We start from the raw sequence: 113,410 nt of genomic DNA on the forward strand, positions 1-113,410 counted from the left end.
CCGCCATGCGCGGACCGGCGGTGAGGGCGGTGTCCTCGAAGATCGACTCGGTCGTCCCGCGCATCCGCGACGTGCTGCGGTACTGGCGCACCATCCTGCGCTCCGGCGCGCTCGGCACCTTCGTCGGCGCGATGCCGGGCCTCGGCGAGGACATCGCCGCCTGGACCAGCTACGCCGCCGCCAGGCGCGCGAGCAGGGAGGCGGAGCAGTTCGGCAAGGGCAGCGTCGAGGGCCTGATGGCCGCCGAGACCGGCGAGAGCGCCTGCGTCCCCGGCGCGATCATCCCCGTCCTCACCCTCGCCGTGCCGGGCAGCGCGCCGGCGGCGGTGCTGATGGCGGCGATGATGATCCACGGGCTCAACCCGGGGCCGATGCTCGCGATCACCACGCCGGAGTTCATCTACCAGATCGTCGCGATGCTGATCCTCGCCGACATGGTGAAGCTGGTCTACGGCCTCGTGCTGGTGCGCCCGCTGCTCTGGGTGCTGCTGATCCCGCGCGAGCGGCTGATGCCGGTGGTGTTCGTGCTGTGCTGCGTCGGGGCCTTCGCCATCACCTCACGGCTGTTCGACGTCTGGGTGATGCTCGGCGCCGGCCTGGTCGGGTTCGTGCTGCGCGAGCTGCGCTTCCCGATGGCGCCGCTGGTGCTCGGCATCGTGCTCGGCGACCTGCTGGACAAGAACCTGCTGCGTGGCCTGGTGCTCTCGGGCGGCGACGTCACGCCGTTCTTCACGCGGCCGATCAGCGCGGCGCTGGCGGCGCTGGTCGCCCTGATGTTCCTGATGAGCGTCCCGCCCGTGAACGCCTGGGTGACGCGGCGGATGCGGGAGGCGCTCGGCGCGCTGCGGCGCCGTCCGGTCTGAACGCGGCGGCGCTCCGCCCGCCGCCTGCGCGCCCACCGTGCCGGCGGCGGGACGCGGGGCGAGGCCCCGCGCCGCGCGGTCGGGCGTGGCGATCCTGGCCTGACGAAGCCTTGGGCAGGAGGGGGCGACCCAGACCGCCGCACCCGGCGCGGAAGAGGCGGTCTCGGGGAAAGGGTCCGCCTCCCGCACGGCGGGGATTTGCGTCGCCACGGCCGGACGGGGAATCTGTCCCCCGGCAGGCGCCCGGCGCGGATGGGCGGACGGGGGTGCCCGGGAAGGAAGGAAGGTTGGTGCGGTCGAGAAGAGTCGAACTTCCACGGGGTTTCCCCCACCAGCACCTCAAGCTGGCGCGTCTACCATTCCGCCACGACCGCTCGCGACAGGCCGGGGCATATAGCGGATGACGCCGCGGGCATCAACGCGTCCGGTGCGGCCGGCTCCGCCGGGCCCGGAATGGGTCGTCGCCGCCGCCCCCGTGCCCTATCCGGAGGCCCTGGCGGCGATGGAGGCGCGGGTGGCCGCCATCCGCGCCGGAGAGGCGGGCGAGCGGATCTGGCTGCTCGAGCACCCGCCCACCTACACCGCCGGCACCTCCGCGCGGGCGGAGGACCTGCGGGACGCGACCCGGTTCCCGGTGTTCCGCGCCGGCCGCGGAGGCCAGTGGACCTACCACGGACCCGGGCAGCGCACCGCCTACGTCATGCTCGATCTCGCACGGCCGCATGGCGGCGTGCCGGCGCGCGACCTGCGGGCCTACGTCCACGCGCTGGAGGAATGGCTGATCCGTGCGCTCGACCGCTTCAACATCCGGGGCGAGCGGCGCGCGGGCCGGGTCGGCATCTGGGTTGCCGACCGCGCCTCCGCCGGCGGCGAGGCGAAGATCGCCGCGATCGGCGTGCGTATCACCCGCTGGGTCTCCTGGCACGGGGTGGCGTTGAACGTGGACCCGGACCTCTCCCATTTCGCCGGCATCGTGCCCTGCGGCATCGTCGGGCACGGCGTGACCAGCCTGTGGAAGCTGGGAGTCACGGCGACCATGGAGGAGGCCGACGCCGCGCTGATGGCGGCGTGGGGCGAGGTGTTCGGATAGCGCGCTGCGGCCCGGAGTGCCGGCCCCCTCGTGGCAAGGGCGACCCGAACCGCGCCGGGCTTGCCGGCGGCCGTTCGGGGTGGATTGCACCGCCAGGGCGGCGCCTCCCGGTCGTCAGGTCGCGCCTCGACAGCGGGCGGCATGCTGCGGATCGGCTCGGGCGGCGGCTGTTGCGCCGCTCCGCCCATTCCAGGGGTGACGCGCCCGGCCGGTGCGTCGCCGGCCCTGCCGACCGCTGGCCCGATCCCGGTCTTGGCCAGGCGCTGGTGCGGCGGATCGAGGCGTCCCGGACGCCGCAGCCGGCTGCGGTCCCTGGCGGCCTGCGCCGGCCGTGGCCGGAGGCAAGCGCGCTAGCTCGCCTCGAGGAGCCGGACGACGCGCACCTTCTGGGGCTCGATGCCGATCCGCTCGCAGTCGCGGGCCATGTCGGTGTTGCCGGTGAAGGTGATGGTGTGGGCCACCAGGATCGTGCACATCAGGGCGTTGTTGCTGTTGCCGCTCATGGTGATCTGGCCGGTCGGCGCGTAGATGTTGCCGATCAGGTTGGTGCTGTTGCTGCCGTTGATCAGTGTGCGCGGCGGGCAGTTCGCGTTGCTGCCGCTGCACGGATTCACGTCGGGACCCCGGTAGATGAGGAGGTCCTCGTAGGCGCCGCTGCCGGGGGCGTTCAGCTGCATGGTCCCGCCATTCAGGGTGAGAACGCCGGGATTCCTGTTCCCGTCGCTGGTGAAGACGAGCGTCACGCCGGCGCCGCCGGGCACGCACTGCGAGCAGATGAGCGCCGCGTTGGACGAATTGATCGTCAGGTCGGTGCCGACGAAGTAGTAGGTTCCGGGCCTCAGGTCCACCACCTGCGACGCGGTGAGCTGGAGCGTGCTGTTCGGTCCCCCGCCGCTTCCGCAGATGTAGGTCTGGCCGGTGGTGCTGCCGAACCGGAACGGTTGGGTCGAGTTCTTGAAGTGGTTCTGGATCGCGTCGTTGATGGATTTCGCCGACTGGCCGGTCGAGCCGCCGGGGCACGAGGTGGGATAGGGGGCGCCCTGCACGCTTCTGCTGAGGGGGTCGGGCAGAGGCGGCTGGCCGCTCCCGACATAGCTGGCGGTGACGTTGGACTGGGTGCAGCCGTCGCAGGTGCCATGCGCGTAGAGCCCCGCCGTGTTGACGGTCGTGCCCATGCCCTGCACGCGGATGTTCGCGTTCGAGCCCATGACGCATCCCGGCGTCGCCGCGGTCGAACTGCCGGTGAAGGTCAGCGTGCCATGCAGGGAGAGGACGCAGGCCGGGCCGATGATCATGCTCGCCGCGACCGCGCGCGACCGCACGAGCACCTCGGAGTGCCCCGTGAACAGCCCGGCGATGAAGGTCGGCAGGCGTTGCCGCACGATCGCCTCGACGGCGTAGCTGTTGCCCGCGTTGGGACCGGACTTGGGCGGGATGTTGATCTCGACCTCGGTCGCCCCGCCGTAGGACGTGGCGCCGTGGACGAAGCCGTTGGCCTCCACGGTCTGTCGCGCCACCGTCCGCCCCTCGTTCTCGGCGGTGGCGCTGGGGTTGCTCAGGCCGCTCCAGTAGCGCGCGTTCGCGCCGGCGAGTGCCCCCATGTCCACGGCGCTGGTCTGGTTCCGCTTCGCGAAATACCAGTGTCCGCCCTCGACGCTGAGGGCCACCAGCCCGAACACGGTGACGGCGCTGGCGGCGAACACTGCCGCCGTCGCGCCCTTGCGGTCCCGCAGGGTGCTGCGCAGGCGCCTCAGCCTCATGCCGGCCTCCGTACGTTTCGGGAGACAATGGGAGCGAAGTGAGAACGACGACGAATCAAAAAGGGGCGATTGACGCAAAGGTCCCGGCCCGCTGTTCAACGCATGCGCGGCGGCGCCGCGGCACTCTCGCCGCTGCGGCATTCGATCTCACGTTTTGAGACGATATCGCGGCTGCCGCGCGCGATGGCCCGGGCGCCGCCCGACGCGGGATTTCGGCCGGATCTCATCCGGGCCCGTGGTGGCCGCTCCACCCTCGCGGCCCGGCGCGGTGGCGACGGCGCGCGACCGGAGCATGGCGCCGCATCGGGCGATCGCCGCCAGGGCCTGTGCGCGAGCGGGCCGCCGCCGCACGGGCCATGCCGCGTGCCGCGGCGTGTGGCGCGGCGCGGGGACCGCCGCGCCAGGCCGGGTCCCGCGTCCCGCGACGAGCGCGCCCGGTGCCCCATCCACCACACGCTGCCCGGCGCGACGGCGATCCCGCACCGCCAGGAGGTCAGCCGCGCCGCAGCGATGCATCCGCGCGCCGAGCGCAGGCGCCGCGGGACCGCGCGGGCGGCGCATCCTCCTCGCCTCGGCGCCAAGTCCGCGCCCGGAGCGCCGCCGGCGCGCACGGCGCTGCGGCCTGCGGCACGCGGTGCCGCGGCCCCGTGCCCTCGCCGTCCGTCCGACGACGTGCCGGCACCGATGTGCCGCGGGGCCCGACCCGATTGACGGCCTCGCGCCGGTGCGCATAGCCAGTCCGCGCTTCCCCAGGCTCCGCCCCGGAGGACCGCGCCCCGATGTTCACCACCCGTCCCGAGATCGCCGGCACCTTCGGCGCCGTCGCCTCCACGCACTGGATCGCGAGCCAGGTCGGCATGGCCGTGCTCGAGCGTGGCGGCAACGCCTTCGACGCCGCCGCCGCCGCGGGCTTCACCCTGCAGATCGTCGAGCCGCACCTGAACGGCCCCGGCGGCGACTGCCCGATCCTCCTGCACAGCGCGCGGCTCGGCGCGCAGCAGGTGATCTGCGGCCAGGGGCCGGCGCCGCGCGCGATGACGGTGGCGAAGCTCAAGGGCGAGCTCGGCCTCGACCTCGTCCCCGGCACCGGGTTCCTCTGCGCGCCCGTCCCCGGCGCCTTCGACGCCTGGATGCTGATGCTGCGCGAGCACGGCACCTGGCGCGTGCGCGACGTGCTGGAATACGCGATCGGCTACGCGCGGAACGGCGCCCACATGGTGCCGCGCGTGCGCGCCACGATCGAGACGGTGCGCCCGCTGTTCGAGAGCGCCTGGCCGACCTCCGCGGCGCTGTGGCTGCGGAACGGCGGGCCCGAGCCGGGCGGCCTCTACGCCAACCCCGTCCTCGCCGACACCTATGAGCGCATCGTGCGCGAGGCCGAGGCTGCCGGCGCCGACCGCGAGCGCCAGATCGAGGCGGCGCGCGACGCCTTCTACCGCGGCTTCGTCGCCGAAGCCATTGACCGCTTCGCCCGCGGCTTCGAGGCGCTCGACACCTCCGGCCGCCGCCACCGCGGCCTGATCACCGCCGACGACCTCGCCGGCTGGCGGGCCACGATCGAGCCGCCGCTCGCCTTCGACTACCGCGGCCACACCGTCCTCAAGTGCGGCCCCTGGAGCCAGGGGCCGGCGCTGCTGCAGACGCTGGCGCTGCTCGACGGCTTCGACCTCGGCGCCATGGACCCGCTCGGCGCCGAGTTCATCCACACCGTGGTCGAGGCGCAGAAGCTCGCCTTCGCCGACCGCGAGGCCTGGTACGGCGACCCGGCCTTCACCGACGTGCCGATGGCGACGCTGCTCTCCCCCGCCTACAACGCCGAGCGGCGCACGCTGATCGGCGAGCGCGCGAGCCTCGAATTCCGCCCCGGCAGCCCGGACGGCCGCGCCCCGCGCGCCCCCGACTACGCCGCCGCGGTGCGCCGCGCCGAGGAGATGGCCGCCGCCGCCGGCAGCGGGGAGCCGACCGTCGCCCGCCTCGGCGCCTCGGGCGGCGACACCTGCCACGTGGACGTGATCGACCGCTGGGGGAACATGGTCAGCGCCACGCCCTCGGCGGGCTGGCTGCAGTCCTCGCCGGCGATCCCGGAGCTCGGCTTCTGCCTCGGCACGCGCTGCCAGATGTTCTGGCTCGACGAGTCGCTCCCCAACGGCCTGCAGCCGGGCAAGCGCCCGCGCACCACCCTCTCGCCCTCGCTGGTGCTGCGCGACGGCAGGCCGTGGATGAGCTACGGCACGCCGGGCGGCGAGCAGCAGGACCAGTGGCAGGCCACGATGCTGCTGCGGATGCTGCACCACGGCCTCGGCATCCAGCAGGCGATCGACATGCCGAGCTTCCACTGCGAGCACTGGATCAGCAGCTTCTGGCCGCGCGGCGCCAGGCCCGGCAAGGTCGTGATCGAGGGCCGCTACGCGCCGGAGGTGCTGGCCGAGCTCCAGGCGCGCGGCCACCGCGCCGAGATGGGCGGGGAGTGGTCCGAGGGCCGCCTCACCGGCGCGCGGCGCGAGCCGGACGGGCAGATCCTCGCCGGGGCCAATCCGCGCGGCATGCAGGGCTACGCGGTGGGGCGCTGAGGCGGACGATGCCGCGCGGCCGCCGCGCGGCGCTCCGCGCCCTCGCGCTGCTCGCCGCCGTGCCGCTCGCCGCCTGCGCGCGCCACGCGCCGCCGCCGACCGCGGAGGTGGTGCGCCGCAACCCCTGGCTGGCGCGCCATTTCGACGAGCTGACGCCGCCGCAGCAGGCGCGCGTGGCGCAGCGGATGCGGCGCGCCCGCCCCCCGCTCGCGACGACGCGCGAGGACGCGCGGTTGCGCTGGGACGCGATGGGCCTCGAGGAGCGGCGCGCGCTCCTCGTCCCCGCGGGGGCGGGCCGTTCGTCCCGCACCGCGGCCGCGCCGCGTCGTCCCGCCGAGGTCGCGGGCGGCGAAGGGCGCTGACCCGCGCGGCACGCGGTCCGTCCCTTGCGAGATCCGCGCGGCTGCGGCGCGACCTGGCGCCACCCCTCGGGCGGGCGGCTGGCCGAGGCGGCGGGCGACCGCGCCTCCCGACGCGGATCCGCCGCTTCGCCGCGCCGGAGCCCGTCCCGCACCGCGCCGCCTCCGCCGTCTCCGCTGCCGCATCGCGCAGGTTTCGGCCCCAGGAGGCGCGGCTCCGGCCTGCGCGGAGGCGGACTGTCGGGGACGCGGCCGTCCGGACCGCGGCGATCGGGCCGCCGGGAGCGCGGCGAAGCCCCGTTGCCGCATGCGGCGCGTCAGCACGCCGCGACGCCGGAAGACGCGGCCCGGCGGACGCATCCGCGCATCGGCCTGACGCGCCGCACGCCGTTCCCCCCGCCCGATGGACCACTTCCGGGACGCGGACGCGGCCCGCGACCGTGGCGCCGGGATCGCCGGCTCGCCAGGCCGGGCGACGGCATGCGCGATGCGCGCGCGACGGCGCCGGCCCGGTCCTTGAACGGTGCCGCGCCGGAGCGTAGCGTCCCCGACCGCCGCTCGTCCGGCGCGCCCGGGCACCGGGCGGGAGGTCCTCGTCCCGAAGGGCATCGGATGGCGGGCGGGAAGGGGAACGTCATGCCGACGATCGATGCCCAGGTGCATGCCTACGAGCGCGACCATCCGGGGCGCCCCTGGGCGGCCGTGCTGCACGGCCCGCCGGAGGTCACGGGCGACGACATGGTGGCCGCGATGGATGCGGTCGGCGTGGATGGCGCGATCCTCGTCTCGCCCTTCACCATGTACCGCTACGACGCGAGCTACGCGATCGAGGTGCGCGCGAAGCATCCTGGCCGCTTCGCGCTGGTCAAGCCGGTGGACCCGAGCGACCCCGCGGTGGGCGACACCATCGCCGACTGGGCGTCCACGCCTGGGGCGGTCGGCATCCGGATCATGATGCGCGGCGACGTCCCGGCCGACCCGGCCGACCCGGGCATCAACCGCGTGCTGGCCGCCGCTGCGCGGCATTCCCTGCCGGTGAACCTGCTCGCCTATGGGCGGCTGGCGCAGGTCGCGGCGCTCGCGACGCGGAACCCCGACACGCGGCTGGTGATCGACCACCTCGGCCTGCCGCAGCCCTTTGAGCCGCCGCCGCCGGCGCAGCCATGGGCCGACCTGCCGAAGCTGCTCGCCCTCGCGAGGCACGACAACGTCGTGGTGAAGGTCACCGGGGCCTGCACGCTGTCGCACGAGCCCTTCCCCTACCGGGACATCTGGGACCCGCTCGGCCGTATCTTCGACGCCTTCGGCCTCGACCGCTGCATGTGGGGAACCGACTGGACCCGCGCGGTCGCCCTGCTGTCGTACAGGGAGGGGGTGGAGGCCTTCCGCGTCAGCGATCGGCTGTCGGACGGCGACCGCGCGACGCTGATGGGCGGCACCGCGCAGCGGGTCTACGGCTGGGCGCCGTCGAGGGGATGATCGTCTTGCGCCGCGGCGGGGCAGCCGCCGCCCGCGTCGCCTGGCGCGAGCGGCGTCTCCGCCTCGATCCCGAACGCCCGGTCTTCGACAACGGTTGAGCGCCGAGGGCGATCAGCGGGCGAACATGGCCCGCCGCACGGGGCGCGGGCCGCGCGGCGAGCGCGCCGCCGCCGTGCCGCACGGGCACCGGGAGACCTCGGCCCCGCCGGCAGGCCCCAGGGCCGATGGCATCGTCGCCCCCGTCGTGCGTGCGCGACGGCGCGATCAGCGGCCTGGGCTGCCGCGTCCATGCCGGGCAGTTCCTGGCGCCCCGCCCGCGCCCCGGCGACACCGTGGTGCCCGACGACCCCGGCAACCGGGAGATCGGGGGCGTGCGCGCGGCCGTCGGGGCGCGCCTGCTCTTGCTGCCGCCCGACCGCCCGGACCCGAACCCGATCGGGCCGGTCTTCGCCGAGCTGGCGGCCCTGCTCGGCACCCCCACCCGCCGCACCGGGCCTCGCGCGTCGCTCGTCGGGCAGGGGCGCGCTTCCGGCCGTTTCCGGCCGCCTGCGATCTGCCCTGAAGCCGTTTTCGCTCGGCTGTGCTCGCGGCAACGGCTCCCGCGCGTCGTTGGCCGAGCCGATCCACGCTCCCGGCCGTTTCCAGCCGTCCGCGATCGGCTCTAACGCCCGAGGCCCTGCGACACGCCGACCGCCGGCGCCGCCGTCCGCCCCCCGTCCACGACGTACTGCGCCCCGGTGATGTCGCTCGCGAGATCGGAGCACAGGAACAGCACGACGTTCGCCACCTCCTCCGGCGTTCCGTAGCGGCGCAGCGGGATCGAGGCCGTGTAGCGCTCCTCCACGCTCTCCGGGTTGTTCGGCGAGACCTGCCGAGCGATGTCCTGCACCATGCGCGTTGCGATCGGTCCCGGGCAGACCGCGTTCACGCGGATGCCGAGGGGTCCGACCTCGCCCGCCGCCACCTTCGTCAGCCCGATCACGGCGTGCTTGGACGCGACGTAGGCCGGCATCCCCGCCGTCCCGACCAGCCCGGCGATCGAGGCCGTGTTCACCACCGCGCCCCGCCCCTGGCGGATCATCGCCGGCAGCACGTGGCGCAGGCCGAGGAACACGCCCTTGACGTTGACGCCCATCACCGCGTCGAAGGTGGCCTCGTCGTACTCCGCCGTCGGCGCCACGCGCCCCTCGATGCCGGCGTTGTTGTGGAAGCAGTCGATCGCGCCGAAGGCGTCGAGCGCCGCCTGCACATAGGCCTGCACGTCGGCCGAGCGGGTCACGTCCGCGGCGCGGAAGATCGCCGACCCTTTGCCGATCTCGGCCGCGACCGCGGCGCCGGCCTCGGCGTCGCGGTCCACGACGACGACCTTCGCCCCGCGCCGGGCGAAGCCGAGCGCGACGGCGCGCCCGATCCCGTTGGCGCCGCCCGTCACCACCGCCACCTTGCCGCTGAAGTCCATGTCGCGTCCCTCCCGCCTTTCCGAAAGCGATTCCCGCACGGCCCAGGTTGCGCCATCGCCGGTTCCTCGTCCAATCGGTCACGTCGCCCGGTGCGCGGTCGCGAGCTGCGGCCGCGGGGTCGCGCCGCGCCGGGATGGCGGCCCGTCGAGCGGACGCCCCGCCGTCCGTCGGCGCGCACCAGTTCCGCCGCGCCGAGGCGCCGGTCGCGCGGGATCAGCGTCGGGACGGGATCGGGTGCGAGCCCGTGGCTGTCGCGGCGGACGTGGCGGTTGATCTCCGGCACCTCCTTGAAGCCCGCCGTGTCCAGCAGCACGTCGCGGGCGAGCCGGTGCTCCCGCACGACGTTGGTGGCGATGGCGGCGCCGTGCGGCAGCAGGCCGCCCTCCGCGCGCGCGAAGCCAAAGCGCTCCGCCGCCTCGCGCAGGCCGGACATGAGACCGGCCGAGGGATCGTCGGGCGTCGTCGGGGGCCTCCATGCGCGCACGACGCCGGAGCGTGCACCGAGGATCTGGAGGTCGGTGGAGGTGCCGCCGACATCGGCGGCGATCCGCCAGGTCACGTCCGCATCCCTCGCTCCGCGGTCTCGGCCGCGCCCGGGGCGGCGGGCCGGGCCGCCGTGCCGGGCGCCTCCCTCGGCGCCTGCGTGGCGTCGCGGGCGTCGGTCGTGGGCGAGCCGTGCCCCATGGCGCGGCTGCGGCATGTCCCTGCGCCGTGGCGGACGCGCGGACAGCCTCATGCGGCGGGGTCGGTTCCGCAAGCGCATCGGATCTCGGGATCGCGCCGCGCGCATGGTCGCGGTGCCGGACGATGCCGCGCGGAGCGGTCGAGGCGCGCGGTCTCGCCCGCTCGCGGCCTTCCTGGCGGGGCACGGGGTTCGCCTGCCGCGCTCTCGTTTTGGTGAACGCGGCGGTCGTCCACCATGGACGGTGCATGGCGTTGCTCGGCATATTGACCGTAAGTAGGCGGGAACTATTGCAGCGTGCGACGATCGAATGCGGCGGGCGCGGCCGACACGGCATCGGGGACGGCGACGGCGAGGGCGAGAGCGCCCGGCGATGCACCATTCCGCCTCTATGCGCTGCATCCGCTGCTGGTGGGTCCGCTGCCGGCCTGGGATGCGGCGCTGGAGCGCGTAGCCGCGCTCGGCTTCTCCGCCGTTCTCGTGGCGCCGCCCTTCGCTCCGGGGCGAAGCGGCAACCTGTTCCACGCTGCGGACCACGATCGCCCCCATCCGGTGCTCGTGTCCGGCGATGCCGGCGCGGGGGACGCGGACGCGCTGCTCGCGTCGCTCGCCTCCGCGGCGCGTGCGCGCGGCCTCGACCTGTTCCTCGATCTGGTGCTCGACCGCGTGGCGGCCGACGGACGCCTCGCGGCGGAGCGCCCCGGCTGGTTCGACTCGCCGGCCGGCGGGGGGCTGCCCGATCCGCGCCGCGTCTCGCTCGAGCAGGGCGTGCTGCGTCCGCGCCTCGAGGATCCGGCGGTCGAGGCGGCCTACGGCGCGTGGTGGGAGGACCGCCTGCGCCGCTGGGCCGCGGCGGGCGTGGCCGGCTTCCGCTGCGACGCGCCGCACCGCGTGCCGGCCGCGCTCTGGCGCAGGCTGACCGCCGCGCTGCCCGGCGCGCGCTTCATCGCCTGGACGCCGAGCGTCCCGGCGCCCGAGGCCGCCGCGCTCGCGGATGCGGGCTTCGCGGCGACCTGCGATTCGCTCGCCTGGTGGGACTTCCGCGCCGCCTGGCTGGCCGAGGAGGCGGCGCGGCTGGCGATGGTGGCGCCCGCGCTGTCGGTGCCGGAGGCGCCCTTCGGCCCCCGCGTCGCCGCCTGCCACGAGGAGGCCGGCGCGGCGGAGCGCGCGGCGCGTCGGCAACTTCGCGCGGCGGCGGCGCTGGGGTCCGGCGCCGGCTGGATCGTGCCGATGGGCATGGAGTACGGCGCGCGGCGCCCGCTCGATCCCGCGCGCGACCGTCCCGGCGACTGGGACTGGCTGCGCCGGAACGCCGCCTTCGACCTCGGCGAGGAACTACGCGCCTGCAATGCCCGGCTCGCGGCCGCGCCCGCGCTGGCGGGACGGTCCGGCGAGCTGCGGATGCTGAGCGGGGCGGAGGCGCCGGTCGTGGCGCTGCTGCGCGCCGCCGGGCCGGATGCGAGGCTGGCCGGGGCCGCCACGCTGCTGCTCGCGAACCCGGACCTGCACGCCGGCGCGACCGCGGTCCTCGCCACCCTGCTGCCCGGCGCGGGCGGCGCCTTCGGCCCGTTCCGCGCCGACTGGCCGCGCGGGGAGGCGGCGCTCGGCCCCGACGCCGAGATCGTGCTTGCGCCCGGCGAGGCGAAGATCCTCCTCGCCCCGCGGAGCGCGCCGATCCGGCCCGCGGCGGCCGTCCCGGCGGCTGCCGCCGCGGCGCGCGCCCTGCCGCGCCTCGCGATCGAGGCGGTGAGCCCGGCCGTGGACGACGGCCGCTTCGCGGTGAAGCGCACGGTGGGCGAGGTGGTCGAGGTCGAGGCCGACCTGGTCTGCGACGGCCACGACAGGCTTGCCGCCGCGCTGCTCTGGCGCCCCGGCGACGAGGCGGAGTGGCGCGAGGTGCGGATGCGCCCGCTCGGCAACGACCGCTGGGGCGCGCGCTTCCCGCTGGAGCGGGTGGGCCGCCACCTGTTCTGCGTCGAGGCGTGGCGCGACGTCTTCGCCTCCTTCCGCGACGAGCTGGAGAAGAAGCACGCCGCCGGCCTGAACATCGCGCTGGAGCTGGAGGAGGGCCGCCTCCTCATCGCGCGCGCCGCCGAGCGGGCGGGCGGCGAGCTGGCGCAGCTCGCCGCCCGCCTGCGGGCGGCACCGGAGCCGGAGCGCCTGACGCTGCTGCTCTCCGAGGACACCGCCGCGCTGATGCGCGCGGCCGACGAGCGCCCCTTCCGCAGCCGCAGCGCCGAGTATCCGGTCGAGGCCGACCGCACCCAGGCGCGCTTCGCCTCCTGGTACGAGCTGTTCCCGCGCAGCCAGTCCGGCGACCCGAAGCGCCACGGCACCTTCGACGACGTGATCCGCCAGCTGCCGCGGATCCGGGCGATGGGCTTCGACGTGCTCTACTTCCCGCCCATCCACCCGATCGGCCGCGTGAACCGCAAGGGCCGCAACAACAGCCTCGTCGCCGAGCCGGGCGATCCGGGCAGCCCCTACGCCATCGGCTCCGAGGAGGGCGGGCACGACGCGATCCACCCCGAGCTCGGCACGCTGCAGGACTTCCGCCGCCTGCGCGACGCCGCGCACGCGCACGGGATGGAGCTCGCGCTCGACTTCGCGATCCAGGCCGCCCCCGACCATCCCTGGCTGCGCCGGCACAGGGAGTGGTTCGCGTGGCGCCCGGACGGCAGCCTGCGCTACGCCGAGAACCCGCCCAAGAAGTACGAGGACATCGTCAATGTCGAGTTCTACGGGGACGGCGCCGTCCCCTCGCTGTGGGTGGCGCTGCGCGATGTGGTGCGCTTCTGGGTGGAGCAGGGCGTGAGGACGTTCCGGGTGGACAACCCGCACACCAAGCCGCTGCCCTTCTGGGAGTGGCTGATCGCCGACATCCGCGCCGAGCACCCGGACTGCATCTTCCTCTCGGAGGCCTTCACCCGGCCGAAGATGATGTACCGCCTGGCCAAGATCGGCTTCTCGCAGTCCTACACCTACTTCACCTGGCGCAACCACAAGCGGGAGATCGAGGACTATCTGACGGAGCTGACGGAGACGGCGCCGAAGGACTTCTTCCGCCCGAACTTCTTCGTCAACACGCCCGACATCAATCCCTACTTCCTGCAGACCTCGGGCCGGCCGGGCTTCCTGATCCGCGCCGCGCTCGCGACCACACTGTCGGGGCTCTGGGGCATGTACAACGGGTTCGAGCTGTGCGAGGGGCGCGCGATCCCCGGCAAGGAGGAGTACCTCGACAGCGAGAAGTACGAGATCCGCGCCTGGGATTGGGACCGCCCCGGCAACATCGCGACCGAGATCGCGCGGCTGAACGCGATCCGCAGGGCGAACCCGGCGCTGCAGACGCATCTCGGCCTCGCCTTCCACAACGCCTTCAACGACAGCGTGCTGTGGTACCGCAAGGCGACGCCGGACCGCTCGAACGTCGTGCTCGTCGCGGTCAGCCTCGACCCGCATGCCGTGCAGGAGGCGGCGGTCGAGTTGCCGCTGTGGGAATGGGGCCTGCCGGACCACGCCGCGCTGGCGGCCGAGGACCTGATGCGGGGCCATCGCTTCACCTGGCGCGGCAAGGTGCAGCGCCTGCGGCTCGACCCGCACGAGCTGCCCTTCGGGATCTGGCGGGTGCGCCCCGCGGAGGGGGGCTGATGGCGCGGCAGGGCGGCGGACGGCGCCGGGAGCTCGACCCGCAATGGTACCGCGACGCGGTGATCTACCAGCTCCACGTCAAGAGCTTCTTCGATTCGAACGGCGACGGCGTCGGCGACTTCGCGGGCCTGATCCAGAAGCTCGACTACATCGCCGACCTCGGCGCGGACACGGTCTGGCTGCTGCCCTTCTACCCGAGCCCGCGCCGCGACGACGGCTACGACATCTCGGACTACCGCGGCGTGCATCCCGACTACGGCACCCTCGCCGACGCGCGCCGCTTCGTGCGCGAGGCGCACGCGCGGGGCCTCAAGGTGGTCACCGAGCTGGTGATCAACCACACCTCGGACCAGCATCCCTGGTTCCAGCGGGCGCGGGCGGCGCCGCCGGATTCGCCGGCGCGCAGCTACTACGTCTGGTCCGACGACGACCACAAGTATCCCGAGACGCGCATCATCTTCCTGGACACCGAGAAGTCGAACTGGACCTGGGACCCGGTGGCCGGGGCCTACTACTGGCACCGCTTCTACAGCCACCAGCCGGACCTCAACTACGACAACCCGCGCGTGCTGCGGGAGGTGCTGGCGGTCATGCGCTTCTGGCTCGACATGGGCATCGACGGGCTGCGGCTGGACGCGGTGCCCTACCTGGTGGAGCGCGAGGGCACGAGCAACGAGAACCTCCCCGAGACGCACGCGGTCCTGAAGCGCATCCGCGCCGAGGTCGACACCCGCTACCGCGACCGCATGCTGCTCGCCGAGGCCAACCAGTGGCCGGAGGACACGCAGCAGTACTTCGGCAACGGCGACGAATGCCACATGGCGTTCCACTTCCCGCTGATGCCGCGGATGTACATGGCGATCGCCCAGGAGGACCGGTTCCCGATCACCGACATCCTGCGCCAGACGCCGGAGATCCCCGCGGGCTGCCAGTGGGCGATCTTCCTGCGCAACCACGACGAGCTGACGCTCGAGATGGTCACCGACCGCGAGCGCGACTACCTGTGGGCGACCTACGCCGCCGACAGGCGCGCCCGCCTCAACCTCGGCATCCGGCGCCGCCTCGCGCCGCTGCTCGAGCGCGACCGGCGGCGGATCGAGCTGATGAACGGGCTGCTGCTGTCGCTGCCGGGGACGCCGGTGATCTACTACGGCGACGAGATCGGCATGGGCGACAACATCTTCCTCGGCGACCGCGACGGGGTGCGCACGCCGATGCAGTGGTCGCCGGACCGCAACGGCGGCTTCTCGCGCGCCGACCCGGCGCAGCTCGTGCTGCCGGCGATCCAGGACCCGCTGTACGGCTACCAGGCGGTGAACGTCGAGGCGCAGGCGCGCGACCCGCACAGCCTGCTCAACTGGATGCGGCGCATGCTGGCGCTGCGCAAGCGCAGCCGCGCCTTCGGCCGCGGCGCGATGCGACTGCTCTACCCCGGCAACCGCAAGGTGCTGGCCTATGTGCGCGAGTGCGCGAAGGGGGACTGCGAGGACGAGGATACGGTCCTCTGCGTCTTCAACCTCTCCCGCGCGGTGCAGGCGGTCGAGCTCGACCTCGCCGGATTCGCCGGGCGGGTGCCGGTGGAGATGCTCGGCGGCACCGCCCTCCCGCCGATCGGCCAGCTCCCCTACGTGCTGACGCTGCCGCCCTACAGCTTCTACTGGTTCCTGCTGGCCACCGAGCAGGCGTTGCCCCCCTGGCACACGCGGCAGCCGGAGCCGCTGCCGGAACTGCGCACGCTGGTCCTGCCCGCCGGGACGAAAGAGCTGCTGCCGGAGGGCGTGCGCCGCGAACTGGAGCGCGAGGTGCTGCCCGCCTACCTCCCCAAGCGGCGCTGGTTCGCCGCGAAGGACGAGAAGCTGCGCGTCGTGCGGCTGGCGGCGACCGCGACGCTGCCCGGCACCGGCAGGCGCCTGGCGCTGGCCGAGGCGGAAGCCACGCTCCCCGACCGGGTCGAGCGCTACTGCCTGCCGCTCGCCGATGTCGAGGAGGACACGTCGAGCCTGCTCGTGACGCAGCTCGCCCTCTCGCGCCTGCGCCAGGGGCGGCGCGTCGCCTACCTGACCGACGCCTTCGCCTCCGACCTGCTGCCGACCGCCGTGGTGGCGCTGCTCCGCGCACGCGCGCGGGTGCCGACGGACGAGGGCGAGGTGCATTTCCGCGCCACCTCGCGCCTGGCCGAGCTGGCGGTGCCGGAGGGCGCAGAGATCCGCCGCCTCTCGGCCGAGCAGTCCAACTCCTCCGTCATCCTCGGCGACGTCGCGGTGCTCAAGGTGTTGCGCCGCATCGTCGCCGGCATCCACCCGGAGGCGGAGATGACGCGGCACCTGACCGAGGCCGGCTTCGCCAACATCGCGTCGCAGCTCGGCGAGGTGGTGCGCGTCGCGCCGGACGGCACCCCGCACACGCTGATGCTGCTGCAGGGCTTCGTGCGCAACCAGGGCGACGGCTGGGGCTGGACGCTCGACTGGCTGGCGCGGTCGGTGGACGAGGCGGCGCTGACCGACACGCTGCCCGAGGACTCCTTCGCCGGCTACCTCACCTTCGCCGCCTCGCTCGGCCGCCGGCTCGGCGAGCTCCACGCCACCCTCGCCATGCCGAGCCCGGACCCGGCCTTCGCGCCCGAGACGGCGGGGGAGGGAGACGGCGAGCGGTGGGCGGCGGGCGTGATCGCCCAGCTCGGCCCGGCGCTCGAGCTGCTGGCGCAGCCGCGCGACTGGCCCGATCCGCAGACCGCGGAACTCGTCGGCGCGCTGGTGCGGCGCCGCGGCGCGCTGGAGCGGGCGGTGCGCAGGCTCGCGCAGGCGGCGCCGGGCGCGCTGAAGACGCGCGTTCACGGCGACTTCCACCTTGGCCAGGTCCTCGTCGCCCAGGGCGACGCCGTGATCGTGGACTTCGAGGGCGAGCCCGCGCGTCGGCTGGAGGAGCGCCGCGCCAAGACCAGCCCGCTGCGCGACCTCGCCGGCCTGCTCCGCAGCCTCGACTACGCGGCCGCGGTCGCGACCGCGACCGAGGCGAGCGGGACCGCCACCGCCGCGCCGACCGAGCGCCGCGCCGCCCTGCTCGAGCGCTGGCGCGCCGAGGCGTCCGACGCCTTCCTCTCCGCCTACCGGGCCGTCGCGCAGGAGGCGCCGCACCCCTGGGTGCCGGCGGAAGGGGCGGACCGGCTGCTCGACCTGTTCCTGGTCGAGAAGGCGGCGTACGAGGTCCGCTACGAGGCGGCGAACCGTCCGTCCTGGCTCCCCGTCCCTGCGCGCGGCCTGGCCGCGCTCGCCTACCGGATCCTGGGGTGACGATGGACCCGGACGCGATCGAGGCGATCGTCGCCGGCCGGCACGGCGACCCCTTCGCGGTCCTCGGCCCGCACGGGGGCGAGGTGCGCAGCTTCCAGCCAGGCGCTCTCGGGGTGGAGGTCGTGCGCGGCGGACACGCCGCGCCGGTGCCGCTGCCGCGGGTGCATCCGGCCGGCCTCTTCGCCGGGCCGGCCGGCGCAGGTCCCTACCGCCTGCGCATCCGCTGGCCGGGCGGCGTGCAGGAGACGGAAGACCCCTATGCCTTCGGCCTGCTGCTCGGCGCGCTCGACATGCATCTCTTCGCGGAGGGCCGGCATCGCGAGCTCGGCCGCGTGTTCGGCGCGCGGGCGATGCGCGTGGACGGCGTGCCCGGCGTGCGCTTCGCGGTCTGGGCGCCGAACGCGCTGCGCGTCTCCGTCGTCGGCCCGTTCAACGCCTGGGACGGGCGGCGCCACCCGATGCGCCGGCGCCAGGAAGCCGGCGTGTGGGAGCTGTTCATCCCGCGCCTCGCGCCGGGAGCGCTCTACCAGTACGAGCTGCTGGACGCGCAGGGGCGCCTGCTGCCGCTGAAGACCGATCCCGTCGCGCGCGCCACCGAGGCGCCGCCCGGCACCGCGAGCCGCGTCGCCGACCCGGCGCCCTTCGCCTGGACCGACGCGGAGTGGATGGCCGGGCGCGGCGCGCGCAACGCCGCGGACGCGCCGATCAGCATCTACGAGGTGCACAGCGCCTCCTGGTGGCGGCAGGAGGACGGCGCGGCGCCGGACTGGGACAGGCTCGCGGACCGGCTGATCCCCTACGTCGCCGGAATGGGCTTCACGCATGTCGAGCTGCTCCCCGTGACCGAGCACCCGTTCGGCGGCTCCTGGGGCTACCAGCCGCTCGGCCTGTTCGCGCCGACCGCGCGCCACGGCCCGCCGGAGGGCTTCGCCCGCTTCGTGGACCGCTGCCACGCGGCGGGCATCGGCGTGATCCTCGACTGGGTGCCGGCGCACTTCCCGACCGACCCGCACGGCCTCGGCCGCTTCGACGGCACGCCGCTCTACGAGCACGCCGACCCGCGCGAGGGCTTCCACCGCGACTGGAATACGCTGATCTACAATTTCGGCCGGCACGAGGTGCGCGGCTTCCTGATCGCGAGCGCGCTGCACTGGCTCGAGGACTACCATGCCGACGGGCTGCGCGTGGACGCGGTGGCCTCGATGCTCTACCGCGACTACTCGCGGGCGCCGGGCGAATGGGTGCCGAACCGCTACGGCGGGCGCGAGAACCTCGAGGCCGTAGACTTCCTGCGCGAGCTGAACGGCGTCGTCGCCGAGCGCTGCCCGGGCGCCATCATGGTCGCCGAGGAATCCACCGCCTGGCCCGGCGTGAGCCGCCCCGCCGCCGGGGGCGGGCTCGGCTTCCACTACAAATGGAACATGGGCTGGATGCACGACACGCTCCGCTACATGTCCTTCGACCCCGTGCACCGCCCCTGGCACCACGACCACGTCACCTTCGGCCTGGTCTACGCCTGGTCGGAGCGTTTCGTCCTGCCCCTCAGCCACGACGAGGTCGTGCACGGCAAGGGCAGCCTGCTCGGCAAGATGCCGGGCGACCCGTGGCGCCGGTTCGCCAACCTGCGCGCCTACCTCGCCTTCATGTGGACCCACCCGGGCAAGAAGCTGCTGTTCATGGGCGGCGAGATCGCCCAGCCCACGGAGTGGAACCACGACGCCCAGCTCCCCTGGAACCTGCTGGACGACCCGCGCCACCGCGGCGTGCAGACGCTGGTGCGCGACCTGAACGCGCTGCTGCGCGCCGAACCGGCGCTGCACCGCCGCGACGACTCGCCCGAGGGCTTCCGCTGGGTGATCGGCGACGATCGCGCGCAGAGCGTTTTCGCCTGGCTGCGCCTCGGCGCGGAGGGGGACCGGCCCGCGCTCGTCGTGTGCAACTTCACGCCGGTGCCGCGCCACGGCTACCGCGTCGGCGTCCCGCGCGGCGGAGGCTGGAGGGAGGCGCTGAACACCGACGCCGCGGCCTACGGCGGCACGAACGTGGGCAACGCCGGGCACGTGGGTGCCGAGGCGGTCCCCATGCACGGCTTCGCGCACTCGCTGCCGCTGACCCTGCCGCCGCTCGCGGCCGTGGTCCTCCTGCCGGAGGGCTAGCCGGGATGCCGCCCCTGCCCGACCGCCTGGCGCCGGGACGGCCGGACCCGATGGGCGCCACCTGGGACGGTCTCGGCGTCAACTTCGCCGTCTTCTCCGCCAATGCCGAGCGGATCGAGCTCTGCCTGTTCGATCCCGCCGGCCGGCGCGAGGTGGCGCGCCTGCCGCTGCCCGAATGCACCGACGAGGTCTGGCACGGCTACCTGCCCGAGGCGCGCCCGGGCCTGATCTACGGATATCGCGCCTACGGCCCCTACGAGCCGCGGCGCGGGCACCGGTTCAACCCGCACAAGCTCCTGCTCGATCCCTACGCGCGCCAGCTCCATGGCGAGCTGCGCTGGTCGGATGCCCTGTTCGGCTATCGCGTCGGCGCGCACCGCGCCGACCTCTCCTTCGACCGGCGGGACAGCGCACCGGCTATGCCGAAGTCGGTGGTCGCCGACGACAGCTTCAACTGGGGCGACGACCGCCCGCCCGCCGTGCCCTGGGAGCGCACGGTGATCTACGAGGCGCATGTGCGCGGCCTGACGATCCGGCGCGAGGACCTCGGCCCGCGGGAGCGGGGCACCTTCGCCGCGCTGGCCGATCCGCGCATCATCGAGCACCTGCAGCGCGTCGGCGCCACCGCGATCGAGCTGTTGCCGATCCACGCCTTCCTGCAGGACCGCTTCCTCGTGGAGAAGGGCCTGCGGAACTACTGGGGGTACTCGACCTTGGCGTTCTTCGCGCCGGAGCCCCGCTACCTCATCGAGCCCTGGATGCGCAACGAGCTGAAGGTCGCGGTCCGCAGGCTGCACGCCGCCGGCATCGAGGTGATCCTCGACGTCGTCTACAACCACACCTGCGAAGGCAGCGAGATGGGCCCGACGCTCTGCTGGCGCGGCCTCGACAACGCCTCCTACTACCGCCTCGTGCCGGGCGACGAGCGCCGCTACATCAACGACACGGGCACCGGCAACACCGTCAACGTCCCGCACCCCCGGGTGCTGCAGATGATCATGGACAGCCTGCGCTACTGGGTCGAGGCCTACCACGTGGACGGCTTCCGCTTCGACCTCGGGACCATCCTCGGGCGCGAGGGGACGGGCTTCGACCCCGGATCGGGCTTCTTCGACGCGGTGCGCCAGGATCCGGTGCTGTCGCGCGTGAAGCTCATCAGCGAGCCCTGGGACCTCGGCCCGGGCGGCTACCAGGTCGGCAACCACCCGCCCGGCTTCGCCGAATGGAACGACCGCTTCCGCGACGGCGTGCGCCGCTTCTGGCGCGGCGATCCCGGCATGCGCGCCGACCTCGCCGCGCGGCTGACCGGCTCCGCCGAGCTGTTCGACCGCCGCCGCCGCCGCCCCTGGGCGAGCGTCAACTTCGTCGCCGCGCACGACGGCTTCACGCTGCACGACCTGGTCACCTACGCCGAGCGGCACAACGAGGCCAACGGCGAGGGGAACCGCGACGGCCACGCCGAGAACTTCAGCGCCAACTGGGGCGTCGAGGGCGAGACCGACGACCCCGCGGTGCGGGCGACGCGCGGCCGCGTCAAGCGCGCGATGCTCGCCACCCTCTTCGCCTCGGCGGGCACGCCGATGCTGCTCGGCGGCGACGAGATGGACCGCACCCAGGGCGGCAACAACAACGCCTACTGCCAGGACAACGAGACCAGCTGGGTGGACTGGGGGCGCGCGGCGACGGAGGAGGCGCGGGAGCTGACCGCCTTCGTCGCCCGCCTCGCGGCGCTGCGCGCCCGGCTGCGCACGCTGCGCCCGCCCGTCTTCCAGCACGGCGTGACCGAGCTGCGCCCGGGGCTGCCCGACATCGCCTGGTACGACCAGCACGGCAGGCCCATGACCCCCGAGGCCTGGAACCTGCCCGCGGTGAACACCCTGGCGCTGCGCCGCGCCGTGGCGGAGGCGGACGGGACGGTCGAGGTGACGCTGCTGCTGCTGAACGCGGACCGCACCGGCCACGCCTTCGCGCTGCCGCCGCCGGCGCTGAGCTGGCGCCTGGTCCTCGACAGCGCGAGGCCGCTGGCGGAGGAGCGGCCCGTGCACGGCGCCGCGGTGCCGGTCGCGCCGCATTCCGTCGTGCTGCTCGCCGTCAGGCTGCCCCTGCCGTGAGCGCGAGCGGCTTCGTCCAGCCCACCACCTGGGGCGCCACGCTCCTCGCCCCGGACCGCACGCGCTTCCGCCTGTGGGCGCCCGACGCGCGGGCCGGCGCGGTGGCGCTCGAGGTCGAGGGGCGCGCGCCGCGGCCCATGCGGCCGCTTCCCGGCGGCTGGTTCGAGGCCGAGGCGCCGGTCGGGGCCGGGGCGCGCTACAGGTACCGCGTCGCGCCGGAGCTCGCCGTGCCCGATCCGGCGTCGCGTCTGCAGGCGGGCGACGTGCACGACGCCTCGGTGGTGGTGGACCCGCGCGCCTATGCCTGGCGCCACGCCGACTGGCGCGGGCGGCCCTGGCACGAGACGGTGCTGTACGAGCTGCACGCCGGCGTCTTCGGCGGCTTCCGCGGCGTCGCGGCGCAGCTCCCGCGGCTGCGCGACCTCGGCGTCACGGCCGTCGAGCTGATGCCGGTCGGCGACTTCCCGGGACGCCGGAACTGGGGCTACGACGGCGTGCTGCCCTATGCGCCGGACACGGCCTACGGCTCGCCCGAGGACCTGAAGGCGCTGGTGGACGCGGCGCACGGCCTCGGCCTGATGGCGTTCCTCGACGTGGTGTACAACCACTTCGGGCCGGACGGGGCCTACCTGCACGCCTACGCCCGGGCCTTCTTCGACGGGCGCGCGCGCACGCCGTGGGGCGCCGCGATCGACTTCCGGCGGCCCGAGGTGCGCGCCTTCTTCGAGGAGAACGCGCTCTACTGGCTGAACGAGTACCGCTTCGACGGCCTGCGCCTCGACGCGGTGCACGCGATCGCCGAGGAGGCGTGGCTCGACGCGCTCGGCGCCCGCATCCGGCGCGAGATCACCGACCGCCACGTCCACCTGGTGCTGGAGAACGAGCGCAACGGCGCGCGCCACCTGCGGCCGGTCGGCCACTTCGACGCGCAGTGGAACGACGACGGCCACAACACCCTGCACCCGCTGCTGACCGGCGAGAGCGAGGGCTACTATGCCGACTTCGCCGGGGACGGCGCGGCCAAGCTCGCCCGCGTGCTGGAGCAGGGCTTCCTGTTCCAGGGCCAGGTCGCTCCGCGCCGCGGGGCGCCGCGGGGCGAGCCCTCCGCCCACCTGCCGCCGACCGCCTTCGTGCTGTTCCTGCAGAACCACGACCAGGTCGGCAACCGCGCCTGCGGCGAGCGCCTGTCCGCGCTGGCGCATCCGGAGGCGCTGGCGGCGGCGACGGCGCTGCTGCTGCTCTGCCCGCAGGTGCCGCTGTTGTTCATGGGCGAGGAGTGGGGCGCGACCGCGCCCTTCCTCTACTTCACCGACCACCATGGCGAGCTCGCCGACGCCGTGCGCGAGGGGCGGCGCCGCGAGTTCGCCCATTTCGCCGCCTTCGCCGATCCGGAGGCGCGCGAACGCATCCCCGACCCGAACGCCGAGGCGACCTTCCGCGCCTCGATCCCCGACCCGGCCGAGGCTGCGCGCCCCCCGCACGCCGCCGTGCTCGACCTGCACCGCCGGCTGCTCGCGCTGCGGCGGCGGGAGATCGTGCCGCGCCTCCCCGGCGCGCGCGCCATCGGCGCCGGCGCGGCCGGGGATGCCGCGGTGCTGGCGCGGTGGCGCCTCGGCGACGGGGCGGTCCTGACGATCGCGGCGAATCTCGGCCCGGATCAGGCGAGCGTCGCCCCCCTCGCCGGCGGCGGCCGGCTGCTGTTCGAGAGCCTTGCCGGGGCCGCCGCGTCGCTCGGCGCGGGTCGCCTGCCGCCGCGCTGCACCGTCGCCCTGCTCGCGCCGCCCGCCGCCCGATGACCTGCGATGACCGTCTGCGCGACCTCGCGGAGGCGGCCGGCATCGCCGCGCGCTGGCGCGACGCGCGCGGCGAGGAGCGCGAGGTCGCGGCCGACACCCTGCGCGCCGTGCTCGCCGCGCTCGGACTGCCCGCGCGATCCGCGGACGAGGCCGCGGCGTCGCGCGCGGCGCTGGCCGCGCGCGGCGCTCGCCTGCCGCCGCTGATCACCGCGCGGCAGGGGCCGCAGGGCGTCGCCATCCCCGGCCACGCCCCCGGTACCCGCTTCCGCCTGCGTCTCGAGGACGGCGAGGTGCAGGAGGGCAGGCTCGGGCGCGGCCGCGCCGGCCAGGCCCGCCTGCCGCCGCCGCGCCGGCCGGGCTATCACCGGCTGGAGCTGCCGGACGCCGGCACCACGGTCGCCGTCGCGCCGCCGCGCTGCTTCGGGCTCGCGGAGGCCGGCGCCGAGCGGCACCGGGACGGGGCGCCCTGGGGCATCGCGGTGCAGCTCTATTCCCTGCGCCGGCGCGGCGACCTCGGCATCGGCGACCTCGGCGCCATCGGGCCCTTCGCGCGCGACGCGGCGCGGCGCGGCGCCGCCTGCGTCGCGATCAGCCCGGTGCATGCGCAGTTCGCCGCCGACCCGCGCCGGTTCGGCCCCTACGCACCGTCCAGCCGGCTGTTCCTCAACGTCCTGCATGCCGACCCGGAAGCCGCCCTCGGCCCCCTCGACCCCTGGCCGGACGAGGGGCGGGAGGCGCTCGACCTGGTGGACTGGCCGGGCGCCGCGCGGACGAGGCTCGCGCGCCTGCGGCGGCTGTTCGACCGCCACGGCGACCACCCGGGCTTCGTGTCCTTCCGCGAGGCGATGGGGGACGCGCTCGAGGACCATGCGCGCTTCGAGGCGCTGCACGGCCACTTCTTCGGCCGCGACCCGGCGAGGTGGAACTGGCGCGACTGGCCGGAGGCGTACCGCGACCCGCGCTCCCCCGCCGTGCTGGAATTCGCCCGCGGCAACGCCCGGGAGGTCGCCTTCCACGCCTTCTGCCAGTGGCTGGCCGACGAGTCGCTCCGGGCCGCGCAGGCCGCCTGCCGCGACGCCGGCATGCCGATCGGCCTGATCGCCGACCTGGCGGTGGGCACCGATCCCGGCGGCAGCCATGCCTGGTCCCGCCAGCGGGAGATCCTGCCGGACGTCTCCGTCGGCGCGCCGCCCGACATGTTCTCGCCGATGGGCCAGGACTGGGGCCTGACCGCCTTCTCCCCGCGCGAGCTGGCGGAGGGCGGCTTCGTCGCCTTCACCGAGCTGCTGCGCGCCACCATGCGCCACGGCGGCGGCATCCGCGTGGACCACGCGATGGGCCTCGCGCGCCTCTGGGTCGTGCCGCGCGGCGCGCGGCCGAGCGAGGGCGCCTACCTCCGCTATCCGCTCGACGACCTGTTGCGCCTGCTCGCGCTCGAATCCCATCGGCACCGGGTGGTCGTCATCGGCGAGGACCTCGGCACCGTGCCGCCGGGCTTCCGCAGGCAGATCGAGCGGCACGGCGCGCTCGGGATGCGGGTGCTCTGGTTCGAGCGCGACGCGCGCGGGCGCTTCGCGCCGCCGGAACGCTGGCAGCGCGCCGCCGCGGCGATGACGACGACACACGACCTGCCGACCGTCGCCGGCTGGTGGGCGGGGCGCGACATCGAATGGCGCGAGCGCCTCGGCCTCTTCGGCGATGACGGCGGGCGCGCCGCGGCGGAGCGCGCCGCGCGCGAGAAGGACCGCCGGGCGCTCTGGGCCGCCATGCGCGCGAGCGGCGCGGCGGCGGGCGAGCCGCCGCCGCCCGAGGCGGGCGCCGCCGTCGCGGATGCGGCGATGGCGCATGTCGGGGGCACCGCCTGCGTGCTCGGCCTGCTGCCGATCGAGGACGCGCTGGCGCTGGCCGAGCAGCCGAACCTCCCCGGCACGGTGGACCAGCACCCCAACTGGCGCCGCCGCCTGCCCCGCGAGGCGGGCACGGTGCTGCACGAGCCGGACGCCGCCCGGCGCGTCGAGACCTTCGCCCGCGCGCGCCGGCGTGCGGCCCGGTGAGCGGCGCGCCCGGCGGCCGTCACCTCGCGGGGCGATCGGGCACGAGCGCCGCGACGGACAGGTCGTCCAGGATCGCCGCCGCCTGCAGCCCGCCGTCGCCGGCCTCGATCGTCCGCCCGGTCAGGAGGTCCCGCCAGCGCGTCGCCGCGGGGGCCGCGTCCCGCGGCCAGACGATCCTGGTGCCGGCCCAGTCGGGATCGGCCGCGAGCCGGGCCGGGAAGCGCGCCGCCGCAACCAGCAGCGCGTCCTCCCCGTGGCGGCGGAGGAACGAGCAGAGGTGGTCCGCCTTGCGGCCCTCGGCGCCGAGCGCCTGATAGCCGCCCTGCGCGAAGAGCGCCGGACGCCCGCGGCGGAAGGCCAGGAGGGTGGCGATGACGGCGAGCTTGATGCGGCCGTCCTGCCACGCGTCCAGCATTCGCGCCAGCGCCGCGCGGCGGTCCCGCGCCAGCGCCGACGACACCTCGTCGAGCAGCCGCGCGCGGAGGGCGTGGTCCACCGGACGGCGGTTGTCGGGATCCACCAGGCTGAGGTCCCAGAGCTCGGCGCCCTGATAGATGTCGGGCACGCCGGGGACGGTCAGCTTCAGCGCGGTCTGCGCCAGGCTGTTGCGCACGCCGAGCCGCGCCACACGCGCCTGGAACGGGAGGAAGGCGTCGAGGAACGCGTCCGGCCGCGAGGTGTCGAGCGCGTCGCGGACGAAGGCCCGCACGGCGTCCTCATAGGCCGCGTCGGGCGACGCCCAGTCGGATCGGACCTTCGCCTCGCGCACGGACTTCACCATCGCGCCCTCGACGCGCCCGGCGAAGGCGCGGACGGCGCCCGGCTCCGGCAACGCCGGGAGGCCGGTCAGCTCCGCCGGCCAGGCGCCGAGCAGGAGCTGGTAGAGCAGGTACTCGTCGTTGCGGTCCGGCGGCGCGGCCCGGTCCGCGTCGCCCCGGCGGGCGCGCAGGGTGCGGCTCCAGGCCCCGACCTGCCGGGCCCATTCCCCGGGCATCTCCGACAGGACCGCGAGGCGCGCGCGCGCGTCCTCGCCGCGCTTGGTGTCGTGGGTGGAGGTGCCCAGCATCGCGTGCGGCCAGCGCCGCGCCCGCTCCGCGTTCGCCGCGTGGAACTCCGCGAGCGGAACGCCGAACCGGTCGGGATGGCCGCCCACCTCGTTCAGCGCGACGAAGCGGGTGTAGCGGTAGAAGGCGGTGTCCTCGAGGCCCTTGGCCATCACCGGCCCGCTGTACTGCTGCACCCGCATGGCGCAGCGCACCACGGCGTGGCGGCTGTAGCCGCTGCGCGGCTGCGCGACCAGGTCCGTGGTCAGCAGGCGGTGCAGGAAGTCGAAGGCCCCCGGGTCCACGCCGGTTCCGGCCTGCCGCGCCTGCGCCACCGCCCGGCCGATGCCGCGGCGGTCGGCCTCGGCCGGCGCCGCGGCGCCGTCCACGTAGGTGCGATAGACCGCGAAGCGCGCGACGACCTCGCGCAGCGCCCGGCGCAGGACGGCGTGCGTGAAGTCCGCCGTGCGGGGGTTCTGCCGGGCGACGCGCGCGGCGTCGCGGGCCAGGGCGTCCAGCTCGCCCGCCATCTCGCTCCGCATGACGTGGAGCTTGCTCTCGCGGACGACCGCGTCGAAGGGGCGGGCGGTGCCGGTGAACTCCGCGTGGCATCGGGTGAAGCCCTCCTCGCCGGCGGGGTCCACGAGCAGGCCGAGCACCAGGTTCGCGAACTCGTATCCGGTGGTGCCCTCGACGGGCCAGTCCTCGCGCAGCGGCTCGTCGTGGGCGAGGATCTTCTCGACGACCAGGTAGAAGGGCCGCGGCGCGCGGGCCCGCAGCCGCATCAGGTAGCCCTTCGGGTCGAGCAGCCCGTCCACGTGGTCGATGCGCAGCCCGTCGAGGGTGCCGTCGCGCAGCAGGTCGAACACCAGCCGGTGCGTGCGCTCGAACAGCTCCGGCAGCTCCATCCGCAGGCCGGCCAGCTCGTTGACGTTGAAGAAGCGGCGGTAGTTGATGTCGTCCGCGGCCACGCGGAAATGCGCGACGCGCCAGTGCTGGTCCCGGATCAGCGCGTCGAGGCCGCGCCAGGTGTCGAGCCGGCCCGGCTCGCCGTTGAGGCGCGCGACGGCCGCCTCCACCGCCTCGCGCACCCCGGCGTGATCGCGGGCGAGCGCGGCGAGCTCCGCCTGGAGCTCGCGCGCCCTGCGCGCAACGTAGGGCCGCCAGGCGGGCAGGCCAGCGAAGGCGTCGCCGATGCGCTCGAGCGCCGGGTGCGCGTCGCCCAGCACGCGCGCGTAGTGCAGCGGGCAGACCGGCAGCTTGTGCGTGCCGTAGGCCCAGACGGCGAAGCTGCCGGCCTCGGGGTCGAAGCGCAGCGCGAGCTGGCCCGCCTCCAGCACCGCTCCATAGTGGTCGCCGAGCAGGGGCACGAGCAGCTTTCCGGCCAGGTGGCGCCGCTCCGGATCCCAGTCGATGTCGAACCAGCCCGCATGGTCGGAGTCCGGGCCCCATTCGAGCACGTCGAGCCACCACGGGTTCTCGGCGCCGCCGACGCCCATGTGGTTGGGCACGAAATCGAGCACCAGCCCGAGCCGGTTCGCCCGGAACGCCTCCGCCATGCGCCGGAACGCGGCCTCGCCGCCGAGCTCGGGGCTGAGCCGGTTGTGGTCCACGATGTCGTAGCCGTGCGCGCTGCCCGAGCGGGCCTTGAGGAAGGGCGAGGCGTAGACGTGGCTGACGCCGAGCCGCGCGAGGCAGGGCGCGAGCGCCGCCGCGTCGTCGAAGCCGAACCCGGCGCGGAACTGCAGGCGGTAGGTCGCACGCGGGATCGGCGGCGCTGCGGGGTCGGGCATCGCGTGGGGCTCCTCCTGCCGGGCGGCGCACCGCCCGGTGACGCGGAGATCGGACGCGCCGGGGCCCGTTTCACGGCCGGCGGTTCCCGGTCGGCGCACCGCGATCCCCGGCCGTCGCGCGAAGGCGCCGGCGATGGCGTCGGGTCCGCCCGGGGGAGGCGGCGTCCGCGCGCGCCGCGGCGCGATCGCCCGGGGCGGGCCGGTGCGGGATGGCGGGTTCGGGCGCGGCGCGTTCACGGGTCGGGTTCCCGTCTTCCGAAAGCGCCAGGCCCGCGGGTGTTCCACTGCGCGGCCGGGACGCCGGCGCGCAAGCCCCGTGGCCCGGCAGGGGACGGCGGGGTGCCGCGGGGCGGGCGGCAGGCGGCCGGCGCCGCCCCGGAAACCCGCGACGGGGCGCCGCGTCCCCGCCCCCAACCCTTGGATCGCGCACGGAACCGGCGCATATGACGCCCGGCCATGCTCCCCTTCCGCAAGATGCACGGGCTCGGCAACGACTTCGTCGTGCTGGACGAGCGGTCCGCCCCGCTCCGCCTGACCCCGGCGCGCGCCGCGGCGCTGGCCGACCGGCGGCGCGGCGTCGGCTGCGACCAGATCATTTCGCTCGAGCCCGCCGGGGACGGCGCCGACGTGTTCATGCGCATCCGCAACCCGGACGGCTCCGAGGCCGGGGCCTGCGGCAACGCCACCCGCTGCGTCGCCGCCCTGATCGCCGCCGAGACCGGGCGCCGGCAGGTGACCGTGCGGACCATCGCCGGCGACCTGTCCGCGGAGGTCCATCCCGACGGCAGCGTCACCGTGGACATGGGCGCGCCGCGCCTCGACTGGCGCGCGGTGCCGCTGGCCGAGGCGACGGACACGCTCCACCTGCCCCTTGCCGAAGGGCCGGTGGAGTCTCCCGCCGCCTGCTCGATGGGCAATCCGCACGCCACCTTCTTCGTCCCCGATCTCGACGCGATCCCGGTCGCCGCGCTCGGCCCGCTTCTGGAACGGCACCCGCTCTTCCCCGAGCGCGCCAACATCGGCTTCGCCCAGGTGCTGGCGCCGGACCGCCTGCGGCTCGTGGTGTGGGAACGCGGCGCGGGCATGACGCTCGCCTGCGGCTCCGGCGCCTGCGCGGCGCTGGTCAACGCCCACCGGCGCGGCCTCGCCGGACGGCGCGCCACGGTCGCGCTGCCGGGGGGCGAGCTCGGCATCGAGTGGCGGGCCTCGGACGGGCACGTGCTGATGACCGGCCCGGTCGCCACCGCCTTCGTCGGCCAGCTCGACCTCGCGGCCTATCCGGCATGAGCACCGCCTCCGCGCAGTCCTGCGGCGAGGCCGCCTCCGGCGTGCGGCTGCTGACCTTCGGCTGCCGGCTGAACACCTACGAATCCGAGGCGATGCGCGCGCTGGCGACCGCCGCCGGGCACGGCGCGGGGACGATCGTCGTCAACACCTGCGCCGTCACCGCCGAGGCCGAGCGCCAGGCGCGGCAGGCGATCCGCAAGGCACATCGCGAGAACCCGGGGGCGCGCATCCTCGTCACCGGCTGCGCCGCCCAGATCCGCCCCGCGGACTGGGCCGCGCTGCCCGGCGTGGCGCGCGTGATCGGCAACGCCGAGAAGCTGCGGCCGGAGACCTGGGCGCGCCTCGACGCGCCGCCCGCGCCCGTCGCCGACATCATGGCGGCGCGCGAGACGGCGGCGCACCTCGTCACCGAGTTCGCCGGCCGCGCCCGCGCCTTCGTGCAGGTGCAGCAGGGCTGCGACCACCGCTGCACCTTCTGCGTCATCCCCTTCGGCCGCGGCCCCTCGCGCAGCGTCCCGGCGGGGGCGGTGGTGGAGCAGGTGCGGGCGCTGGTGCGGGGCGGCTGCCGCGAGGTGGTGCTGACCGGGGTGGACATCACGAGCTACGGCCCCGACCTGCCGGGCCGGCCGACGCTCGGCCAGCTCTGCCGCCGCCTGCTGCGCCTGGTGCCGGAGCTGCCGCGGCTCCGCCTCTCCTCCCTCGACCCGGTGGAGGTGGACCCGGACCTCTGGCGCCTGATCGCGGAGGAGCCGCGGCTGATGCCGCACCTGCACCTCTCGCTGCAGCACGGCGCCGACCTGATCCTCAAGCGCATGCGGCGGCGGCACCTGCGCGGCGACGCGCTCGCCTTCGTCCGCCGCGCCCGGAGCCTGCGGCCGGAGATCGCCTTCGGCGCCGACCTGATCGCCGGCTTCCCGACCGAGACCGAGGACCATTTCGCGCAGACGCTCGACCTGGTGGAGGAGGCGGGCCTCACCTTCCTGCACGTCTTCCCCTATTCCGAGCGCCCCGGCACGCCGGCGGCGCGGATGCCGCAACTGCCGAGGGCGCTGCGGCGCGAGCGCGCGGCGCGGCTGCGCGAGGCCGGCGCCCGCGCCGCGCGGCGCTTCTACGCGGGGCGGGTGGGGCGCGAGGAGAGCGTGCTGCTCGAGCGCGAGGACCGCGGCCGCACCGAGCAGTTCGCGCCGATCCGCGTGGCGGCGCCCGGCGCGTCCGCGGGCGCGCCGGGGGAGCTGCGGCGCCTGCGCGTGGTGGCGGCGACGGACGAGGGCCTGCTGGCGGAGGCCGCGGCCTGACGTCATGGCGCGGCGCAGCGACGAGGTGGCGGAATGGCGCTGAAGGGTTGGATCGAGCGGTTGCGCGGCCGCGCGGGCCAGCCTCCGCCGGAGGCGGAGGAGCAGCCGCCGCCCGCGCCGGTCACTGCGCCTCCCGGACGGCCGCCCGAGCCGGCCCCGCCCGAGGCGCCGCCGCTGGCCGAGGCGGTGTCGCCGCCCGAGGACGACGCGGCGCCGCGCGAGGCGCTCGCCCGCACCGAGCCCGAGGGGGGCGCCCCCTCGCCGGGGCCGGCCGAGGCCCCGGCGGAGCCCGCGCCCGCCGGGCCCTCCCGCGGCGGCTGGCTGAGCCGGCTCAAGGCCGGTCTCGCCCGGTCCACCGCGCGGCTCACCGAGGGCATCACCACCCTCTTCCGCAAGCGCCGGCTCGACGACGAGGCGCTGGAGGAGCTCGAGGAGACGCTGATCGCCGCCGACCTGGGCGTCGCCGCCGCGCGGCGCATCGTGGAGGGCTTCCGCCGCACGCGTTTCGGCAAGGAGGTGACGGAGGAGGAGGTGAAGGCGGCGCTCGCCGAGGAGATCGCCGCGATCCTCGCCCCCGTGGCGCGGCCGATGCCGATCGAGCCCCGCCGCCGGCCGCACGTGGTGCTGGTGGTCGGCGTCAACGGCACCGGCAAGACCACGACCATCGCCAAGCTCGGCCAGCAGTACCGCGAGCAGGGGCTCTCGGTCGCCTTCGTCGCCGGCGACACCTTCCGCGCCGCGGCGGTCGAGCAGCTGCAGATCTGGGGCGAGCGCGTGGGCTGCCCGGTCTATGCGCCGGCCAGGCCGGGAGCGGACGCCGCCGGCCTCGCCTTCGACGCGCTGAAGGCGGCGAAGGAGGCGGGGACCGAGGTGCTGCTCGTGGACACCGCCGGGCGGCTGCACAACAAGGCGGCGCTGATGGAGGAGCTGCGCAAGATCGTGCGCGTGCTGAAGCGCCTCGATCCCGAGGCGCCGCACTCGGTGCTGCTGACCCTCGACGCCACCACCGGGCAGAATGCCCTCCAGCAGTGCAAGGTGTTCAAGGAGATGGTGGACGTGACCGGCCTCGCCGTCACCAAGCTCGACGGCAGCGCGAAGGGTGGCGTGGTGGTGGCGCTGGCGCAGGAAGTCGGCCTGCCCGTGCACTTCGTGGGGGTGGGGGAGAGGGCCGGAGACCTGCGGCCCTTCGAGGCGCGGGACTTCGCGCGCGGGCTGCTGGGACTGGACTGACCGGCCGCGCCCGGGGCCGCTTCCGCCCGGCCGCGCTCGCCCGCGGTTCGTCGGGCAGGCCTCGGCCGTATCGAGCGGTCCGCGATCCGCCCTATCCCCCCGCCGCCTGCGCCACCACGAACGCCGCCGCCGCCGCCAGGCCGCCGATCAGCAGCGTCTGCACCGCCCCGCGCAGCGCCGGCATCCCGGTCGCCTTCGCCTTCAGCCAGCCGAAGCCGAGCAGCGCCGCGCCGGCGACCGCGCAGGAGGCGAGCAGCGCCGGGCGCGTCTCCGCCAGCACCATGTAGGGCAGGAGCGGGACCAGCCCGCCCGCCGCGCAGGCCGCCCCGGCCGCCGTTGCGGCCCGCGCGGCGCGGCCCGGCTCGGGCTCGGTCAGGTCGAGCTCGAACCGCATCATGAAGTCGACCCACTTCCGCCGCTCGGCGGCGATCGCGTCCACGGCCTGGTGCAGCACCTCGCCCTTGACGCCGTAACGGTGGAGGATCGCCGCGACCTCCCACTTCTCGCGGTCGGGGTAGAGGTGGGTCTCCTTCTCCTCGCGCCGGCGTTCGGTGGCGTAGTGGTCGGCCTCGGTGCGCGCGGCGAGGTAGCGGCCGAGGCCGATCGCGACGCAGCCCGCCGCGGTCGCGGCGAGGCCCGCGGTGGCGATCAGCCGGTTGGACGCCGCCACGCCGGCGAGCCCGGCGGCCAGGGCGAAGGGCACGATCACGCCGTCGGCGGCGCCGATGGCCAGATCGCGCACGGTCTGGCCGGCGGCGAAGTGGGTTTCCTCGTGCGGCGGCCCGCCTGGCATGGGCGGCAGCCCGTCGCGCAGGGCGGCGGGCTCGACGGCCGCAGGCGGGGCGTCGGCGGACTCGTGGCGAACCATGGCACGAACCTAGCGATCCGGACCGCGCATCGCCACCGCGTCGCGCCGCCGCGCGTTGCCGCCGCGGCGTCCGGACCGCCTGCCGGAGCGGCCGCGCCGGACGACGGCGCCCGCCGGCCGCCCGGCCGCAGGTTGCCCATGCGGGGCCGCCTCTCTAATACGGTCGCGGGCTTCTCCTCCTAGGACCACGAAACTTGGCCAGCTCCGCCGCCGCCGTCCTCGACGCGCCCCCTCCGGCGCTCGCCGCCCAGGCGGCGATCCTCGCCCGCCCCGCCACGGAGGAGCGGCGCATGGCCGATGCGGTCCGCGCCCTCGCGATCGACGCGGTGGAGGGGGCGAGGTCCGGCCATCCCGGCATGCCGATGGGCATGGCCGACGCGGCGACGGTGCTGTTCACGCGCTTCCTCAAGTACGACGCCGCCGATCCGCGCTGGCCCGACCGCGACCGCTTCGTGCTCAGCGCCGGCCACGGCTCGATGCTGCTCTACGCCCTGCTCCACCTCACCGGCCATGCCGGGATGGGGATCGAGGAGCTGCGGCGCTTCCGCCAGCTCCACTCCCCCTGCGCCGGGCACCCGGAATACGGCGAGCATCCGGCGATCGAGACCACCACCGGCCCGCTCGGCCAGGGCCTCGCCACCGCGGTCGGCATGGCGCTCGCCGAGCGGATGCTCGCCGCGCGCTTCGGGCGCTCGCTGGTGGACCACCGCACCTGGGTGATCGCCTCCGACGGCGACCTGATGGAGGGGATCAGCCACGAGGCGATCTCGCTCGCCGGCCACCTGAAGCTGAACAAGCTCACGGTGCTGTTCGACGACAACGCGATCTCGATCGACGGCAGCACCGAGCTCGCGGTCTCGGACGACCAGCTCCGGCGCTTCGCCGCCTCCGGCTGGGCGGTGCGGCGGGTGGACGGGCACGACCACGCCGAGGTGGCGGCGGCGCTCTCCTGGGCGGTGCGCAACCGCAAGCCGACCCTGATCGCCTGCCGCACCATCATCGGCTTCGGCGCGCCGACCAAGGCGGGCACCGCCGCGACCCACGGCTCCCCGCTCGGGGCGGAGGAGGCGGCGGCGGCGAAGCGGGCGCTCGGCTGGCAGCACCCGCCCTTCGTCGTGCCCGAGGACCTCAGGGCGCGCTGGGAGGCCGCCGGCCGGCGCGGCGCGGGGGCGCGGCGGTCCTGGCTGAAGCGGCTCGCCAGGCACCCGCAGAGGGACGAATTCGAGCGCGCCCTCGCCGGGCGCCTGCCGGAGGGCTGGCACGAGCCGCTCGCGGCGCTGCGCGCGCGCCAGGCGGAGGAGAAGCCGAAGCTCGCGACGCGCGTCGCCTCGCAGCGGACGCTGGAGGCGCTGGTGCCGGCGGTGCCGGAGCTCGTCGGCGGCTCGGCGGACCTGACGGGCTCGGTCGGGACGCTGGCGAAGGGCATGGCCCCGGTCGCGCCGGGCAGCTACGCCGGGCGCTACGTCCACTGGGGCGTGCGCGAGCACGGCATGGCGGCGGCGATGAACGGGATGGCGCTGCACGGGGGTTTGATCCCCTACGGCGGCACCTTCCTCGTCTTCTCCGACTACATGCGCCCCGCGATCCGGCTTGCGGCGCTGATGCGCCAGCGGGTGATCCACGTCCTCACCCACGATTCCATCGGCCTCGGCGAGGACGGGCCGACGCATCAGCCGGTCGAGCACCTGGCCTCGCTGCGCGCCATGCCGAACCTGTTCGTCTTCCGCCCCGCCGACGCGATCGAGACCGCGGAGTGCTGGGAACTGGCGCTGCGCCGCGCCGACGGCCCCTCGGTGCTGGCGCTGACGCGGCAGAACGTCCCGGCGGTGCGCGGCGAGGCGGGCGAGAACCGCTGCGCCCGCGGCGGCTACGTGCTGGCGGAGGCGAGCGGCGCGCGCCGCGCCACCCTGATCGCCACCGGCAGCGAGGTCCACCTCGCGCTCGCGGCGCGCGAGTCGCTGGAGGCCGCGGGCATCCCCACCGCCGTCGTGTCGCTGCCCTGCTGGGAGATCTTCGCCGCCCAGGATGCGGGCTACCGCGACCAGGTGCTCGGTGACGCGTTGCGGGTGGGCGTGGAGGCGGCGGTCGGCCTCGGCTGGGAGCGGTGGATCGGGCCCGGGGGCGTGTTCATCGGCATGACCGGCTTCGGCGCCTCGGCGCCGGCCGAGGACCTGTTCCGCCACTTCGGCATCACCGCCGAGGCGGTGGTCGCGGCGGTGAAGCGCCGCCTGAACGTCTGACCGGGAAGGAGAACCAGGCATGGCCGTGAAGGTCGCGATCAACGGGTTCGGGCGCATCGGGCGCCTGGTGCTGCGCGCCGCCGTCGAGAGCGGGCGCGACGACCTCGAGTTCGTCGCCATCAACGACCTCGGCTCGGTCGAGGCGAACGCGCACCTGTTCCGCTACGACAGCGTCCACGGCCGCTTCCCCGGCGAGGTGACGGTCGAGGGCGACACCATCACGATCCGCGCCGGTGGCCGCACCTGGGGCCCGATCCACGTCACGGCGGAGCGCGACCCGGCGAAGCTGCCGCTCAAGGGCGTGGACGTGGCGATGGAGTGCACCGGCCTCTTCACCTCGAAGGAGAAGGCCTCCGCCCTGCTCGCCGCAGGCGCGCGCAAGGTGCTGATCTCCGCCCCCGCCGACGGGGTGGACGCGACCGTCGTCTACGGCGTCAACCACCAGGTGCTGACGAAGGAGATGACGGTCGTCTCCAACGCCTCCTGCACCACCAACTGCCTCGCGCCGATGGCCAAGGTGCTGCACGAGCGGTTCGGCATCCTGCGCGGCTACATGGTGACGGTGCACGCCTACACCGGCGACCAGAACACCGTGGACACGCTGCACAAGGACCTGCACCGGGCGCGCGCCGCCGCCGTCTCGGCGATCCCGACGACGACCGGCGCGGCGCGCGCGGTCGGCCTCGTGCTGCCGGAGCTGAAGGGCAAGCTCGACGGCACCGCGATCCGCATCCCGACGCCGAACGTCTCGCTCGTCTCGCTCGACGTGAACCTGCGGACCGAGGGGGTGACGAAGGAGCAGGTGAACGCGGCGATGAAGGAGGCCGCGGAGGGCGCGCTGAAGGGGATCCTGGCCTACAACACCGCCCCGCTCGTCTCGGTGGACTTCAACCACAACCCCGCGAGCTGCACCTTCGACGCGACGCAGACCCAGAGCGTGGACGGCGGCGGCATGGTCCGCGTCATGGGCTGGTACGACAACGAGTGGGGCTTCTCCAACCGCATGTCCGACACCGCCGCGCTGCTCGGGCGGCTCGGCTGACGGGGAGGAACGACGCGCATGGCCCGCTTCCGCACGCTGGACCAGCTCGGCGACCCGCGGGGGAAGCGGGTCCTGCTGCGCGCCGACCTCAACGTGCCGGTCAAGGACGGCGCCATCACCGACCGCACCCGGATCGAGCGCCTGACGCCGACGATCCGCGAGCTCGCCGACAAGGGGGCGCGGGTGGTGGTGATCAGCCATTTCGACCGGCCCAAGGGCCGGCGCGTGCCGGAGATGTCGCTCCGGCCGCTGGTCGAGGCGCTCGCCGCCGCGCTGCACCGCCCCGTCGCCTGGGCCGACGACTGCGTCGGGCCGGCGGCCGAGACGGCGGTCGCGGCGCTCAGGGACGGCGAGGTGCTGCTGCTCGAGAACACGCGCTTCCATCCCGGGGAGGAGAAGAACGACCCGGAGATGGCGAAGGCGCTTGCCCGGCTCGCCGATGTCTACGTGAACGACGCCTTCTCCGCCGCCCACCGCGCGCACGCCAGCACCGAGGGCGTGGCGCGGCTGCTGCCCGCCTATGCGGGGCGGCTGATGCAGGCGGAGCTGGAGGCGCTGGACGCCGCGCTCGGCAACCCGGCGCGGCCGGTGGTGGCGATCGTCGGCGGCGCCAAGGTCTCGACCAAGCTCGACCTGCTCGGCAACCTCTCGCGCAGGGTGGAGGTGCTGGTGATCGGCGGCGCGATGGCCAACACCTTCCTCGCCGCGCAGGGCAGGCCGGTGGGCCGCTCGCTCCAGGAGGCGGAGATGCACGGCACCGCCCGCCGCATCCTGGAGGAGGCGCGCGCCGCCAATTGCGAGGTGGTGCTGCCGCTCGACCTGGTGGTCGCGGCCGAGCTGCGGCCGGATGCGCCGACCCGCACCGTGCCGGCGGACGCGATCCCGGCGGACATGATGGCGCTCGACCTCGGCCCCGAGACGGTGGCGGCGATCGAGGCGCGGCTGCGCCGGGCCTCGACGCTGGTCTGGAACGGCCCGCTCGGCGCCTTCGAGACGCCTCCCTTCGACGCCGCGACGGTCGCGGTGGCGCAGACGGTGGCGGCGCTGACGCAGTCCGGCGCGCTGAAGTCCATCGCCGGCGGCGGCGACACGGTCTCGGCGCTGCGCCATGCGGAAGTGCTGGACCGGCTGAGCTACGTCTCGACTGCGGGCGGAGCGTTCCTCGAGTGGCTGGAGGGAAAGACCCTGCCGGGCGTGGCGGCGCTGGAGGCGTCGCCGCCGGCGCGCTGAGCGGCGGGGCCGGGCCCTTTCCCGCGGGCACAGCCATAGGTTGCTGGAAGGTTAACGCGGAGCCGGGCGATGCTCGGCGCCATGCGCATCGCCTGGCCGCGCCGCCGCGTCGCCTCTTCCCCCATCCGGTCCCGTCGGCGGCCGGGTGCGGGGCAGCGTCGCGCCGGCGGCGCATCAACCCGGCCTTCATCTCTCGGGCTGATGATCCTGCGCATGATCAGCCTGAACTCGCTTGCCGCCTTCACCGCCGAGGTCACGCGCAACGCGGGCCTGCAGCCGTGGCGCGGCGCGGCGCCTGCCGTGCCCGCGCCGGCCTCCGCCGCGCCGCAGAGGGTGCTGCACGAGGTGCCGCCGCACCCGCCGGCCCACCCGCTGCCGCGGGGGTCGCTGCTCGACCTGCGGATCTGACGACCGCCGGTTGCGCGGGACGGCAGGGCGCCGAGGGCGGCTCGGCGCCCGGACGCGGCGGAGCGGGTGCCAGTCGCGCCCGGCCGATCTGCGGCACGAACGGGCCGCTGCAACGGTGGCTCCTCGCACGGGCGCGCCGGTTGATCGGCGGGGGGCGCGCGCCATGCCGAGTCCCGCCGCGCCCGGGCCAGGGACCGGGGGATGCGGCGCGCCTGCTGCCCGGACGCCCCGCGCCGTCAGCCCTTGACGGCGCCGGCGGTCAACCCGGAGACGATCCGGCGCTGGAAGACCAGCACCAGAAGGATCAGCGGCACGGTCACGATCACCGACGCGGCCATGATGCGGCCCCAGGGCAGCTCGAACCGGCTCGCCCCGGTGATCAGCGCGATGGCGACCGGAACGGTCCGCCTCTCGTCGGTCAGCGTGAAGGTCAGGGCGAACAGGAACTCGTTCCAGGCGGCGATGAAGGCGAGCAGGCCGGTGGTCGCCAGCGCCGGTCCCATCAGCGGCAGGAACACGCGCGTGACGATGATCCAGGGGGTCGCCCCGTCCAGCACCGCGGCCTCCTCCAGCTCCTTCGGCATCTCGCGCATGAAGGCGGTCAGCACCCAGACCGCGAAGGGCAGGGTGAAGATCATGTAGCTGAGCGTGAGCGCGAACAGGGTGTTGTAGAGGCCGAGCCAGCGCACCAGCTCGAACATCCCCGACAGCACCGCCACCTGCGGGAACATCGAGACCGCGAGGACCGCCATCAGCACCGTGCTCCGTCCGCGGAAACGGACCCGGCCCAGCGCGTAGGCCGCGGTCACCGCGAGGAACAGCGACAGCGCCACGACCGAGCCGGCGACCAGGACCGAGTTCAGGATGTTCCGGCCGAACGGCTGCTCGCGGAACAGGGCGGCGTAGTTGTCCCAATGCGGGTCGCGCGGGATGAACTCGACGGTGAACAGGGCGCCGCCCGCCTTCAGCGAGGAGACGACGGCCCAGTAGAAGGGGAAGACCGCGTACAGGACGATCGCCGCGACCAGCAGGTGGAGCAGCGCGCGGGCGATGGTCCTGCGGAGTCTGCGGCGGCGCATGGCCCGCTCCTAGTCGTCGCTGGTGCCGAACCTGAGCCTGCCGGCGGTGATGCAGACCACCGTCACGGCGGCGATGATCAGGAACAGGAGGGTCGAGGCGGCCGACCCGTAGCCGAGGTCCTGGAAATCGACGAGCTGCTGGCGCGCATAGACCGACATCGAGGCCGTCGCGCGGCTGTTGCCGGTCAGCACGTACATCAGGTCGAACACGCGCAGCGCGTCCAGCGTGCGGAAGATGATCGCCACCATCATCGCCGGCCAGATCAGCGGCAGCGTGATCCGGAAGAAGCTGCCGACCGGGCCGAGGCCGTCCACCGCCGCGGCCTCGTACAGCTCGTCCGGCAGCAGCTGCAGCGCGGCCAGGATCAGCAGCGCCATGAACGGCGTGGTCTTCCAGACATCCACCGCGATCACCGCCCACATCGCGAGGCCCGGATCGGCGGCCCAGGCGCGGGGCTCGCCGATCAGGCCGAGCGTCACGAGCAGCTCGTTGATGACGCCGAACTGGTCGTGCAGCATCCAGCCCCACATCTGCGCGGAGACCACGGTCGGGATCGCCCAGGGGATCAGCATGGCGGCGCGCAGCAGCCCGCGGCCCCGCAATTGCGCGTTCAGGGTCAGCGCGACGACCGTGCCCAGGACGGTCTCCAGCCCGACCGAGACCACGGCGAAGAACACCGTGTTCCACACCGACCGCCACCAGTCCGGATCGGTGGCGAGATAGTAGAAGTTCAGGAATCCGACGAACTCGTGGTACTCGATGTCGTACAGCGTGGCGTCGGTGAAGGCGAAGTAGACCGTGCGCACCAGCGGCCAGCCCGCCACCAGCGCCAGCACCGCCGCCATCGGCAGCAGGAACAGACGGGCCGCGCGCCGGCGATGGCGCGCCAGGTCGGAGCCGCGCCGGGCGGCGGTGCCGGGCGGGGCGGCGCGGCGGCCGCGTCCGGTCGCGGCGGTCACGGCCGGCCCCGCCACCGGCCGCCGCGGCTGACCCGTTCCAGCGTGCGCTCCAGGCGCTGCAGCGCCGCCCCGGCCTCGCTCCGGCCGGAGAGGACGGCGTGGACGGCGTTCCAGACCTCCGCCGAGACTTGGTTGTAGCGCGCGCCGGCGACGCCGGACGGTCGCGCCACGGCGTTGACGACGGCGCCGTGGAGCTCGCGGAGGAACGGGTTCGCCGCCAGCACCTCGGGGTCCTGGTAGAGCGCCTCGATCGTCGGGTTGAAGCCGCCGGCGATCGCGCGCCGCTTCTGCTCGGCCCGGCCGGTCAGGTGGCGTACCAGGTCGATCGCCGCCTCGCGGCTGCGCGAGTACCGCGACACCGCGAGCTGCTCGCCGCCGAGCGCCGCGGCGTGACTGCCTTCCGGCCCGCCCCTGGGCAGCATGGCGACGCCGACGGCGCCGCCGACCGGACTGTCCGCGGCGTTGACCAGGCCCCAGGCGTAGGGCCAATTGCGCATGAAGACGGCATTGCCCGACTGGAAAACGCCGCGGGCCTCCTCCTCGGCGTAGTTCAGCACGCCGCGCGGCGCGATCGTGCCGACCCAGGAGGCAGCCCGGGCCAGCGCCGCGGCGGCACGGGGGTTGTTGACGGTGATGGCGCCGTCCGGCGCGACGATCGTGCCGGCGCCGTGGCTGTGCAGCCACTCCAGGACGTTGACGGTCAGCCCCTCGTAGGGGCGGCCCTGGAAGACGTAGCCCCACATCCGGTCATTGCCGGCGGCGCGCTCGCCGGCCATCACGATGCGGGCCGTCTCGGCCATCTCCTTCCAGGTCTCGGGGACGCGGCGCCCGTACTTGGCCAGCAGGTCGCGGCGGTAGTAGAGCAGGCCGGCATTGGCGAACCAGGGCATGGCGACCAGCCGGCCAGCCACCGTGTTGTTCCGCACGATCGCCGCGAAGTGCTGGTCGAGCGTCTCCCGGCCGACATGGCCGGAGAGGTCGGCCAGGTGGTTGGCGAGGATGCCCGGCCAGACCACGTCGATCTGCAACACGTCGATGTCGCCGGATCGCGCGGCGAGGAGCTGCTGGTAGAGCGCCAGGCGCTCGGTGGCGCTGCCGGGCGTGGAGACCATGCGGACCCGGTTGCCGGTCTGCCGGGCCCAGGCCTCCGCGCCCTCCCGGCACAGCGCGAACTCCATCCCGACCGCACCGCACGAGATGGCGACCGTCGCCTGGCCGGCGGCCGGCCCGGCAAGCGCCGCCAGGGTCGCGAGTACTGCCGCCGCCGCGATCCCCCTCATCCGATCGTCCTCCGGGTCATCCTCGCCGGCTGCCGGGTGGCGGTCCAGGCCGCACCGCAACGAGCAACGCGGCGCGCGGCCGGGCGATGCGGCGGCGTCCGGGCACGCAGCGGCCGACCGCAGGGGGCGCCGGGCCTGGCGCGGCGGGGTTGCGCGGGGGGCAGGCAGGCTCGCCGGCCTCCGCCGCATTCCGCGGCGCATGACGGATCCCCCGGATGGTGACCGGTCCGCCCTCGACCGCCCGCGCCGGGCCCTACGGGATCCCGGATGGGGGAGCGGTTCGAGCGGTTCGGGAGAACGTTCGACGGGCCGCCATGATCGCACGCGCGCAATGGCCCGCGGCCGCGCCGGCCGGGATCACGCGCCGCCCCGATCCAGCGCCCGCAGGTCGCGCGCCAGCGAGCGCAGGACGGCCGCCTCGGCTTCCACGATGCTGCCGTCGGCGGCCTCGATCACGGCCTCGACGATGAACTCGGTCTTGCTCGCCGCCTCGGCCAGCGTGCGCGGCCGCGCCTCCGCCAGCGCGGCGAGCAGCGCGAGCTGGACCTCGCCGGACGCCACGACCTCGTCCCAGGTGTCCGCCTCGTCGGACAGGACGACCTGGTGCCGAAGGGCGGCGAGGAGGCCGCCGATGTCGGTCACGCCCGGGACGGGCCGGCCGGCGCCGCCTTCGCCCGGGTTCCCGTTGTCGCGGCTGCCGTCCATGCCCTGCCTCGATGGTCCGATCGCACGCCTGCCTTGCCGGGCATTTCTGGCGGGACCGGCCGGCGGCTGCCTTGATCGCGGTCAAGCCGGCGCGCCGGCCCCGGACGCGAGGTCCGGTGGCCGGCGTTCTCGACGGGCGGAAGAGAGTGGCTGCGCGCCCTTCGCGGTGCTACCCGATGAGCCGCTGGCTCGACGCCCGCCGGTCCTTGGTGCGACCGCGGAAGGGGCCCATGTAGCGGGGGCCGTCCGACGGCGCGCCCGTGCGCGTGCCGGACCGGAAGGGGAGAAACGGACCGGGAGTTGCATCATGATCCAGCTCGCTTTGGGACGGCGTGCCGCGCTCGTTCTCGGTGCCGGCGGTCTCGCTTGGCCGGCCGTCGGCCGGGCGCAATCCGAGCCGGTGCGGATCGGCGCGATCCTCTCCGCCTCCGGAGGCCTCGCGGCCTTCACCCCGCCCATCCGCGCCGGCATCGGGCTGGCGCTCGAGGAGGTCAACGCCGCCGGCGGGCTGCTGGGCGGCCGGCGCCTGCAGCTGGTCGAGGCGGACGACCAGACCAATCCGCAGGTGGCGGTCTCCGTCGCGACCCGTCTCGTCCAGGCCGACAACGTCTCGGCCATCATCGGGCCGATGGCCTCCGGCATCACCATCGCCGTCGCCAATGCGGTCACGGTGCCGGCCGGCGTCCCCATCATCTCCCCCTCCGCCACGGCGCCGGCGGTCAGCCAGATCCAGGACAACGACACGGTGTTCCGCACCGCCGTCCCCGACGACCTGCAGGGCCAGGTGCTGGCCCGGGTGGTGCGCGAGCGGGGGATCGAGCGGGCCGCCGTCATGGCGATCAACAACGACTACGGGCGCGGGCTTGCGAACGCCTTCTCGACGAGCTTCCAGGCGCGCGGCGGCACCGTGACCGCCTCGCAGAACTTCGAGGAGAACCGCCCCTCCTACCGGGCCGAGCTGCAGACCCTCGCCGGCCGCGGCGGCCCGCAGGCGCTGGTGCTGATCGCCTACCCGGCCTCGGGGGGCAACACCATCCTGCGGAACGCGATCGAGAACGCCTTCTTCACCCGCTTCGTCCTGACCGACGGCATGCGCGACCAGTCGGTGGTCGAGGCGGTCGGCGCTCGCCCCCTCGCGGGCAGCATCGGCACCGCCCCGGGCAGCGCCGCGACGCCCGAGCAGCGCGCGAAGTACGAGGCCGCGTTCCGCCGCGCCAATCCCAACCTCGATCCGGGCGGGGCCTTCGTGGCCCAGGCCTACGACGCCGCCTACGTGATCGCCCTCGCCATCCAGCGGGCCGGCTCGGCCGAGCGCGCCGCCATCCGCGCCGCGATCCGCGAGGTCGCCAACGCGCCCGGCGAGGTTGTGGGCCCGGGCGAGTTCGCCCGCGCCCGCGACCTCCTCGCGCGCGGCGCGGCGATCAATTACGAGGGCGCGTCCGGCCCGATCGAGTTCAACCAGCATGGCGACGCGCAGGGGCGCATCGAGGTCTGGGAGATCCAGGACGGCCGCATCGTCACCATCGCCAACGTGTCGGAGTGAGCACCCAGACGGGGGCCGCCCCGCCGCCCGCGCTCGAGGTGCAGGGGCTGACGAAGCGCTTCGGCGGCTTCGTCGCCCTCGACGGCGTCTCGCTGGCGGTGCCGGAGGGCTCGATCACGGGGCTGATCGGGCCGAACGGTGCCGGCAAGTCCACCCTGTTCGCGACCGTCGCCGGGTTCCTCCCGCCCGGCGGCGGTCGCGTGCTGCTGCGCGGCAGGGACGTGACCGGCGCACCGCCCTGGCGGCTGCACGCCGCCGGCCTGGTGCGCACCTTCCAGATCCCGCGCCCGTTCGCGCGACTGACGGTCGCCGAGAACCTCGCGGTCGCCGCCCCCGGCCAGGAAGGCGAGCGCCTGCCGCTGCCGTGGTTCGCGCGCGGCCGGATCCGCGAGCAGGAGCGCGCGCTACGCCGGCGCGCCATGCAGGTGCTGGAGCGGCTGGACCTCGCGGCGCACGCCGACCGGCCGGCCTCCGCCCTCTCCGGCGGGCAGAAGAAGCTGCTGGAGATCGGCCGGGCGCTGATGAGCGGGGCCGACCTCATCCTGCTCGACGAGCCCGCCGCCGGCGTGAACCGCACGCTGCTCCGCGCCATCGCCGAGACGATCGCCCGGCTGAACCGCGAGGACGGCATCACCTTCCTCGTGATCGAGCATGACCTCGATCTCGTCGCCGAACTCTGCGAGCCCGTGCACTGCATGGCGGAAGGGCGCGTCATCGCGAGTGGCCGCATGGCCGAGGTCCGGGCCGACCCGGCCGTGGCCGAGGCCTATCTCGGCATGGCGCTCCTCCCCGATGCCGCGCCATGAGCCTGCTCGAGGTCCGCGGCGCCGTCGGCGGCTACGGGGAGGCCGACATCCTCCACGGCGCGGACCTGACCGTCGCGGCCGGGCAGGTGGTCGTGGTCATCGGCCCCAACGGGGCGGGGAAGAGCACCCTGCTGAAGGCCGTCGCCGGCCTGGTTCCCCTGCGCGCGGGCCGCGTCGTCTTCGACGGATCGGACATCACGAACCGTCCCGCGGAGGAGCTGGTCGGCCGGGGCCTCGCCTACGTCCCGCAGGAACGCAACGTCTTTCCCAGCCTGACCGTGGAGGAGAACCTCGCGATGGGCGCCTTCGTCCGCCCTTCCGCGACCGCCGCGGGGCTCGAGCGGGTCTATGCGCTCCTCCCCGATCTCCTGCCCAGGCGCCGCGTGCCGGCCGGCAGCCTCTCCGGCGGGCAGCGGCAGATGCTGGCGATCGGCCGGGCCCTGATGCTGGAGCCGCGGCTCGTCATGCTGGACGAGCCGACGGCGGGCCTGTCGCCGCGGTTCTGCGCCATGATCTTCGGGAAGATCAGGGAGATCGCCGCCTCCGGCGCGGCGGTGCTGATGGTCGAGCAGAATGCCCGGCCCGCCCTCGCCGTGGCCGACCGCGGCGTCGTGCTCGCGATGGGGCGCAACCGGGCCGAGGACACGGGGGCGGCGCTGCTGGCCAATCCGGAGATCGGACGCCTGTTCCTGGGGGGCTGAGCGCCGGTGCTGGAGTTCGTCAATTTCTACCTGATCCCCGGCCTGGTGCTCGGGGCGATCTACGCGATCGCCGCGGCCGGCCTGTCGCTGGTCTACGGCGTCATGCGCTTCGCCAACTTCGCCCATGGCGACCTGATGACGTGGGGCGCCTATGCGGCGCTGGTCGCCGTGACCGGGCTCGGGATCAGCCCCTGGGCGGCGTTGCCCGTGGCGGTGGCGGCCACCGTCCCGGTCGCCTGGGCGGTGGACGCCGCGTTCTACGCGCGGCTGCGGCGGGCGGCGCCGGCGGTGCTGCTGATCTCCAGCTTCGGCGCGGCGCTGATGATGCGCGCGGTCGTGTACTTCGTGTTCGGCCCGACGCCGTGGACCTACGCGCGGGGCGTGACGCCGCCGCTCATGCTCGGCGCCGTCCGCATCCAGCAGCGGCATCTCCTCATCCTGGCCGGCGCGGCGCTGGCGGCGCTGGCGCTGCACCTGCTGCTCGCCCGCACCCGGGCGGGACGGGCCATGCGGGCGATGGCCGACGAGCCGGATCTCGCCCGCGTCACCGGCGTGCCGGTGCGGGGGGTCATCCGCCTCACCTGGGCGGTGGCCGCGGCGCTCGCGGCGATCGCCGGCGTGTTCCTCGCGATCGACACCGAGCTCACGCCGCTACTCGGCTTCCACGTGCTGCTTGCCGCCTTCGCCGCGGCCATCCTCGGCGGCATCGGCCGGCCCTGGGGCGCGGCGCTGGGCGGCCTGGTGCTCGGGCTGGCGGAGGAGCTGGCGACCTATCCGTTCATCGCCGGCGCCCCGCTGCTCGAGCCCGCCTACAAGACCGGCGTCGCCTTCGCCGTGCTGGTGCTGGCGCTGATCTTCCGCCCGCGGGGGCTGTTCGGGGGGATCGGCTGATGGAAGCCGCGGCGCTGTATGTCGCGACCATGCTCACCCTCGCCGGCATCTACGCGGCGCTGGCGGTCGGGCTGAACCTGCAGTGGGGGCTGACGGGCCTGATGAACTTCGGCGGCCTCGGCTTCGTCGCCGTCGGCGCCTACACCTCGGCGATCCTGACGGCGGGCGAGAGCGCGCAGCACCTCGGCGGATTCGGCTGGCCGTGGTGGGCCGCCTGGCCGCTCGCCGCCGCCGCGGGGGCGCTGCTGGCGCTGCCGATCGGCGCGATCAGCCTGCGGCTGCGGGCCGACTACCTGGCGATCGCCACGCTCGGCGTCGCCGAGATCCTCCGCCTCGCCGTCCGCAACGAGGACTGGCTGACCGGCGGTCCGCTCGGCGTGCCCGGCATTCCGCGGCCTTTCGAGGCGTTCGGCCAGCCCTGGGGGCAGCTCGCCTACCTCGCGCTGGTCGCCGCCATGGTGGCGGCGCTGTTCGCGCTCGCGCAGGCGACGGCCCACAGCCCCTTCGGACGGACGCTGCGCGCGATCCGCGACGATGAGGAGGCCGCGAAGGCCGCGGGCAAGAACCCGGCCGCCTTCCGCCTGCAGGCCTTCGTCCTGGGGGCCGCCTGCATGGGGCTCGCCGGGGCGATGCTGGCGCACTTCTTCAAGTTCATGGGGCCGGACGCGCTCGATCCGGTCACCACCACCTTCCTCGTCTGGGTGATGCTGATCGCGGGCGGCTCCGGCAACAACTTCGGCGCGGTGCTCGGCGCGGTGGCGGTGTGGGCCGTGTGGGCGGCGACCGACTGGCTCGCGGCCCAGCTCCCGGGCGAGCTCGCGACGCGCGCGGCCTATGTGCGCCTGTTCCTGATCGGCCTCGCCCTGCAGCTGATCCTGCTGTACCGCCCGCAGGGGCTGATCGGCGAACGGCCGCCGCGCCCCCCTGCCTGACCGGAACGGAGCGCGAGGCCCGGACGGGAAGCGCGGGCGCAGCCGGGCCTTCGCGGCTATCCTGCCCCGCGGGAACGCGGGGTCGCGGCACCGCGACCGGCACACGAGGCGAAGGGCACAGATGACGCGGAAGAATGCGGGCGCGACCACGACCACGGTCCGCGGAGCGGTGATCGAGCTGCTCCGCTCCCTCGGCATGACCACCGTGTTCGGCAATCCCGGCTCGACGGAACTGCCGTTCCTCGACCGCTGGCCGGCGGACTTCCGCTACGTCTTCGGCCTGCAGGAGGCGGCCGTCGTCGGGATGGCGGACGGCCATGCGCGCGCCACCGGCAACGCGGCCTTCGTCAACCTGCACTCGGCCGCCGGCGTCGGCCACGCGCTCGGCAACGTCTTCACCGCCTACCGCAACCGCGCGCCGCTGGTCATCACCGCCGGCCAGCTGGCGCGCGCGCTGCTGCCGAACCTGCCCTTCCTCGGCGCCAGCGAGGCGGCGAGCTTCCCCAGGCCCTACGTCAAGTACAGCATCGAGCCCGCGCGCGCCGAGGACGTGCCGGCCGCCATCGCCCACGCCTATCACGTCGCGATGCGCCGCCCCCGCGGCCCCACCTTCGTCTCCATCCCCGCGGACGACTGGGCCGCGCCCTGCCGGCCCGTGCCGGCGCGCGCCGTCTCGCAGGACGTCGCGCCCGATCCGGCGCTGATCGCCGACGCCGCGCGCGCCGTCGCGGCGGCGAAGCGCCCCGTGCTCGTCGTCGGCCCGGAGGTGGACGAGGAGGGGGCGGGCGAGGCGATGGTGGCGCTGGCCGAGCGCATCGCCGCGCCGGTCCTCGCCGGCCCCTTCTCCGCGCGGCTCTCCTTCCCGGAGGACCATCCCCTGTTCGCCGGCTTCCTCGCCGCCGCGCCGCAGGCGGTCTCGGACGCGCTCCTGCCGCACGACCTGGTGCTGGTGGTGGGCGCGCCGGTCTTCACCTTCCATGTCGGCGGCGACGCCGCGATCTTCCGCAGCGGCATCCCGATCCTGCATCTGACGACGGACGAGGAGGCCGCCGCCTCCGCCCCCGCGGGCACGAGCATCCTCGGCAGCCTGCGCCTCGCCCTGCCGGCGCTGGCCGCGGCCCTGCCCGAAGCCGCCGGCCGCACCCCCCCGCCGCCCCGCCCGCGCCCTGCGCCGCCGTCGCCCGCCCACCCCATCCCGGCCGCCTACCTCCTGCACCGGCTGCACGCGGCGCTGCCGGAGGACGCGACCCTGGTCGAGGAGGCGCCGTCGCACCGCCCGGCGATCCAGGCGCAGATGCCGATGCGGCGCTGGGGCAGCTTCCTCACCATGGCGAGCGGCGGCCTCGGCTACGCGCTCCCCGCCGCGGTCGGCGTCGCGCTGGCGCGGCCCGGCCGGCGCGTCCTGTGCCTGATCGGCGACGGTTCGATGATGTACTCGCCGCAGGCGCTGTGGACCGCCGTGCAGCATCGGTTGCCGCTGACGGTCGTGGTGATCAACAACGCCGGCTACGGCGCCCTGCGCTCCTTCAGCCGGGTGCTGCAGGTGCGCGACGCGCCGGGCATCGACCTGCCCGGGCTCGACTTCGTGAGCCTGGCGCGCGGCATGGGCTGCCCCGGCGTGCGGGTGACGCGCGCCGAGGAGCTGGACGCGGCGCTGGCGGAGGCCTTCCGCGCCGAGGGGCCGGCGCTCGTGGACGTCGTCGTGGATCCGGCGATCCCGACCCTCTACGAGAGGGCGTGACCCGGCGCCGGCCGGCGACCGCGGACCGTGGCGCGCGGCCCGGCGTCCGGCGCATCCTGGAGCGCGGCGCCGCAGGCGCCGTACGCCAGGCCGATCCGGGAGGAACCATCCGAGATGCCCAAGACGACCCCAGCGCCCCGCCGTGCCGTCCTCGGCGCCGTCGGCGGCCTCGCCCTCGCCGTGCCCCGCCGCCTCGGCGCGCAGGGCGACGCCTGGCCGACGCGCCCGGTCCGCGTCGTCGTCCCCTTCCCGCCGGGCGGGCTGGTGGACACCCTCGCCCGCGCCGTCTCGCAGCACCTCAGCGCGGCGCTCGGACAGCCGGTGGTGGTGGAGAACCGTGCCGGCGCCGGCGGCAACATCGGCGCGGACGTCGTCGCGAAGGCCGCGCCGGACGGCCACACCCTGCTCGCGAGCTCGCTCGGGCCGATCGCGGTGAACCAGTACATCTACCGCAGCATGCCCTACGACACGCGGACGGCCTTCGCGCCCATCGTGCTGCTCGCCGCCACGCCGAAGGTGATGTGCGTCGCCAACGCGCGTCCCTGGCGCACCGTGCAGGACGTGATCGGCGAGGCGAAGGCGAGGCCCGGCCAGCTCACCGCCGGCTCGGCGGGGCCGGGCAGCAGCCTCCACCTCGCGCTCGAGCTGTTCAAGCGCGTCACCGGCACCGACATCCAGCACGTGCCCTACCGCGGCGCCGCGCCGGCGGTGACCGACCTCGTCGCCGGGCAGATCGACATGCTGATCGACAACGTGCCGAACATCCTCGGCCAGATCCGCGGCGCCGCGGTGCGCCCGCTGGCGGTCGCGACCGAGCGGCGCCTGCCGCAGCTGCCCGAGGTCCCCACCATGGCGGAGCAGGGGCTGGACTTCGTGTTCGGCACCGCCTTCGGCCTGGTCGCCCCGAGCGGCACCCCGCCCGCGATCGTCGAACGCATCGCGGCGGCGGTGACCGCCGCGCTGCGCGAGCCGGAGATCGGCGGGCGGCTCGTCGAGCAGGGCGCGATCCTCGGCGGCGGCACGCCCGCGCAATTCGCCGCGCTGATCGAGCGCGAGCGCAGCCTGCTCGAGCCGGTCATCCGCGCCGCGAACATCCGCGCGGAGTGAGCGGAGGAGGGGCCCGCCCTACCGCCGCGTCAGCCAGAAGATCAGGCCGAGCACCAGGCTCAGCACCACGCTCACCAGCAGCCCGGTCGCCAGCGGGAAGTAGAAGGTGAAGCCGTCCCGGCGGATGAGGATGTCGCCGGGCAGCCGGCCGAGGCCGAGCTTGGCCAGCGCCGGCCACAGCAGGCCGAGGAGCAGGATCGCGAGCCCGAGCCCGATCAGGAAGCGCGAGACGTCCATCCGCCGACGACCCCTCCGCGGCGGCCGAGATGGGGGCGGCGCGCGCGGCGGTCAAGCACGGCCGGCGCGGCGACGTTAGGCGAAGCGGGCTGTCGTTCCGCATGTTGCGAGTTGCGGTCGCCAGGCCCGCCCGCTACGCCCTGGCGCGAGGACCCGCCGCATCCGGCGCGGCGCAGCCTGCCGGCGCCCCGATGGCGGCGCAGTCCGGAGCTGGGATCGCCCGCGGGTGGATCGGCGCCCCAGGGCATCGCCGCGCTTCGGCCATGGCAGGGACCCGTGACCCAGGACGGCCCCCCGAACCCGGACGCCAGCGACCGCCGTGTGGCGGAGCTCGAGGCCGAGGTCGAGGAGCTGCGCCGCGCGCTCGCGCGCCGTGATGCCGTGCGCTCCGCCGACCGGGCCGCCGCGCGTCGCAAGGGCGGGCGCGCGCCGGACGACGCGCCGCGCGCGGGGCGCGGCGCCGCCGCGCCGGCCTATCAGGCGGATCTCGCCGAGGCGGCGGCGGAGATGGCGACGCTGCGCCGGATCGCGCGCGAACTGGAGGAGAGCCGCGCCGCCCTGCGCGAGCGCGAGGCACGGCTGCGCCTCATCCTCGACAGCGCCACGGACTTCGCCATCTTCACGACCGACCTCGACCTGCGCGTCACCTCCTGGAACGAGGGCGCGCGGCGCCTGCTCGGCTGGGAGGAGGGCGCGATCCTCGGGCGCTCCGCCGCGCTGATCTTCACCCCCGAGGACCGCGCCGCCGGCGTGCCGGAACGCGAGCGGGCGCAGGCGCTGGAGACCGGCCGCGCCGAGGACGAGCGCTGGCACCTCCGCGCCGACGGCTCGCGCTTCTGGGGCAGCGGGCTCGTGATGCCGCTGCGCGACCCCGCGGCCGCGCCGGACGCGCCGCCCCTCGGCCTGCTCCAGATCATGCGCGACCTCACCGGGCGGCGGCGGGCGGAGGAGGCGCTGCGCGAGAGCGAGGAGCACCTGCGCCACATCGTCGAGCTCAGCCCGCAGATCCTCTGGACCGCGGACCGGGAGGGCAACATCACCGCCGTCGGCGGCCGCGCGCGCCAGCTCAGCGGGATCGCCGGCGAGGAGATGCTGGGCGAGGGCTGGGCCCGGATCGTCCACCCGGACGAGCTGCCGCGCCTGTTCGAGGCCAAGGCGCGCGCGCTCGCCACCGGCGAGCCCCTCGATGTCGAGTACCGCTTCCGGCTGGCCGACGGTTCCTACCGCTGGATGCGCTCGCGCGCCTATCCGCGGCGCGACGCCTCGGGCCGGATCGTCGGCTGGTACGGCACGACCGAGGACATCCACGACCGCCGCGTCGCGGAGGCGCGCCTGGCTGCGCTGGTCGAGCTCGGCGACCGGCTGCGCGAGCTGGGCGACCCCGCGGCGATCGCGCAGGCGGCGGCCGAGGTGATCGGTCGCGGGCTCGAAGCCGCGCGGGCGGGCTACGGGACGGTGGACCCGGAGGAGCGGCTCATCCGCATCGAGCGCGACTGGACCCGCGGGACGGCCGCGAGCTTCGCGGGAGAGCACCGGCTGACGGACTACTGGGCCGGCTTCGTCGAGGAACTCCGGCGCGGCGAGGTCGTCGCCATCGGCGACACGGCGCGCGATCCCCGGACGGCCTCCTCCGCCGCCGGCTTCGCCGCCGTCGGGGTGCGCGCCTGCGTGCACGTGCCGGTCACGCGCGAGGGGCGCGTCGTCGCCCTGCTCTACGTCCACGACGCGGCGCCGCGGCGCTGGACGGAGGAGGAGGTGGACTTCGTCCGCGGCGTCGCCGAGCGCGCCTGGGCGGCGACCGAGCGGGCGCAGGCCGAGGAGCGGCGGGCGCTGCTGCTCGCGGAGCTGAACCACCGCGTCAAGAACACGCTCGCGGTCGTGCAGGCGCTCGCGCTGCAGACCGCGCGCAGCGCCCCGGACCTGCCCTCCTTCGTCGCCGCCTTCCAGACGCGGCTGATCGCGCTCGCCCGCGCCCACGACCTGCTGACGCAGGCGGACTGGCGCGGCGCCACCGCCGAGGAGATGGTCCGCACCGAACTGGGCGGGGAGGAGCGCGCCGACCTCGGCGGCTGCGCCTCGTCCGCCGTCCTGCCCCCCGTGCAGGCCCTGGCGCTCGCCCTGGCGCTGCACGAGCTCGCCACCAACGCCGCGAAGCACGGCGCGCTCTCGACGCCGGAGGGGCGCGTCTCCGTCGCCTGCCGCACCGACCCGGCGGACGGCGCGACGCTGATCGAATGGGTCGAGCGGGGCGGGCCGGCCGTCTCGGGCCCGCCGATCCGGCACGGCTTCGGCCTGCGCCTGCTGCAGCGCGGGCTCGCCCGGCAGGCGGGGATGGAGGCGGAGCTCCGCTTCGAGCCCGAAGGCCTGCGCTGCACGCTGCGCCTGCCCGTCCTCGCCAACGCCGCCGGGCGGGCGCGTCGCCCCCGCCCGTGAGCAGAGCGCGCGGCTCGCCGGCGTCGGCTCCGACCGGGGCGTGGGGCCGGTCGGCCGCCGGCGTGCCACGGGCCGCGCCGTCCGCGAGGTCGCGCCAGGTTCCGAAGGCCACTGCCGACCCGCCACTCGCCGTGGTCTACCCGCGCCGGTCCGCGGCTGCCCGCCGCGGGACGCTCGCCAAGACCGATCGGTTCGATGCCGAGGCGATCGCCCTCTTCGCCGGGCGCGTCCGTCCCGAGCCTCGCCCGGTACGCGGCGCCGCATCCGTCGTCCGCCGAACGCCCGGCACGAAACGCGGTCGCTCAGCCCTCGCCGCCGGTTTCCGCGAGGTAGCGGGCGGCGAGGGCGCGGTGCTCCGCGCGGCGCCGGCCGACGACCCGGGCCGGCGCGCCGACCGCGACCGCGAAGGGCGGCAGATCCTCCCGCACCAGGCCGAGCGCGCCGACGGCGGCGCTCTCGCCGATCGTCACCCCCGGCAGCACGACGCAGCCGGCGCCGAGGATGGCGTGCGCGCCGATCGCCACCGGCGCGTCCACCGCGCCGCGGTAGCGCGCGGGCAGCGTCGGGTTGGTCATGGTCGCGCCCGAGTAGTCGTCGTTCGAGGCGAAGACGGCGCAGCGCACCGAGAGCGTGCAGAAGTCGCCGATCGTCACCGCGCCGCCGCCGAGGATCGTCGCGTGGGCCGAGATATGCACGTTGCGCCCGATCGCGATGCCGCCCGGCCCGGCGGAGAGCACGCAGAACGCGTCGATGCGCGTGCGCGCGCCGATGCGGATGCGTTCCGGGGCGAAGAACAGCGCGTGGCGGCTGATCCGCACGCCCTCTCCGAGCGCGGCGAAGCCGATTGCCGCGAGCTCCGCCGCGTCGAGGAAGTCGCTCCTCAAGCGGCCGGGCGGAGCGCCGCGGCGGCGCGCAGCGCCGCGCAGACCCGGTCCACCTCCTCCGTCGTCATCGCGTCCGCGAGGGGCAGGGAGAGGATGCGCCCGGCCACGCGCGCGGTCACCGCGAGCCCGCCCGCCGGGCAGCGCCCGCGGAAATAGGGCTGCTCGGCGAGGTGCGGGCTGAAGTAGTGCGCCGCGCCGATGCCCTCGCGCGCCAGCGCCGCCAGCACCTCGGCGCGGCTCCGTCCCCCGCCGTGCGGCAGCAGCACCGGCACGAACTGGTGCGCGTGCCGCCGCCCGACGAGGCGCTGGAACTCCCAGTCGGGCAGGTTCCGCCGGTAGCGATCCGCGAGCTTCTCGCGGTGCGCCACCACGTGCTCGAACCCCTCGAGCCGGGCGAGGGCGAGCAGGGCGCCGACCTCGCTGAGCTTGGCGTTGAGCCCCGGCATGGTCGCCGTGCGCGGCGCGCCGAAGCCGAAATTCGCCATCGCCCGCAGCGCCGCGAGCGTCGCCGGGTCGCCGCAATGGATCAGCCCGGCCTCCGCGGTGGCGAAGGTCTTGGTCGCGTGCATCGAGAACACGACCGGGTGCGGGAAGCCGGCGCCGAAGCCGCGCCCCTCCGCGTCCAGCGCGCCGAGCGAGGCCGCCGCGTCCACCACGATCCCGACGCCGTGCCGCCGCGCCATGCGGGCGTAGCGGCCGAGGTCGAGGCAGTTGCCGAAGGTGGCGTAGGGCACGACCACGGCGATGCGCTCGCCGTGCTCGGCGAGCAGCGCCTCCTCCGACGCGGCGGAGGGCAGCCAGGTGTCCGGCTCGATGTCGCAGAAGAGCGGCGTCAGCCCGGCCCAGATCGCGGCCTGCGCGGTGGCGGCGAAGGTGAAGGAGGGCATCAGCGCATAGCGCCCGGGCGGCCCCTCGCCTGCGGCGCGGCGGATCGCGAGCATCAGCCCGAGCGTGGCGTTGCCCACGGTGAGGCAGCCGCCCGCCCCGCCGAAGATCCGCTCCGTCATCGCCGCCTCGAGGCGGGTGTTGACCGGGCCGAAATTGGTGAAGACGCCCGAGTCCTCGATCGCGCGCAGATGCTCGACGAGGTCCGACAGCCGCGGCGGCGCCGGGCGGAGGAAGGGGATCGCGGGCGGCCGTTCCGCCGCGCCGCGGCCGGTCGCGTCGTCCGTCACGCGGCCAGCCCCTGCGCCGCCTGGCGCTCCGCCAGGTGCTGGCCGTAGGCGCCGAACACCAGCGCGGCATAGGCGCCGGCCGCCATGGGATCGAAGCCGCCCCCCTCTGCCGCCGCCGGGCCGCGCGGCACGGCGCGCCGCAGCAGGTTCTCGCGCATCAGCGAGGGGCGCGGCAGCCTCTCCGCCAGCCGGCGCGCCCAGCGGAAGGCGCGCGCGACGTCGCCGACCGAGAGGAAGTACTCGACGAACATGTACTGCATCAGCGCCATCTCGTCCGAGGTCCAGAAGCCGGGCGGGATCCAGTCTACCGGCATCGCCAGGCAGTTGGCGAGGTCGAGTCGCACCCCGGCGGCGTCGCGCGCGGCGCAGTAGCGCCGCATCAGGTCCAAGCTGGTGGTGAAGGCGTTGCGCAGCGAATCGGACTGCAGCGCGCCGTGCTCGTCCATCAGCACCTCGGGCAGGGTGGCGAAGGGCACCCCCGCCTCGATGATGCGGCGGAACAGGTCCCAGTCGCAGGAACGGCGCAGCACGATCGAGGGATCGTACCAGCCGACCCGGTCGAACACCACGCGGTCTACGAGGATGCCGCCGTTCGGCACCAGGATGGAGGAGTTCGCGACGCCGCGCCGGATCGCCGCCGGCGAGGCGTCGCCCACGCGCAGCGGCGGCGCGCCGCCCGGCTGCAGCACCTCGGTCACGCCGAACACCATGCCGGGCGCTCCCGCCCCGGAGACGGCGCGGGCGAGGCGCGACAGCGCGCCGGGCCGCAGGATGCAGTCGTCGAACATCCAGCTCACCCAGCGGCGCGCCGGATCGGCCGCCTGCATGCAGCGCCCGAGGGAGATCGCGACGCTGTTCACGTTGCGCGGGTTGCGGATCACCCTCACCCGCGGATCGCGCGCCGCGACGCCGGCGAGATAGTCCGCGGTGCCGTCCGTGCTGGCGTCGTCGCAGATGACGAACTCGAAGTCGGTGTGGTCCTGCGCCAGCACCGAGGCCACCGCCCGCCGCAGCAGGCCGGAGGCGAACCGCCGGTGCGTCGTCATGTGGATGGTGATCACGGCGCTCGCTGTCCGCTCATTCGAGGAACCGCTCGCCCTCCTGGGCGACGAACGGCCCCTGGTTCCGTTCCGCGTAGTGGTAGAGCAGCGGACGGTCCACGAAGCGCAACCGCGGCCGCAGCAACTTGATCTTGCGCAGCCGGTTCCAGTCGCCGGGCTCGTCCATGCGGTAGGCATACACGTCCCAGCGGAAGGCTGCGAAGTACCGATGGTAGAAGATTGAACCAGTCGTGATCTGGCCGAGCTGGAACCGCCCGTCGCCGATCCGCCGCCAGCGGCCGTCCGGCCCCTCGGACCAGAAGGGGTGCCAGAGGAAGTCGGCGCGGTGCTCCCGCGCCTCGGCGAGCAGCGTCGCGATGCGGTCCGCCGCCATCGCGTCGTCGTCGTCGAGATGCGTCACGAACTGGCCCTCGCAGAGCGACAGGGCGTGGTTCATCGCGTTGCTGCCGGCGACCTGCCAGCGCGCGATCCCGGGCCGCGGATAGGGGCCGCGTTCGGGCAGGTTGACGAAGCGGATGCGCGGATCGCCGAGCTCCGCGAGCCGCTCCTCCGTGTCGTCGGTGGTGTGGTCGCCGACGACGACGATCTGCAGGTTGCGGTAGGTCTGCGCCTGGACGGAGCGGATCGCGCGCTCGATCAGCAGCTCGGCGCGGTTGACGGTGGCGATGCAGACCGAGACCAGCGGCTCCTCCGCCTCGAAGGCCGCGAGGTATTCGGGCGTCTCGCGCGCCGCCTGGTAGTCGGCCAGCCGCGCCGGCACGCCCTCGACGGCGCCCAGCGCGTAGTCCACCCGGCCGCGCTCGGCCTCGATCAGCGCCTCGACATGGGCGAGCCGGTGCTCGAGCGTGGCGAGCCGGTCGGCGGGCCCGCCTTGCCCGATCGCCGGCGCCGGCGGCGCGACGCGCAGCGCCGCGGTCGCGGGCAGCGAGGGGGGCGCGGTGCCGCGGGCGCGTGCCTCCCGCCATTCCCGCGTGCGCGCCCGCCACTCGCGCAGCCGCGCCGGGAGCTGCCCGGTCAACGTCCAGTAGCCGAGCCGCGCGGAGCGGTGCGCCCACCGGCTGAGGGTCGGCACGCGCCGCACCACCGCCCGCATCGGCGCCGTCATGCGCCAGCTCGCCGAGGCGAGGACGGTGTCGAGCTGCCGGCGCAACTGGTCGAGCTGCTCGCGCAGCGCGTCGCGCTCGGCGCGAAGCGCCTGCAGCGCCGCCTCGCGCCAGTCCTCCTCGGCCAGCGTGGCGACGACGGCGTCGGAGCCGGGCGCCGCTGCGCGCGATGCGCCGCCGCCGGCCCCCCGCAGCTCGAGCGCCGCCTCCAGCCGCGCAGCGCGCAGCCGCTGCGCGGCGGCCTCCGCCCGCGCTGCCTCGGCCTCGGCCCTGGCCGAGCCGATCGCGGCGTCGCCGTCGCGCCGCCGCGCCTCCGCTTCGGCCAGGGCCTGGCGCTGGCGCACCGCCGCGCCGCGCGCGGCGAACAGCGCGCGGAGGCGCGCTGCGCGCTCGGGCTGCGTCTGCGCCTCGAACAGCGCGGCGAGCGGTGCCGGCGGATCATCGCCCAGGCCGAGCACGCCGAGGCCGTGGCCGTGGTGGAACTCGAAATGCGGATGCGCCTCCGCCAGCTCGCGCCAGAGGCGCCAGACGCCGAAGTCGCGCTCGCGCACGTTGGTGTCGTGGAACAGCACGACGCCGCGGCGCGGCGAGACGGCGTCGCGCCAGGTGTGGAAGTCGTTCGCGACCGCCTCGTAGGTGTGCAGCCCGTCTATGTGCAGCAGCTCGATCTCGCCGGCGGCGAACTGCGCGCGGGCGGCGTCGAACTCGGCGCGGATCAGGGTGGAGAAGCCGCTCCAGCGCGCCGCGTTGAGCGTCGAGACGGCGGCGAACACCTCCTCGCCGTAGTGGCCGGCATGGGCGTCGCCCCGCCAGCTGTCCACCGCATAGGCGCGGGTGTCGAGGCCGAGGCGCTCGACGGCCTGGCAGAAGGCGCCGTAGGAGACGCCCCAGTGGGTGCCGAGCTCGACGATGCACGACGGCCGCAGCGCCTTGACCAGCCAGAAGGCGAAGGGGACGTGCTCGAGCCAGGCGCTCGGCGCGAGGTGCGCCGGCGGCCAGTCGATCTCCTCGTCGATGCCGAGCGAATCCGCGAGGGCGGCGAGGTCGGCCGCGCCGGTTCCGGTGCGCGTGAGCATGAGGCGCCTGGTCCCTCCTCCGGGCAGATCGCGGGTGCGTCGGTGGCGTCCCTCCGGCCGGGGGATGCCTAGCCCCCGCCGGGCGCGCCCATGGCGGGTCGCAATGACACGAATCCGCACGCCTGCGCGCCCCGGTACCGGGGCGCGTCACTCGGACGGCGGATCCATAGATTGCATTTCGCATGCGTCCAAGGCAATCTGCGCGCATGGGTTGCGTCAACCCCGCGTTATTAATCCTTTGCGAGCCTTTCGGAGGCTCGACACCCGGGATGGCAGCCGGAAGGCTGGTGCACCACGCGCCGGCTCGGGACCGGCCCGGAGCCCAGGATCGAATGCGGTGCGTGGCGCGTGGAGCATGGAGTAGGGTGGCGATGCGGCAAGCGGTTCGGTGCGGGAAGGCCGGTCTCGGGGCGGTGGTGATCGCCCTGGCGAGCTTCGACCTGAGCGGCAGCGCGCTGGTCGCCGGCCTGGCGGCGCTGGTGCCGCTCGGCCTCGGCCTGCCGAACCTGGCGCCTTTCGCGGCGCTCGGCCTGCCGGCACTGGTCGCCGCGGCCGCGGCGGCCGCGCGATTGTGGCCGGAGACGGGGCTCGACCTCGCCGCGGCAGCCCTGTGGGAGAACGCCGACCACGTCCGGACCCTGCTCCTGGCCGGGCTCCAGGGGCGCGCGGAGTAGCCGCGAGTCGCCAGCCGCTCCAGGATCCGTGGCAACGCCTGCCGGGGATGGCCCCGGACACGTTGCCGCGGGGTTGTGCCGCGGGATCGGTGCTGTCGCCGGGCGCCATGCCCCGCCGATTGTGCGGCAGGGTGTCGGGGCGGGACCCGTGCCGGGAACGGGCGCCCCGGCCGCCGCCCCGCCTCCGCACGCCCTCGTCCGCCGCGCGGCCGCGCGGTATTCCTCGAACGAGACGCGCACCCGCGCCCGTATCCTGGAGGAGCACGATGACCCCGCGCCGCCGCTCGTTCGCCGCCGCAGCCGCCGCGCTGCCCGCAGCCGCGGCCCTTGCCGGCCCGCACCGCGCCGCGGCGCAGGGGAGCGCGTCCGCCCCCTGGCCCAGCCGCCCGATCCGCATCGTCGTCGGCTTCGTCGCCGGCGGCGGCACCGACATCACCACGCGCACCCTGGCGCCGCGCCTGCAGGAGATCCTCGGCCAGCCGATCGTCGTCGAGAACCGACCCGGCGCCGGCGGCAGCCTCGCGACCGAGGTGGTCACGCACGCCGCGCCGGACGGCTACACGCTGCTCATGGGCACCATCTCCGCGCTGGTCATCAACCCGGTGATGCAGCGCCTGCCCTTCGACGTGCAGGCGGACCTCACGCCGATCACGATGGCGGTGGACGTGCTCAACATCCTCGTCGTGCCGCCCGACCGCCCGTGGCGCAGCCTGCCGGAGCTGATCGCCGCGGCGAGGGCGCAGCCCGACACCCTCGCCTACGGATCCTCCGGCGTCGGCAGCGCCGGGCATCTCGGCGGGGCGCTGCTCGACCGGCTCGCCGGCATCCGCACCATCCACGTGCCCTATCGCGGCGGCGGGCAGCTCATCACCGACATCCTCTCCGGCAAGGTGGACTTCGCCGTCGCCACCGCGGCGACGACGCTGCCGCACATCGAGGCCGGGAAGCTGCGCGCGCTCGCCGTGCCGACGGCGCGGCGCTCGCCCCTGGTGCCGGACCTGCCGACCATCGCCGAGGCCGCGGGCCTGCCGGACTACGACCTCGCCAACTGGTACGCGCTACTCGGCCCGCGCGGGCTGCTCCGCCCGATCGTGGAGCGGGTGAACGCGGCCATGGGGGAGGCCCTGCGCGACCCGGCGATCGTCGCGAGCCTCGCCCGCCACGGGCTGGAGGCGAAGCCGAGCACGCCGGAGGAGCTCACGCGCCACATCCGCGAACAGACGGAGAAGTGGGCCCCGGTGGTCCGCGCCGCGGGCGCCACGCCGAACTGAGCGGCTGCCGCGCGGCCGCCGCCTCACCAGGGCCCCTCGCGCAGCCACGCCTCGAGCAGCGGCAGCCGGTCCTGTCCCCAGAACGGCTCGCCATCCACGAGGAAGAAGGGGGCCCCGAAGACGCCGAGGCGGATGGCCTCCTCGGTGGCCGCACGGAGCGCGGCGCGTGCCTCAGGCGCGGTGGCGCGCTCCGCCGCGGCGGCGGCGTCCGGCCCGAGCCGCGCCGCGAAGCCCCGCGCCGCCTCGAGCGTGGAGAGGTCCTCGCCGTCGCCGAAGGCAGCCTCGAGGGCCTGCCGCGCGAAGCGGGCGGCGAGCGGTGGACTCTCGCGATCGAGCGCGTGGAACACCCGCGCCAGCGCGAGCGAGGTCCCGTCCGGCACTGCGGCCGTCGCGAAGGGCAGGCCGAGCCGCCGCGCCAGCCGCGCCACGTCGCGCCGCGCGTAGTCGCCGCGCAGCGGCTGCTGCGGAAGCGGCGCCATGCCCGTCGTGCGGAACACCACCCCGAGCAGGATCGCCCGCCAGGCCAGCGGCCGCCCGCACCGCGCCGCCACCGCCTCGACCTGCGCCGAGGCGAGCCAGGCATAGGGCGAGCCGAAGTCGAACCAGAAGGTGATCGGTCCAGGCATGGCGTACTGATAGCAGACCTGAACGCCGCCCGCAGGCCGCGCCGGTCCGGCGGCCGCCCGCCGGCGGCGCTGGCGGCCGGTCCGACCCGCAAGGCAGCATTGCGCGCGGCGCCGCTTGCGCCGCGAGGCGGCGTCCGCCTATCTTATCCACATGGTCAGGGTGCAGCCGCAAGGGCGCGACGACCGCAGCGCGCGATTTTGGTACCGCTGGTACGCACCGGCGGCCTAGGACACGCGCGCTCCCAACGCAGGACCCGAAGCCGCCAGCCCCGCAGGCGGTCTTCGCGTCCTCCCTTCCCTGACCCGACGAAGCATCGCCCGCGAGGTCCGGCGGCCCTCTCAGAAGGAGGACCGACATGCACCGATCGGACTATGATTTCGACGTGATCGCCGGCCCCGCCGCGCCCCCGCCACCGCCTCGTCCGGTCGGGGCCGGGGCGACGGGAGGCGCGGGCGAAGCCCTCGCGACGGCCTCATCCGTCGCGGCGATGCGCCGCCGCGCCGGGGGCGATCCGCCGGCGGCGCGCGACGCCGCCCCGGGCGGCGGCGCGGCGCCGGCCCAATCCTAGCGGCACGCTAGCCAGAGCCGGGGGAGGAGCGCCGTCGGCGCGCCTCCGCCACCGCCGCGCCGACGGCGGCCACAAGGTCCTCCGGCGAGAACGGCTTGGAAAGCCAGCCCAGCGGTTGCGCCGCGCCCTCCCCACGCGCCCGCGTGCCGGGGTCGGCATGCGCGGTCGCGAACAGGCTCCGGATGCCGAACCGCGCGAGAATCTCGGCCGCGGCGTCGATCCCGTCCCGCGCGCTGCCCGGTGGCGCGAGCCGGACATCCATGAGGACCAGGTCCGGCCGCGTCGCGTCGGCCTTGGCCACCGCATCGTCCGCGGTCGCGGCGATGCCGACCACGTCGAAGCCCGCATCCGATAGCGCGTCCTCGCTGGCCATCGCCACGAAGTACTCGTCCTCGACGATCAGCACGCGCCCGCGCGGCGGCATCCCGGGCCCGGCGGACCGGTCGGGGTCCTCCCGCAACGGTACGACCGGGTCCGGCCGTGGCCGTCGGGGCGCGGGAACGATGCGTTCCCGCTCCTCGTCCACGCAGAGGGAGTCCCGCAGGTACGTCATCATGCGGCCTCCCCGATGTGATGTTCCGCCATGGTTCCCCCCTCACAGGCTTCCCCTCCGGTCATCGCCGGCCCTCGAACCGGACGACGCAGCGCGCCCCGGTGCCCCCCTCCTCGCCCGCGTCCGCGGCGTCCCCTTCGCCGGCGCGTCCGCGCTCCACGCGGAAGCTGCCGCCAAGCTGGCGCGCGAGGCCGCGCACCAGGCCGAGCCCCGAGGCGCGCCGCCCGACCGCCATGGCCGGGTCGAAGCCTGGACCGTCGTCCTCGACGGCGAGCTCGAAACCCGCGCCGCCGAGCGCGGCCAGCCGCACCCTCACACCCCCCGGTGGCCCGCCCGGGCCGTGCCCGTGCTTCAGCGCGTTGGTCAGCAATTCGTTCAGGATGAGCGCGAGCGGGACGGCGACGTCGTTCGGCACCTCGATCGGCGCCGCCTCGACCGAGAGCCGCTGCGGGTCGGCGCCGAGCGCGCGCAGGACCGCCGGGCACAGCGCCTTCACCAGCTCGTCGCCGCGGACCCCGACCAGGCTGCCCTCGCCATACAGCATCTGGTGCACTCGTCCGACGGCCGACAGCCGGTGCTCGACCTCGGCGAGGACCGCCTTGGCGTCGGCGGAGGCGGTGTCGCGCCGGGCCGCGCCCAGCATGCCGACGAGCATGTGCAGGCTGTTCTTGACCCGGTGGTGCAGCTCGCGCACCAGCACCTCGCGTTCGCGCAGCGCGTCCTCGAGCACGGCCTGGATGCGGCGGCGCTCGCGGATCTCCGCCTTCAGCTCGCGCAGCTGCCGCGCGAGCAGCGAGAAGCGCCGGTCCCCCCGCCCCGGCAGGAGGCGGAGCAGGAGGCGCGCCCTGCGCGAACCGTCCGGCGCGGCCGGCTCGAGCAGGGCGCCGGAGCAGCGGAACCGGACGGTCGCGCCATCCGCGCCGCGCAGCGCGACGGCGCCCGGCAACGCGGCGTGCGAGCCGGCGCAGCGGTCGAGATAGGTGCGCAGCCGGGCGCCCGTCTCCGGGTCCTCGTCCGGGCAGAGGGCGGTCAGCAGGCCGCCCGGCGCGGCCCCCGCTCCGAGGCGCGCGGCCGCCGCCGGGTTGGAGAGGACGATCCGCCCGTCGGGCTCGACCACCAGTGCGGGTTCGGGAAGCGCGCGCAGCACGGCGGCGATGCCGGCCTCACGCGTTCCGGCCATCGCGGCGGAAGTATTCGCGTGTGTCCGGCGCGACATCGGCGGTTGGCCTCAGGTGGATCACGATCCGGCATTCCGGGTCGCCCCGGGCGATCGTGCGCTCCAGCCAGACCGCGGCGTAGCCCAGGTTCTGCGCCGCGATGTGGCCGAAGACGTTGGAGGTCATCATGCACAGCGAGGGCCGGCCGCGCACGAACTCGCCGAAGGGGCAGGCCCGGTTGCCGAGGACGATGCGGTCCTCGGTCTCCTCGATCACGAAGAAGTCGCCCTGGATGCGGCGCTTCAGGTCCACGAGGACCGCGGCGACCTGCTCGCGCGAGAGCCGCTCGACGGCGAGCGCGCGGCGATAGGCGGCGTCGATGTGCTCGCCCATGGCGGCGCCGACGACGCTGATGTAGCCGGAGGCCTCCTCGACGCCGACCACCTCCTCGAGCGTGCCGGCGAGTTCGCGGAGCAGGCGGCGCAGGAAGACGTCGCGCTCGAGCGGCACGTCGGCGGATGCGACCTGCGGAACCGGTGGCCCCTCCACGCGGCGGCCCTCCCCCGGGCGAGCTGTCCGAGATTCCCCGATACAGCGGGCGCCTGCCCCGCCGCAAGCGCGGGCTGGCCGTGCCGTCGGGCCGCCGGGCGGCATGCGGGATTGACGAACCCGTGCGCCGCGACGGGCGGGGCGGGATCGTCGGTCGCCTCCGCCACGCGCGTCACCACGGGGCGTAGGTGCCCACCAGGTCGAGCGTGTCGGCGGCGGGACCGAAGGCCGCAAGGTCGAAGCCCTCGGCGGAGGGGGCGCGCGCCTCGACGAGGCCGAGGACGTCCGCCTCGTTGCCACCCTCGCCGACCAGCACCCGCACCTGCCGCGTCTCGGGCCGTCCCTCGAAGGCGGCGCGCATGCCAGCCGCGACGCCCGGCGCGGCGCCGGCGCCCGCGCCGCGGAAGCGCAGCAGCGTCAGGCGCGCGCAGCGGCCCGTCACGCGGTCTCCGGGGTGGAGCTGCTCGCCGGCGTAGCGCCATACCCGCACGCGGCTCGTGACGCGCTTCGTCCACGGGCTCGAGCGCTCGAAGGCGACGCGCAGATAGGCCTCGGAGCGCAGCACCTCCGGCGAGACGAGGTCGTAGATCGCGAGGTAGCGTGGCGCCGCGCCGGAGACGCCGACGAAGCGGAGCCCCGTCTCGAAGCCGGGGACGGCGAGTCGCTCGGGGACGTGCTCCGTGTCGTACCAGGCGTTGAACTCCTCCTCGAAGGCGGGCGGCGGCTGCATCAGCACCAGCAGGAAGCCCTTCTTCGCCATCGCGTCTCATTCTCCTCCGGTTCGCGCTGTCGCGTCGCGGGCGGGCTGCGTGGCGCGCGCCGCCCTCGTCGGGCCTCGGACCGCGCCGCGTCGCGTCGGACGGCGCCGGGTGCCGCATCGGGCGGCGCGGACGCGGCAGCGGTGTCGGTGGGCAGACCCTGCGGACGCGGCGGCGGGGAACGAAGGGGGCGAACCGGACGCGACGCGGCGCCGGCCCGCGATCCTCGGCGCGCGATCGGCCGGGCGCGTTGCCGCCGGCGCGAGCGCGGGCGGCGTGCGGCGGCGGGTGCCGCGGGCCGGACCGCCCGCCGTTCCCGTGCGCCGCGGGCAAGGCATCGGCCGGCGTGCCCCCGCCGCTCCGCCCCTGGCCGCGGCACGCCCGGCCGTGCCCGCGGGCACGGCCGCTGCCGAGCGCATCGTCGCATCATCCTTTCGCGTGACGTTCCACCTTACCGACGGCGGCTGCCGCGCTGTCAAGCGGGGGGCGGCCGCGCCGGCGCCGACAGCTCGCAGGTCCACGCCTCGCCGCCGCAGGTGATGTCGAGCGCGATCGCCGTCTCGAGCGCGCGCCGGAGCACCTCGCCCCCGTCGGTGCCGAGTCCGGTCCGCAGCAGCGCGTAGCCGGCGCCGAGCGCGACCTCCCGCCCCGACCCTTCGGCCCAGAGCATGCCGGCGGGCACCGGCAGGACCGAGAAGTCCGCGCCGATCGACCAGACGCCGTCCGGATGGGCCAGCATGACGGTCTGCGCGAAGTCCAGGGGGCCGCGCTCCTCCGCCGCCCCGTGGAATCCGTCCGCCTGAAGCTGCGCGCGGACCCGCAGCGCGAACTCGTCGGGCCCCGCGAGGTCGCGGAGCAGCCCGTCCGCCCCCCGGAACAGCACGTTCGCGGCGCGCAGATGGCCGGCGACGCCGACCGCCCAGGGCGGCCGCACCGCCCATTTCGGGCCGAACGCCTGGCGGATGCTGTCGGAGCAGACGGTGGTGTCGCTGCCGATCCAGGTCCCTCGGCCGTTTCCGAACCACAAGGCGGCGATGATGCTCAAGGCGGGCTGAACCTCCGGCGGGCCCCGGGCATCGGGGCGGCGCCCCGCACCATGGCCAGGATCGCCCCGGCATGGGAGTCCGGCCTCGCCCCGACGCCGGGCCGCGGATCCCGGCCGGGGAGCAGGCGATGACGCAGATCAAGGCCGGGTTCCGGCGCCGGGGCATGCTCCGCCCGGGACAGCCATCGCCCGGTGGGCCCGCGCGCGGGCAGGAGGGAAGGATGCCGTCGTTCTTCGAGGTCGTCGCCGCGCGCCGGTCGGCGCGGGCCTTCCTGGCGCGGCCGATCGAGCCCGCCGCCCTGCGGTCGGTGCTGGAGGCGATGGTCGAGGCGCCCTCGGCCGGCAACCTGCAGGCCTACCGGGTGATCCTGGTCGAGACCCGGGAGACCAGGAACGCGCTCGCCGAGGCGGCCCACGGCCAGGATTTCGTCGCCGCCGCGCCGACCGTGCTCGTCTTCTGCGCCGACGCGCCGCGCAGCCGCGCGCGTTACGGCGAGCGCGGCGCCGCGCTCTTCGCGCTGCAGGACGCGACCATCGCCGCGAGCTACGCGCAGCTCGCGGCGACGGCGCTCGGCCTCGGCTCGTGCTGGGTGGGCGCCTTCGACGAGGCGCGGGTGGCGCGGCTGCTGCGCCTCGCCGCCGGGGTCCGGCCGGTGGCGATCCTCGCCCTCGGCCATGCCGCGGAGCGGCCGCCGCGGCCGCCGCGCCGGCCCGTCGAGGCGCTGGTGCAGGCGGAGGCGCATTGAGACGACGGTGCGCGGCCGCGCGCCGCCGAGGACCGAGCAGGCTGTCAGGAGGAGCGAGGGCGGATGACGACCGGCAACCGGGAGCTCGACGAGGAGATCCGCGCGACGACGGACTGGATCGAGGCGTTCGTGCGGCGCCTCGGCTGGCAGGACCGGGACAGGGCCTACCAGGCGCTGCGCGCGGCGTCGCACGCGCTGCGCGACTGCCTGCCGGTGGACGAGGCGGCAGCCATCGGCACGCAGCTGCCGGCGCTGCTGCGCGGCGTCTACTACGACGGCTGGCGCCCCACCGGCCGCGCCTTCCGCATCCGCACGCGCGACGCCTTCCTGGAGCGGATCCGCGAGGGCGTGCGCCGCGACCCCGCGATCGACGCGGAGCAGGTGGCGCGCGGCTTCCTTGCCATCCTCGCCGAGCGCCTCCCGCCGGCCGAGCTCGAGGACGCGCGGGCCGTCACGCCCGCCGAGCTGCGCGGGCTGTGGCCGGACTGAAGGCCGGCGGCGGAGGCGCGAGGGGGCCCGCGCGGCGCCGCGCCGCGTTCAGCCGGCGCCTTCCCGCTTCTCCTCCGCCGCGGGCTCCGGCGGCCCGACGAGCAGCGCCGGAACGCCGCGGACCGACGTCAGCGGCGGCGTCTCCTGCGCCGCGCGCGCGCTGGCGCGGCTCAGCACCAGCAGCCGCTCCCGCGCGCCCTCGAGCGCGTCGAGGATGGCCTCCGTCGTCAGGTCGCGCAGGCCGCGGGTGACGACCTGATCCTCGGGCAGGCGCGCCGCGCGGGCCGCGGCGGCCACGGCCGCGCGCTGCTCGCCGGCCGCGAGGCCGGGCGGCAGCAGGAGGAGCAGGCGCTCGCGCGCCGCGGCCGCGATCCCCGCGGCGACTCGCAGGCCGGGGTCCGCCGGCGTCGCCGCCAGGGTCGCCACCGGCCCCGCGCGGCGTGCGATCCGCTGCGGCAGCAGCATCACCGACGCCGCGGAGCGCAGCGCCGCCTGCACGGCGCGCGGCAGCGACCCGCGGGCGCGCTCCGCCGGCGAGCCCGCCCCACCGACGGCGACGATGTCGTGCGGCCGCGCGAGCGCGGCGAGGGCGGCCGCGGGGTCGCCGCGCAGGAACTCGAAGGCGGCGGGGACGCCGAGCCTCGCGCATTGCTCCTCGAGCAGCCTGCGCGCGCGCCGGGCCGCCGCCTCGAACTCCTCGGCGATCCGCGCCGCGTCGAGCCGGCTCCACTCGCAGCCCGGCAGCCGCAGCTCCCGCGCGAGGGGCAGCCCGGCGAGGCCGAGCACCGCCTCGTCCGCGACGAACACGCCGAGCAGGTCGAGCCGCAGCAGGCCCGCGAACTCCACCGCCGCGCGGACGCCGCCCTCGCCCTCGGCCGCGTGGCCGAGGTCGAGCAGGATGCGCCGGAATTCGTCCGGTTCGCCGCTCATGGTCCGCCCTCCTCTCGCCGGGCCTCGGCGGCCGCGCCCTCGTGCATGGCCCGCCGCGCCTCGGCGAAGCGCCGCAGGCGCTCCTCCACCAGCCGGTTGACGCTGCCCTCCGGGTAGGTGCCGTCGGGTCCCCGGGTCCCGGCGTCGCGTCCGGTCAGCAGCGCGACCGCCTGGTCGATCCGCCGCACCGGATATATGGCGAAGCGGCCCGCCGCGCAGGCCTCGACGACCTCGGCGTGCAGCATCAGGTGCTGCACGTTGGAGTGCGGAATGACCACGCCCTGCGTCCCGGTCAGCCCGCGCGCGCGGCAGACATCGAAGAAGCCCTCGATCTTCTCGTTCACGCCGCCGATCGCCTGCACGTCGCCGTGCTGGTTCACCGAGCCGGTGACCGCGAGGTCCTGGCGCAGCGGCAGGCCGGAGAGGGCGGAGAGCAGCGCGAGCAGCTCGGCGCAGGAGGCGCTATCGCCCTCGACGCCGCCGTAGGACTGCTCGAACACCAGGCTCGCGTAGAGCGACATCGGCGCGTCGAGCGCGTAGCGGCCCGACAGGAAGCCGGTGAGGATCAGCACGCCCTTGGCGTGCAGCGGTCCGCCGAGCTCGACCTCGCGCTCGATGTCCACGATCCGGCCGGAGCCCGGGCGGACGCGGGCGGTGATGCGCGTCGGGCGGCCGAAGGCGTGGCCGCCGATGCCGGCGACGCTGAGCCCGTTGACCTGCCCGACCCGGCTGCCCGCGGTGGCGATCAGCGCGATGTCGCGCAGGATGGCGTCGCGCGACAGCTCGTGCAGGCGCGCGACGCGGCGCCGCTGTTCGGCGATGGCGCGCTCGACGTCCTCGCGGGCGATCGCCGCGCGGCCGGCGGCGCCGGCCCAGTGGTCGGCCTCGACCACGAGGTCGCGCAGCCGCTCGGCGAGCAGCGTCAGCCGCTCGGCGTCCTCGGCGAGGCGCGCGGCGTGCTCGACGGCGCGCGCGGCGGCGCCGCGGTCGAGCGGCCTCAGCCCGTCGTCCCGGGCGATCGTCGCCACCATGCGGGCGAGCATCGCCTCGGTCTCCGGCGAGCGCGCCGCCTCGTCGTCGAAGTCGGCGATCACCTTGAAGTGCCGCTCGAGGTCGGGGTCCACGGCGGCGAGCAGGTAGTGGAGCAGGCGTTCGCCGACCAGCACCACCTTGACGTCCAGCGGGATCGGGTCCGGTTCCAGCGAGACGGTGCTGGAGAGGCCGATGTGCTGCGCGGCGTCCTCGATCGTGATGCGCCGCTGCAGCAGGGCCCGCTTGAGCGCGGCCCAGCTGAACGGCTCGGTCAGCAGGGCGCGGGCGTCGATCAGGATGGTGCCGCCGTTGGCGCGGTGCAGCGCGCCGGGCTTGATCAGGCGGAAGTTGGTGACCAGCGCGCCCTGCACGGGCAGGTGCTCGACCCGGCCGACGAGGTTGCCGAGGGTCGGGTGCAGTTCCTCGATCACCGGCGCGCCGGCCTCCGCGGGCCTGGTCACGAGGATGTTGACGTCGTAGCGGTCGAACGGGCTCAGCGTGCGCAGGCCGGCGGGCAGGCCGCCGTCCGGCGGCAGGGCCTGGGCGTCGAGGAAGAGCGGCGCGTGCTCGACGAGGTCGGCGCGCACCGCCTCGAGGTGCGCCAGCACCCGCGGCAGGTCGGAGAACGACGCCGTGACCTCCGCCATCGCGTGGTCGATCACGAACTTCGCGGTCTCGCGGTCGAGGGCGCGCACGGCGTCGCGGCGCTCCTTCTCGATGCGCGGGATGGCGCGCAGCGTCTCCTCCAGCTCCTTCTCGATCTCCGCGATGGCGTCGCGCACCTCGCGCTGGCGCTCGGGCGGCCACGTGGCGAACTCCTCCGGCGGCACCACTTTGCCGTCCTTCGCGGGCGCGACGGCGAAGCCCATCGGCGTGCGCAGGATCGCGACGCCCTTCGCGGTGGCCTTCTCGCCGAGCGCGGCGAAGCTCCGCTCGGCCTGGCCGTGGAACGAGGCCTCGATGGCGCTGCGCCGGCGCTGGTAGTCCTCGCTCTCGAACAGCGCGGGGAGCGCGGCGCGCAGCTCCTCGATCAGGCCCGAGATGGCGGATCGCAGCGCCGGCGCCCGGCCGGCGGGCAGGGCGAGGGCCGCCGGACGATGCGGCACGGCGAAGTTGTTGACATAGACCCAGTCGGAGGGCGCGGGGCGCCGTGCGGCGGCGTCCCGCAGCAGCCCGCGGATCGATTCGCTGATGCGCGCGGCGCCCGGTCCCACGGCGAAGATGTTGAACCCGTCCGCGGCGATCGCGGTGCCGAGCCGGACCGCCTCCCGCGCGCGCGTCTGGCCCGCGAGCGCCTGCAGGGGCTCCAGGTCCGCGGTCGTCGTGAAGGCGAGCGCGGACAGGTCGGCGGGGCGATACAGGCGCTCCCGGGGCAGCGCCTCCGGCGGCGCGCCATCCTCCGGTTCGGAGTCCTGCCGGCCGGTCACGAGTTCATCCATGCGGCTCCCCCCTCGGGCCATCACATGCGTCCGCTTCGCTCAAGGCCCGCCGGTCGGGCGGGCATGGCTCCGCAGCGGGACCGCGCCCCTCGCGGCCGATGGCCGCAACTCCTACAGGGGCCGGGCCGTTCGTGATTGATCGAGATCAGGCGCGCGCATGGTGCCGGAACGATCATGCCGGAAGGGGGCCTCGCGCCCCGTGGAGCCGAGGCAGCATGGCCGCGATCTCCGGATTCCGCAAAGGCGCTTCCGGCCGCGGTCCCCGGCCGCCGGGCGGGGGCGCCCCGATGGCGGGTTCCCGCTCCGGCGGCGGGCGGCGGTCCTGGCCCTGTCCGCCGCCGCGGCCGTGCCGTGCGACGGGCGGGCGGAGATCGCGCCGCGGCGCGCAACCGCAGGAGGACGGAGGAGATGGTAACCCTGGCGCTGTGCGGGGACGTGATGCTCGGCCGCGGCATCGACCAGATCCTCCCGCACCCCGGCGACCCCGCGCTGCACGAGGACTACGTCCGCTCGGCCCTCGCCTATGTCGCGCTCGCCGAGCGGGCGAACGGCCCCATCCCGCGGCCGGTCGGCTTCGACTACGTGTGGGGCGACGCGTCGGAGGCGCTGCGCCGCGCCGACCTGCGCGTCGTCAATCTGGAGACCAGCGTCACGACCAGCCCCGACTACGAGCCGAAGGGCATCAACTACCGCATGCACCCGCGCAACGTCGGCTGCCTGCAGGCCGCCGGCATCGAGTGCTGCGTGCTGGCGAACAACCACGTGCTCGACTGGGGCGAGGCCGGCCTGCTGGAGACGCTCGAGACGCTCGCCCGGGCCGGCATCCGGACCGCGGGCGCCGGGCGCGACCTGGCCGAGGCCGCGGCGCCGGCGGCACTCCCCCTCCCCGCGCCGGGCGGCGGCCGGCTGCTGGTCTTCGGATTCGGCTCGGAAAGCAGCGGCATCCCGCGGCATTGGGCGGCGGCGCCGGGGCGGCCGGGGGTGCACCTGCTCGACGACCTCTCGGCGGCGACCGCCGGCCGACTGGCGGAGCGGGTGCGGGCGGCGAAACGGCCGGGCGACATCGCCCTCGCCTCGATCCACTGGGGGCCGAACTGGGGCTACGAGATCCCGCGCGCCTTCCGCGCCTTCGCGCATGCCCTGATCGACCGCGCCGGGTTCGACCTGGTGCACGGCCACTCGTCGCATCACCCGCAGGGTATCGAGGTGCACCGCAACCGCCTCGTCCTCTACGGCGCCGGCGACTTCCTCAACGACTACGAGGGGATCGAGGGGCGGGAGGAGTTCCGCGGCGACCTCACGGCGCTCTACCTGCCGCGGCTCGACGCGGCGAGCGGGGAACTGCTCGCGCTCAGGCTGGCCCCGTTCCGGATCGCGCGGATGCGGCTGAATCGCCCCACCGAGGAGGAACGCCGCTGGCTGCGCGACCGGCTCGACCGGGAGAGCCGCCCCTTCGGCGTCCGCATCGCGGCGGACCGGGAGGGGCTGCTCGAGGCGGACTGGAGCGGCAGGGCCTGATGGGCCGTCCCGGGTTCGGCGCCGGCCCGGCCGGTGGCGCATCCGCGCCGGCGGCGCGGCGCGAGACGGCCGGCGAACCGCGCCGCCGGCCTGGCAATGGGGGCGCGGGCAGGACGGCTGCGGTGGCAGGGTCGCGCCCCCGGCCTGCCGCCCGGCGGGGCTGATCCAGGTCAATGACGCCGCGCATCCGAGGCCAGAGCCTGCGGACACGGCGGCAGCGGACGGGGCGGCGCGGCGGGATGGGCAGCAGGAGCGCGGGCATGGCATCCTCCGAGCCGGAAACAACCCCGGACGTCCCCGCCCCCCGGGCCGCCGCCATGACCAATGCGCGGATCGCCGAACGGCTCCGCCAGGCGGCGGAGCTCCTGCTCGCGCAGGGCGACAACCCGTTCCGCGCCGCCGCCTACCGCCGGGCCGCGGACGAGGTGGCGGCGCTGCCGCGCGACCTCGGCGCGATCCTCGCCGGGCCCGGGGGACGCGCGGCGCTGGAAGCGATCCCGGGCGTCGGGCGCTCGATCGCGGGCGCGATCGCCGAGATGCTGACCACCGGCCGGTGGCGCTATCTCGATCAGCTCAGGGGCGCCGCGGCGCCGGAGCAGGTGCTGCGCACCGTCCCGGGCATCGGCCCGAAGCTCGCCCGCACGGTGCACGAGGCGCTGCAGGTCGAGACGCTGGAGGAGCTGGAGCTCGCCGCGCACGACGGCCGCCTCGAGCGCGTCCCGGGCTTCGGGCCGCGCCGCGCGGCGATGGTGCGCGCCGCCCTGGCCGCGATGCTCGCGCGCCTGCGGCCGGGACGGCCCGCGGCCGCTGCCGCCGGAACGGAGGACGAGCCGCCGGTCGCGACGCTGCTCGATGTGGACCGCGAGTACCGCGAGCGCGCCGCCCGCGGCGGGCTGCGCCGGATCGCGCCGAAGCGCTTCAACCCCAAGGGCGAGGCGTGGCTGCCGGTGCTGCACACGACGCGCGGCCCCTGGCACTTCACCGCGCTCTTCTCCAACACCCCGCTCGCCCATCGGCTCGGCCGCGAGCGCGACTGGGTCGTCATCTACTTCCACCGCGACGGCCGGCCGGAAGGGAGCCGCACGGTGGTGACCGAGACGGGCGGCCCGCTGCGCGGCCGCCGCGTCGTCCGCGGCCGCGAGGCCGAGAGCGCGCCGGCCGCGGCGGGCAGGCAGGAGGGAGACGCCGCATGACCACCACGGCCGACGAGCAGCACGCGATCCTCGAGCAGGTGCGCAAGGCCCTCCACAGCGAGCCGCGCGTCCGGCCGACGGCGGGGCCGATCCGCCTCGCCTGGTCCGAGGGCGCCCTGGTGATGGAGGGCGAGGTGGACAGCCTCGCCGGCAAGAAGCTCGCGCTCGAGGCCGCGGCGCGCGTGCCCGGCGTCGCCGGCATCGTGGACCGGCTGCGCGTGAGGCCCGCCACCAGGATGGGCGACGGCGCGATCCGCGACGCGGTGCGCGACGCCCTGCTGGGCGAGATCGTGCTCGCCGACTGCACGCTGCGCGAACGGGTGAAGGGCCGGCTGGAGACCGTGCGCGAGCCGCCCGACCCGCATGGCGAGATCGTGATCTCGGTGGAGGACGGCGTGGTGACGCTCGACGGCGAGGTCGCCGGACTCGGCCAGAAGCGCATGGCCGGCGTGCTCGCGTGGTGGGTGCCGGGCAGCCGCGACGTGGTCAACGGGCTCGGCGTCAATCCGCCCGACGCGGACAGCGACGACACCATCACCGACGCCGTGCGGCAGGTGCTGGAGAAGGACCCGCTGCTCGCCGCCGAGAGCATCACCGTCACGACGCACCGGGCGGTCGTCACGCTCGACGGCTTCGTCCCGAGCGAGGAGCAGCGGCACATCGCCGAGGACGATGCCTGGGCCGTGTTCGGCGTGGACGGAGTGATCAACCGGCTCGAGGTGCGGCCGTGACGACGGGCGGTGCGCCGCCCGCATCGGAGTGGAAGGAGGCAGGACGATGGCAACCACCGGGCTCGAGGTGTTCGACCGGACGCTGCACATCACCAACATCTGGCTCGACGAGATCATGAAGACGATCGGGCCGGACCGGCACGCCGCGTGGCACGCGCTCGGCGCGGTGCTGCACGCGCTGCGCGACCGGCTGCCGCTCGAGCTCGCCGTGCATCTCGGCGCGCAGCTGCCGCTGCTGGTGCGCGGGCTCTACTACGACCAGTGGCACGTCGGCCGGCAGCCGGAGAAGCTGCGCTCGCTCGACGAGTTCCTGCAGCGGGTGGCGGAGGGCCTGCGCGGCACGCGGCCGATGGACGTGCGCGACGCCACGCTCGCGGTCCTGCGCACGCTCGCGCATCACGTGGATGCCGGCCAGGTCCGCAAGGTGGCGGACGTGCTGCCGGGCGAGATCCGCGCCTTCTGGAAGGAGGGCGAGCGGGCCGCGGTGGAGGGCGCCGCCGGCGCCGCGCCCGCCCGCGGCGGGACGACGGCCTGAGCGCGAGAGGCGGGCCGGCGCCAGGTCGCGCCGCCCGCCCCTGGCGGGAGGAGGATCGCCGTGGACGGCCGGCTGATCCTGATCGGCGCGGGCGCGAGCCTGGCCGCCGGCCTCGCCACCGGACTCGGCGCCCTGCCGGTGCTGCTCGTGCGGCGCATCTCGCAGCGGCTGCAGGACGCGCTGCTCGGCTTCGCCGCCGGCGTGATGCTGGCGGCCTCGTTCCTCTCGCTCGTCGTGCCGGGGATCGAGGCCGCGCGCGCGGACACTGGCAGCGCCACGCTGGCGGCGGCGAGCGTCAGCGCCGCCACGCTGCTCGGCGCGGGCGTGCTCTGGGCGGCCAACCGGTTCGTGCCGCACGAGCACTTCGTGCTCGGCCCGGCGGGGCCCCGCAGCCCGGCCGTCCGGCGCATCTGGCTGTTCGTCGCCGCCATCACGCTGCACAATTTCCCGGAGGGGCTCGCCGTCGGCGTTGGCTTCGGCGGCGGCGACCTCGCGAACGGCACGGCGCTCGCCATCGCGATCGGGCTGCAGAACATGCCCGAGGGCCTCGCCGTGGCCGTCTCGCTCGTCGCGCTCGGCCATGCCCGGCGCGCCGCCCTGCTGGTGGCGCTGGCCACGGGACTGGTCGAGCCGATCGGCGGCCTGATCGGCGTGGCCGCGGTCGCGATCTCGCAGCCCCTGCTGCCCTGGGGCATGGGCTTCGCGGCCGGCGCGATGCTCTTCGTCGTCAGCAACGAGATAATTCCCGAGACGCACGGCAAGGGCCACGAGGACACGGCAACGGCGGGCCTGATGGTCGGCCTCGTCGTGATGACGCTGCTCGACACCGCGCTCGCGTGAGCCGCGCAGGCGCCCCGGCAGCGGCGGTCCGGCGGCCGCGCGGGACGCAACCGCGCGGATCCTCGTCCCGCGACAGGCGCGCGTCCGTGATCGGGCCGGGTTGACGTGCATCAATGCGATCCGCCGGGTGCGGCGTTGTCGTGGGGGCCGCGGCGTGACCGTCCTCCGCCGGCATGCGGGAAGCGTCGGGGCGCAGGACGGGCGACGCGACCTAAGCAGGGAGACCGCCATGAGCGAGACCGCGACCAAGGCACCCGAGAAGACCGAACAGAGGGCGTTGGCGCCCGCCGCGGGGCCGGAGAGCCTGTGGCAGCCGCTCGCCACGCTCCGCGACGAGATGGACCGCCTGTTCGACAACGTGGTGCGCAGCTTCGGCCTCGGTCCGGGCCGGGCGCTGCGCCGCCTGGGGGCGGGGATGCAGCCCTGGTGGCGCCTGGAACCCGCCTTCGGAATGGCGCCGCCGGCGATGGACATGGTGGAGGACGAGAAGGAGTTCCGCATCACCGCCGAACTGCCGGGCATGGACACGGGCGACGTCGAGCTGACGGTCTCGGACGACATGCTGACCATCCGCGGCGAGAAGAAGATGGAGAAGGAGGAGAAGGCGGAGAACTACTACCTCTCCGAGCGGCGCTTCGGCTCCTTCCAGCGCTCCTTCCCGCTGCCCCAGGGCGTGGACCGCGACAAGATCGAGGCGAAGTTCGACAAGGGCGTGCTGACCATCACCCTGCCGAAGACGCCGGAGGCCGCGACGCGGCAGAAGAGGATCCCGATCAAGCAGGGCGCCTGACGGGCGACGCCGGCGGCCCCGGCCAAGGACGGGGCCGCCGGCCGGCGGGGCGGGCGCGACCGCGCGGCGGCCCCCGCTGCCCGCCGCGGCGGAGTCCCGCCGGCGCCACGGCGCCCGGTCGGCGCGACGGCCCGGCACGACAATCGGAAGAAGGCAGCCCGCATGGCGCACAAGCAGGTCCTGTTCCGCTCGGCCGCGCGCGAGAAGGTCCTGCGCGGCGCGACGCAGCTCGCCGACGCGGTGCGCGTCACCCTCGGCCCGCGGTCGAAATCGGTGCTGATCCAGAAGAAATGGGGCGCGCCGATCGTCTGCAACGACGGCGTGACCATCGCCAAGGAATTCGACCTCAAGGACCCGGAGGAGAACCTCGGCGCCCAGATGCTGCGCCAGGCGGCGGAGAAGACGGGCGAGGTGGTCGGCGACGGCACCAGCACCTCGACCGTCCTCGCCCACGCGATCCTGGCCGAGGGGGTGCGCAACGTCGTCGCCGGCGCCAGCGCGGTGGAGCTGAAGCGCGGGCTCGACCGCGGGCTGCGCGCCGCCGTCGAGGCGCTGCGCGGGATTTCCCGCCCGGTGCGGACCCGCCTGGAGAAGGCGCAGGTGGCGACGATCTCGGCCCACAACGACGCGAAGATCGGCGAGCTCGTCGCCGACGCGATGGAGCGGGTCGGCGACGAGGGCGTCATCACGGTCGAGGAGTCGAAGACCACCGAGACCACCCTCGAGGTGGTCGAGGGCATGCAGTTCGACCGCGGCTACCTCTCGCCCTACTTCGTCACCAATCCGGACCGCATGGAGGCGGTGCTGGAGGACGCGCTGGTGCTGCTCTCCGACCGCAAGATCAGCAGCGTCAAGGACCTCCTCCCGCTGCTCGACGAGGTGGTGAAGTCCGGCCGCCCGCTGCTGGTGGTGGCCGAGGAGGTGGAGGGGGAGGCGCTGGCCACGCTGATCCTCAACCAGATCCGGGGCGCGCTCAGGAGCTGCGCGGTCCGGGCGCCCGGCTTCGGCGACCGACGCAAGGCGATGCTGCAGGACATCGCCGTCCTCACCGGCGCGACGGTGGTCTCCGAGGAGCTCGGCCTGACGCTCGAGCACGCGCAGCTGGCGCAGCTCGGCCGGGCCAAGCGCGTGGTCGTGGACAAGGAAAACACGACGATCGTCGGCGGCGGCGGCGACCGCGCCGAGATCGACGCCCGCATCCGCGAGATCCGGCGCGAGATCGAGAAGGCGACGAGCGACTACGACAAGGAGAAGCTGCAGGAGCGGCTGGCCAAGCTGGCGGGCGGAGTGGCGGTGATCCGCGTCGGCGCGCCCTCCGAGGCGGAGATGAAGGCGAAGAAGGAGGCGCTGGACGACGCGATCAGCGCCACCAAGGCGGCGGTCGCGGAGGGCATCGTGCCGGGCGGCGGCCTCGCCCTGCTGCGCTGCGCCGCCGCCGTCGCCGCGGAGGAGGCGCGCTGCGGGGGCGACGAGCGCACGGGCGTGCAGATCCTGCGGCGCGCGCTCGAGGCCCCGGCGCGCCAGATCGCCGAGAATTCCTCGGTGGACGCCGGCGTGGTGGTGGCGCGGATGCTGGAGGGGCAAGGCAACCTCGGCTTCGACGCCGCGCGCAAGGAGTACGTGGATCTCGTCGAGGCCGGCATCATCGACCCGACGAAGGTCGTCCGCGTCGCGCTGGAGAACGCGGTCTCGGTGGCGAGCGTCCTGCTGCTGACCGAGGCGACGATGACCGAGATCCCCGAGGAGACGAAGCCCCGCGCCGCGGCCGAATCCGAGATGGCGATGTAGCGCGCGGCCGCGGCCGCGCGCGCCCCGGTGCGCCGACCGGAGGGCCGCTAGCGCCCGCCGCGGTCCGGCTCGAGATAGCGCCAGCCGTCGGGTCCGAGGGCGATCGGCGGATGCCCGGGGCGGTGGACCATCCACCAGGTCCTGCCGCGCTTCTCCACCGTCACCGGGCCGAGCGCGCGGTGCCGGTAGCGCCCGGGCGCACGCTGCGCCGGCGGCACGACCGGCGCGGCCGCCTTGCGCTCCCGCAGCAGGCGTTTCGCCGCCTCCAGCTCCGCGCGGCGGTCCTCGGCCAGGGCGCGGCCGGCGCGGTTGATGAAGAAGGTCACCATCCGGATCGCCGGACCCAGGCCCCCGGGCGACACCTCGGGCCGCGCCATGGTCTCGGCGATGGTCCGCGCGTCGAGGGTGAACAGCCCCTCGGGCGGGAAGGTGGAGGCCGTCGCGACCTCGCGGGACCAGCGCCTGGGCGTCGTCGTCGCGTGCCTGGCCATCAGCGCCACCGTGGCGGAGGGCGCGCGCCCCGTTCGCCGCTCGCCGTCGCGCGCGCGGATCAGGCGTCCGTGCCGCCGAGATAGGCGACGACGCCGTCGAGGGTGGACAGCTTCGGGTAGTCGGCCTCCGGGATCGGGCGGCCGGTGCGCTCGTGCAGCGCGGCGACGAAGTTGAGGAAGTCCATGGAGTCGAGATCGAGCGCCTCGCGCAGATCGGCGTCGCCCGCCACGGCCGAGAGCTCCGCCTCGGGCGCGATCCCGGCGAGGATCTCGGCGACCATCCTGGTGATCTCGTCCCTGGTCACAGCGCCTCCGGGTTCCGCAGCAGGGCCTCGATGCGCGCGAGCAGCAGGCCGCCGACATGGCCGTCCGTCGCCCGGTGGTCGCCCGCGAGGGTCAGCGACACCACGCGGCGCGGCACCACGGCGCCCTCCACGACCCATGGCCGCTCCACGACGCGCCCGAAGCCGATCATCGCCACCTGCGGCGGGTGGATGATGGGCAGCACGCTCTCCGCGCCGCGGTCGCCGAGGCTGGTGACCGTGATGGTGGCGTCGGTCAGCTCGGAGCCGCGGAGGCCGCCGCCGCGCGCGCGCCCGACCAGGTCGCGCAGCGCCGCCATCAGCGCCTCGAGCGGCAGGCGGTCGGCGTGGCGGATCGCGGGCGCGACCAGCCCGCCGCCGCGCAGCGCCACCGCCCAGCCGATGTGCACGCCCTCCCCGGGGCGGAAGCCGCCCTCCTCCCAGAAGCCGTTGAGCGCCGGGTTCTCCGCCACGGCGAGCGCGGTGGCGCGCAGCATGATCGCCGCGGGCAGCAGGCGCTCGGCCGGGGCGCGCCCGGCGTTGAGCCGTTCGAGCCGCTGCAGGGCCGGCGTCAGGTCCACCGTCTGGCCGAGGTAGTAGTGCGGGATCTCCCGCTTCGAGCGGCTCATCGCGGCGGCGATGGCGCCGCGCATCGCCTTGGCGTCGAAGGCGCCGCGCGCGGGACGCGGGGGCGGCGCGGCGGCCGCGGGCAGGTCGGCGAGGCGGATCGCGCCCTCGACGCCCGTGCCGCGCAGGCCCTCGAGCGCGATGCCGAGCGCCGCCGCCCGGCGCCGGGCCGCCGGGGTCGCGCGCACCCGGGCGCCGGCCGGGATCGCCGCCGCGGGCGCGGGCGGCGCGGCGGGCACGGGCGCGGGCGGCGCGGCGGCGGCGACGGCCGGCGCCTCCGCGGGCGCGGCGACGGCGGGCGCGGGCGCAGCCGGTGGCGGCGCCGGCGCGGCCTCCCCCGCTGCGACGTCGAGCCGCGCGAGCACCGTGCCGACGGGCACGCGGGTGCCGGGCGGGACGACCAGCTCGCGCACCACGCCGTCCTCGAAGACCTCGATCTCGATCGCGCCCTTGGCCGTCTCCACGACGGCGACGACGTCGCCGCGCTTCACGCGCGCGCCCGGCCGCACCAGCCACTCGACCAGCGTGCCGGCCTCCATGTCGGCGCCGAGCGAGGGCATGCGGAACTCGCTCATCCGGGGCGCACCAGCCCCCGCGCGGCGGCGGCGATCGCCTCGGGCTGCGGCAGCGCCGCCTGTTCCAGGTGGGCGGCGTAGGGCATCGGCACCTCGCGCGAGCACACCCGGCGGATCGGCGCGTCCAGCTCGAAGAACGCCTCCTCGACGATGCGCATCGCCACCTCGGCGGAGAGCGAGCCGGAGCGCCATCCCTCGTCCACGATCACGACGCGGCGCGTGCGCGCGACGGAGTCCATGATGGCCGCGGTGTCGAGCGGGCGCAGCACGCGCAGGTCCAGCACCTCGGCCTCGATCCCCTCCGCCGCCAGCGTCTCGGCCGCGGCGAGCGTCTTGAACAGGCTGCCGCCGTAGGTGATGAGGCTGACGTCGCGCCCGGGCCGGCGGATGCGCGCCCTGGCGATGTCCACCGCCGCGACGCCCGGCTCCAGCTCGCCCTCCATGTTGTAGAGCATGATGTGCTCGAAGATCAGCACCGGGTTCGGGTCGGCGAGCGCCGGCGCGAGCATGAAGCGCGCGTCGGTGACGGTGGCGGGGGCCAGGATGCGCAGGCCCGGGATGTGCGCGAACCATCCCTCCAGGCTGTGCGAGTGCTGCGCGGCGAGCTGGCGCCCGGCGCCGGTCGCCATGCGCAGCACCAGCGGCACCGCGAACTGGCCGCCCGACATGTGCGGGATGGTGGCGGCGTTGTTGAGGATCTGGTCGAGCGCGAGCAGGCTGAAGTTGCAGGTCATCACCTCGACGATCGGGCGCATGCCGGCGATCGCCGCGCCGATGCCGGCGCCGACGAAGGCGCTCTCGGAGAGCGGCGTGTCGCGGATGCGCTCCTCGCCGAGCTCCTCGAGCAGCCCCTTGGTCACCGCGTAGCAGCCGCCGTAGCGGCCGACATCCTCGCCCATCAGGAACACGCGCGGGTCGGCGAGGATCGCCTCGCGGATCGCCTGGCGGCACGCCTCGCGGTAGGTGATGCGGGAGGGGGAGGCGGTGGCGCTCATGACGGCACCGCCTCCATGGTGACGAAGCGCTCCAGCTCCTCGACCGGCTCCGGCGTTCCGGCCTCGGCGTAGGCGACGGCGTCCTCGATCTCGGCGCCGATCTCCGCCTCGATGCGGGCGAGGTCGGCCTCGTGCAGGTGGCCGACCTGGACGAGCCAGGCGCTGAGGCGGGGGATCGGGTCGCGCGCCCGCCACGCCGTGACCTCCTCCTTGGTGCGGTAGAGCTGGGCGTCGAACATGGAGTGGGCGCGGAAGCGGTAGGTGAGGCACTCCATCAGGTGCGGCGCGCCGGTCTCGCGGATGCGCTCGGCGGCGCGGCGCGCCGCGACCTCCACCGCCACCACGTCCATGCCGTCCACCGCCTCGCCGCTCATGCGGTAGGCGGCGGCCTTGCGCCAGATCTCGGGCTCGGCCTCGGCGACGGCGAGCGGCGTGCCCATCGAGTAGCGGTTGTTCTCGCACACGAACAGCACGGGGAGGCGCCAGAGCTGGGCGAGGTTCAGGCTCTCGTGGAACTCGCCCTCGTCCGCCGCGCCCTCGCCGAAGAAGCAGGCGGTGACGGTCCTGCGCCCCTGCATCCGGTCGGCGAGCGCGACGCCGAGCGCGAGCGGCAGCCCGCCGCCGACGATGGCGTTGCCGCCGAGGAATCGCGTCGCCCGGTCGAAGATGTGCATGGAGCCGCCGCGGCCCCGGCAGCACCCCTCCAGCCGGCCGTACATCTCGGCCATCAGCGCCCGCATCGGGACGCCGCGGGCGAGCGCCTGGCCGTGCTCGCGGTAGGTGGCGACCACCCAGTCGTCGGGCCCGAGCGCCTGCATCACCCCGACCGAGATCGCCTCCTCGCCGTCGCAGAGGTGCAGGAAGCCGCGGATCTTCTGCGCCTGGTAGAGCTCGGCGCACTTCTCCTCGAAGCGGCGGATGCGCAGCATCTCGCGCAGCAGGCGCAGCCCGTGCGCGCGGTCGAGGTGGACCTTCGGGGCGCCGGTCATCGCTCGTCGCTCTCCAGCGTCGAGAGGTCGCCCTCCGGCAGGCCCAGCTCGCGCGCCCTGAGCAGGCGGCGCATGATCTTGCCGCTGCGGGTGCGCGGCAGGCCGGCGCGGAAGTCGATCTCCTTCGGCGCCACCACGGCGCCGAGGCGCCTGCGGGCGTGGCCGAGCAGCTCGCGCCGCAGCGCCTCGGAGGGCTCGTGCCCCGGCTTCAGCGCGACGAAGGCCTTGACGATCTCGCCCGCCACCGGATCGGGCTTGCCGATCACCCCGGCCTCGGCGACGGCGGGGTGCTCCATCAGCGCGCTCTCGACCTCGAAGGGGCCGATCAGGTGGCCCATGGACTTGATGACGTCGTCGGCGCGGCCGACGAACCAGAAGTATCCCTCCTCGTCGCGCATGGCGAGGTCGCCGGTCAGGTACCACTCGCCGGCGAAGCACTTGCGGTAGCGCGCCTCCTCGTGCAGGTAGCCGCGCATCATCGAGGGCCAGCCCGCCTTCAGCGCCAGCTCGCCGGAGACCATCGGCGCCTCGACCACCGACACGGCGCCGTCCGCCCCGCGCTCGACGATCGCCGCCTCGATCCCCGGCAGGGGGCGGCCCATCGAGCCGGGCTTCACGTCCATGGCGACGAGGTTGGCGATCATGATCCCGCCGGTCTCGGTCTGCCACCAGTTGTCGTGGAAGGGCTTGCCGAAGGCCTCGACGCCCCAGAGCACCGCCTCCGGGTTCAGCGGCTCGCCGACGCTGGCGAGGACGCGCAGGGCCGAGAGGTCGCGCCCGCGCAGCGCCTCGGCGCCGAGCTTCATCATCATGCGGATCGCGGTCGGGGCGGTGTACCAGACGGTGATGCGCTCGCGCTCCAGCACCTCGTACCAGGCCTGGGCGTCGAACTCCGCCTCGACGACGACGTTGGTCACGCCGTTGGTGAGCGGCGCGACGATGCCGTAGCTCGTCCCGGTCACCCAGCCGGGGTCGGCGGTGCACCAGAAGACGTCCTCGGGATGGAGGTCGAGCGCGTTGCGGCCGGTGACGTGGTGCATCACCACCGCCTCGTGCACGTGCACGACGCCCTTCGGCCGCCCGGTGGTGCCGGAGGTGAAGTGCAGCAGCGCCATGTCCTCGGGATCGGTCGGGGGGATGGCGAAGTCGGGGCTCGCCTCCGCCATCAGTCGTCCCCAGTCCAGGGTGCCCGGCACCGCGGTCCCGCCCCCGCCCTCGCCCACCAGCACCACGTGGGCGAGGCGCGGCAGCCGCGCGCGCAGGCCCTCGACCTTGCGGCGGTAGAGCGCCTCCGTCGTGACCAGCACCTCCGCCTCGCCGAGTTCGAGGCGGGTCGCGATCGGCTCGGGGCCGAAGGCGGAGAACAGCGGCGAGGCCACGCACTTCGCCTTCAGCGCGCCGAGCACCGCGACGTAGAGCTCCGGGATGCGGCCGGCGAGGGTGAACACCCGCGCGCCCGGCCCCAGGCCGAGGCCGCGCAGCGCGTTGGCGAAGCGGTTCGTCTCCGCCCGCAGGTCGCGCCAGGTGAAGACGCGCGCGGCGCCGCCGCGGCCGATCCAGCGCAGCGCCGGCCGGCCGGCGCGCGGCCCGGCGGCGTGGCGGTCCACCGCCTCGTGCGCGATGTTGAGGCCCTGGCCGCCCGGCAGGCCGTCGAGCAGCGCGCGCGCCTCGCGCCAGTCGAAGGCGCGCCGCGCCGCCTCGTAATCCGCGAGGTTCGGCGCCACCGGGAGCGCGGCGGGATCCTTCACGATCCTGGGATAGGCGCCCACGACCGCCCTGCCCCCGCGCGCCGTTCCGGTCGCCGCCATGTCGCGCCCCTCGTGCCTGTCCGCGGGGATCGTGCCGGCACCGGAGCCGGCGCGGCCATGATCTCGATCAAGCGCCGGCGCGGCCGCAGGCCGGTCCGGTCGTCAGTGCGACATCAGCACCGGCAGCGTCATCTGGCGGAGCAGGGTGCGCGTGACCCCGCCGAGCATGAGCTCCCGCAGCCGGGAATGGCCGTAGCCGCCGACGACCAGGAGGTCGGCCGAGAGCTCCGCGGCGCGGTTCAGCAGCAGCTCGCCATCGGCGACGTCCGGAGCGTTCAGGCGCTCGACCTCCACCTTCAGGCCATGGCGCGCGAGGTGCAGGGCGATGTCGGCGCCCGGCGCCTCGCCGTGGCCGTCCGGCCCGATGCGCGGATTGATCGTCAGCACGGTCACGGAGTCCGCCCGCGCGATGAGAGGCAGCGCGTCGTGCACGGCCCGGGACGCCTCGCGGCTCGCGTTCCAGCCGATCAGGACCTTGCGGCCGACGCTCTCGAAGCGTCCCGCATAGGGCACGATGAGGACCGGCCGGCCGGAGGCGAACAGCGTCGCCTCGAGGATCGCGCCGGCCGCGGGGGAGCCGCCGCCCTCCGGATCCTGCTGGCCGACGATCGCGAGGTCGGCGTAGCGCGCGTGCAGCGAGACGAGCTCGGGCGCGATCCCCTCCGGCTGCCGCCACTCCCCGGCGAGGCCCTCGAGCCGCAGGCGCTCGCGGAACCCGGCCTCGATCCGCGCGGCGTCGGCCAGCGCCTCGCGGCGCGTCCGCTCGATCAGCTCGGCCACCACCGCGCCGCCGCCGCTGGGATCGCCGACGAAGGCCGGCAGCGCCACGTCGAGGACATGCAGGCCCGTGAGGTGCGCGTCGTGGCTCCGCGCGAGCGCCGCCGCGACCCGCAGCCGCGTGTTCGACTGCTCCGTCGCGTCGAGGTGAACCAGGATGTCCTTCAGCGCCATCGTCGTCTCCCTGCGCAGCCGCCCCCCGCCCTTCCGGGCTCCTCGCCGACGGGGCCGCAAGCGCATTTGATCATGGGGGCGCGGGTCGAAACAGTCTTGATCGGGGTCAAGACGGGACAGCACGAGGCCGCCGCGCCGTGGCCCGCCGCGGATGCGAGGGCGGCGCCCGGCAACAGGCTGCGGTCTCGCGCCGCTCGCGCTCCCGGCGTGCGATGCCCGCGGGCGACCGACGGTGCGGCGGCCTCCGGTGGCCCGCGACGCCCGACCAAACGCGCGGCGCCGCGGCCTGCGCCGGGCAATGCGGCGGCGCGCGATCACAACCGCGCGTGCCGGGGCAGCGCGGGCGTCCGGTCGCGGTTGGCCGGCGGCGCGGTTGAGGTGGATCAATCCGCGCCGCGCGCGCTTGGTGTTGGGTTGCCGTTCACCATCCGGCGGGCCGGACGCGACGGCGCGTGGCGCCGCCGGGGCGGGCGACACCGCGGCCTCGGCGCCGCGCAGCGAGGAACGGAGTGGGACCATGGAACGGACCTCTGGCGCATCCGCGGGCGCGCACGGTCGCGCCCGCGAGCAGGCGGGCGGCGCGGGGAGCGCCGAGGCCACGGTGGAGCGGGAGGTGACCGGCGCCGTGGCCGCGCCCTTCCCGGGCGCGGATCTGGCCTGGGCGACCGCCTGCTCGGCGCTCGATGGCGCGCGGATGATGCTGGAACTGCAGCGCGCGATGTTCGACGCCGGCTGGGACGTGATGCGACGCCACCAGGACGCCGCCTTCGACGCTGGCTGGGACGTGATGCGACGCCAGCAGGAGGCGATCCTCGAGGCATGGCGGCAGGGGCTTCGGGGCTGGACGCCGGAGGAGGAGTGGCGCCGGTTGTCCACCGGCCAGGCGGAGGGTCCGCTGGCGTTCGCGCGGCTCGGGTTCGAGGCGATGGACCGCCTGATGCGCTCGCTGCGCGCCGCCAACGATGCGGTGCTGGAAGCGTCCCAGGCGGCCATGCCGCAGGCGCCGGCGCCCCATGCCGAGGCGCCGTCGCCTGCGGCGGAGGCGAGGCGCCGGACCGCGACGCGGTGAGGCCGGACGCCGGGCCTTGCGCGCGGCCCGGCGGGATGCCGCCGCCTCCCCGCGGACCGGAGGGCGGCGCCTTGGGCCGGTCGTCATGCCCGCGCGCCCCGTCCGTCGCCGCGGTCCCGTGACGCGACCTCAGCGCCCGGCGAGCAGCCGCACCGGTCGCGCCGGATCGCGGCCGGCCAGGACGCGCCCCACGACCGCCGCCTCGCCGCCGCCCGGCCGCGCGCGGAGCGCCGCCAGGCATGCCGCCACGGCATCGTCGGGGACGGCGGCGAGGAGCCCGCCGGCGGTCTGCGGGTCGAACAGCAGCGCGTAGGCCGGGTGGCGCTCCGGCTGCGGATCCTCGACGGCCGCGCCGAAGGCTGCCCGGTTCGCCGGGTGGAGCGTGCTGGCGAGGCCCTCCCGCAGCAACTCCAGCGCGCCGTCCAGCGACGGCAGGGCATCGAGATCCATCTCGGCGCGGACGCCCGACGCGCCCAGCACCTCGAGCAGGTGGCCGAGGACGCCGAGGCCGGTCACGTCGGTGCAGGCGGTGGCGCCGTGCCGCGCCAGGCATTCCGCTGCGTCCCGGTTCGAGACGAGCATCGCCGCGATGGCCGACTCGATCCACGGCGCCGGCGCGCGCCGGCGCATCGCCGCGGCGAGGATCACCCCGGTGCCGAGCGGCTTGGTCAGGACGAGCGCGTTCCCGGGCCGCGCGCCGCCCTTGCGCAGCGCCGCGTCGCGGCGGACGAGCCCGTTGACCGCGAGGCCGAATGTCATCTCCGCGGCCTCGACGGTGTGGCCGCCGACCAGGATCGCTCCCGCCTCCCGCAGCGTCTCGATCGCGCCGGCCATGAGTTGCAGGAGGTCGTCGGCGACCTTCTCCTCCGGCCCGCGCGGCATGCCGACGAGGGCGAGCGCCGAATGCGGCGCCGCCCCCATGGCGTGGATGTCGCCGAGGCAGTGGTTCGCCGCGATCCGCCCGAAGAGGTAGGGGTCGTCGAGGAAGGCGCGGAACTGGCTGGCCGTCTGGACGAGCAGCCGGCCGGGCGGCAGGTCGAGCACGGCGGCATCGCCGGCGTCCGTCAGGCCGCAGACCACGTCCGGCCGGTCCGCCACCGCCCGGATCCGCCCGAGCACGCGGCGCAGCACGGGGCCCGGCGCCTTCGCGCCGCCGCCGCAGCGCATCCCGCCCGCCGGCGGCGGCCGGGCCGCCCCGCCGTCATCGGCCCCGCCGTGCGTGGCCCTCCCGGCCTGGCGGTACATCGCGATCCAGCGCCGGTCGATCCGGTCCTTCAGGCGCCACACCCAGGCGCCGCTGCAGGCGAGGCGGCCATAGGAGGCGATGGCGTGCCGCGGTCCCGTGGACAGCAGGGCGAGGGCGCGGCGCTGCGGGCGGTAGCGCAGCAGCGGCCGTCCCTCCAGGCTGCGGCGGAGGTTGCGGGCCAGCACCGGCCCCTGGCGCACCGCGAAGACGCCCGATTTCGGCAGCGCGCGGTCGGCCACCGCCGCGACGTCGCCCGCGGCGAAGACCTCGGGGTGCGAGACCGACCGGAGGGTGGAGTCGGTGCGGACGAAGCCGCTGCCGTCCAGCGCCAGGCCCGTCTCCCGCAGCCACGGCGGCGCGGCGGCGTGGGTCGCCAGGATGGCTGCGAGGGCGGGCAGCGCCTCGCCCGTCTCGGTATGCACCCAGCCCTCGGTGAGCCGGATCGCGCGCTGCCGCAGCAGCCTGATCCCCGCGGCATGGAGCGCCGCCAGCGCGCGGCGGCGCGCCGCGGGGCCGTGCCCCGGCAGCAGCTCCCCCGCGCCCGCCAGCACGGTGAGGCGCAGCGCGTCCTGCCGGCCGCATTCCGCGGCGAGCCGGTGCCGGAGCGAGAGCGCGAGCTCGATGCCGGCGGCGCCGCCGCCCACGACGACCAGGTCCGACCGGAGTCCCTCCCGGCCGCGCGCCGCCACCGTCTCGCGCAGCCCGCGCCAGGCCTCGAGGAAGCGCGCCGCCGGCCGCGCCGGCAGCGCGAAGCGGTCGGCGCCCGCCAAGGACGCGGTGTCGGGGACCGAGCCGATGTCGAGCGAGAGCAGGTCGAAGGGCACGGGCGGCCGCCCGTCGCACAGCACCAGGCGCCGCCCGAGGTCGAGGCCGCTGGCGGAAGCGCGGTAGAAGCGGGCCCCGGCGAAGGCGGAGAGGCGCCGCAGGTCGATCTGCGCGTCCTCCGGCCGATAGTGGCCGGCGAGCAGGCCGGGCAGCATCCCCGAATAGGTGGCGAGCGAGTCCGCGGCGATCAGTGTCAGCCGGGTTCCGGCCTGCGGGCGCAGGCCGAACCGGCGCAGCACCTCGACATGCGCGTGCCCCCCTCCGACCAGGACAAGGTCACACGCCGCCGGCGCGGCGGATGCGCCGCCGATCATGATGGCCGCTCCGGTCGACACGCGGCGCGCCGACGGGAAGGAGGGGAGCCAAACCCGCCGGGAATGCGCGGGCGTTCCCTGCCGGGATTGAAGCCCAGGCGCCCCGCCGCGATGCGACCCATCTCCGCGCCGAGGTTAGGCATCATCCGGCGCCGCCTCAAGCGATCCCGGCCGTGTCCTGCCGGCCTTCTCGGGCCAGGAACTCTCTGGCGGGGGGCGACGATCCGTCGGCCTTCGCCGACCCGCTGCGCAATGCCGACGCGGTGCAATGCCGACGCGGTCGAGGCGTCCCAGCACTGCGATCGTGGACCGGACGTCCGGGCTCGCGGTCGGCCGGCGGGTTTCCGGCGCGACCCGCCAGTCGCCGCGGCGGGTGTCGTCCTTCTCGAGGTTGCCGGCGAGGCTCGGCGCGCAGCGGTCGCCGCGATCGCTGCCGGCGCACCCCTGTCCCGGGCAGGGGGCGCGCGGATGCGCGCCTTGTGCCCGGTGGGGGAGAGGCGCAGGCCTGCCCGGGCAGGACCGCGGCGGCGTCCGAGGCCGGAACCCGGCCGGCTGCCGGCGCGCCTGGGCGCCCGGCGCCGGTCCCGGGCCCGGCGGGGCAGCGGGCGGGTCACCCCGCGCGCAGGCCGGCGATCACCCTGGCGAGTTCGCCGCGCAGGACCTCGCCCTGGCGCGCCACCTCGCCCCCGACCTCGCGGAGCGCGCCGGCGGCCGTCGCGGTTTCGCCGGCGCCTTCGCGCACGCGGCCGACGCTCGCCGAGACGGCCTCCGCGCCCTTCGCCGCCTCGGCCACGTTGCGCGCGATCTCCTGCGTCACCGCGCCCTGCTCCTCCACGGCGCCGGCGATCGCCGTGGTGATCTCGCTGCTGCGCGCGACCGTGGCGCCGATGCCCTGGATGGCCTCGACCGCCGCGGTGGTGGCCGACTGCATCCGCGCGATCTGCCCGCCGATCTCCTCGGTGGCCTTGGCCGTCTGCGCCGCGAGCTGCTTCACCTCGCTCGCCACCACCGCGAAGCCCTTGCCGACGTCGCCGGCGCGCGCGGCCTCGATGGTGGCGTTGAGCGCGAGCAGGTTGGTCTGGCCGGCGATGTCGGCGATCAGGCGCACCACCTCGCCGATGCGCTGCGAGCCCTCGGCGAGCGAACGCACCGTGTCGTCGGTCGCCCGTGCCTCCTCCGCCGCCTTCCTGGCCACCTCGGCCGCCTCCGTCACCCGTCGGGTGATCTCGGCGACCGAGGCTGCCATCTGCTCGGCCGCGGCGGCGACCGACTGCACGTTGCCGCCGGCCTGCGCGGCGCCGGCCGCCGCCGCGGTCGCCTGCTCCACCGTCCGGTCGGCGGTGCCGGCGAGCGCGTCGGCGGAGGCGCGCAGCTCCGTCGCCGAGGAGGCGAGGCCGGCTGCCACCTCGCCGAGCGCGCGCTCGACCTCCGCGGCCAGCGTGACCTGCGCCGCGCGGCGCTCCTCCTCCGCGCGCCGGCGCGCCGCCTCCTGCTCGGTCCGCAGCCGCGCCGCCTCGGCCAGCCCGTCCCGGAACACGGCGAGGGCGCGGGCCATGGCGCCGACCTCGTCGGCGCGGCGGAGCGCCGGCACCTCGGCCTCCAGGTCGCCCTGGGCCACCGCCGTCATCGTCTGCGTCAGCCGGTCGAGCGGGCGCGAGACGCGCAGCACCACGACCGCCACCGCCCCGCCGGCGAGCATCAGGCCGACCAGCCCGAGCGCGGATGCGAACAGGAGGCGCTGCCCGGCCGCGCCGGCATGACGCCGGGCCAGCTCGCCGGCGGCCTCGCCGGTCGCCTCGCCGAGGCGCAGCAGGGTGTCGACCGCCTCGGTCGCACGCGCCATCCACTCGGCGGCGGAGACCGGGTAGCGATCGCCGGAGAGGCCGGCGGCATGGACCGATTCCCGCAGCGCCTGGAAGCGGCGGAAGTAGGACTCCTCGGCGGCCCTGTAGGCGTCGCGCATCGCCGCCGGGGCGCCGGGCCGGGCCGCGTAGGACGCGATTAGGTCGCGGCTCAGCTCGATGCGGCCGCGGAAGGCGCTGAGCTGCGCCGCCTGGGCGGGAGCCAGCCGCTCGCCCCGGGCGATGAGGGCGGCGAAGGTCGCCCGCTCGCGGCCGGCGAACTCCGCCATGACCCAGGCGAAGTGCTTCAGGCTCTGCAGTTCCGCCAGCCGCGCCGCGGCGGTCTCGGCCTCGACCTGCGCGGCGAGGCGGAGGTGCTGTGTCGCCTCGATCGCGGCCGTGATCGCGGCCGGCGCCTCGGCCCCCAGCCGCTCCTCCCGCTGCGCCGCCGGACGGCTGAGGGCCTCGTCCACCCGTGCGCGCAGCGCGACCAGCGCGCGGTGCGCCGCCTCTGCCTCGGCCAGGCGCGCGGCAAGGACGGGGCTTCCGGAGGCCCGCAGCGAGTCGCGCGCGGCGGCGAAGGCGGCATCGCCGGCCCGCCGGCTCTCGACGATCGCGCCGAGCGTCGCCGCCGTCGCGGGCTCGGCCGTCGCCAGGGCGACGCCGGCCCGCCCGCGCTCGAGCGCCCAGTGGGCGGCGGCGGCCATCAGCTGGTCGGCGGTCGCGTTCGCCTCCTCCGCCGCCTGCGCGGATGCCCGGTCGTGCAGCGCCTCCGCGAGCTTGACCCCGGCCGCGGCGATCACCAGGGCCGCCAGCCCTCCGACGATCAGCAGCAGCGTGGCGCGCAGCGACACGGCCCATCGCTGCCGCTTCGCGGGCGCCTGCCCCTCCTGGAGCGTTGCCATCCCTGTCTCCTCCCCGTTCGTGCCGTTCGGCGGGAGGAGGATCGGATTGAGGGGTTGCGGTTCCGTTGATTTCAAATGAGGCGGCGCGCCGGCCTGCCGCCGCTGCGCCGGCCGCGGCTCGCGCCCCGGGGATCCGGTGTCAGCCGAGGCCGATGCGCCGCCGGAACGCGTCGTCGCGCATCGCGACGTCCTGGCCCGCCAGATCGTCGGCCTCCGGCGTGCACAGGTAGACGAGGCCGCGCACCGCGTGCTCGACCGGCGACAACTCGCTCCGCGGGATGCGGCTGATCGGGTTGATGCCAGAGGCGCGGATCTTCGCCTGCATCTCGGTGTCGATGGTGCCGGGCGAGAAGCCGAAGGCCCGGATCCCCCGGCCCGACGCCTCGAGCGCGATGGCGCGCGTGAGCATCGCGAGCCCGGCCTTGCCCGCGCAGTAGGCGCTCCATCCCTCGAGCGGCCGGTACGCGGCGCCGGAGGAGACGTTGACGATGGTGCCGCCGCCGCCGGAGAGCATGCCCGGCAGCACGGCCCGCACGCCGTTGTAGGCGCCGACCAGGTTGATCGAGATGCTGCGCGCCCATTCCGCCGGGTCGGAGGTCGCGATCTCGGCGATCGGCTCGATCACCCCGGCGTTGTTGACCAGGATGTCGAGGCCGCCCAGCGCGGCCCGCGTCCGGTCCACCACCCGGCCGACGGCGGCGTAGTCCGAGACGTCGCAGGCCATGGCCTCGGCCCGGCCGCCGGCCGCCGCGATGCTGCGGGCCACCGCCTCGGCCGCCGCGCCGTCGCGCGCGACGAGCATCACGGCCGCGCCGCGGGCGGCGAGCGCGCGCGCGACGCCTTCGCCCAGCCCGCGGCTCGCGCCGGTCACCAGCGCCACCCTGCCGTCGAGGTCCGCCATCGCCCCCCTCCTTGAACGCCCTGCCGTCCGGTGGTCTAGGGGACGCATCGCCGGCGCACAACCGCGGGAGGGGGACATGGCGGGGGCTCTGGAGGGGAAGGTGGCGCTCGTGACGGGCGCCGGGAAGAACATCGGCCGCGCCATCGCGCTCCGCCTGGCGCGCGACGGTGCCGCGGTCGTGGTCAACGGGCGCTCCGACCGGGCCGCGATCGAGGCGGTTGCGGGCGAGATCGCCGCGATGGGCGGCAGGGCCGTCGCCCTGCTCGCCGACGTCTCCGACCCGGACGCGGTCGCGCGGATGGTCGAATCCGCGGCCGCCACGCTGGGCGGCATCGACATCGCGGTGTCCAACGCCGGGCTGCGGCGCCAGACGCCGTTCCTCGCCATGACGCTCGCGGAGTGGCGGGAGATCCTGTCGGTCGCGCTCGACGGCGCGTTCGTGCTGGCGCAGGCCGTCGTGCCGCACATGATCCGGCGCGGCGGCGGCGCCATCGTCGGCCTGTCGGGCGTCTCGACCCACATCGGGACGCCGAATCGCGCGCACGTCTCCGCCTCCAAGGCGGGGCTGGAGGGGCTCATGCGGGCGCTCGCGGTGGAGCTGGCGCCGCACAACATCCGCTGCAACAGCGTCGCGCCGGGCACCATCGACACGGTGCGCGGCGCCTCCGCCGGCGCGCGGCCGAGCACGCTCGGCGACGCCGCCGTGCCGCTGCGGCGCAAGGGGACGGTCGAGGAGGTGGCCGAGGTGGTCCGGCTGCTGGTCGGCCCGGAGGGCGGCTACGTCACCGGCCAGACCGTCCACGTCAACGGTGGCGTCTTCCTGACCTGAGAGCGGCGGCCGGTGCCGCCCGATCGGCCGCCCCCCGGGCGGGGGCGCGAACCGCCGGTTGGCCCGGCTTCGCCGCACGGGCGGCGGCCCGCATGCGCGGCCGTGCCCGCGGCAGCGGCGCCCGCGCGTTTCCCGGCGTCCGCGATCCGCGCCATGGGCCGGCGGGCGGAGAGGGTCAGGCCCTCTCCGCTGCCCGCTGCGCGAGCCGCATCAGGCGCAGGAAGTTCCCGGACCAGAGGAGCGCGATCTCGCGCGCGCCGTAGCCGCGGCGCAGCAGTTCGGCGGTGAGGTTCGCGCTCTCCGACGCGTCCGCCCAGCCCTCGACCCCGCCGCCGCCGTCGAAGTCGGACGAGAGGCCGACATGGTCGATGCCGATCCGCCGCACGGCGTGGTCCACATGGTCGGCGACGTCCGAAACGGAGGCGACCGCCTTCCCGTCCTCGCCGGGCGGCCGCAGGAAGGCCGGCACGGCGGTGATCTGCACCAGCCCGCCGACGTCGCGGAGCGCGTCGAGCTGCTCGTCGTCGAGATTGCGCGGGTGGGGCTGGAGCGCCGCGCAGCAGGCATGGGTCGCGACCACCGGCGTCCGCGAGAGTTCCGCCGCCTGCAGCATCGCGGCCCTCGAGGCGTGCGAGACGTCGACCAGGAGGCCGACGCGATTCATCTCCGCGACCGCCTGCCGTCCGAGGCGGGAGAGGCCGCCGTGCGCCTCCGGCGCATCGCCCAGCTCCGGCTTGGGGCGCGCCGAGTCGGCGAGGTCGTTGTGCCCGTCGTGCGTCAGCGTGACGTAGATCGCGCCGAGCGAGCGCCAACGGGCGAGGCGCGACAGGTCGCGTCCCATCGCGTTGCCGTTCTCGACCGCCGACAGGACCGCCTGGGCGCCGGCCGCGGCGGCCGCCTCGACCTCCGCCGCGGCGGTGCAGAAGCGGCGCGTCTCCCCGTCGGCGCGGGCGCGGATGTGGCGCAGCATCGCCTCGGCGCGGGCGGCCGCGGCGGCGTGCCCCTCCGCGTCGCGCCGGCCCTGCGGCGTGTAGGCGACGAACACGACGGCGCGGAGCCCCCCGCGCGCCATCTTCGGGAAGTCCACCTGGCGGTCCGTCTCCGCGGCCGGGTCCGGCGGGTCCGGCCAGCGGATGTCCACGTGCGTGTCGAGCGTGAGGGTCCGCGCGTGCAGCGTGGCGGCGTCGGTCATGGCGTGGCTGTCCCCTGGTCCGCATCCGGGCCGGCGCGCGCGGGCGCGCCATCGCGGGGGCCGGAACCGGCGGCGGCGAGGCCGTTCGATACGCGCGGCGGGCCACCGCCACAATGGCGGCGCGACGGGATGGGGGCGGTGCCCCGCCGCTCTCCGCAGCCCGGCATTCGCGCCACCGGTCCTCGGGGCCTTCCCGGCGTGTCCGGCGGATCGTCCGCGGGCCCTCCGCGCCGCGACTGCCGCGGCGCGGCGCGTCACGGGCGCGGCAGCGGGGGGGTGCCGCGGAGCTGACTCTCGCGCACCACGCGCTCGTGGCCGTCGCGAAGGTTCCTCACGCGGTACTCGCGGTCGGCCGCGTCGTTGGGGAGCAGGCGCAGGATGGTGTAGGTGCCGCGCGGCACGTTTCCGTCCTGCTTCCCCGGCACGAATTCGACGCTCTGGCCGACCGTGTACTTGTGGAGCGGCATGGGCGGTCCTCCCGATGGTTCATCGCCGCTCCGACCGGCATGCAGGATGGCGTATGGCGGCCCACCGGCCCGCGGCAGAACGCCGCGCGGTCGGACCCGGTGCTCCGGGCAGCGGGAGGCAACCTGCCGCGCGCCGGAGGGGGCGCAGGGCGGATGTGGGGCCGCGAGGCCCGCGCCGCAACGGCGCGAGCGGCCATTGCGTCCGCCGCCGTTGCGTGCGTCGCGGCAAGTGCCTCCGCGCGGCGCCGGCCACGACAGCGTGGGTTGCCAGGGCGCGGACCGGGGGCTAGGCATGCCGCGTCGGGTTTGCCTCGGGGCGCCACGGTGCCTGCGGGCGGCGCGGCCACTCCCTCGGCGAGTTTGACGCCGCGCGCGCTCCCGCGCGCGGCAACGCCTGGACGGGGAGGGGCGCATGACCTCCGGCACCGTGAAGTGGTTCAACAGCCAGAAGGGTTTCGGCTTCATCCAGCCCGAGGGCGGCGGAGCGGATGTGTTCGTGCACATCTCGGCCGTCGAGCGCGCGGGCATCGGCAACCTCGCCGAGGGCCAGAGGGTCACCTTCGACATCGAGACCGACCCGCGCCGCGGCAAGACTTCCGCGACGAATCTCCGCCTCGCCTGACGAGCGTGGCCGGCCGGTCGGGGACGTGCCGATCTACCACCTGGTGCCGGTCGCGTCCCTGCTTCGCGACCGCGCCTGGATCGCCAGCGCCCACCAGGGGCCGTGCTGCGTCTGCGCGCCGAGCGAGGCGCTGGCGCGGCGCTTCGCGGGCGAGGCCTTCCGGGTGCCGGTGCCGGGCGCGGCACGGCAGGCGGCGGTGGCGGCGGCCACGCCGTGGTCCGAGCGCCGCCTCGTCGGAGCGCGCGAGCTCGCCTCCCCGGAGGATGTCGAGCCGCCGCCGCTCGGCACGATCTTCGTTCCGGCCGATCCCGACCGGCCGGACGGCGCGTTCGTCGCCCTGGGTCGCCTCTGACCCGAGGGGCCGCTTCGCGGCGACCGTCCTCGGCCGGCGGATCGCGACGCGCCGAAGACGGTGGCGGAGCGTGACGGCGGCACCGCCGCCCGGCGCGGCGCTTCCGCCGCGCGCCGGCCGAGCGTTGACACCCCCCGCGCCCGGTTCTCCAATGCCGGCGCCGAGCGAACGTCGCCGCTCGCACAAGGAGGGCGTCCATGGGCCGCATCGCAAAGCGTTCCCTCGTTGCCGCCGTCGTCGCGGCGGGCCTGACCTTCACCGCCGGCGCGGGCGCGCAGACCACCTGCGAAGTGAGGATCGGCGCGCTCGGCCCGATGTCCGGCCCGGCCGCGCAGTGGGGCCTCGCCATGCTCGGCGCGGCGGAGCTCGCGGCGGCGGAGGCGAACGCGCGCGGCGGCCTGCAGGTCGGCAGCCAGCGCTGCAGCGTGAGCGTGCTCAGCTACGACACGCGCTACACCGCCGAGGGCGCGGCGGCGGGCGTCAACAACCTCGCCAGCCAGGGCGTGCGCTTCCTCATCGGCCCCGTCGGCTCGCCCGAGGTGACGGGCGCGAAGCCGGTGGCGACGCGGCACCGGCTGCTGATGTTCGCCAACAGCTACGCCAAGAACGCGATCGGCCCGCAGTGGCCGCTGGTGTTCCACCTCGGCCCCGGGCCGAGCGAGTGGGCGCCGCCGATCGTGCGCCTCGCGAAGGAGCAGTTCGGGATGCGCTCGGTCGCCATCGTCGCGCCCAACGACCAGGGCGGCACCGACATCGCCAGCGTGGACGCGGAGGTCTACCGCCAGCATGGCATCACCGCGACCGAGGAGTACTACCAGCGCGGCACGACCAACTTCGCGCCGATCGTCACGCGCCTGCTCGCCTCGCGGCCCGACGTGGTGGACACCGCGTCCTCGCCGCCGGGCGACGCCGGCTTGATCGTGCGACAGCTCCGCCAGGCCGGCTTCACCGGCCCGATCGGGCGCCTCGGCGGGCCCGGCACGGAGGAGATCATCCGGGTCGCCGGCGGCATCGACGTGGTGCGCAACTTCTACTGGTACGAGGTCGCGCCGACCGAGGACCCGCGCGTGCGCGCCATCTCCGACGAGTACCGCCGCCTGCTCAACAGGGAGCCGCCCGAGAACACCAACCTCTGGCTCTGGGTCGTCGGCGCCCGCATGACGCTGCGCGCCATCGAGCGCGCCGGCACCGCGACCGACACGAACCGCGTCGCCGCCGCGCTGCGCGAGCTGCCGGTGGAGGACCCGAACCTCGGCCGCGGCGCCTGGACCGGCCAGAGCTTCTTCGGCATCAACCAGGAGCTCTCGCTCCCCTTCGGCATGGGCATGATCCTGGACGGGCGGATGGTCGGGGTGCGCCGCATCGACGTCTCGCCGCAGTAGCGGCCGGGCGCGGCGCGTGCACGAGTTCCTGACCGCGGGGATCATCGGCATCAGCCTGGGCGCGCAGTACGCGCTGCTCGCCCTCGGCTTCACGCTGATCTTCGGCATCCTCGGCGTGATCAACTTCGCCCATGGCGGCTTCTACGCCCTCGGCGGCTACGTCGCCTACGCGGCGGTGAGCCAGGCGGGCCTGCCCTTCCCGCTGGCGGTGCTGGCCGCGGTGGTCGCCACCGCGGCGCTCGGCGCGCTCTACGAGCGGTTCCTGATCGAGCGCCTGGTGGACGACCACCTGGCGACGATGATGCTGACGCTCGGCCTCTACCTGGTGATCTCGACCGGACTGCTCGCGGTGTTCGGGCCGCAGTCGCCGGAGTTCAGCTTCCCGGTGCAGGGCACGCTGCGCGCCGGCACGCTCTACCTGCCGCTCGAGAACCTGGTGGTGCTCGCGGTCTGCGCCGCGGCCATCGGCGCGCTCTGGCTGCTGATCTACCGCACCGACTTCGGCCGCGCGCTGCGGGCGCTGGCCGACGACCGCAAGGTGGCGACGACGCAGGGGATGCGGCCGGGGCTGCTGTTCCCGCTCGCCTTCGGCCTCGCCACCGGGCTCGCCGGCCTGACCGGGGCGCTGGTGACGCCGATCCTCGCCCTGTCGCCGAGCGCGGGCGATCCGGTGCTCGTCACCTCCTTCCTCACGGTGATCCTCGGCGGGCTCGGCAGCATCGCCGGCGCGGTGGTGGCGGCGGTCATCGTCGGCTTCGTCGAGGCCTATGCGAGCGTCTATCTCGGCGGCTCGACCGGGGCGCTGATCCTGTTCGTCACCGTGCTGGTGATCCTGCTGGCGCGGCCGACCGGCCTGTTCGGGCGCGAGATCCGTGGCGCCTGAGCCGCCGATGGAGGCGCGCAGCCCCTCGCGCTGGGGCGCGCAGGAATGGGCGGCGGTGGCGATGTTCCTCGCCGTGCTCGCGGTGCCCTGGGCGACCGACGACCTGCTGGTCCAGTCCATCGTCAACCGCGTGCTGATCGGCGCGATGGCCGCGCTCAGCGTGTTCATCATGCTGCGCATGGACCTGCTGAGCTTCGCCACGCCGGCCTTCATGGCGCTCGGCGGCTACGCCGCCGTGCTGCTGACGATGCACGGCGTGACGGAGGTGCTGCTGATCGTGCCGGCGAGCTTCCTCGTGCCGGCACTGGTCGCTCTGCCGCTCGGCGCGCTGGTCCTCCGGCTGCGCGGCGTCTATTTCGTGCTGGTCACCTTCGTGCTGACGGAGATCCTGCAGCTCGTCCTGTTCATGACGCCGCGCCTGACCGGCGGCGCGGACGGGCTCGCCGGCTTCCCGGCGCCGACCCTGCTCGGGACGGAGCTGAGCGACGCGCGGTCCGTGCTCGCGCTCGCCGCGGCGATGGCGCTGCTCGCGGCGGTGATCACGGCGGCGCTGACCGCGCATTTCCGCCAGCACTTCGCCGCGATCGAGGAGAACGAGGTGCTGGCCGAGAGCCTCGGCCTCGTGGTCTGGCGCTACAAGGCGATGGGCTTCGTGGTCGCGGCGGGGATCGCGGGCATGGCGGGGTTCTCGCTCGGCAACATGCTGCTGACGGTGCACCCGACCTCGTTCGGCGCGCAGCAGGCGGTGGACACGATCGTCTACGCGATCATCGGCGGGCGCGGCTCCATCCTCGGGCCGATCGCCGGCGCCTCGCTGCTGGTCACCGTCTCGGACTTCCTCGGCAACCAGGGGCAGTATGCGCAGGGGCTGTTCGGCCTGCTGCTCATCCTCGTCACGCTGGTCGCGCGCGGCGGCATCGCCGGCGCCGTCGCGGCCCTCGCGCGGCGGCTGCGCGCGCCGCGCGCGGCCGCCGGTCCGGCCGCAGCCGCGCCCGAGGCGGCGCGCGGGGGGGCCTGAGCCGATGGAGCCCGCCGCCGGCGCCGTCGCGGGCGTCGAGGAGCTGCGCGTCGAGAACCTCGCCAAGCGCTTCGGCGGGCTGCGGGTGCTGGAGGGCATCAGCTTCGCCCTCGCCCCCGGCGACCTGCTCGGCGTGATCGGGCCGAACGGCGCCGGCAAGACGACGCTGATCAACGTCATCACCGGCCGCACGCCGCCCTCCGGCGGGCGCATCCTGCTCGGCGGGCAGGACATCACCGGCAGGCCGACGCATGCGGTGAGCCGGCTCGGCGTGGTGCGCAGCTTCCAGCAGACCAACACCTTCAAGGCCGCCTCGGTGCGCGAGAACGTCTCGCGCGCGCTGCGCTTCAGCGGCGGCGCGGGGCCGCAGGGCTGGGCGCGCGTCGCGCCGCTGCTCGACGCCTTCGGCCTCGCCCCCCGGCTCGGGGAGCAGAGCGACAAGCTGCCCTACGGGCTGCAGAAGATGCTCGGCCTCACCCTCGCCTACGCCGCCAATCCCAAGGTGCTGCTGCTCGACGAGCCGGCCGCCGGGCTCGAGCGCAGCGAGCGGACGCGGGTGGACGAGTTCGTCCGCCACGTCCGCGCCTGCGGCTGCTCGGTGCTGATCGTCGAGCACGACATGGACCTGGTGCGCCGCCTCTGCCCGCGCATCATCGTCCTCGACGCCGGCGTGGTGCTGGCCGAGGGACCGCCGGCGGAGGTGCTGGCGCGCCAGGACGTGATCGCCGCCTATGTCGGCGCCGACGCGGCCGGGGACGAGGCGGCGTGATGCTGGAGATCCGCGACCTCGATGTGCGCTACGGCGGCATCACCGCGCTGCGCGGCCTCTCGATCGACGTCCGCCAGGGCGAGACGGTGCTGCTGGTCGGCGCCAACGGCGCCGGCAAGTCGAGCACGATCAACGCCGTGATCGGCCTGGTGCGGCCCGCGCGCGGCGCCATCCGGCTCGACGGCCGGGACATCGCCGCCGTTCCCTGCGAGCGGCGCGCGCGCCTCGGCATCGGCTATTCGCCGGAGGGGCGGCGGGTGTTCCCCTCGATGACGGTGCGGGAGAACGTGCTCTCCGGCGCCTTCGGCATGGGGCGGCGGCACCAGCGCCGGGCGCTGGACTGGCTCGTCTCGGTCTTCCCCTTCCTCGGCGAGCGCGCCTCCCAGCCCGCCGGCCAGCTCTCCGGCGGGCAGCAGCAGCTCGTCGCCATCGCGCGCGCCATGTGCTCGCAGCCGCGCCTGCTGCTGCTCGACGAGCCCTTCCTCGGCCTCGCGCCGATCTGGGTGCGCCAGATCAGCGAGGCGATCCGCGAGATGCAGCGTCGCGGCACCACCATCCTGATGGCCGAGCAGATGGCGCGCCCGGCGCTGAAGCTCGCCACGCGCGGCTACGTCATGCGCGGCGGCGAGGTGCGGCGCGAGGGCACGGTCGCCGAGATCCGCGACAGCGCGCTCGCCGAGGAATACCTCTGATCCATCCCTGACGACCGGAACCGCCCATGCCCACGCCCCTGCTGTTCACGCCGATCCGCCTGCGCGACCTCACGCTCAAGAACCGCGTGGTGGTCGCGCCGATGCACCAGTACTCGGCGGTGAAGGGCTTCACCACGGACTGGCACCTGATGAACGCCGGCCGCTTCGCCGCCGGCGGCGCCGGCCTCGTCATGATGGAGTCCACCAAGGTGGAGCGCCGCGGCTGCGGCACGGTCGGCGACACCGGGCTGTGGGACGACGCCTTCATCCCCGGCCTCGCGCGCTGCGCGGCGTTCATCCGCGCGCACGGCGCCGTGCCGGGCATCCAGCTCGGCCATTCGGGGCGCAAGGCGCGGCGCTTCCGGCCCTGGGAGGGCGGCCGGCCGCTCACCCCCTCGCCGGAGATCGAGGACTGGGAGGCGTGGGAGCTGGTCGCCCCCTCCGCGATCCAGTGGCCGGAGGACGAGCCGCTGCCGCGCGCGCTGACGCGCGCCGAGATCCCCCGCGTCGTCGAGGCCTGGGCGGAGGCGGCGCGGCGCGCCGACCGGGCCGGGTTCGACATGCTCGAGATCCACGGCGCGCACGGCTACCTGATCCACGAATTCCTCTCCCCCTTCAGCAACCGCCGCACCGACGAGTACGGCGGCTCCGAGCTGAACCGCATGCGCTTCGCGATCGAGGTGGTGGAGGCGGTGCGCGCCGTCTGGCCGCAGGGCAAGCCGCTGTTCCTCCGCCTCTCCTGCGAGGACGACGCGGGCTGGGACCTGGCGCAGAGCATCCGCCTCGCGCGCCTGGTCGGGCCGAAGGGCGTGGACGTGATCGATTGTTCCTCGGGCGGCATGCGCGGCGCGCCGGTGGTCAGCGCCGGCCCGGTCGGCTACGGCTACCAGGTGCCCTACGCCGAGGCGATCCGGCGCGAGGCCGGCATCATGACGATGGCGGTCGGGCTGATCGTGCACGCCGACCAGGCGGAGGCGATCCTCGGGGAAGGCCGCGCCGACCTGGTCGCGCTCGCGCGCGAGCTGCTCTACAACCCGAACTGGCCGATGGACGCCGCGCGCAAGCTCGGCGTCGAGGGCGCGTTCGACACCGTGCCGCCGCCCCAGGCCTACTGGCTCGCCAAGCGGGCGAGCTCGGTCCGGGAAGTCGTGCCCTCGACCTACGGCACCGGGATCGGCGCCAGCGCGTCCCCCGGCGGCACGGCGGCGCCGCGCGCCTGAGGGCGCGCCGTCCGGCGGAGGGCGTGCGGGACCGGCGGTCGCGCCGGAACGGCGGGCGCGCACCGGGGGGCCACCTTGTCCGGGCGCGGGCCGATCCCATTGCTATGCGGCGCGGCCGTCACCGGCGCGTCACGGGCGACGCAGAGGGGGCAGAACTCGGGCATGGCAGCGATTCCCGTCCACGTCATCGGCGCCGGCCTCGCCGGCAGCGAGGCGGCCTGGCAGATCGCCTCCGCCGGCGTGCCGGTGGTGCTGCACGAGATGCGCCCCCTGCGCGCCACCGAGGCCCACCGCACGCCGGACTTCGCCGAGCTCGTCTGCTCCAACTCCTTCCGCGCCGACGACCCGCTGCTGAGCGCCGTCGGCCTGCTGCACGAGGAGATGCGCCGCGCCGGGTCGCTGATCCTCGCCGCCGGCGACGCGCACCGCCTGCCGGCGGGCGGCGCGCTCGCGGTGGACCGCGAGGGCTTCTCGGCCGAGGTCACGCGCCGGCTCGAGGCGCACCCCCTCGTCACCGTGCGGCGCGAGGAGGTGCCGTGCCTGCCGCCGCCCGACCGGGGCCGCGCCATCGTCGCCACCGGGCCGCTCACCGCCCCGGCGCTGGCCGAGGACATCCGCCGCCTCACGGGCGAGGACTCGCTCGCCTTCTTCGACGCGATCGCGCCGATCGTGCACCGCGACAGCATCGACATGGACATCGCCTGGATGCAGTCGCGCTACGGCAAGGGCGAGGGCGCCGACTACATCAACTGCCCGCTCGACCGCGCGCAGTACGAGGCCTTCCTCGCCGCCCTCCTCGCCGCCGAGAAGACCGCGTTCCGCGAGTGGGAGACCGGCACGCCCTATTTCGAGGGCTGCCTGCCGATCGAGGTGATGGCCGAGCGCGGCCCGGACACGCTGCGCTGGGGGCCGATGAAGCCCGTCGGCCTCCGCGACCCGCGCACCGGGCGGCGGCCCTACGCGGTGGTGCAGCTCCGGCAGGACAACGCGCTCGGCACGCTGTGGAACATGGTCGGCTTCCAGACCAAGCTGAAGCACGCCGAGCAGGTGCGGGTGTTCCGCATGATCCCGGGGCTCGGGCGGGCGGAGTTCGCGCGGCTCGGCGGGCTGCACCGCAACACCTTCCTCAACAGCCCGCGCCTGCTCGACCCGCTGCTGCGCCTGAAGGCCGCGCCGCACATCCGCTTCGCCGGCCAGGTCACGGGGGTGGAGGGCTATGTCGAGTCGGCGGCGATCGGACTGCTCGCCGGCCGCTTCGCCGCCGCCGAGGCGAGGGGCGAGGCGCCCGCCCCGCCGCCGCCGGAGACCGCGCTCGGCGCGCTGCTCGCGCACATCACGGGCGGCGCGCGGGCCGAGACCTTCCAGCCGATGAACGTGAACTTCGGCCTGTTCCCGCCGCTGCCCGGCGCGCCGCGGGGCCGCGAGCGCAAGCGCGCCTATTGCGAGCGCGCCCTGCGGGCGGTGGACGCCTGGCTCGGGCGGCCGCACGTCCTGCCCGCGCCGCGCGAGGCGGCGTAGGGCCGGGACGGGAAGGGGGACCGCTCGCGCGAGCGGTCCCCCCTGGCTTCAGACGTAGTGCTCCGCCAGCGGCCGGAACCCGTTGAAGCCCTGGCTCGCGTAGGTCGTCACATACGCCCCGGTGGCCAGCAGCTCCACCTTGTCCCCCGCCGCCAGCCTGAGCGGCAGGCGGACATTCGACTTCTCGTACAGCGTGTCCACGCTGTCGCAGCTCGGGCCCGCCACCGTCACCGGGCCCTCCGCCGTGCCGTCGTGCGGGGTGCGGATGGCGTACTTGATCGCCTCGCCCTCGGTCTCGGCCAGGCCGCCGAAGCGGCCGATGTCGAGATAGACCCAGCGCACCGGGTCGTCCTTGGCCTTGCGGCTGACCAGCACGACCTCGGACTGCACCACGCCGGCGTCGCCGACGATGAAGCGGCCCGGCTCGACGATGATCTCCGGCAGGGCGTTGCCGAAGTGCTCGGCCAGCGCGCCCATGATGGCGGTGCCGAAGTCCTCGATCTCCGGCACCGCCTCGCGGTAGCGCACCGGGAAGCCGCCGCCGAGGTTGACCAGGCGCACCTTCACCCCCGCCTCGCGCAGGTCGGTGAACAGCATGGCCACCCTGGCGATCGCCGCCTCGTAGGCCGCGGTCGTCGTCTGCTGCGAGCCGACGTGGAAGCTGAGGCCGACGGGATCGAGGCCCATCTCCCCCGCGGCGAGCATCAGCTCGCGCGCCATCCCGACCTCGCAGCCGAACTTGCGGCTGAGCGGCCACTCGGCGCCCTCGTTGCCGACCAGGATGCGGCAATAGACCTGCGCGCCCGGGGCGGCGCGGGCGAGCTTCGCCAGCTCCTCCTCCGAATCGAAGGCGAAGAGGCGCACGCCGCGCTCGAAGGCGGCGCGGATGTCGCGCTCCTTCTTCACGGTGTTGCCGTAGGAGACGGCCGCGCCGCGCGCGCCGGCGGCGAGGCAGGCCTCGACCTCCTCGAAGCTCGCCGCGTCGAAGAACGAGCCGAGCCGGACCAGCCGCTCCAGGATCGGCGCGGCGGGGTTGGCCTTCACGGCGTAGTAGATGCGGGCGAGCGGCAGCGCCGCCTGCAGCCGGCGGTAATTCTCCTCCACCCGGTCCACGTCCAGCACCAGGCAGGGCGTGGCGGGCGCGGACTCGCGCAGGAAGCGTGCGATCTTGGGGGTCATCGCACCACCCTCCCCTAAGGCAGCCGGGCCGCCCATCGCGGCGGCGGCCCGTCAGTTGACGAAACGGTCGAACGAACCAGCGACCAAGGAAGTCCCGCGGCGCGAACCGCGGGGGTTGCCAGAACGCTTGACGTCGTTGCGTAAACCTTGCGCCGGGGCGGACCCCGGTCTCACTGCGGGTCCGTGGCCTGGGGCCAGAGGCACGTGCGTACTGCGTCTGGCGCGCCATATAGGAGGCTCGCCCCCCTGTGCAAAGCGAAAAGTGGTCCATGCGCCGGCTTATTTTCGCATGGATGGGGTGTCGTTCCGGAAACTCGCCCGGCGATCGGGCCGCTCGGCGGAAAGCCTCGCGGATGGAACGCTGTGGCGGCGGAAGCCCTTTGCCGGCGGAGGAGACGCGCGCGGCCTGCAGGGCGGTGCCCGCCGCCTTCCCGTGCCGGCGAATCGATGCCGCGCCACGGGAACGGGCCCGGCCGCCAGGCGCGGGCGCGCCACCGGCGTCCGGCGCCGCGGCGACGATCCGCGCCCCTTCCTGCCGGGGCGCCCCCGTGTCGCAGGGAGGCTGGCACACCATCTCCTCCAGAGATGACACAAGGATGAGCGCCGAGCCGACATGACGGATCCCTTCGCCGCCCTCTCCGACCGCGTCGCCGCGCCGGTCGAGGCCGCGGGGCCGCGCCTCGTCGCGGTGCATGGCAGCGACCGGCGCCCGTCCTCCTCCGGCATCCTCTGGTTCCCGGGACTGGTCGTGACCGCAGCCGGGACGCTGGAGCGCGAGGACGACCTTGCCGTGACCCTCGCCGACGGCCGCCGCCTGCCGGCGGTCCTGGCCGGGCGCGACGTCGGGACGGACATCGCCCTGCTGCGCGTCCAGGGCGCGGGCGAGGGCTTCGACGCGCCCGGTCCCGGTGCCGGGCAGGACGGCGTGCGCGTCGGCCAGCTCCTCCTCGCCGTCGGGCGCGCCGAGGAGGGGCCGATCGCGACGCTGGGGACCGCCGCCATGGTCGGCGGGCCGTGGCACAGCCCGCGGGGGGGCCGGATCGACCGGCGCATCCGCCTCGATCTGGCGCTGGATCGCGCGGCGGAGGGCGGTGCGGTGCTGGACGGCGCCGGGCGCGTGCTGGGAATGGCGGTCCTCGGCGCGCGGCGCCGCGGCACGCTGGTCATCCCCTCCGCGACCATCGCGCGCGCCGTTGCGGCGTTCGAGGCCCGCGGGCGCCTCTCGCGCGGTTATCTCGGCCTTGCGATGCAGCCGTTGCGGATGGGGCGGGGCCTCGACGCGGCGCACGGACTGATCGTCGTCGGCCTCGACCCCGGCGGGCCGGCGGAGCGGGCGGGCGTGCGGCTCGGCGACGTGATCGTGGCCTGGGACGGCGTGCCGCTCGCCGGCGGCGGGGTGCGGGAAGTGCTGGAGCGGCTCGACCCCGACAGCGTCGGGCGGCGCGTCGCGCTCGGTCTGCTGCGCGGCGGCGATCCGACGCGGGTCGCGATGACGATCGGGGAGCGGCCCTCGGCATGAACCTTGCCGTGGCGGCGATGCGACACCGTGCGATGCGGCCCGGCGATGCGGAGCGCGGACCGGGCCCGGTGCGGACGGCCGACCGATGCGACGGCGCCGTCCGCCCTGTCGCGGTCGCGCTGCGCATCGCCGATCCGGCGCTGCGCGCGCGCCTGGCGGGGATCGTGGACGCGGCGCCGGGCCTCGCGCCGGCGCCGGAGGGTGCCGCCGCCGCCGCGCTGGTCACCGATCGCGTCCTGCCGCGCGAAGGCGGCGGCGCGGCCGGACCGCCGATGCTGGTGCTCGCCAAGGACGCCGCGGCGCGGGCGCGCGCGCTGCACGCCGGGGTAGGGGGCGTCCTGCCGCCGGATGCGGGCGAGGCGCAGCTCGTCGCGGCGATCGTCGCCGTCGCGCACGGGCTGGTCGTGCGCCCGGCGTCGCCGCGGCCGGTGCCGCCGCGCCCCGAGCCCGCCGCGGCCGGTGCCGCGGAGCCCGTCCCCGCGCTGACCCCGCGCGAGCGCGAGGTGCTGGCGCTGCTCGCCGCCGGCGCGGCGAACAAGGTGATCGCGCGCCGGCTCGGCCTCTCGTTCCACACCGCGAAGGCGCACGTCGCGTCCGTGCTGGCGAAGCTCGGCGCGTCGAGCCGCGCCGATGCGGTGGCGCGCGGCATCCGGGCGGGGCTGGTGCTGCTCTGACCGGCGGCGCGGCATCGGCCGCGATCCGGTCGCCGCGCTGCCGCGGCCGCTTCGGGCGCCTCTCCGGTCGGCGCGTCGCCGGACCATCGGCGCCTCGGGAAGGGGGCCGGCTCGCGCCACGCCGTCATGCGCCGGCCCGCCGCGCAAGGGAGCGATCCGGCGCGGGGCGGGTCGGCGCCGTGCCGCCGGTCGGCACGGCGGCACCCGGGCGAGATCCGGCCGCCGCCGGACCTGTCCTACCGGATCAGCCCCTCGGTCAGCGGGCTCGACGGATCGGCGACATACTTCTTCGGCATCCGCCCGGCGAGGTAGGCCAGCCGCCCCGCCTCGACCGCCGCCTTCATCGCCCGCGCCATGCGCACCGGATCCCGGGCGTGCGCGATGGCGCTGTTCATCAGCACCGCGTCGCAGCCGAGCTCCATCGCCACCGTGGCGTCGCTCGCCGTGCCGACGCCGGCGTCCACCAGCACCGGCACCCTGGACTGCTCGACGATGGCGCGGATCATCACCGGGTTCTGGATGCCGAGGCCGCTGCCGATCGGCGCGCCGAGCGGCATGATGGCGACGCAGCCCATCTCCTCCAGCCGCCTGGCGGCGATCGGGTCGTCGTTGCAGTAGACCATCACCTCGAAGCCGTCCTTGAGCAGCGCCTCGGCGGCCTCGAAGGTGGCGGGCATGTCGGGGTAGAGGAAGGGCGGCGGCCCGAGGACCTCGAGCTTCACCAGGTTCCACCCGCCCGCCTCGCGCGCCAGGCGCAGGGTGCGCACCGCCTCCTGCGCGGTGTGGCAGCCCGCGGTGTTGGGCAGGTAGGTGTAGCGCTTCGGGTCCACGTAGTCCTGCAGCATCGGCGCCTTCGGGTCGGAGAGGTTGACCCGCCGCACCGCGACGGTGACGATCTCCGCCCCGCTCGCCTCGATGGCGCGGCCGGTCTCCTCCAGGTCCTTGTAGCGGCCCGTGCCGACGATCAGGCGCGAGCGGAAGCGGCGGCCGGCGACCTCCCAGGTGTCGTCGGCGTCCGTGTGCATGCCGTCCATGGCTCGCCCTTCAGCCTCCGCCGATGAAGTGGACGATCTCCAGCCGGTCGCCCGCGGCGAGCGCCGTCGTGGCGTAGGTGGAGCGCGGCACGATCTCGAGGTTGCGCTCGACCGCCACCTTGCGGGGGTCGAGCCCGATGCGCGCGAGGAGGTCCGCCACCGTCGCCGGGGCCGGGACCTCGCGCCTCTCGCCGTTCACCTCGATCGCGATCGTTGCCGCCATGGCCGAGAATGTGGCGAAGCCGGGCCCGGCCGGCAAGCCGCCGGCGCTCGACCCGGCCATGCGTGCCGGGGCTGCGGGGCCGGTCGGCCGGGGCGATCGGTGCGCCGGCGAATCGGCGTCGCGCTTGCGGCGGCGGACCGCGCCATGCTAGCCGCCCACGGCTTCGTGAAGCGAATCGGGAGACGGCAGTGGCTCCGCCCCTCATCGCCGTCCTGAACGGCCCCAACCTCAACCTCCTCGGCACGCGGGAGCCGGAGAAGTACGGCACCGCCACGCTCGACGACGTCGAGGCGCTCTGCGCCGAGGCGGCGGAGGAGCTGGGCCTCGCCATCGACTTCCGCCAGACCAACAGCGAGGGCGAGCTGATCACCTGGGTGCAGGAGTGCCGCGGCCGGGCCGAGGGCATCGTCATCAACCCGGCCGGCTACTCCCACACCTCGGTCGCGCTGATGGACGCCCTGCTCGCGGTCGGCCTGCCGGTGATCGAGGTGCACATCACCAACATCCACCGGCGGGAGGAATTCCGCCACCACTCCTACGTCTCCCGGGCCGCGACGGGGGTCATCGCCGGGCTCGGCATCGGCGGCTACGCGCTCGCGCTCAGGGCCATGGCCGGGATGCTGGAGGCTCTGGCCGCCGCCGAGGACGACAGCACGCAGGACGAGGACGCATGACCGAGGGCATCCGGTTCGATCCCGCCCAGATCCGCGAACTGGCGCGGATCCTGCGCGACACCGACCTTTCGGAGATCGAGCTGGTGGAGAAGGACAGCCGCATCCGGGTGGTGCGCCAGGTGACGGTGGCGCCGGCCGCGACCGCGACCGTGTCGGTCCCTCCCGCGCCGCCGGCCGCCGCCCCGGCCGCGCCGGCGACCGCGGCGGCGGAGCCGGCCGAGGCGGCGCCGCCGCCGGGCGCGGTCACCAGCCCGATGGTCGGCATCGCCTACCTCGCGCCCGAGCCCGGCGCCGCGCCCTTCGTGCAGGTCGGCGCCCGGGTCGAGCAGGGCCAGACGCTGCTGCTGATCGAGGCGATGAAGACCTTCAACCAGATCAAGGCGCCGAAGGCCGGCACCGTCACCCGCATCCTGGTCGAGAACGGCGCGCCGGTCGAATACGGCGAGCCGCTGATGGTCATCGAGTAGCGGTCCGGCACGGCGGCGGCGACGATGTTCGGCAAGGTCCTGATCGCCAACCGCGGCGAGATCGCGTTGCGCATCCACCGCGCCTGCCAGGAGATGGGCATCCGCACGGTCGCGGTGCACTCCACGGCCGACGCGACGGCGATGCATGTGCGCCTCGCCGACGAGAGCGTGTGCATCGGCCCGCCGGCGCCGCGCGACTCCTACCTCAACGTCGCGGCGATCCTCTCGGCCGCCACCATCACGGGCGCGGACGCGATCCACCCGGGCTACGGCTTCCTCGCCGAGAACGCCCGCTTCGCGGAGATGGTGGAGGCGCACGGCTTCGCCTTCATCGGCCCCGCGCCCGAGCACATCCGCATGATGGGCGACAAGATCGCCGCCAAGGCGGCGATGCGCCGGCTCGGCGTGCCGCTGGTGCCGGGCAGCGAGGGCGCGGTCGCGACGCTGGACGAGGCGCGCGCGGTCGCGGCGGAGGTCGGCTATCCCGTGCTGATCAAGGCCGCCGCCGGCGGCGGCGGTCGCGGGATGAAGGTCGCGCGCAGCGACGCGGAGCTCGAGGAGGCGTTCCGCGTCGCCCGCGCCGAGGCCAAGGCGGCCTTCGGCGACGATGCCGTGTACATCGAGAAGTTCCTCGACCGCCCGCGCCACATCGAGATGCAGGTGCTGGCCGACGCCCACGGCAACGTCGTGCACTTCGGCGAGCGCGACTGCTCGCTGCAGCGCCGCCACCAGAAGCTGGTCGAGGAGGCCGGCTCGCCGGTCCTGACCGCGGCGGCGCGCGACGCGCTCGGGGCGCAGGTCACGAGGGCGCTCGCCGAGCTCGGCTACCGCAACGCCGGCACGCTCGAATTCCTCTGGCAGGACGGCCACTTCGCCTTCATCGAGATGAACACCCGCCTGCAGGTCGAGCATCCGGTGACGGAGATGGTCTGCGGCGTGGACCTGGTGCGCGAGCAGATCCGCATCGCCGCCGGCGACCGGCTCGGCTACGGCCAGTCCGACATCCGCTTCCAGGGCCACGCCATCGAGTGCCGCATCACCGCGGAGGATCCGGAGAGCTTCGCGCCCTCGCCGGGGCGCGTGAGCATGTACCACGCCCCGGGCGGGCCCGGCGTGCGCGTGGACAGCGCGCTCTACGCCGGCTACGCGGTGCCGCCCTACTACGACAACCTGGTCGCCAAGCTCGTCGTCCACGCCGGCACGCGGGCGGAGGCGATCGCGCGGCTGCGCCGGGCGCTGGCCGAGATGGTCGTGGACGGCGTGCGGACCACGCTGCCGCTGCACCAGCGCATCGTGGAGGACGCCGAGTTCCAGGCCGGCGACTACACGATCCACTGGCTGGAGCGCTTCGTCGCGCGCGGGCGCGAGGCGCGCGGCCGCGAGGCGCGCGCCCGGGCCGCGTAGCCCGCCCTACGCCGCGTCCAGCGGCGCGTTCAGCGCCACGCCGGGCACGCGGATCCCCGCCGGGCGGCCCTTCGCGGTCGCGCCCTGCCACTGGCGGGTGTAGACCTCCGGCAGCGCCGGCCCGTCCTCGCAGGCGAGCCAGAGGCGGAACAGGTGGCGCCGCCGCCCGGGCTCCGGCCAGTCCTCGAAGGCGGTGCGCGAGTGCATGACCCAGTGGTTCGACAGGAACTGGATGTCGCCCTGGCGGAACTCCATGTCGAGATGGATCGCGGGGTCCTCGGCCAGGCTGTCGAGCAGGTCGCAGGCGGCGTCCAGCTCCGGCGTGATGCGCGGCACCTCCGGGAAGCGCTGCGCCTTGCGCATGGCGCTGCGCACGTAGGTCGCGATCAGCCCGCCGTCCGGCATCGGATTGAACACCGGCACGGCGTACCAGGGCTCGGCGCCCTCCGGCACCTCGCCGCGGCGGTCGCGGTACACCGGCCTGACCAGCTCCGCCAGCAGGTCCGGGCGGCGCCGCAGCATCTCGTTGTAGAGCGCGCCGGAGCTGACGATCGAGGAGAGGCCGCCGGACCTCGCGGGCTGCAGGCACAGCAGCCCGACCACGTCGGAGGAGTCGCAGTGGTAGGGCAGCCGCGCCGCGGTCTGGTAGCCGCGGCCGGTCGGCGCCGCGTAGTCCACGCCGATGTCCTTCACATGGCCGAGGACGTGGCCCTTGGCGTTCTGCGACACCGGCTCGCCGATCTTCGCGCCGAGGCCGAGATAGGCGATGGCGCACTGCCGCCTCGTCCAGCGCCCGACGGGCACGCCGCGGACCAGGATGAAGCCGCGCCCGCGCAGCACCGCCTGCTTCACCTGCGCGACCAGCGGCGCGAGGCCCGGCACGGCGAGGTCGTCCGGCCCGATCGCCGCGATGTCCACGCCCGCGGCGTCGAGGCGCGCGACCGCCTCCTCCAGCTCGGCGATCTCGGCCGCGGTCAGGGGGCGGATCCACTCCTCCGGCCGCCGCGCCATCTCCGGCCCGTACCAGACGAAGGGGCCGGAGACGGGGCGCAGTTCCGCGGTCGCGATGGTGGGGTCGTGCATGCGTCTCCTCTCTCGCGTCGGCGCCTCAGTTGGCCGGGCGGATGCTCGCCGCCAGGGTGCGCTCGTCCACCCGCGGCTCGGCGCGCAGGCAGCGCCGCGTCGCCCAGATGTTGACGAGCTGGTAGAGCGGGATGAAGGCCTCGTCCTCCACCGCCATCCGCACCGCCCCGCGCAGCATCGCCTCGCGCCGCTCGTCGTCGAAGGTCGCCACGGCGCGCGCGGTGAGGGCGTCGAGCGCCGGGTTGGAATAGCGGCTGCGGTTGGCCGAGCCGGTGCGCGCCCGCGGGTCCCAGGTGCCGAGGATGTTGACCAGGAAGGAGCTGGCCTCGCCGGTCACGCTGCCCCAGCCGATCAGGTGCATGGCGAATTCCTGCCGCGCCGAGCGCGCGGCGAAGCTCGCCCAGGGCAGCGCCTCGACCTGGGTGCGCACGCCGATGCGGGTCCACATCTGCGCCACCGCCTGCGCGGTCTTGGCGTCGTTCGGGTAGCGGTCGTTCGGGCTGTGCAGGGTGAGGCGGAAGCCGTCCGGGAAGCCGGCCTCGGCGAGCAGGCGTCGCGCCGCCTCCGGGTCGTAGGGCGGCGGACGGACGTCGGGATTGTGGCCGAAGGCGCCGGCCGGCAGCCACTGGCCGGAGGGATGCGCGGTGCCCTCCATCACCCGCTCGGCGAGCGCCCGGCGGTCGATCGCGATCGAGAGCGCGCGGCGCACGCGGATGTCCTGGAAGGGGTTGCGCGGGATCGGGCGGCCATCGTTGTCGGTCAGGAAGGGCACCGCGCCGTCGCGCGAGAGGTCGGCGCCGAGGAAGATCACCCGCAGCCCCTGGATGTCGAACACCGAGACGCGCGGGTCGCGCCGCAGCCGCGGCAGGTCGGTCGAGGGCACCTGGTCGATGACGTCCACGTCGCCGGCGAGCAGCGCCGCGGTGCGGGCGCCGTCGTTGCCGATGAAGCGGTAGGAGACGCGCGCCCAGGGCTCCGGCCCGCCCCACCAGGCGTCGTTGCGCGCCATCTCGGTGCGGTCGCCCGGGCGGTAGGAGACGAGGCGGTAGCGGCCGGTGCCGATCGCGGCGCGGCCGGCGTTGTAGTCCTCCGTCGTCGCCCCCTCGCCGGCATGGCGCGAGACGATCGCGATGTTGGCGAGCTCGGTCGGCAGCAGCGCGTGCGGCCGGTGGGTGTGGAAGCGGATGGTGAGGGGGTCCACCACCTCGACGCGGGCGATGGCGCGGAGGTAGCCGCCGAAGCCGCCCGGGCTGTTGGGCACGTTGGGGGCGCGGGCGATGGTGAAGGCGACGTCGTCGGCGGTGAAGTCGCGCCCGTCGTGCCATTTCACGCCCGGCCGCAGGCGGAACTCCCAGACCGTCGGCTCGATCACCCGCCACTCCGCGGCGAGGCCCGGATAGGGGCGCGCCTGGGGGTCGCGCTCCACCAGCCGGTCGAAGATGTGCATCGAGAGGGAGTTGTTCGGGCTGGCGTTGTAGAAGTGGGGATCGAGTGAGGTGACCGAACCGCCGATCCCGATGCTCAGCGCCGCCCCCTGCTGCGCCGCGGCCGGCGCGCCCCCGGCGATGCCCGCCGCGACGACGGCCGCCGCGACCCCGGCGGCGCGGCGGCGCGGGACGGACGGGGGGGCGTGCGGGCGGGTCGGTGGGCGCATCGTGCAACTCCGGGGCGGGAGACCGCGGCGGCGCGGCGGACCGGCGCCGCCGCCGTCAGCCTAGCCGGCGCCGGGCGGGGCTGCTACAAGAACGACGTCTGGGAGTGACCGAGGGCCAAAGAATGTCCGGAATCCTGCGGAGGAATGCGTCCATCGCGGTCGGCGCCGCCGTGCTGGGACTGGCGGCGGTGGGCGCCGCCGCGCCCGAGGCCCGGGCGCAGACCCTGACGATGGCGGTCGGCGCGCCGGTCACCTCGCTCGACCCGCACTACCACCAGCTCTCGCCCAACAACGCGGTCGCGGACATGATCTTCGACCGCCTCATCAACACCGACAACCTGTCGCGCATGGTCCCCGGCCTTGCCGTCGAGTGGCGGCCGGTCGGGCCGACGGTCTGGGAGTTCAGGCTCCGCCCGGGCGTCCGCTTCCACAACGGCAACCCCTTCACCGCCGAGGACGTCGCCTTCACGATCCAGCGCGTGCCCAACGTGCCCAACAGCCCCTCCTCCTTCGCCGCCTACGTGCGGCCGATCCAGGGGGTGGAGATCGTGGACCCGCTGACGATCCGGCTGCGCACGGCCTCGCCCGCGCCGCTGCTGCCTCAGGACCTGACCAACGTCCGCATCCTCGACCGCGAGACGCACGAGAACGCGGCGACCGAGGACTTCAACGCCGGTCGCGCGGCGATCGGCACCGGGCCCTGGCGGGTGGTCCAGCACCGCAGCGGCGACCGCATCGAGTTCGAGCGGAACGACGGCTACTGGGGCGACAGGCCGGCCTTCCAGCGCGTCAACTACCGGATGATCACCAACGACGCGGCGCGCACCGCGGCGCTGCTCGCCGGCGACGTCGAGTTCATCGACCAGGTGCCGACCTCGGACCTGGCCCGGCTGCGCGGCGACCAGCGCGTGACGCTGTCGGAGATCACCGGGCTTCGGCTGATCTTCCTCGGCCTCGACCACCTGCGCGCGCCGAACGAGGACTCCCCCTTCGTCACCGGCAACGACGGCCGGCCGCTCGGCCGCAACCCGCTGCGGGACGTGCGCGTGCGCCGCGCGCTCTCGATCGCGATCGACCGCCAGGCGATCGTGGAGCGGGTGATGGAGGGTGCGGCGACGCCCGCCGGACAGTTCCTGCCGCCCGGCGTGTTCAGCCACGTGCCCGAGCTCGGCCCGCCGCGCTACGATCCGCAGGAGGCGCGGCGCCTGCTCGCCGAGGCCGGCTACCCGGACGGCTTCCGCCTCACCCTGCACTCGCCCAACGACCGCTACATCAACGACTCGCGCATCGCCCAGGCGATCGGCCAGATGTGGACCCGCATCGGCGTGCGCACGGCGGTCGAGGCGCAGACCTGGACGACCTTCATCGGCCGCGCCGGGCGGCAGGAATTCTCGGCCCACCTGATCGGGTGGGGCTCCAACCCCGAGGGCTCGCACCCGCTGCGCAACATCATCCACACCGCGAACCGGGAGCGCGGCTTCGGCGCCTCCAACCGGGGCCGCTACTCGAACCCGGAGGTGGACGCACTGATCGAGCAGGCGCTGGTCGAGCTTGACGACGAGAAGCGGGAGCGCCTGCTCCAGGAAGCCAAGCGCAAGGCCTTCGAGGACGTGGCGATCATCCCGCTGCACATCCAGACCAACATCTGGGCGATGCGGCGCAACCTGGCGCACACCCCGCGCAACGACGAGCTGACGCGGGCGCAGGACGTGCGGCCGGCCAGCGTCCCCGCCGCCCGCTGAGCCGGCGCAGGGCGGCGCGCGCATGAGCGTCTACATGCTCCGGCGGCTGCTGCAGGCGGTCGCCGTGGTGTTCGCGATGTCGCTGATCGTCTTCGTCGGCGTCTACGCGATCGGCGATCCGGTCGAGATCCTGATCAGCCCCGACGCCGACCAGATCGAGCGCGAGCGCGCGATCGCCGCCCTCGGCCTCGACCTGCCGCTGTGGGAGCAGTACTTCGTCTTCCTGAGCAAGGCGCTGCAGGGCGACCTCGGCCGCAGCTTCGTGTTCAA

94 protein-coding genes, 1 tRNA gene and 1 pseudogene (2 of these 96 only partly in view) are annotated in these 113,410 nt (G+C 75.3%); 56 read left to right on the forward strand and 40 right to left on the reverse strand.

Annotation, left to right across the window (positions count from 1 at the left end; translation table 11 throughout):
* Positions 1–863 carry the 3' portion of a tripartite tricarboxylate transporter permease gene (locus IEX99_RS12135; RefSeq protein ID WP_229677977.1) on the forward strand. Its footprint begins 664 nt before the window's first position, so only the last 863 of its 1,527 coding nucleotides appear in the window; its start codon lies beyond the left edge, outside the window; it ends in the stop codon at positions 861–863.
* A 288-nt stretch (positions 864–1,151) separates the two neighbouring features.
* On the opposite strand, the gene IEX99_RS12140 is transcribed toward IEX99_RS12135, so the two are convergent.
* Positions 1,152–1,237, reverse strand: a tRNA-Leu gene (locus IEX99_RS12140).
* 26 nt (positions 1,238–1,263) lie between these two features.
* On the opposite strand from IEX99_RS12140, the gene lipB reads away from it, so the two are divergent.
* On the forward strand, positions 1,264–1,953 hold the full coding sequence (lipB, locus tag IEX99_RS12145) for a lipoyl(octanoyl) transferase LipB (RefSeq protein WP_188900563.1): 690 nt from the start codon (positions 1,264–1,266) through the stop codon (positions 1,951–1,953).
* A gap of 350 nt (positions 1,954–2,303) precedes the next feature.
* Here the strand turns inward: lipB and IEX99_RS12150 are convergent, their stop codons facing one another.
* Positions 2,304–3,713, reverse strand: a complete 1,410-nt coding sequence (locus IEX99_RS12150) for a pilus assembly protein TadG-related protein (protein WP_188900565.1) — start codon at positions 3,711–3,713, stop codon at positions 2,304–2,306.
* A 779-nt stretch (positions 3,714–4,492) separates the two neighbouring features.
* Here IEX99_RS12150 and IEX99_RS12155 point away from each other — a divergent pair.
* The 3 genes from IEX99_RS12155 to IEX99_RS12165 all read left to right on the forward strand — a co-directional run bounded on the left by IEX99_RS12155 (position 4,493) and on the right by IEX99_RS12165 (position 8,121).
* The gene (locus tag IEX99_RS12155; protein WP_188900567.1) at positions 4,493–6,283 is read left to right on the forward strand and encodes a gamma-glutamyltransferase family protein; all 1,791 of its coding nucleotides are present in this window, start codon (positions 4,493–4,495) and stop codon (positions 6,281–6,283) included.
* Between the two features lie 8 nt (positions 6,284–6,291).
* Positions 6,292–6,645, forward strand: coding sequence for a hypothetical protein (locus IEX99_RS12160; RefSeq protein WP_188900569.1), 354 nt, complete (start codon positions 6,292–6,294; stop codon positions 6,643–6,645).
* Positions 6,646–7,278: 633 nt separating this feature from the next.
* The gene (locus IEX99_RS12165; protein WP_188900571.1) at positions 7,279–8,121 is read left to right on the forward strand and encodes an amidohydrolase family protein; all 843 of its coding nucleotides are present in this window, start codon (positions 7,279–7,281) and stop codon (positions 8,119–8,121) included.
* A gap of 661 nt (positions 8,122–8,782) precedes the next feature.
* On the opposite strand, the gene IEX99_RS12170 is transcribed toward IEX99_RS12165, so the two are convergent.
* Positions 8,783–9,580, reverse strand: a complete 798-nt coding sequence (locus IEX99_RS12170) for an SDR family NAD(P)-dependent oxidoreductase (protein ID WP_188900572.1) — start codon at positions 9,578–9,580, stop codon at positions 8,783–8,785.
* Positions 9,550–10,665, reverse strand: coding sequence for a hydantoinase/oxoprolinase N-terminal domain-containing protein (locus IEX99_RS12175; RefSeq protein ID WP_308421489.1), 1,116 nt, complete (start codon positions 10,663–10,665; stop codon positions 9,550–9,552). Before IEX99_RS12175 ends, IEX99_RS12170 begins: the two co-directional genes overlap by 31 nt.
* A gap of 9 nt (positions 10,666–10,674) precedes the next feature.
* Between IEX99_RS12175 and IEX99_RS12180 the strand changes: the two genes are divergently transcribed.
* The 6 genes from IEX99_RS12180 to malQ are packed head-to-tail and all read left to right on the forward strand — an operon-like array spanning position 10,675 to position 25,321.
* Positions 10,675–13,914 carry an alpha-1,4-glucan--maltose-1-phosphate maltosyltransferase gene (locus tag IEX99_RS12180; RefSeq protein ID WP_229677979.1) on the forward strand — a complete coding sequence of 1,080 codons (3,240 nt, stop codon included), beginning with the start codon at positions 10,675–10,677 and terminating at the stop codon, positions 13,912–13,914.
* Positions 13,914–17,204: a maltose alpha-D-glucosyltransferase gene (gene treS, locus IEX99_RS12185; RefSeq protein ID WP_188900576.1), complete on the forward strand. Its 3,291-nt coding sequence runs from the start codon at positions 13,914–13,916 to the stop codon at positions 17,202–17,204. The genes IEX99_RS12180 and treS overlap by 1 nt, the downstream gene beginning before the upstream one ends.
* A 2-nt stretch (positions 17,205–17,206) precedes the next feature.
* Positions 17,207–19,360: a 1,4-alpha-glucan branching protein GlgB gene (gene glgB, locus IEX99_RS12190; protein ID WP_188900774.1), complete on the forward strand. Its 2,154-nt coding sequence runs from the start codon at positions 17,207–17,209 to the stop codon at positions 19,358–19,360.
* Between the two features lie 5 nt (positions 19,361–19,365).
* Positions 19,366–21,471 (forward strand): glycogen debranching protein GlgX, encoded by a 2,106-nt coding sequence (gene glgX / locus IEX99_RS12195; protein WP_188900578.1) that lies wholly within the window; start codon positions 19,366–19,368, stop codon positions 21,469–21,471.
* The gene (gene treZ / locus IEX99_RS12200; protein WP_188900580.1) at positions 21,468–23,267 is read left to right on the forward strand and encodes a malto-oligosyltrehalose trehalohydrolase; all 1,800 of its coding nucleotides are present in this window, start codon (positions 21,468–21,470) and stop codon (positions 23,265–23,267) included. The genes glgX and treZ overlap by 4 nt, the downstream gene beginning before the upstream one ends.
* The gene (malQ, locus tag IEX99_RS12205; RefSeq protein ID WP_188900583.1) at positions 23,264–25,321 is read left to right on the forward strand and encodes a 4-alpha-glucanotransferase; all 2,058 of its coding nucleotides are present in this window, start codon (positions 23,264–23,266) and stop codon (positions 25,319–25,321) included. The genes treZ and malQ overlap by 4 nt, the downstream gene beginning before the upstream one ends.
* A gap of 19 nt (positions 25,322–25,340) precedes the next feature.
* Here malQ and treY read toward each other — a convergent pair whose 3' ends face one another.
* The gene (gene treY, locus IEX99_RS12210) at positions 25,341–28,157 is read right to left on the reverse strand and encodes a malto-oligosyltrehalose synthase (RefSeq protein ID WP_188900585.1); all 2,817 of its coding nucleotides are present in this window, start codon (positions 28,155–28,157) and stop codon (positions 25,341–25,343) included.
* A 456-nt stretch (positions 28,158–28,613) separates the two neighbouring features.
* Between treY and dapF the strand changes: the two genes are divergently transcribed.
* From dapF to ftsY, 3 genes are all read left to right on the forward strand, one after another.
* Positions 28,614–29,444, forward strand: a complete 831-nt coding sequence (dapF, locus tag IEX99_RS12215; RefSeq protein ID WP_188900587.1) for a diaminopimelate epimerase — start codon at positions 28,614–28,616, stop codon at positions 29,442–29,444.
* Positions 29,441–30,739, forward strand: coding sequence for a tRNA (N(6)-L-threonylcarbamoyladenosine(37)-C(2))-methylthiotransferase MtaB (gene mtaB / locus IEX99_RS12220; RefSeq protein ID WP_188900589.1), 1,299 nt, complete (start codon positions 29,441–29,443; stop codon positions 30,737–30,739). The genes dapF and mtaB overlap by 4 nt, the downstream gene beginning before the upstream one ends.
* A 321-nt stretch (positions 30,740–31,060) precedes the next feature.
* Complete coding sequence (gene ftsY / locus IEX99_RS12225) at positions 31,061–31,969, forward strand: signal recognition particle-docking protein FtsY (protein WP_229677991.1); 909 nt, start codon at positions 31,061–31,063, stop codon at positions 31,967–31,969.
* A gap of 91 nt (positions 31,970–32,060) precedes the next feature.
* Here ftsY and IEX99_RS12230 read toward each other — a convergent pair whose 3' ends face one another.
* Positions 32,061–32,837 carry a VIT1/CCC1 transporter family protein gene (locus IEX99_RS12230; protein ID WP_229677980.1) on the reverse strand — a complete coding sequence of 259 codons (777 nt, stop codon included), beginning with the start codon at positions 32,835–32,837 and terminating at the stop codon, positions 32,061–32,063.
* A gap of 194 nt (positions 32,838–33,031) precedes the next feature.
* On the opposite strand from IEX99_RS12230, the gene tkt reads away from it, so the two are divergent.
* From tkt to IEX99_RS12250, 4 genes are all read left to right on the forward strand, one after another.
* A complete protein-coding gene (gene tkt, locus IEX99_RS12235; protein WP_188900593.1) occupies positions 33,032–35,077 on the forward strand; it encodes a transketolase in 2,046 nt (681 codons plus the stop codon).
* A gap of 19 nt (positions 35,078–35,096) precedes the next feature.
* A complete protein-coding gene (gene gap, locus IEX99_RS12240; protein ID WP_188900595.1) occupies positions 35,097–36,119 on the forward strand; it encodes a type I glyceraldehyde-3-phosphate dehydrogenase in 1,023 nt (340 codons plus the stop codon).
* 18 nt (positions 36,120–36,137) lie between these two features.
* Positions 36,138–37,349: a phosphoglycerate kinase gene (locus tag IEX99_RS12245; protein ID WP_188900597.1), complete on the forward strand. Its 1,212-nt coding sequence runs from the start codon at positions 36,138–36,140 to the stop codon at positions 37,347–37,349.
* A gap of 213 nt (positions 37,350–37,562) precedes the next feature.
* On the forward strand, positions 37,563–37,757 hold the full coding sequence (locus IEX99_RS12250) for a hypothetical protein (protein WP_188900599.1): 195 nt from the start codon (positions 37,563–37,565) through the stop codon (positions 37,755–37,757).
* Between the two features lie 236 nt (positions 37,758–37,993).
* On the opposite strand, the gene IEX99_RS12255 is transcribed toward IEX99_RS12250, so the two are convergent.
* The 4 genes from IEX99_RS12255 to IEX99_RS12270 all read right to left on the reverse strand — a co-directional run bounded on the left by IEX99_RS12255 (position 37,994) and on the right by IEX99_RS12270 (position 41,781).
* On the reverse strand, positions 37,994–38,836 hold the full coding sequence (locus IEX99_RS12255; protein WP_188900601.1) for a carbohydrate ABC transporter permease: 843 nt from the start codon (positions 38,834–38,836) through the stop codon (positions 37,994–37,996).
* 9 nt (positions 38,837–38,845) lie between these two features.
* Positions 38,846–39,796 carry a carbohydrate ABC transporter permease gene (locus IEX99_RS12260; protein WP_308421490.1) on the reverse strand — a complete coding sequence of 317 codons (951 nt, stop codon included), beginning with the start codon at positions 39,794–39,796 and terminating at the stop codon, positions 38,846–38,848.
* Positions 39,793–41,076, reverse strand: coding sequence for an ABC transporter substrate-binding protein (locus IEX99_RS12265; protein ID WP_188900603.1), 1,284 nt, complete (start codon positions 41,074–41,076; stop codon positions 39,793–39,795). Before IEX99_RS12265 ends, IEX99_RS12260 begins: the two co-directional genes overlap by 4 nt.
* A 357-nt stretch (positions 41,077–41,433) precedes the next feature.
* Positions 41,434–41,781, reverse strand: coding sequence for a hypothetical protein (locus IEX99_RS12270; protein WP_188900605.1), 348 nt, complete (start codon positions 41,779–41,781; stop codon positions 41,434–41,436).
* 307 nt (positions 41,782–42,088) lie between these two features.
* Here IEX99_RS12270 and IEX99_RS12275 point away from each other — a divergent pair, with 307 nt between their 5' ends.
* The 7 genes from IEX99_RS12275 (at position 42,089) to IEX99_RS12305 (ending at position 49,502) form a co-directional block, all read left to right on the forward strand.
* Positions 42,089–43,324 (forward strand): ABC transporter substrate-binding protein, encoded by a 1,236-nt coding sequence (locus IEX99_RS12275; protein WP_188900607.1) that lies wholly within the window; start codon positions 42,089–42,091, stop codon positions 43,322–43,324.
* Positions 43,321–44,130, forward strand: coding sequence for an ABC transporter ATP-binding protein (locus IEX99_RS12280; protein WP_188900609.1), 810 nt, complete (start codon positions 43,321–43,323; stop codon positions 44,128–44,130). Before IEX99_RS12275 ends, IEX99_RS12280 begins: the two co-directional genes overlap by 4 nt.
* A complete protein-coding gene (locus IEX99_RS12285) occupies positions 44,127–44,831 on the forward strand; it encodes an ABC transporter ATP-binding protein (RefSeq protein WP_188900611.1) in 705 nt (234 codons plus the stop codon). Before IEX99_RS12280 ends, IEX99_RS12285 begins: the two co-directional genes overlap by 4 nt.
* 6 nt (positions 44,832–44,837) lie before the next feature.
* Positions 44,838–45,722 carry a branched-chain amino acid ABC transporter permease gene (locus IEX99_RS12290; RefSeq protein WP_188900613.1) on the forward strand — a complete coding sequence of 295 codons (885 nt, stop codon included), beginning with the start codon at positions 44,838–44,840 and terminating at the stop codon, positions 45,720–45,722.
* Positions 45,722–46,654 (forward strand): branched-chain amino acid ABC transporter permease, encoded by a 933-nt coding sequence (locus IEX99_RS12295; RefSeq protein WP_188900615.1) that lies wholly within the window; start codon positions 45,722–45,724, stop codon positions 46,652–46,654. The genes IEX99_RS12290 and IEX99_RS12295 overlap by 1 nt, the downstream gene beginning before the upstream one ends.
* 121 nt (positions 46,655–46,775) lie before the next feature.
* Complete coding sequence (gene mdlC / locus IEX99_RS12300) at positions 46,776–48,395, forward strand: benzoylformate decarboxylase (RefSeq protein WP_188900617.1); 1,620 nt, start codon at positions 46,776–46,778, stop codon at positions 48,393–48,395.
* Positions 48,396–48,509: 114 nt separating this feature from the next.
* Positions 48,510–49,502: a Bug family tripartite tricarboxylate transporter substrate binding protein gene (locus tag IEX99_RS12305; protein WP_188900619.1), complete on the forward strand. Its 993-nt coding sequence runs from the start codon at positions 48,510–48,512 to the stop codon at positions 49,500–49,502.
* 18 nt (positions 49,503–49,520) lie between these two features.
* Here IEX99_RS12305 and IEX99_RS12310 read toward each other — a convergent pair whose 3' ends face one another.
* The gene (locus IEX99_RS12310) at positions 49,521–49,739 is read right to left on the reverse strand and encodes a DUF2905 domain-containing protein (RefSeq protein ID WP_188900621.1); all 219 of its coding nucleotides are present in this window, start codon (positions 49,737–49,739) and stop codon (positions 49,521–49,523) included.
* A 276-nt stretch (positions 49,740–50,015) separates the two neighbouring features.
* On the opposite strand from IEX99_RS12310, the gene IEX99_RS12315 reads away from it, so the two are divergent.
* Together IEX99_RS12315 and IEX99_RS22835 are read left to right on the forward strand one after the other, a co-directional pair.
* Positions 50,016–52,172 carry a PAS domain-containing sensor histidine kinase gene (locus IEX99_RS12315; protein WP_188900623.1) on the forward strand — a complete coding sequence of 719 codons (2,157 nt, stop codon included), beginning with the start codon at positions 50,016–50,018 and terminating at the stop codon, positions 52,170–52,172.
* A gap of 122 nt (positions 52,173–52,294) precedes the next feature.
* Positions 52,295–52,423, forward strand: a pseudogene (locus IEX99_RS22835) (IS110-like element ISMno7 family transposase); the annotation flags it as partial.
* Positions 52,424–52,474: 51 nt separating this feature from the next.
* Here the strand turns inward: IEX99_RS22835 and IEX99_RS12320 are convergent.
* From IEX99_RS12320 to IEX99_RS12335, 4 genes are read right to left on the reverse strand one after another with little or no spacing between them, the layout of a single operon-like run.
* Positions 52,475–53,056, reverse strand: coding sequence for an acyltransferase (locus IEX99_RS12320; RefSeq protein WP_188900625.1), 582 nt, complete (start codon positions 53,054–53,056; stop codon positions 52,475–52,477).
* Positions 53,053–54,231, reverse strand: a complete 1,179-nt coding sequence (locus tag IEX99_RS12325) for a DegT/DnrJ/EryC1/StrS family aminotransferase (RefSeq protein ID WP_188900627.1) — start codon at positions 54,229–54,231, stop codon at positions 53,053–53,055. Before IEX99_RS12325 ends, IEX99_RS12320 begins: the two co-directional genes overlap by 4 nt.
* Positions 54,228–55,292: a glycosyltransferase family 2 protein gene (locus tag IEX99_RS12330; RefSeq protein WP_188900629.1), complete on the reverse strand. Its 1,065-nt coding sequence runs from the start codon at positions 55,290–55,292 to the stop codon at positions 54,228–54,230. The genes IEX99_RS12325 and IEX99_RS12330 overlap by 4 nt, the downstream gene beginning before the upstream one ends.
* 16 nt (positions 55,293–55,308) lie before the next feature.
* A complete protein-coding gene (locus tag IEX99_RS12335; protein WP_188900631.1) occupies positions 55,309–57,471 on the reverse strand; it encodes a class I SAM-dependent methyltransferase in 2,163 nt (720 codons plus the stop codon).
* 371 nt (positions 57,472–57,842) lie between these two features.
* Here IEX99_RS12335 and IEX99_RS12340 point away from each other — a divergent pair, with 371 nt between their 5' ends.
* Together IEX99_RS12340 and IEX99_RS12345 are read left to right on the forward strand one after the other, a co-directional pair.
* The gene (locus IEX99_RS12340; RefSeq protein ID WP_188900633.1) at positions 57,843–58,145 is read left to right on the forward strand and encodes a hypothetical protein; all 303 of its coding nucleotides are present in this window, start codon (positions 57,843–57,845) and stop codon (positions 58,143–58,145) included.
* Positions 58,146–58,411: 266 nt separating this feature from the next.
* Complete coding sequence (locus IEX99_RS12345) at positions 58,412–59,416, forward strand: Bug family tripartite tricarboxylate transporter substrate binding protein (RefSeq protein ID WP_188900635.1); 1,005 nt, start codon at positions 58,412–58,414, stop codon at positions 59,414–59,416.
* A 23-nt stretch (positions 59,417–59,439) separates the two neighbouring features.
* Here the strand turns inward: IEX99_RS12345 and IEX99_RS12350 are convergent, their stop codons facing one another.
* The 6 genes from IEX99_RS12350 to IEX99_RS12375 form a co-directional block, all read right to left on the reverse strand.
* Positions 59,440–60,042: a 2-hydroxychromene-2-carboxylate isomerase gene (locus IEX99_RS12350; RefSeq protein WP_188900637.1), complete on the reverse strand. Its 603-nt coding sequence runs from the start codon at positions 60,040–60,042 to the stop codon at positions 59,440–59,442.
* Between the two features lie 576 nt (positions 60,043–60,618).
* A complete protein-coding gene (locus tag IEX99_RS12355) occupies positions 60,619–61,017 on the reverse strand; it encodes a response regulator (protein ID WP_229677981.1) in 399 nt (132 codons plus the stop codon).
* 208 nt (positions 61,018–61,225) lie between these two features.
* Positions 61,226–62,344 (reverse strand): sensor histidine kinase, encoded by a 1,119-nt coding sequence (locus IEX99_RS12360; protein ID WP_188900639.1) that lies wholly within the window; start codon positions 62,342–62,344, stop codon positions 61,226–61,228.
* Positions 62,328–62,870, reverse strand: coding sequence for a methanogen output domain 1-containing protein (locus IEX99_RS12365; protein ID WP_188900651.1), 543 nt, complete (start codon positions 62,868–62,870; stop codon positions 62,328–62,330). The genes IEX99_RS12360 and IEX99_RS12365 overlap by 17 nt, the downstream gene beginning before the upstream one ends.
* 172 nt (positions 62,871–63,042) lie before the next feature.
* A complete protein-coding gene (locus IEX99_RS12370) occupies positions 63,043–63,630 on the reverse strand; it encodes a DUF4286 family protein (RefSeq protein WP_188900653.1) in 588 nt (195 codons plus the stop codon).
* 473 nt (positions 63,631–64,103) lie between these two features.
* On the reverse strand, positions 64,104–64,673 hold the full coding sequence (locus IEX99_RS12375) for a hypothetical protein (protein WP_188900655.1): 570 nt from the start codon (positions 64,671–64,673) through the stop codon (positions 64,104–64,106).
* Positions 64,674–64,894: 221 nt separating this feature from the next.
* On the opposite strand from IEX99_RS12375, the gene IEX99_RS12380 reads away from it, so the two are divergent.
* Both IEX99_RS12380 and IEX99_RS12385 read left to right on the forward strand, forming a co-directional pair.
* Entirely contained in the window at positions 64,895–65,419 is a 525-nt protein-coding gene (locus IEX99_RS12380; RefSeq protein ID WP_188900657.1) for a nitroreductase family protein, read from the forward strand.
* Between the two features lie 63 nt (positions 65,420–65,482).
* On the forward strand, positions 65,483–65,908 hold the full coding sequence (locus tag IEX99_RS12385; protein WP_188900659.1) for a DUF2267 domain-containing protein: 426 nt from the start codon (positions 65,483–65,485) through the stop codon (positions 65,906–65,908).
* A gap of 48 nt (positions 65,909–65,956) precedes the next feature.
* On the opposite strand, the gene IEX99_RS12390 is transcribed toward IEX99_RS12385, so the two are convergent.
* On the reverse strand, positions 65,957–66,838 hold the full coding sequence (locus IEX99_RS12390) for a hypothetical protein (protein ID WP_188900661.1): 882 nt from the start codon (positions 66,836–66,838) through the stop codon (positions 65,957–65,959).
* Positions 66,835–69,309 carry a Lon protease family protein gene (locus tag IEX99_RS12395; RefSeq protein WP_188900663.1) on the reverse strand — a complete coding sequence of 825 codons (2,475 nt, stop codon included), beginning with the start codon at positions 69,307–69,309 and terminating at the stop codon, positions 66,835–66,837. Before IEX99_RS12395 ends, IEX99_RS12390 begins: the two co-directional genes overlap by 4 nt.
* Positions 69,310–69,717: 408 nt before the next feature.
* Between IEX99_RS12395 and IEX99_RS12400 the strand changes: the two genes are divergently transcribed.
* From IEX99_RS12400 to groL, 7 genes are all read left to right on the forward strand, one after another.
* Positions 69,718–70,827, forward strand: coding sequence for a CapA family protein (locus tag IEX99_RS12400; protein WP_188900665.1), 1,110 nt, complete (start codon positions 69,718–69,720; stop codon positions 70,825–70,827).
* A 260-nt stretch (positions 70,828–71,087) separates the two neighbouring features.
* Positions 71,088–72,020 (forward strand): helix-hairpin-helix domain-containing protein, encoded by a 933-nt coding sequence (locus IEX99_RS12405; protein ID WP_229677982.1) that lies wholly within the window; start codon positions 71,088–71,090, stop codon positions 72,018–72,020.
* Positions 72,017–72,751, forward strand: coding sequence for a BON domain-containing protein (locus IEX99_RS12410; RefSeq protein WP_188900667.1), 735 nt, complete (start codon positions 72,017–72,019; stop codon positions 72,749–72,751). Before IEX99_RS12405 ends, IEX99_RS12410 begins: the two co-directional genes overlap by 4 nt.
* A gap of 46 nt (positions 72,752–72,797) precedes the next feature.
* Entirely contained in the window at positions 72,798–73,286 is a 489-nt protein-coding gene (locus tag IEX99_RS12415; protein WP_188900668.1) for a DUF2267 domain-containing protein, read from the forward strand.
* 60 nt (positions 73,287–73,346) lie between these two features.
* On the forward strand, positions 73,347–74,126 hold the full coding sequence (locus tag IEX99_RS12420; protein ID WP_188900669.1) for a ZIP family metal transporter: 780 nt from the start codon (positions 73,347–73,349) through the stop codon (positions 74,124–74,126).
* 229 nt (positions 74,127–74,355) lie between these two features.
* A complete protein-coding gene (locus IEX99_RS12425) occupies positions 74,356–74,916 on the forward strand; it encodes an Hsp20/alpha crystallin family protein (RefSeq protein WP_188900670.1) in 561 nt (186 codons plus the stop codon).
* A 162-nt stretch (positions 74,917–75,078) separates the two neighbouring features.
* Complete coding sequence (gene groL, locus IEX99_RS12430; protein WP_188900671.1) at positions 75,079–76,704, forward strand: chaperonin GroEL; 1,626 nt, start codon at positions 75,079–75,081, stop codon at positions 76,702–76,704.
* Positions 76,705–76,751: 47 nt separating this feature from the next.
* Here the strand turns inward: groL and IEX99_RS12435 are convergent, their stop codons facing one another.
* From IEX99_RS12435 to IEX99_RS12465, 7 genes are all read right to left on the reverse strand, one after another.
* Positions 76,752–77,195: a DUF3175 domain-containing protein gene (locus IEX99_RS12435; protein WP_188900672.1), complete on the reverse strand. Its 444-nt coding sequence runs from the start codon at positions 77,193–77,195 to the stop codon at positions 76,752–76,754.
* 59 nt (positions 77,196–77,254) lie between these two features.
* A complete protein-coding gene (locus tag IEX99_RS12440; protein WP_229677983.1) occupies positions 77,255–77,500 on the reverse strand; it encodes an acyl carrier protein in 246 nt (81 codons plus the stop codon).
* Positions 77,497–78,699 (reverse strand): dihydrolipoamide acetyltransferase family protein, encoded by a 1,203-nt coding sequence (locus IEX99_RS12445; protein WP_188900673.1) that lies wholly within the window; start codon positions 78,697–78,699, stop codon positions 77,497–77,499. The genes IEX99_RS12440 and IEX99_RS12445 overlap by 4 nt, the downstream gene beginning before the upstream one ends.
* Entirely contained in the window at positions 78,696–79,694 is a 999-nt protein-coding gene (locus tag IEX99_RS12450) for an alpha-ketoacid dehydrogenase subunit beta (protein WP_188900674.1), read from the reverse strand. The genes IEX99_RS12445 and IEX99_RS12450 overlap by 4 nt, the downstream gene beginning before the upstream one ends.
* On the reverse strand, positions 79,691–80,683 hold the full coding sequence (gene pdhA, locus IEX99_RS12455; protein ID WP_188900675.1) for a pyruvate dehydrogenase (acetyl-transferring) E1 component subunit alpha: 993 nt from the start codon (positions 80,681–80,683) through the stop codon (positions 79,691–79,693). The genes IEX99_RS12450 and pdhA overlap by 4 nt, the downstream gene beginning before the upstream one ends.
* A complete protein-coding gene (gene acsA, locus IEX99_RS12460) occupies positions 80,680–82,491 on the reverse strand; it encodes an acetate--CoA ligase (RefSeq protein WP_188900676.1) in 1,812 nt (603 codons plus the stop codon). Before acsA ends, pdhA begins: the two co-directional genes overlap by 4 nt.
* 102 nt (positions 82,492–82,593) lie before the next feature.
* Positions 82,594–83,442: a universal stress protein gene (locus tag IEX99_RS12465; RefSeq protein ID WP_188900677.1), complete on the reverse strand. Its 849-nt coding sequence runs from the start codon at positions 83,440–83,442 to the stop codon at positions 82,594–82,596.
* Between the two features lie 517 nt (positions 83,443–83,959).
* Here IEX99_RS12465 and IEX99_RS12470 point away from each other — a divergent pair.
* A complete protein-coding gene (locus tag IEX99_RS12470; protein ID WP_188900678.1) occupies positions 83,960–84,511 on the forward strand; it encodes a hypothetical protein in 552 nt (183 codons plus the stop codon).
* A 129-nt stretch (positions 84,512–84,640) separates the two neighbouring features.
* Here IEX99_RS12470 and selD read toward each other — a convergent pair whose 3' ends face one another.
* The 3 genes from selD to IEX99_RS12485 form a co-directional block, all read right to left on the reverse strand.
* On the reverse strand, positions 84,641–86,896 hold the full coding sequence (gene selD / locus IEX99_RS12475) for a selenide, water dikinase SelD (protein ID WP_188900679.1): 2,256 nt from the start codon (positions 86,894–86,896) through the stop codon (positions 84,641–84,643).
* Between the two features lie 610 nt (positions 86,897–87,506).
* A complete protein-coding gene (locus tag IEX99_RS12480; protein WP_188900680.1) occupies positions 87,507–89,642 on the reverse strand; it encodes a methyl-accepting chemotaxis protein in 2,136 nt (711 codons plus the stop codon).
* Between the two features lie 139 nt (positions 89,643–89,781).
* The gene (locus tag IEX99_RS12485) at positions 89,782–90,543 is read right to left on the reverse strand and encodes an SDR family NAD(P)-dependent oxidoreductase (RefSeq protein ID WP_188900681.1); all 762 of its coding nucleotides are present in this window, start codon (positions 90,541–90,543) and stop codon (positions 89,782–89,784) included.
* A 76-nt stretch (positions 90,544–90,619) separates the two neighbouring features.
* Between IEX99_RS12485 and IEX99_RS12490 the strand changes: the two genes are divergently transcribed.
* Positions 90,620–91,372, forward strand: a complete 753-nt coding sequence (locus IEX99_RS12490; RefSeq protein ID WP_188900682.1) for an SDR family NAD(P)-dependent oxidoreductase — start codon at positions 90,620–90,622, stop codon at positions 91,370–91,372.
* A 175-nt stretch (positions 91,373–91,547) separates the two neighbouring features.
* On the opposite strand, the gene IEX99_RS12495 is transcribed toward IEX99_RS12490, so the two are convergent.
* Both IEX99_RS12495 and IEX99_RS12500 read right to left on the reverse strand, forming a co-directional pair.
* On the reverse strand, positions 91,548–92,564 hold the full coding sequence (locus IEX99_RS12495) for a dipeptidase (RefSeq protein ID WP_188900683.1): 1,017 nt from the start codon (positions 92,562–92,564) through the stop codon (positions 91,548–91,550).
* A gap of 254 nt (positions 92,565–92,818) precedes the next feature.
* Positions 92,819–93,031 (reverse strand): hypothetical protein, encoded by a 213-nt coding sequence (locus IEX99_RS12500; protein WP_188900685.1) that lies wholly within the window; start codon positions 93,029–93,031, stop codon positions 92,819–92,821.
* Between the two features lie 412 nt (positions 93,032–93,443).
* Between IEX99_RS12500 and IEX99_RS12505 the strand changes: the two genes are divergently transcribed.
* The 9 genes from IEX99_RS12505 (at position 93,444) to trmFO (ending at position 101,487) form a co-directional block, all read left to right on the forward strand.
* Positions 93,444–93,653, forward strand: a complete 210-nt coding sequence (locus IEX99_RS12505) for a cold-shock protein (protein WP_188900687.1) — start codon at positions 93,444–93,446, stop codon at positions 93,651–93,653.
* Positions 93,654–93,678: 25 nt separating this feature from the next.
* The gene (locus IEX99_RS12510; protein WP_188900689.1) at positions 93,679–94,005 is read left to right on the forward strand and encodes a hypothetical protein; all 327 of its coding nucleotides are present in this window, start codon (positions 93,679–93,681) and stop codon (positions 94,003–94,005) included.
* A gap of 197 nt (positions 94,006–94,202) precedes the next feature.
* On the forward strand, positions 94,203–95,387 hold the full coding sequence (locus IEX99_RS12515) for an ABC transporter substrate-binding protein (RefSeq protein WP_188900691.1): 1,185 nt from the start codon (positions 94,203–94,205) through the stop codon (positions 95,385–95,387).
* Positions 95,388–95,403: 16 nt separating this feature from the next.
* Positions 95,404–96,270, forward strand: a complete 867-nt coding sequence (locus tag IEX99_RS12520) for a branched-chain amino acid ABC transporter permease (RefSeq protein WP_188900693.1) — start codon at positions 95,404–95,406, stop codon at positions 96,268–96,270.
* On the forward strand, positions 96,260–97,288 hold the full coding sequence (locus IEX99_RS12525; protein WP_229677984.1) for a branched-chain amino acid ABC transporter permease: 1,029 nt from the start codon (positions 96,260–96,262) through the stop codon (positions 97,286–97,288). The genes IEX99_RS12520 and IEX99_RS12525 overlap by 11 nt, the downstream gene beginning before the upstream one ends.
* Positions 97,289–97,292: 4 nt before the next feature.
* The gene (locus tag IEX99_RS12530) at positions 97,293–98,057 is read left to right on the forward strand and encodes an ABC transporter ATP-binding protein (protein WP_188900695.1); all 765 of its coding nucleotides are present in this window, start codon (positions 97,293–97,295) and stop codon (positions 98,055–98,057) included.
* A complete protein-coding gene (locus IEX99_RS12535; RefSeq protein ID WP_188900697.1) occupies positions 98,057–98,749 on the forward strand; it encodes an ABC transporter ATP-binding protein in 693 nt (230 codons plus the stop codon). The genes IEX99_RS12530 and IEX99_RS12535 overlap by 1 nt, the downstream gene beginning before the upstream one ends.
* 26 nt (positions 98,750–98,775) lie before the next feature.
* Complete coding sequence (locus tag IEX99_RS12540; RefSeq protein WP_188900699.1) at positions 98,776–99,969, forward strand: NADH:flavin oxidoreductase/NADH oxidase; 1,194 nt, start codon at positions 98,776–98,778, stop codon at positions 99,967–99,969.
* A 162-nt stretch (positions 99,970–100,131) separates the two neighbouring features.
* Positions 100,132–101,487: a methylenetetrahydrofolate--tRNA-(uracil(54)-C(5))-methyltransferase (FADH(2)-oxidizing) TrmFO gene (gene trmFO / locus IEX99_RS12545; RefSeq protein ID WP_188900701.1), complete on the forward strand. Its 1,356-nt coding sequence runs from the start codon at positions 100,132–100,134 to the stop codon at positions 101,485–101,487.
* 48 nt (positions 101,488–101,535) lie between these two features.
* Here the strand turns inward: trmFO and IEX99_RS12550 are convergent, their stop codons facing one another.
* Complete coding sequence (locus IEX99_RS12550) at positions 101,536–102,666, reverse strand: type III PLP-dependent enzyme (protein ID WP_188900703.1); 1,131 nt, start codon at positions 102,664–102,666, stop codon at positions 101,536–101,538.
* Positions 102,667–103,279: 613 nt separating this feature from the next.
* Between IEX99_RS12550 and IEX99_RS12555 the strand changes: the two genes are divergently transcribed.
* Positions 103,280–104,185, forward strand: coding sequence for a S1C family serine protease (locus tag IEX99_RS12555; protein ID WP_188900705.1), 906 nt, complete (start codon positions 103,280–103,282; stop codon positions 104,183–104,185).
* Positions 104,186–104,253: 68 nt separating this feature from the next.
* A complete protein-coding gene (locus tag IEX99_RS12560; RefSeq protein WP_229677985.1) occupies positions 104,254–104,859 on the forward strand; it encodes a helix-turn-helix transcriptional regulator in 606 nt (201 codons plus the stop codon).
* 236 nt (positions 104,860–105,095) lie between these two features.
* On the opposite strand, the gene IEX99_RS12565 is transcribed toward IEX99_RS12560, so the two are convergent.
* Together IEX99_RS12565 and thiS are read right to left on the reverse strand one after the other, a co-directional pair.
* Positions 105,096–105,893, reverse strand: a complete 798-nt coding sequence (locus IEX99_RS12565) for a thiazole synthase (RefSeq protein WP_188900707.1) — start codon at positions 105,891–105,893, stop codon at positions 105,096–105,098.
* 10 nt (positions 105,894–105,903) lie between these two features.
* Positions 105,904–106,116 (reverse strand): sulfur carrier protein ThiS, encoded by a 213-nt coding sequence (gene thiS / locus IEX99_RS22875; protein WP_188900709.1) that lies wholly within the window; start codon positions 106,114–106,116, stop codon positions 105,904–105,906.
* A 188-nt stretch (positions 106,117–106,304) separates the two neighbouring features.
* Between thiS and aroQ the strand changes: the two genes are divergently transcribed.
* Genes aroQ through accC form a run of 3 tightly spaced genes read left to right on the forward strand, consistent with a single transcriptional unit; the run spans position 106,305 to position 108,661 of the window.
* Positions 106,305–106,790, forward strand: a complete 486-nt coding sequence (aroQ, locus tag IEX99_RS12575; RefSeq protein ID WP_229677986.1) for a type II 3-dehydroquinate dehydratase — start codon at positions 106,305–106,307, stop codon at positions 106,788–106,790.
* The gene (gene accB, locus IEX99_RS12580) at positions 106,787–107,257 is read left to right on the forward strand and encodes an acetyl-CoA carboxylase biotin carboxyl carrier protein (protein WP_188900712.1); all 471 of its coding nucleotides are present in this window, start codon (positions 106,787–106,789) and stop codon (positions 107,255–107,257) included. The genes aroQ and accB overlap by 4 nt, the downstream gene beginning before the upstream one ends.
* 24 nt (positions 107,258–107,281) lie before the next feature.
* Positions 107,282–108,661 (forward strand): acetyl-CoA carboxylase biotin carboxylase subunit, encoded by a 1,380-nt coding sequence (gene accC, locus IEX99_RS12585; protein ID WP_188900714.1) that lies wholly within the window; start codon positions 107,282–107,284, stop codon positions 108,659–108,661.
* Positions 108,662–108,667: 6 nt separating this feature from the next.
* Here accC and IEX99_RS12590 read toward each other — a convergent pair whose 3' ends face one another.
* Both IEX99_RS12590 and IEX99_RS12595 read right to left on the reverse strand, forming a co-directional pair.
* Complete coding sequence (locus IEX99_RS12590) at positions 108,668–109,744, reverse strand: TauD/TfdA family dioxygenase (RefSeq protein ID WP_188900716.1); 1,077 nt, start codon at positions 109,742–109,744, stop codon at positions 108,668–108,670.
* Positions 109,745–109,769: 25 nt separating this feature from the next.
* Positions 109,770–111,398, reverse strand: coding sequence for an ABC transporter substrate-binding protein (locus tag IEX99_RS12595; RefSeq protein ID WP_188900717.1), 1,629 nt, complete (start codon positions 111,396–111,398; stop codon positions 109,770–109,772).
* 122 nt (positions 111,399–111,520) lie between these two features.
* Between IEX99_RS12595 and IEX99_RS12600 the strand changes: the two genes are divergently transcribed.
* Together IEX99_RS12600 and IEX99_RS12605 are read left to right on the forward strand one after the other, a co-directional pair.
* Positions 111,521–113,140, forward strand: coding sequence for an ABC transporter substrate-binding protein (locus tag IEX99_RS12600; protein ID WP_188900718.1), 1,620 nt, complete (start codon positions 111,521–111,523; stop codon positions 113,138–113,140).
* Between the two features lie 22 nt (positions 113,141–113,162).
* Positions 113,163–113,410: the 5' portion of an ABC transporter permease gene (locus IEX99_RS12605; RefSeq protein WP_188900719.1), read on the forward strand. 730 nt of this gene lie beyond the right edge of the window; 248 of the gene's 978 nt are visible here — the first part of the coding sequence; its start codon is at positions 113,163–113,165; its stop codon lies off the right edge, out of view.

It is taken from the genome of Caldovatus sediminis, from assembly GCF_014644455.1.
Classification (GTDB): Bacteria; Pseudomonadota; Alphaproteobacteria; order Acetobacterales; family Acetobacteraceae; genus Caldovatus; species Caldovatus sediminis.

Bases quoted from the DNA above. Each gene is read 5' to 3' on its own strand.
- IEX99_RS12250 (WP_188900599.1), top strand. From the start codon at position 37,563: ATGATCAGCCTGAACTCGCTTGCCGCCTTCACCGCCGAGGTCACGCGC.
- IEX99_RS12170 (WP_188900572.1), bottom strand. From the start codon at position 9,580: ATGGACTTCAGCGGCAAGGTGGCGGTGGTGACGGGCGGCGCCAACGGG.
- IEX99_RS12490 (WP_188900682.1), top strand. From the start codon at position 90,620: ATGGCGGGGGCTCTGGAGGGGAAGGTGGCGCTCGTGACGGGCGCCGGG.
- IEX99_RS12540 (WP_188900699.1), top strand. From the start codon at position 98,776: ATGCCCACGCCCCTGCTGTTCACGCCGATCCGCCTGCGCGACCTCACG.
- thiS (WP_188900709.1), bottom strand. From the start codon at position 106,116: ATGGCGGCAACGATCGCGATCGAGGTGAACGGCGAGAGGCGCGAGGTC.
- IEX99_RS12150 (WP_188900565.1), bottom strand. From the start codon at position 3,713: ATGAGGCTGAGGCGCCTGCGCAGCACCCTGCGGGACCGCAAGGGCGCG.
- IEX99_RS12400 (WP_188900665.1), top strand. From the start codon at position 69,718: ATGGTAACCCTGGCGCTGTGCGGGGACGTGATGCTCGGCCGCGGCATC.
- IEX99_RS12500 (WP_188900685.1), bottom strand. From the start codon at position 93,031: ATGCCGCTCCACAAGTACACGGTCGGCCAGAGCGTCGAATTCGTGCCG.
- IEX99_RS12425 (WP_188900670.1), top strand. From the start codon at position 74,356: ATGAGCGAGACCGCGACCAAGGCACCCGAGAAGACCGAACAGAGGGCG.
- selD (WP_188900679.1), bottom strand. From the start codon at position 86,896: ATGATCGGCGGCGCATCCGCCGCGCCGGCGGCGTGTGACCTTGTCCTG.
- IEX99_RS12485 (WP_188900681.1), bottom strand. From the start codon at position 90,543: ATGGCGGACCTCGACGGCAGGGTGGCGCTGGTGACCGGCGCGAGCCGC.
- mtaB (WP_188900589.1), top strand. From the start codon at position 29,441: ATGAGCACCGCCTCCGCGCAGTCCTGCGGCGAGGCCGCCTCCGGCGTG.
- IEX99_RS12265 (WP_188900603.1), bottom strand. From the start codon at position 41,076: ATGAGGGGGATCGCGGCGGCGGCAGTACTCGCGACCCTGGCGGCGCTT.
- glgB (WP_188900774.1), top strand. From the start codon at position 17,207: ATGGACCCGGACGCGATCGAGGCGATCGTCGCCGGCCGGCACGGCGAC.
- IEX99_RS12405 (WP_229677982.1), top strand. From the start codon at position 71,088: ATGGCATCCTCCGAGCCGGAAACAACCCCGGACGTCCCCGCCCCCCGG.
- IEX99_RS12515 (WP_188900691.1), top strand. From the start codon at position 94,203: ATGGGCCGCATCGCAAAGCGTTCCCTCGTTGCCGCCGTCGTCGCGGCG.
- IEX99_RS12395 (WP_188900663.1), bottom strand. From the start codon at position 69,309: ATGGATGAACTCGTGACCGGCCGGCAGGACTCCGAACCGGAGGATGGC.
- IEX99_RS12245 (WP_188900597.1), top strand. From the start codon at position 36,138: ATGGCCCGCTTCCGCACGCTGGACCAGCTCGGCGACCCGCGGGGGAAG.
- IEX99_RS12535 (WP_188900697.1), top strand. From the start codon at position 98,057: ATGCTGGAGATCCGCGACCTCGATGTGCGCTACGGCGGCATCACCGCG.
- malQ (WP_188900583.1), top strand. From the start codon at position 23,264: ATGACCTGCGATGACCGTCTGCGCGACCTCGCGGAGGCGGCCGGCATC.
- accB (WP_188900712.1), top strand. From the start codon at position 106,787: ATGACCGAGGGCATCCGGTTCGATCCCGCCCAGATCCGCGAACTGGCG.
- mdlC (WP_188900617.1), top strand. From the start codon at position 46,776: ATGACGCGGAAGAATGCGGGCGCGACCACGACCACGGTCCGCGGAGCG.
- IEX99_RS12595 (WP_188900717.1), bottom strand. From the start codon at position 111,398: ATGCGCCCACCGACCCGCCCGCACGCCCCCCCGTCCGTCCCGCGCCGC.
- IEX99_RS12385 (WP_188900659.1), top strand. From the start codon at position 65,483: ATGACGACCGGCAACCGGGAGCTCGACGAGGAGATCCGCGCGACGACG.
- IEX99_RS12415 (WP_188900668.1), top strand. From the start codon at position 72,798: ATGGCAACCACCGGGCTCGAGGTGTTCGACCGGACGCTGCACATCACC.
- IEX99_RS12360 (WP_188900639.1), bottom strand. From the start codon at position 62,344: ATGGCCGGAACGCGTGAGGCCGGCATCGCCGCCGTGCTGCGCGCGCTT.
- IEX99_RS12495 (WP_188900683.1), bottom strand. From the start codon at position 92,564: ATGACCGACGCCGCCACGCTGCACGCGCGGACCCTCACGCTCGACACG.
- IEX99_RS12470 (WP_188900678.1), top strand. From the start codon at position 83,960: ATGGAACGGACCTCTGGCGCATCCGCGGGCGCGCACGGTCGCGCCCGC.
- acsA (WP_188900676.1), bottom strand. From the start codon at position 82,491: ATGGCGGCGACCGGAACGGCGCGCGGGGGCAGGGCGGTCGTGGGCGCC.
- treY (WP_188900585.1), bottom strand. From the start codon at position 28,157: ATGCCCGACCCCGCAGCGCCGCCGATCCCGCGTGCGACCTACCGCCTG.
- IEX99_RS12550 (WP_188900703.1), bottom strand. From the start codon at position 102,666: ATGACCCCCAAGATCGCACGCTTCCTGCGCGAGTCCGCGCCCGCCACG.
- IEX99_RS12370 (WP_188900653.1), bottom strand. From the start codon at position 63,630: ATGGCGAAGAAGGGCTTCCTGCTGGTGCTGATGCAGCCGCCGCCCGCC.
- IEX99_RS12350 (WP_188900637.1), bottom strand. From the start codon at position 60,042: ATGCCTGGACCGATCACCTTCTGGTTCGACTTCGGCTCGCCCTATGCC.
- IEX99_RS12600 (WP_188900718.1), top strand. From the start codon at position 111,521: ATGTCCGGAATCCTGCGGAGGAATGCGTCCATCGCGGTCGGCGCCGCC.
- IEX99_RS12505 (WP_188900687.1), top strand. From the start codon at position 93,444: ATGACCTCCGGCACCGTGAAGTGGTTCAACAGCCAGAAGGGTTTCGGC.
- groL (WP_188900671.1), top strand. From the start codon at position 75,079: ATGGCGCACAAGCAGGTCCTGTTCCGCTCGGCCGCGCGCGAGAAGGTC.
- IEX99_RS12175 (WP_308421489.1), bottom strand. From the start codon at position 10,665: ATGCAGCGCATAGAGGCGGAATGGTGCATCGCCGGGCGCTCTCGCCCT.
- IEX99_RS12285 (WP_188900611.1), top strand. From the start codon at position 44,127: ATGAGCCTGCTCGAGGTCCGCGGCGCCGTCGGCGGCTACGGGGAGGCC.
- IEX99_RS12445 (WP_188900673.1), bottom strand. From the start codon at position 78,699: ATGAGCGAGTTCCGCATGCCCTCGCTCGGCGCCGACATGGAGGCCGGC.
- IEX99_RS12270 (WP_188900605.1), bottom strand. From the start codon at position 41,781: ATGGACGGCAGCCGCGACAACGGGAACCCGGGCGAAGGCGGCGCCGGC.
- treS (WP_188900576.1), top strand. From the start codon at position 13,914: ATGGCGCGGCAGGGCGGCGGACGGCGCCGGGAGCTCGACCCGCAATGG.
- lipB (WP_188900563.1), top strand. From the start codon at position 1,264: ATGACGCCGCGGGCATCAACGCGTCCGGTGCGGCCGGCTCCGCCGGGC.
- IEX99_RS12165 (WP_188900571.1), top strand. From the start codon at position 7,279: ATGCCGACGATCGATGCCCAGGTGCATGCCTACGAGCGCGACCATCCG.
- IEX99_RS12555 (WP_188900705.1), top strand. From the start codon at position 103,280: ATGACGGATCCCTTCGCCGCCCTCTCCGACCGCGTCGCCGCGCCGGTC.
- IEX99_RS12255 (WP_188900601.1), bottom strand. From the start codon at position 38,836: ATGCGCCGCCGCAGACTCCGCAGGACCATCGCCCGCGCGCTGCTCCAC.
- pdhA (WP_188900675.1), bottom strand. From the start codon at position 80,683: ATGACCGGCGCCCCGAAGGTCCACCTCGACCGCGCGCACGGGCTGCGC.
- IEX99_RS12340 (WP_188900633.1), top strand. From the start codon at position 57,843: ATGCGGCAAGCGGTTCGGTGCGGGAAGGCCGGTCTCGGGGCGGTGGTG.
- IEX99_RS12410 (WP_188900667.1), top strand. From the start codon at position 72,017: ATGACCACCACGGCCGACGAGCAGCACGCGATCCTCGAGCAGGTGCGC.
- IEX99_RS12275 (WP_188900607.1), top strand. From the start codon at position 42,089: ATGATCCAGCTCGCTTTGGGACGGCGTGCCGCGCTCGTTCTCGGTGCC.
- trmFO (WP_188900701.1), top strand. From the start codon at position 100,132: ATGGCAGCGATTCCCGTCCACGTCATCGGCGCCGGCCTCGCCGGCAGC.
- accC (WP_188900714.1), top strand. From the start codon at position 107,282: ATGTTCGGCAAGGTCCTGATCGCCAACCGCGGCGAGATCGCGTTGCGC.
- IEX99_RS12380 (WP_188900657.1), top strand. From the start codon at position 64,895: ATGCCGTCGTTCTTCGAGGTCGTCGCCGCGCGCCGGTCGGCGCGGGCC.
- IEX99_RS12435 (WP_188900672.1), bottom strand. From the start codon at position 77,195: ATGGCCAGGCACGCGACGACGACGCCCAGGCGCTGGTCCCGCGAGGTC.
- dapF (WP_188900587.1), top strand. From the start codon at position 28,614: ATGCTCCCCTTCCGCAAGATGCACGGGCTCGGCAACGACTTCGTCGTG.
- IEX99_RS12530 (WP_188900695.1), top strand. From the start codon at position 97,293: ATGGAGCCCGCCGCCGGCGCCGTCGCGGGCGTCGAGGAGCTGCGCGTC.
- IEX99_RS12450 (WP_188900674.1), bottom strand. From the start codon at position 79,694: ATGAGCGCCACCGCCTCCCCCTCCCGCATCACCTACCGCGAGGCGTGC.
- IEX99_RS12465 (WP_188900677.1), bottom strand. From the start codon at position 83,442: ATGGCGCTGAAGGACATCCTGGTTCACCTCGACGCGACGGAGCAGTCG.
- IEX99_RS12480 (WP_188900680.1), bottom strand. From the start codon at position 89,642: ATGGCAACGCTCCAGGAGGGGCAGGCGCCCGCGAAGCGGCAGCGATGG.
- glgX (WP_188900578.1), top strand. From the start codon at position 19,366: ATGCCGCCCCTGCCCGACCGCCTGGCGCCGGGACGGCCGGACCCGATG.
- IEX99_RS12160 (WP_188900569.1), top strand. From the start codon at position 6,292: ATGCCGCGCGGCCGCCGCGCGGCGCTCCGCGCCCTCGCGCTGCTCGCC.
- IEX99_RS12305 (WP_188900619.1), top strand. From the start codon at position 48,510: ATGCCCAAGACGACCCCAGCGCCCCGCCGTGCCGTCCTCGGCGCCGTC.
- IEX99_RS12155 (WP_188900567.1), top strand. From the start codon at position 4,493: ATGTTCACCACCCGTCCCGAGATCGCCGGCACCTTCGGCGCCGTCGCC.
- IEX99_RS12345 (WP_188900635.1), top strand. From the start codon at position 58,412: ATGACCCCGCGCCGCCGCTCGTTCGCCGCCGCAGCCGCCGCGCTGCCC.
- IEX99_RS12390 (WP_188900661.1), bottom strand. From the start codon at position 66,838: ATGAGCGGCGAACCGGACGAATTCCGGCGCATCCTGCTCGACCTCGGC.
- IEX99_RS12590 (WP_188900716.1), bottom strand. From the start codon at position 109,744: ATGCACGACCCCACCATCGCGACCGCGGAACTGCGCCCCGTCTCCGGC.
- IEX99_RS12295 (WP_188900615.1), top strand. From the start codon at position 45,722: ATGGAAGCCGCGGCGCTGTATGTCGCGACCATGCTCACCCTCGCCGGC.
- gap (WP_188900595.1), top strand. From the start codon at position 35,097: ATGGCCGTGAAGGTCGCGATCAACGGGTTCGGGCGCATCGGGCGCCTG.
- IEX99_RS12310 (WP_188900621.1), bottom strand. From the start codon at position 49,739: ATGGACGTCTCGCGCTTCCTGATCGGGCTCGGGCTCGCGATCCTGCTC.
- IEX99_RS12230 (WP_229677980.1), bottom strand. From the start codon at position 32,837: ATGGTTCGCCACGAGTCCGCCGACGCCCCGCCTGCGGCCGTCGAGCCC.
- IEX99_RS12335 (WP_188900631.1), bottom strand. From the start codon at position 57,471: ATGCTCACGCGCACCGGAACCGGCGCGGCCGACCTCGCCGCCCTCGCG.
- IEX99_RS12565 (WP_188900707.1), bottom strand. From the start codon at position 105,893: ATGGACGGCATGCACACGGACGCCGACGACACCTGGGAGGTCGCCGGC.